This is a genomic window from Cloacibacterium sp. DMC96, from assembly GCF_056313765.1.
In genome coordinates, this window is sequence record NZ_JBQUZQ010000001.1 from 671,970 (window position 1) to 787,312 (window position 115,343).

Consider the following 115,343-nt stretch of genomic DNA (forward strand, 5'->3'; position numbering starts at 1 on the left):
TCAAAAGCAGCATCTTCTATGAAATTTTGATCTGGATTCCATTGGAATTCATTAGGTTTTACCGTTTTTTTTCTGGTCAAAATTACAATTTCATGACCTTTTTCTTTTAGTTTTCGAACTAAGTATTTCCCGATTAAACCAGTGGCTCCTGTGATTAATATTTTCATAAAATTTAGATTTGAGACATTAGATTTGAGGTTTGAGAAATGTGTATTTTGTATTTATGTCTTTCATCAACCATCAACCTTTTCCTATAACATAATTACGCCTTCAATTTTGGCAACTTCCTGATAAAGTCTGATCACATGTTCCGAATCCAGTACGAAACATTGTATCGTAATGCTGATGTATTTTCCGTTAGTGCTTTCTCTGGTAGAAAAAGTATTTTTGGTGCCGTCAAAAACCTTATAAATTTCGGTAAGTTTTTCTTGATTGTTGACAATGATGAATTTATAAAGATAATCTTCAGGGAAATTGTGATTTTTCTCTAAATTTATTTTTAAAGAAGCATAAAATTCTGCTTGTTCATCAAATGGTTCGTTTCCTGTTACTTCTATCATTGTTTTAAAGTGTTGTTTTCCAGCCAATTCAGTTTAAAATAAGTTTTAATCGTTTTGGCTTTCAGTTCTAAAAATTTTTCTTGGTTTTCTAATAGTTTGTTTTCTCTGCTGTTAATTAAGAAAAGTGAACTTTCACCATTAGAAAATTTTATTTCTTCGGCTTTTAAAAGCCTTTTATAATTCTCAATGAGCGATTCATTATTTTGAGTTAAGGATAAGAAATTGCCCATTTCTGCATTATAAGTCTGTATTTTGGTCTTTAATTCTTGATTTTTAAATTTTATAATCTCATTATTCTGGAGAATTTTCAGCTTAATATTTTGATAATCAGCACGAGCTTCTCTCATGAATATGGGTAATTCCAATTTTATACCATATTGATAATTATTGTCAAAAAGTGGCAGAATGTCCTGATTTTTAAACTCTTTATTGTACAAATTGTAGTTGAAATTGATTTTAGGAAGAAAATTTTGCCATTTTAGTTTCCTTTCCAATTCCAAAGATTTTGATTTTTCAAAATAATAATTCAGCGCATATTGTGCATCAATATTTTGTAAAAGTTTTTCGGTGATGATAAAATAATCTTGGGTAAACTGTGTGTTCAGTTGTTCACTTGGTTTGGTAAATAACGGAAGATTGTAATTTTCACCGTTTTCTTTCCAAAGAAATTGTGAAAGTTCTATGGTAGAAATATTAAACTTGTTCTGAGATTCTATGGTTTTGGCTTCGAAACTTTGCAGTTGCGCGTAAGCTTCTACAGTATCTATGGCTGGTCTTTCTCCCAACTTAAATGATTTTTTGACCAATTGATATCTTTTTTTGTTGAGGTCAAGGACTTTTTTGTTCAATTCTAAAATTTCGTAATTTTTTACCCATTCCCAAAAACTAAAATTAGCTTCCAAAAGGATTTCATTTTTGAGCATTTCTTGCTCGTAAAAAGTCATTTTGCTGAAATTTTTCGATTGCTGAATGGCAGTTCTTCGTTTATTGTAAACCAAATCTCTTGCAAGCGGAATGCTTATTCCTACATGATTTAGAACGCCTTTTGTTTCTTCATTGTTCAGTTTATTTCCCGTCAAATCATTGGTTCCAATGTTGAAATCTATTCCGTACCAAGTTGGGAGATTCAGTTCTATGTTTTTTTGATTGTAATAAAGCGTGTTGTCTATTTTTTTCTCGCCAATTTTTGCAGAAATATTTGGGTCAAGTAAAGCTTTGGCTTTCAAAATATTATTTTGAGCAATATTTTTTTCCCAATCAGAAATTTTAATAATTGGATGGTTTTTTTGAACCCAAGAAATATAATTTTCATAGCTCAAAGCAATAGAATCTTGAGCGAAAAAATGATAAGACGTGAAAAGAAAAATAAGCAATAAAATTTTATTTTTTCTCATTCTTTTGGGTGTTTACTTGATAATAATCTGGTGGAAAACCATTGATATTTCTCCATATTTCGAACCAAATCGGCACATCATTCAGAATGGCAATTCCACTCGCTCCTGTTCCAATTTTCATGTTGGGTGGCCATCTTTTTTGAGTTTTATCTTCGGCTACAATCGCTTTAAACAAACCGTTTTCACTGATGGAATTTTCTATGGCAATGATTTTTCCAGAAAAAGTTCCGTAGCTAGAATTAGGCCAACCTGAGAAAACAATCGCAGGAAATCCGTCGAAAGTGAGCATCACTTTTTGATTTTCTTTAATCAGCGGTAAGTCTACAGGTTTTACATAAATTTCTGCGATGTAATCTATCTTTTTCGGAACAATAATTCCGATGGTTTCTGCGTCTTTTACAATTTCGCCAATTCCAGCTTTCGTGAGTTGTGTAATTTGTCCGTCTTGTGTTGCCAAAATGTAATACAAACCTTTTCTCACTTTATAGGTTGCCACTTGATTTTCTAATTTTGCAATGTCACCAGAGCTTCCTGCAACTTGTCCCATACTTTGGAAACGATCGCCTTCAGTTTTACTTAATTTTTCTGTATATTCTTGAATAACAGTGTTTTGTTCTATATTTTGAGCGGCAATTTCTTGTTGAGTTTGCGCCAATTTATTCTCCGCAGAAGTTTTCTTGGCTAGAGCATTTTGATAACTTACATTTCGTTGTTGCAATTGAGTAAGAGAAACCAAACCTTCTTCATACATTTTATTTTGACGATTAAGTTGGTCTTGAGCAATTTTTAATTCATTGTTTACGGCGGTAAGTTCGGCTTGTTCTGCTTTTAATTTATTTTGTAACTGGGCAATTTTAATTTTAATTTGATTCAGTTTTAAATCTTTAGCGGTAGAAATGGCTGCAATTTGGTTTTCTGTGGTAGAAATTTTGGCATTATAGTACTCTCTCACTCCTTTTTTGGCTTGAACTTGTTCCTGAGTTCTTTCTACCAAAAGTGGGTCTAGATAATCGTCTTTAATTTCAGAAATTTGAAGAATAGTATCGCCTTTTTTGACTACATCTCCGTTTTTCACATACCATTTGATGATTCTTCCAGGAATAGGAGAGTTCAGTTTTTGAGGTCTTTGTTCCTGAAATAAAGTATTAACATTTCCTTGAGTTTTAATATTCTGAGTCCAAGGTAAAAACATAATGAAAACAAATGCTAAAAATGTAAATAAAAACCATTTGGCAACATTTGATTTCTTATTGATATGATAAATATTTTCGAGTGATTTTAGTTGCATCGTTTTATTTTTTAGTTTCTAATTGACCATTAATCATGTGAAAATGTTGATGAGCTTTTTGGATAAAGTCATCATCTTGAGTAACCACAATAATGGTTTTTTCCTTGGCTAATTCTTGTAAAAATACCATCATTTTTTCTTTGATTTCTTTAGAAAGTCCATCATAAGGATCTTCTAAAATGATGATTTTATTGTCTGTAGCAAGAGCTCTTAGAAGAAGAATTATTTTCTTATTGCTGTAAGAAAGTTGTGAATTTCCATCTTGAATTTTGGTCAAAAATCCGATGGTAAATTTAGTCCCGAAATCATCAATTCCTATTTTTTGAGCAATATGATTGATTTTTTCTACGGTTATTTTTTCATTCCCCAGTTGAATATTTTCCAAAACTGTTCCTTTGAAAACATCTATATCATCTGTGTGAATACTGATTCCTCTTCTGATTTGATCTTGAGTTAAATTTTTAGAAGAAACATCATTGTATAAAATGTGACCAGAAGTAGGTGCGTAAATCCCAGACATCAGATTGATAAGCAATGATTTACCTGAAGAAAGTTCTCCCGAAATCACATTGATGCTACTTGGTTGAACTTTGAAATTTAAATTTTTCAGAATGTCTTCATCTCCAAATCCAAAAGAAACGTTTTTAAATTCAATAGATTGAATATCATCTTTGATATGGATAATATCGCTTGTTTCATTTTCTTGTGGTAAATCGGTAACCTTCGAAAGTTTGGTGAGTGCAGTAATCACATCATAATAACTTTCTAAGCTTTTAATGAGTTTTTCCACGGCGGTTAAAATGGTAAGAACTACAATTTCTGCAGCGATAAACGCGCCAATATTTAGCTTTTGATTGACCAATAGATAGGTTCCGATTACTAACATAACCAATGTAATCAAAACTTTGAAGAAAATAATAGTTTTATATTGGAATAATAGAACTTTGAAATGATGCGTTCTGTAACTTAGATAATCCAGAAGTCTGTCATCCGTTTCTCTAAGGTGAAGGTTGGTATGTTTATTAGCTTTGAAAGATTTCACCGAACTGGCAATATCTTCTAACCAAGATGCGACAAAATATTTCTTATCACTTTCGATTAAACTTGTTTCTATCCCCTTTTCAGAAGTATAATTAAAAATCAAAACTACTCCTACCAATACAATTCCGCCAAAAGCTAAAAACCATGGATGATAAAAAGAGAGTAGAATGATCCCAAATAAAATATGAATAATAGCAGTCGGAATTTCGAGGAGAATTTTAGAAATCCCTTTTTGTAGATTTTGGGTGTCAAAAAAACGATTGATAAGTTCTGGTAAGTAATATTGATTGGTCTTTTCGAGTTTTATTTTAGGTAAAGTTTCCGAAAAAGAGATGGCATATTCTACGAATATTTTTTGTTGAATTTTTTCGATGATTTCCATTACTTTGACCCTGAAAAATCCTACTAACCACGTTCCAAGAACTACAAATGCAATGAGAATATAAATAGAAGTAACCATAGTTGCACCCATCGCAAAACTGATGATGGCTTGTATTCCCAGTGGTAAACTCAACTGAACGAGACCACTTAATATGGCATAAAAGTAAATATTGAGAACATCTTTTCTTTCTTTAGTAATATACTTCAGAAGCCTTTTTCCTTGCTCTTTTGCCGTCATTGTGTTTTAAATTTTGTCAAAAGTAATGCACAAAAAAATCAATTGCAATAGCTCGCAATTGATTTTACATATCATGATATTGAAAACCTCTATTTCAAAATATTCATAGGATTTTCTGGATTGGTTTTTTCGTAATTTTCTACAATGTTGAACAGTCCATTCACCATTTGTTCTGCAGCTAGATTGCTCAGACTTAAACTTGCAGAAGAACTAGAATTTTGATTTCCTAATAAACCGCCAAGCAAATTATTTCCTTGTAAAGCGAGATTTACACTTCTTACAATTCCGTATTCATTGAGTTTCGCATCTACTTTTGGCGCAATCGCAGCCATGAGTTGTGCACTGGTTTTTTGTTTAAGATAAGCTGTAGCAGCACCACTTCCACCTTGTGCAATTTGTTGAGCTTCTGCCGAAGTCATATCATTAATCGCATTGATTAAAATAGGTTCTGCAATCGGAGCAACAAATGCTGCAGCATCTGCAATGTAGCCTTTTTCCTTCTGAACCAAATTGCTTAATCCTAATTTTTCTAGAGTAGAATTAATGTCTTTTAGCTGTTGCGGAAGTGCAGCATTAATCAATTCATTGCCCAAGAAACTATTTTTATCTTTAAAAATTCCTAAACCTTTAGAAACACCACCAATTAAAATCTTTTTAAGAACCGAAAGTCCTACTGTAGTGGCAATCGTCATACAAGATTGCGTGGTAGTGGCAATAATTCCCACCGAACCTAATGCTAATCCTGCTGCTAAAATATATTTTTTCATAATAATCTTTTTAAGAGAAGTTTTCAAATATCAAGCCAAAGTTACAATTTTTTTGGGCGTGTATTTTTTCCTTTGCTTTTTCCATTCAAAAAAAATACCGCGCTTTTCGCTACAATTCCTCGTGAAAACTAACGCTCGCTTCGCTCGCGCCATTTTCACTGCGGGATTTCCGCTGCAATCGCTCACGCAAAACAGTTCCGAAATCTTGATTTTGAGCTCCGAGTTTCAACATCTAACATCTAACATCTAACATCTAACTTCTAGCTTCTCAATATTTCAAAATTTTCTCTACAGCTTCTGCCAATTCTTCATTGGGCATAAATTGGTCTTCGAGCTTTTTATTGAACGGAATTGGCGTATCCATAGAAGCTACACGTAAAATAGGAGCGTCTAAATCCTCAAAACAATGTTCAGAAATCAACGCAGAAAGTTCCGCTCCGAAACCACAAGTTAAAGTATCTTCATGCAAAATAATCACTTTATTGCATTTTTTCACCGATTCGTAAATGGTTTCAGTATCGAGTGGAATAAGTGTTCTTAAATCCACAATTTCTAATGAAATTTCAGGATTTTTCTCTGCAAATTCTAGGGCAATGTGAACTCCTAAACCGTAAGTAATAATCGTGAGTTCATCGCCTTCTTTTACTTTTCTGGCTTTCCCGAATGGAGTAGTGTAGAATCCTTCTGGAACGTTTCCTTTCAGACTTCTGTATAATTTTTTATGTTCGAAAAATAAAACTGGATTTGGGTCTTCAAAACTTTGAATCAATAAACCTTTTGCGTCATCCGGAAACGCAGGATATGCGATTTTCAATCCTGGAGTTTTGGTAAACCAAGCCTCATTACTTTGAGAGTGAAAAGGTCCCGCTCCAGTTCCCGCTCCAGTTGGCATTCTTACCACGACATCAGCATTTTGGTTCCATCTGTAATGGGTTTTTGCCAAATTATTGATGATTTGATTGAAGCCTTCCGTTACAAAATCTGCAAATTGCATTTCTACCATAGATTTGTAGCCATTAATGCTGAGTCCTAAACCAGAACCTACAATCGCAGCTTCACACAATGGTGTATTTCTCACTCTTTTTTTGCCAAATTTTTCAACAAAACCTTCTGTAATTTTAAAAGCGCCACCGTATTCTGCAATGTCTTGTCCCATTAAAACCAAATTCGGATGGTTTTTCATGGAAATTTCTATGGCTTCAGAAATCGCATCGATGAATCTTATTTCTCTGTTTTGTAATTTTTGTGGTAAGATTTCGTGATTATCAAAAGGTGCGTAAACATCTTCTAATTCTGTTTTTTTATTCGGAATGATTTCTGGTTCTGCGATGGTTTGGTCAAGTGCTTCGTCAACTTGTTTTTTATAGGATTCTTTTATTTCTTCAATCAAATTTTGAGTTAAAATTCCTTCAGAAAGTAAGAATTGTTCATAGTTAGTAATTGGATCTTGTTTTGTCCATTCTTCAATCATTCCTTCTGGATAATAGGCCGTTCCAGAAGCTTCTTCGTGACCGCGAAGTCTGAAAGTGTTGCATTCTACTAAAACAGGTCTAGGATTTTTTCTGATGCTTTCTGCTAAATTTTTGAAAGTCTGATAAACTTCCAGAATGTTATTTCCATTGATGGAATGTGCTTCTATTCCGTAGCCAATTCCCTTATCTGCGAATGATTTGCATCTAAACTGTTCACGAGATGGAGTAGAAAGTCCCCACTGATTATTTTCAACGACGATGATGACTGGCAAATTCCAAACGGCAGCGGTATTTACGGCTTCGTGGAAATCTCCTTCAGAAGCGCCACCATCACCAGTATAAACCAGTGTGCATTTTTCTTCCTGATTTAATAAATGAGAAAGTGCAATTCCGTCTGCAACTCCCATTTGTGAACCCAAATGAGAAATCATTCCCACAATTTTGAATTCCTGAGTCCCGAAATGAAAACTTCTGTCTCTTCCTTTGGTGAAACCATTCATTTTTCCTTGAAACTGAGAAAAAAGTCTATCTAATGGAATTTCCCTTGAAGTAAAAACGCCTAAGTTTCTGTGCATGGTTAAGATGTATTCTTCCTTGTTCATCGCAAGAGCAGAACCTACAGAAGTGGCTTCTTGTCCCCAACTAGAAAACCATTTAGAGATTTTACCTTGGCGTAAAGCAATGAGCATTTTTTCTTCTATAGTTCTGGGTAAAACCATTGCTTTATAGAGTTGTAAAAGGGTTTCTTTATTGAAATTTTCAGTATTGAAATTCATAGAATATGTTTGTCTCAAAAATAATCAAATGTGGTGATTGCTACAATTTATAAATTGCCAAATTTTCAATAAAGTCTAGATAAATTATCTATATATATGATTAAAATAATATAAGGATACTATTATTGTTAACAATATTGTTCTTCTAAAAGAAATTGTGATTATAACTAAATTATCTAGGTTAAAATAAATGAATTATATTTACAGCTTAATTTAAACTAATACATGAAAAAGACGTATTTATTCGTTGGTTTCATCTCTTCTTTTTTAGGCTATTCACAAACAGCAATTGGAGGTTTAAACTCTAGTGGCATGTCGTCTGAAAATTTAATTTATTCAGTTGGAGAGATTTATGTAGTACCAACAAACCAAGATGAGACTAATTCTGGATTACTGGGAATTTTCTACCAGAATTTTAAAACTTTAGGAATTAATGAAATTATTGTAGAAAATGTAAGTATTTACCCAAACCCTACTACAGATTTTATTAATTTTAAAGTGAATTCAAAAATTAAACTATCAGAAGTAGAGATTTTTGACTTAAGCGGGAAGATTATTTTTACTCAGAGAGTAAATAACGAAACAATTGATTTGCAAAAATTAAGTAAGGGAACTTATTTTTTAAGATTTAAAAATTCAACAATTAAACCAATAAAAATTATTAAAAACTAATTTATGAAAAAACTCTATTTTTTATTCACCCTATTTTTATCTTTATTTTCTCTTGCACAGGTACCACAAGGCTTTTCTTATCAAGCTATAGCTTTCAATTCAGCAGGGCAGCCAGTAGTTAATGGTAATATTTCTGTGAGAATAAGTATTATAGATAATACTGCCACTGGTGCTGTTTTATATACAGAAACACATAATAAAACTACTAATTCTAAAGGCTTAGTAAATCTTAATATAGGACAAGGTGTTCCTAGCTCTGGTAGCTTCTCTGGAATTAACTGGGCTTTGAATCCAAAATTTATTAAGGTAGAAATTGATCCAACTGGTGGTAGTAACTATATAAGTGTAGGTGTAAACCAATTAATGAGTGTACCATATGCGAATGTTTCTAAAACTGTTGTAACAGATCCGGGGCAAGGTATAACTTTAGTTTCTCCAAGTGGAACAAAGTATAATTTAACAGTAGATGATTTAGGTGCTTTGAGCCTGCCTACATCTTCAGTTATATCCAATTATCCAATACAGTTTTTCATGTATGGTAATTATAATGGATGGAACATTACAAACTCTCAATTAGTGACAAATGTTAGTAGTACATTTAAATATGCTTATAAATATTTTAATTCTAATGATGTAATAAAAGTTGCTTCAAATAATATTGATGGAGGTAAAATTTATGGAGTAGATGATAATAATAGTTTGATTGAAAATGGAGTTTCTTATAATTTTTTTAGTTCGGGGTTTTATTTTGTTAAGTTTGAAAAAGCTAATAATTTATTTAAAATTAATCCCGTTTCAATTACACCTAAATTGTCAGATGGAACATATCCTAGCGCAAAATTATCACCTAAAAGTTATGATCCTTTGACAAATAAATTTACATATGAACTCGTTTATGTTACTAGTAGCAGTCAATTTAGTTCTTTTAGATTTTCATTTTTAAATGATACATCAACTAATGAGCTTTACTTTGGAGATAATTTTGGTGATGGTAGTATAGATAAAGATGGAACTAAAATTACCTTGCCTAACTTATCTTCAACAGCAAAAAATTACCGAATAGAGTTTACATTAAATTTTAATGGATCTGGAAGTTATACCATAACACAATTTTAAATAATACGGAAGAATATTTTTATTCTATTTTTTTATTTTTTATTTTTTTGCAACCATAATTAGTTGGAAGCAATAATCCGAAATTGACAACATTTAATGAAAGGTTTATAATTTTGAAGTGGCAATATGATGTTGAAGAATGGTAAAGTAGGAAAATATCTCAATAAAGAAAGTTATTCCAATATAAAAGCATCAGAATTTAAATTGATTTAACTAACAAAAACGCTCTCAAAATTTTGAGAGCGTTCTTAATATTTATAAGTCTGAATTTTAAGCTTCAGTGTTTGCTTCTTCAGCAACTACATCAGAAACAACTTCGAATTCATATTCGAATTCTACATTTCTGTGAGGTCTTACTTTAGCAGAGAATTTACCTGTTCTCTTGATAGTATTTCCAGGGATTTTGATGTATTTTTTGTCTACTTCTACACCAGCTTTCGCTAATTCTTCAGCTAAAGTAGCATTGTTAATAGAACCAAAAATCTTATCACCTGTACCTACTTTTGCAGCGATAGAAACAGTTGTAGCTTTTAATTTTTCGATGATTGCAGTTGCAGCAGCGATTAATTTAGCTTCTTCTTCTTTTCTAGCTTCTAAAGTAGCTTCTAGAGCAGCTTTATTTTTAGGAGTTGCAAGAAGTGCATAACCTTTAGGAATTAAGAAGTTTCTTGCATAACCTGGTTTTACATTTACTGTATCAAACTCAAGTCCTAAGTTTTCTACGTCTTTTTTTAGGATAATTTCCATTGTTGTTGTCCTTTTTTGTTTTAAAAAGTTAGGTTTAGTAAACTAAAACCAACAATTTATTTTTTGTTAATAATTATTTTAATAAGTCTGCTACGTAAGGCATTAAAGCTAAGTGTCTAGCTCTTTTGATCGCTGCAGAAACTTTTCTTTGATATTTAAGAGAAGTACCTGTATATCTTCTTGGTAAAATTTTACCTTGTTCGTTTACGAACTGTAATAAGAAGTCAGCATCTTTATAGTCTACGTATTTAATACCGAATTTTTTGAATCTACAGTATTTTTTATCAGATTTAGTATTGATATCAAGTGGAGTAAGGAATTTTACTTCTGATTCACCTCCAGCTGATGCTTGTTTTGCCATTTCGTCGATTGCCATTTTTGTAAATTTTTTAAGGGTTAAAAATTAAGCTTTAGCAGTTTTTACTTTAGCTCTTCTTTTCACTGCGTATTCTACGCCATGCTTATCAAGCTTAGTAGTTAAGTAACGGATTACTCTCTCGTCACGTTTGAAAGCAGTTTCTAAACCTGCAACTACAGTACCTTCACCTTTGAATTCAATCAAAGTGTAGAATCCATTCTTTTTTAATTGAATAGGATAAGCTAATTTTTTAAGACCCCAATTTTCTTTAGCAACGATTTCGCAGTTGTGCTCTTTTAAGAAGTCTTCGAATTTTTTAACTGCTTCCTCCACCTGAGCGTCAGATAGAACGGGAGTTAAAATGAAAACAGTTTCGTAATTGTTCATAATGTTAAAAATATTTGTTAATTATTTCGAGGTGCAAAAGTATTGAAACTTTTTGAAATACACAATAATGATGTGATAATTTGTTGATTTAATGATGTGTTGAGCCAGAATTTAGATTTATTTCGCTAAATTTTCTATTCCATCTTTGTCTAAACGGAAAACCGTCCATTCATCCATTGGTTTTGCGCCGAGAGATTTATAAAATTCTATAGAAGGGGTATTCCAATCGAGTACGCTCCATTCTAATCTGCCACAGTTTCTTTCTTTGGCAATTCTTGCAAGTTCTACTAAAAGTGCTTTTCCGTAACCTTTTCCACGAGTTTCTGGTTCTACAAAAAGGTCTTCTAAATAAATGCCAGGTTTGCCAACAAACGTAGAAAAGTTATGAAAATACAGTGCAAAACCAACAGGTTTTTCGTCTTCTTCTGCGATGAGCACTTCTGCAAATTTTTTCTCAAAAATATTGTTGCGAAGTTCTTCTACTGAAGTGATGACATCGTTTTCTAGTTTTTCGTAAACGGCTAATTTGTAGATTAAGTCAAAGATGGTTTGTGTGTCTTCTGGTGTTGCTTTACGGATTTGGAAGTTATTCATATTCGTTTTTATTTAGATTTCTTACATTATTATTTTCAATAAAATTTTGAATTTGCTGTTTTGGATTTTCACTAGAGAGAATTTTTCTAAAAGTACCATTATTCTCTTCTATTAAAGTATTTAAGATTCGGTCGTTAATCCTTTTGACTAAAAAAAGATTGAAAAACTCAGTTAATAATGCTGTGATAGTTGCAATGAATCCTTTTCTAGACCACCATCCTAATAGAATAGTATTAAAGAAATTTTTCCATCTAATTTTTTTATTGCATTTTTCACAGATGATTAAATGTTGTAAAATGTCATCACAAAAAATCACTGCTGAGATTGCAGAATGAAACTCGTATGCTTTTAAGTCCGAATTGGTTTTACAAATACTACATTTACTATTTTTAATATTGCTGAAAATAGAATCTTTTTCTAATTGATTTAAAGGATTGTTTTCTAATTGAATCCATTCTATGAAACTTGTGTCTAAATTTCTTAATCTCACCTCTTCTATTAGAACTGGAATTGCTTCTTTGGTTAATCCTTTTGGATTTTGAGCTAATTTTAAAATTTTATTATCATCAAAATTTTTATAGGATGCTCTTATTTCTTCTTTTGTTAACAAGGTTTATTATTTTTTTTCAAAAATAGCAATTTTTTGACGAAAATGTAACTAGCCCCGATTGAACGGTATGTTTGAGCTCTTTTTAAATTTTTTTGCTGGGGATTTTGTTGGTAAAAATTTTAAAAAAGCGAGTAGTGAAAGCGGGAATGGCTACAAAAAAACCTCCGAAAAATTTCGAAGGCTACTTTTTGCTTTTATCTTTTTACTTGGCTCTTAAATTTCTGTATTCATATCCCAGTTTTGCAGGTAATCATGAACATGTTTTAGGAACATTCCGCCAAGAGAACCGTCTACAACTCTGTGGTCATAAGAATGACTCATGAACATCATTTGACGAATACCAATCATATCTCCATCTTTGGTTTCAATAACTGCAGGCTTTTTCACAATCGCACCAATTGCCAAAATCGCAACTTGCGGTTGAGGAATAATAGGCGTTCCCATTAAATTTCCGAAAGTTCCTACGTTTGAAATGGTGTAAGTAGCACCTTGAGTATCTTCTGGACGAAGTTTTTTGTTTCTCGCTCTGTAAGCCAAATCATTAATTGCTTTTGCTAATCCAGAAAGTGATAATTGGTCAGCGTTTTTAATTACAGGAACGATAAGGTTTCCGTCTGGTAAAGCAGTTGCCATACCAATGTTGATATTTTTCTTTTTGATGATTTTGTCGCCATCTACAGAAACATTAATCATTGGGAAATCCTGAATAGCTTTTACCACAGCTTTCACAAAAATAGGCATGAAAGTTAATTTTTCACCTTCACGTTTTTCAAAAATATCTTTGTGTTTAGCTCTCCATTTTACCACATTGGTTACGTCTGATTCTATGAAAGAAGTAACGTGTGGCGAAGTTCTCTTAGAATTAACCATAGCATCTGCAATGATTTTTCTAACTCTATCCATTGGAATGATTTCGTCACCTTCTGCAACTTGAACTGGCGCAGATTGTGGAGCCGCAACAACTGGAGCCGCAACTGGAGTAGAAGTGCCTCTGTTTTTTACAAAAGCCAAAATATCTTCTTTGGTAATTCTGCCTTCTAAACCAGAACCTTTAATGGTTTTAAGTTCTGCTTCAGAGATGTTTTCTTCTTGAGCAATAGATTTTACGAGTGGAGAAAGATATACATCTCCAGAAAATTCTTGAGGAGTAGAAGTGGTAGCTAAAGGTTTTTCTAATTCTTTTACTACTTCTGCGGCAGGAACTTCAGTTTTAGGCTCTTCTGCTTTCGGAGTTTCTGCAACTGGTGCAGCTTCTCCTTCTCCTGTTGTACCATTAAGCGGAGTCGAAATGTCTAAAATAGCGATTGCTTCACCAATTTTAGCAACTTCGTCTTTATGTTTTAAAATTTTTACAATTTTCCCAGAAACTGGTGTAGGAACATCAGAGTCTACTTTGTCGGTAGCAATTTCTACCACAGAATCATCTTCATTTACGGTGTCGCCTTCTTTATATAACCAACTGATAATAGTAGCTTCCATCACGCCTTCTCCCATGCTTGGAAGGATTAATTTGTATTCTGCCATTTTACTTTTTGAATTTTCACAAAGATAAAAATTTTTTGGAATTACGAATTAATAAAAATTAGATACTTTTTTTATGAATTTTCTAATGGAAAAATTTGAGGATTCTGAGAAACTTTCAAAAATTTATTTCTGAGGTGTTTTTAAAAATCAATACTTTTGTTTTAGAAATTACAGTCAGTTATGAATTTATACATAGTAGCATTATTTAGATTTAAAGAGAATCATCTTTTTGATGCGATAGAACTATTGAAAAAGTTGGTAATAGAAACCAGAAAAGAAGAAGGTTGCTTGCAATATGATTTAATAGAAGACCGAGAAAATAAAGGCACTTTTTTCTTAATTGAACTTTGGGAAACCGAAGAATATCATCATTTACATGCAGGAACGGAGCATCTTTTTACTTTTAGACAAAACGCAGCTCCGCTGATGGAATCTCAAACGGAGGTTTACAGAGGAGCGAAGATTTTTTAAAAAGAAAAAGCGAAACTTAAAAAAGTTCCGCTTCGAAAACATCTTGAAAATGTTTCTTTATTTTTTCTTTTACTTCTTCCACTTCTGCCGGTGTAAATTCTCTTTCTAGTTCTCGTTTTAGGGAAGTAACTGCTTTGTCCTTGATTCCGCAAGGAATAATGTATTCGAAATAGCGTAAGTCTGTATTGACATTGATGGCAAAACCGTGCATAGTCACCCATTTTGAAGTTTTAACACCCAATGCACAAATTTTTCTAGCATAAGGTTTTCCTACATCTAACCAGACTCCAGTTTCGCCCACACTTCTTTCGCCTTTTAAGCCGTATTCTGCAATGGTTCTGATGATTACTTCTTCCAGATTTCTCATATATAAATGAATATCTGATTTGAAGTTGTCTAAATCTAAAATCGGATAGCCTACAAGTTGACCAAAACCATGATAAGTAATGTCTCCACCGCGATTGGTTTTTACGAAAGTGGCGTCTATTTCTTTCAGTTTACTCTCATTAGCAAGCATATTGTGCTCGTCTCCAGATTTTCCTAAAGTGTAAACATGTGGGTGTTCTACAAACAGTAAATAATTAGGAGTAGTTTCAGGTTCTTGGTCTTCGTTTTCTCTATTTTTGATTTTAATGGCAATGATTTCATCCATTAAAGATTGTTGATATTCAAAAGCCTCAAGATAATTTTTAAGACCTAGTTCTTCGAATTTTATTTTTTTGTTTTGTGAAGCGTTCATTTCTAATTTTTGGTTCACAAAAATAAGTTTTTTTTAATAATTATGCTTCGAATAAATTTTTAAAAAATTTGATATGATTTTTAGCATTTTGAAAAAAGAGAAGGCTTTATTCACTAAATTTGAAAAAATTAAAATAAATAAAATATTATATCTATGAAAAGAATTATTTTAACACTAGCTTTCGGTGCATTAGTAGCGGTTTCTTGTTCTAAGAAAGAAGAGCCAGTAAAAGAAACCAATGTAATGTTGCCAGAACCTACAGAACAAACTGCTGCTACAGCTGCTGCAACTCCTGAAGAAGAAGGTAAAGCATTAATCGCAGGTTCAGATTGTCTTACTTGTCACAAAGAAGATGCTAAATTAGTAGGTCCTTCTTATCAAGAAGTAGCGGCAAAATATACTGAAGCAGACATTGATATGTTAGCAGATAAAATCATCAACGGTGGTAGTGGAGTTTGGGGAGAAATTCCTATGGCTGCTCACGCTGGAATGGATAAAGAAAATGCAAAAAAAATGGTGAAATATATTCTCACCCTAAAAAAATAAACAATTGTACCAATTGTGATTTTAACAGAAGGCAGCCTTTTTGGGTTGCTTTTTTCTTGACCAATCTAATTTTTAAGAAATTTAAAAATTCGTAAAAAAATCCTTATTTTTGCAATTCCAAAAAATTGAAAAACAATGTCTTTATCAGAACAGGAAATCATCAGAAGAGAGAAATTACAGAAACTGACCGAAATGGGAATAAACGCATTCCCAGCAGATGAATATAAAATTACAGATACTACCAAGTCTATCAAGAACGATTTTACTGAAGGAAAATCAGTGAAAATCGCAGGTAGATTAATGTCTAGAAGAATTCAAGGGAAAGCTTCTTTCGCAGAATTACAGGATTCTGAAGGTAGAATTCAGGTGTATTTTAATCGTGATGAAATCTGTACTGGCGAAGATAAAACGCTTTATAACGAAGTCTATAAACATCTTTTAGATATTGGTGATATCATCGGTGTAGAAGGAGAGTTGTTCAAAACGCAAGTAGGAGAAATGACGGTAATGGTGAAAAACTTCACCTTATTAACCAAAGCACTTCGTCCGCTTCCTCAACCTAGAACTGATGAAAATGGAGTAACTCATGATGCTTTTAATGACCCAGAACTTAGATACAGACAGCGTTATGTAGATTTGACGGTGAATCCTCACGTAAAAGAAATTTTCGTAAAGAGAACAAAATTGTTCAATGCGATGCGTGAGTTTTTCAATAACGCAGGTTATTTCGAGGTAGAAACGCCTATTTTACAGGCAATTCCTGGTGGAGCTGCTGCAAGACCTTTCATTACGCATCATAATGCGCTAGATATTCCATTGTACATGAGAATTGCAAATGAATTATATTTGAAAAGATTAATCGTAGGTGGTTTTGATGGGGTTTATGAATTTTCTAAAAATTTCCGTAACGAAGGAATGGACAGGACCCACAATCCAGAGTTTACCGCGATGGAAATTTATGTGGCGTACAAAGATTACAACTGGATGATGGATTTCACTGAGAAATTATTAGAATTCTGTGCGGTTTCTGTTAACGGAACTCCAGAATCTCAGTTTGGAGAACATACCATCAACTGGAAAGCTCCATATCCAAGAGTTTCGATGACAGAAGCGATTCAGAAATTCACAGGTTTTGATATTACAGGAAAATCTGAAGATGAATTGCGTGATTTTGCAAAATCTATCGGGATTGAAGTAGATGAAACGATGGGTAAAGGAAAATTAATTGATGAAATTTTCGGCGAAAAATGCGAAGGAAACTTCATTCAGCCGACTTTCATTACCGATTATCCAATCGAAATGTCGCCTTTAACTAAAAAACACAGAAGCAAAGAAGGTCTTACCGAACGTTTTGAATTAATGGTTTGTGGTAAAGAAATTGCCAATGCTTATTCAGAGTTGAATGATCCAATTGATCAAAGAGAACGTTTCGAGTCTCAAATGGCGCTTTCTGAGCGTGGTGATGACGAGGCAATGTTCATAGACCAAGATTTCTTAAGAGCGTTAGAATATGGAATGCCACCAACTTCAGGTTTGGGAATTGGTATGGATAGATTAATTATGTTCTTGACCAATAATGCATCTATTCAAGAAGTATTGTTCTTCCCTCAAATGAGACCAGAAAAAGCGGTTCCAAAAGTAGAATTGAATGAAGATGATAAAATTATCATTGAGATTTTAGAAAAAAATGGAGGTGAAATGAGTTTAGCTGAGGTAAAAACGCAATCTCAATTTTCAGGAAAAAAATGGGACAAAACCTCTAAAAACCTTACCAAACTAAACGTGGTGAAGGTAGAGAAAACAGATGATGATTTGTTAATGAAATTAGTGTAAAACTATATAAATAGAATCAATAAAAGCGGACTGATGTCCGCTTTTTTATTTGGAAGAAATTGAATGAGTTTTGCAAAGAAATTTTGTGTTATTGTTGATAACTTTTTATGATTTTTAAAGCCGTTTTTTCTTTCATATCTCACTAATTTTTACGATATTTGTAAGTCTTTGCGAAATGAAGATTTTAGCCGCGAGATTTTAGATTTCAGAACTTTTGAAATCTATTTTTAATCTCAAATCTAAGCTTCAAATCCCAAAATTAAAATTTTATTATGAGTCAAAAACAATATACAGCAGACAGTATTCAGGCATTAGAAGGAATAGAACACGTACGTCTTAGACCTTCTATGTACATTGGTGATGTAGGTGTTAGAGGTTTGCATCACTTGGTTTATGAGGTAGTTGATAACTCTATTGACGAAGCTTTGGCAGGTCATTGTGATACCATTGCAGTAACCATTCACGAAGGAGACGGAATTTCTGTAAAAGATAATGGTAGAGGTATTCCTGTAGACTTTCACCAAAAAGAACAAAAATCTGCGCTAGAAGTAGTAATGACCAAAATTGGTGCAGGTGGTAAGTTTGATAAAGATTCTTACAAAGTTTCTGGTGGTCTTCACGGAGTTGGGGTTTCTTGTGTGAACGCACTTTCTACTTCGTTAATCGCTACTGTTTCTAGAAACGGAAAATTATACCAACAAAAATATTCTCAAGGAAAAGCATTAGCAGATGTACAAGAAATAGGAACTTCTACTTCTACAGGAACCGAAGTTTTCTTTCAACCAGATGGAAGCATTTTCCAAGAATTGGTATACAATTATGATACTTTAGCTGCTAGATTAAGAGAATTGGCTTTCCTAAATAAAGGAATTACCATTACTTTAACAGACGAAAGAAGAAAAAACGAAGATGGAAGTTTCCCAACTGAAACGTTCCATTCAGAAGGTGGTCTTAAAGAATTTGTTGCCTACATTGATGGAAACCGTGAATCAATCATGGAACACGTAATCTTCATGGAAGGTGAGCGTGATGATATTCCGGTAGAAGTAGCCATGCGTTACAATACTTCATTCAACGAGAATTTACACTCTTATGTAAATAATATCAATACGCACGAAGGTGGAACGCATTTAGCAGGTTTCAGAAGAGCTTTAACGAGAACTCTAAAGAAATATGCTGATGAACTAGGTCTTCCTGCAAAAGAAAAAGTAGAAATTACGGGTGATGACTTTAGAGAAGGTCTTACAGCGATTATTTCTGTAAAAGTGATGGAGCCTCAGTTCGAAGGGCAAACCAAAACCAAATTAGGAAACTCAGAAGTTTCTGGTGCAGTAGATAAAATTGTAGGCGAAATGCTTACTAATTTCTTAGAAGAAAACCCTAATGAAGCGAAGCAAATCGTACAAAAAGTAGTATTAGCTGCAAAAGCAAGACAAGCTGCGAAAAAAGCTCGTGAAATGGTTCAGAGAAAATCTCCAATGGGAGGTTCTGGTTTACCAGGGAAATTATCTGACTGTTCTTCTAAAGATCCAGAAATTTCAGAAATCTTCTTAGTAGAGGGAGATTCTGCAGGTGGAACCGCTAAACAAGGTAGAGATAGACATTTCCAAGCGATTCTTCCATTGAGAGGTAAAATCTTGAACGTAGAAAAATCTATGCTTCACAAAGTTTATGATAATGACGAAATCAAGAATATTTATACTGCTCTTGGTGTTTCTGTAGGAACTGAAGAAGATTCTAAAGCTTTGAACTTGGCAAAACTAAGATATCACAAAATCGTAATCATGACCGATGCTGATATTGATGGTTCTCACATTTCTACGTTGATTCTTACGTTCTTCTTTAGATATATGAAAGAACTCATCGAACAAGGATACATTTACATTGCACAACCTCCTTTATATTTATTGAAAAAAGGAAACAAAAAAATGTATGCTTACAACGAGAAAGAAAGAGAAGCAAAAACATTAGAAATGGCTCCAGATGGAAAAGGAGTAGAAGTACAGCGTTATAAAGGTCTTGGGGAAATGAACCCAGAACAGTTATGGGAAACGACTTTAAATCCTGAAAACAGAATCTTAAAACAGGTAACCATAGAAAGCCTTGCAGAAGCAGATAACGTATTCTCTATGTTAATGGGCGACGAAGTGCCACCAAGAAGAGAATTCATCGAGAAAAATGCAATCTATGCAAATATTGACGCTTAAAATTCAATATTTTATCAATAATTTCAAAACCGTTCAATTTTTGGACGGTTTTTTGCTATATTTAAGTTCACAAATCTGAATTCCATGAAAACTATTTTTCTAGCTTTAGCTACTGCTTTCGTACTCTTTTCTTGTAGCCCAAAAACTACAGGAAATAAAGGAATAATTCCAGAAAATGCCAATGAATTAGCTTCTGAAAATTTACCTTTTGCAGTAGATTCTCTTCAATTGCAAGATTCTATTTCTGTTGCGAAAACTTTGAAATTACGAACTTCATCAACCATTTTGTTATTTCCTACGCTGCATAATAAAACTTTATTAGACAGTATTTATAGTCCATCAGGAATCAGATTAGAGACCTATTATAAAGAAAATATTCAGAAAGAATTGGTAAATCAAAAAGAAGCTTATTTTTCTCAAGGTCAAGAAGATGCTAAAGAATATACTCCAGATTTTGAACAAACTTGGGAAGAAAATTCTTACATGAAGGTTTTTTCTAATCAAAATGATATCCTTACCATTTCCTATGAAAATGATGGATATTCTGGTGGAGCACATGGTTATTACAATGTATTGTTCAAAAATTTTGATTTAAAAACCAATGCATTGATTCAACTTTCTGATGTTTTCATGGACATCAATAAAGTAGATTGGAATAAAATTTTAATGAAAAATTTTAAAAATCCAGACCAAAAAGAAATGCTTTTAGTCGATAAAATTCCCGTAAATAACAATTTCTATTTTGATTCCCAAAATATCACTTTTGTGTACAATCAATACGAAATTACAGCTTATGCAGCAGGAGTAGTAGAAATTTCTATCCCTTTTTCTGAGTTGAAAGCTTATTTAAAACCAGAATTTATTTCGAGGAATAACATTAAATAATTCCGTACTTTTGCACCCATGCAAAACGTAGCATTTATCATCAATCCTTTTTCTGCAAAGAAAAATTATCAGCCTTTTCTTAATTCTTTACAATCAAAGGTTGAAAATCCGTTGTATTTAATTTCTAAATCCATTCAAGATACTGAAAATTTCATCAAAGAAAATTTTGAAAAAGTAGACATTTTCGTTGCTATTGGTGGTGACGGAACCATTTCTACAGTGGCGAAAAATTTAATTCACACGGATAAAATTCTCGGGATTTTCCCAGCAGGAAGTGGTAACGGTTTTTCGAATGAAACCAAGTTTTCTAAAAATTTAGACGAACTTTTAGCGAAAATCCAAAAGAAAAATTTTAAAGAAATTGATACGTTTACGGTAAACGAAAGATTTTCGATTAATGTAGCTGGAGTAGGATTTGACGGCGCTGTAATCGAAGCTTTTGAGAAGACTTCTAGAGGTTTTAAAAATTATATCAAAACTTCTATTCAGACTTTTTTTAAATACCAACCGATTACCATCAAATTCGAAGAAAAATTTAAAAAATTTGACGGAAAATACTTGATGCTCAATGTTGCAAACACCCGTCAATTCGGGAATAATGCTTACATTGCTCCTCATGCAAGTAAAAGTGATGGCTTGTTAGAAATTGCTTTGGTAAAGAAGTTTCCTTTCACTCATTCTGGCGTTTTTGCGTACAGAATGTTTACAAAAAAATTGGTTCCCAATCAGTACATTCATTATTTGTCAGTTCCAGAAATTGAGTTTTCTGTAGATTCTGATTTGTGGCATTTAGACGGTGAATTTAACCAAATTTCATCTCCAGTTAAAGTAAAAGTGCTCCCAAAAAGTTTAAGAATTTTAGTCTAAATTATCTAAAGCTTCTTTGTACACTTTTAGTACTTTTTCTCTGGCTTTTTTATGCTCTACAATAGGTTTTGGATAGTTTTTCGTTCCAAATTCAGGAATCCATTTTTTAATATATTTAAAATCTGGATCGAATTTTTTCTGCTGTTCATCAGGATTGAAAATTCTAAAATATGGAGCAGCATCACAACCAGAACTTGCACACCATTGCCAGTTTCCATTATTCGCACTTAAATCGTAATCCATTAATTTTTCCGCAAAATAAGCTTCGCCAATTCGCCAGTCGATAAGCAAATGTTTGATGAGGAAACTCGCCGTAATCATTCTGACTCTATTGTGCATAAAACCTGTAGCGTTCAGTTCACGCATTCCCGCATCTACAATAAGAAATCCCGTTGTTCCGGCTTTCCATTTTTCTAGAAATTCAGGATTATTTTCCCAAGGAATCGCATCATATTTTGACTTGAAAGAATGATTGACCACTTTCGGAAAATGATACAAAATCTGCATAAAAAATTCTCTCCAAATCAATTCTTTCAAGAAGGTAAGATTATTTTCTTTGGCAATTTTGGCTAATTTTCTCACGCTAATGGTTCCAAATCTCAGATGAACGCCTAATTGTGTAGTTCCTTTTACCGCAGGGAAATTTCGGGTTTCTTCATAGGTTTTGATGATGTGAAGGTCTGCTTCTGGAACTTCAAATGTTAAATCTGTTTTTTGAAAACCAATATCTTCAATTTTGAACTCCTCAAAAGGAACATCTAATAAATTGTCTAGTTTTTTTTCTGATGGAAATCCTTGTAAATCAACTTTTTGAAATTCATTGAGCCAAAGTTTTGAATATGGTGTATAAACTGTGTAAGGTTTTTTGTCGGCTTTTACAATTTCGTTTTTGTGAAAAATAACTTGGTCTTTAAACTGATGAAAAGCTATATCTTTTGAAGCCAAAAAATCGGCAATTTCTTGGTCTCTTTTTATTGCGTAAGGTTCATAATCTTCATTGCTGTAAACGGCTTCTATTTCATAGTTTTCAGTGAGTTTTTTATAAATTTCAAGAGGTTTTCCTTTGAAGATTTTGATGCCTTTATTCTTTGATTTTAAAAAAGAATTCAGGGTATGTAAAGCTTGTACAATGAAATCAACTCTCTTGTCCGACTTATTTTCTAATAAATCTAAAATATCTTCGTCAAAAATAAAAATAGGTAGCACCTTTTTACCAGATTCTAATGCTTGATATAATCCGTGATTGTCTTTTAAACGAAGGTCTCTTCTGAACCAAAAAATAGAAATTTTATCCATGCTTATTCTATCAAATGAAGGAGTTCTTTAATTTCAGAATTTTTGTATTCTGTGTACAAAGTGTAATGAAAATCGTTTACTTTTTTAAGTAATTCCAGCAATTTTGTTTTTTCATCACTTTTAAGGTTAGCCGAAAGAATTTTAGAAGTGGTATTGACTTTATCTACCGATTGATGGAAGGCTTCTTCTCCTTTTTTGGTCAAAGTCAATCTTTTGGCACGTTTGTCATTTTCATCCACCATTTCTTGAATCAAACCATCATCTAAAAGTCTTTTGATGATTTGAATTCCTGTTTGTTTTTCGTGACCGTTTCTTTCGATGAGTTGCATTTTGGTCAAAGAAGGCTCATCTTTGAGTCTGTACAAATATGTGAATTCTTCATTGGCTAAAGTCGGAAAATCGCTTAAACCTTTGCGAATCATTTGTTTAGAAAATCTGCCCAAAAGCAAAACCTGTTTGCAAATTTCATTTTCGGTGAAACTTACTTCGTGGTTTTCGTTTTTAAAAAGTTTGGTCGGACTTTCTGTTGTATATTTTTTTTCGTTGAGCCAAATTCTGAAATCTTCTATCGTAGCATGATTTTTAAACGATTTAGAATGTTCGTATTCCTGAACTTCTAAAAGGAGATTAATTAAAAAACTGGTTTCCATATTGCTTATAATTTAATAGTACTCATTCCTCCGTCAATGCCAAAAATCTGTCCGGTAATCCAAGAAGAAGAATCAGAAAGTAAAAATACAACCATTTTTGCAATTTCTTCAGGATTTCCTATTTTCTGTAGCGGATGTCTTTTTGCAGCGGCTTCTCTTTTTTCTGGTGATGCCAATAAAGCAGTGGCTAAATTGGTGTCTGAAAGTGACGGTGCAATAGCGTTAAATCTTATTTTTTGAAGCGAAAATTCTGCCGCTAAACTTTTTACCAAACCTTCTACAGCGCTTTTACTTGCGGCGATAGAAGAATGAAAAGGCATCCCTAATTTTGCTGCAACGGTGCTGAATAAAACCACACTTGCACTGTCAGATTTTTTAAGATTTGGCAATAATTTCTGAATGATTTTAATAGCTCCCAAAACGTTAATTTCAAAGTCTTTTTTGAAATCTTCATCAGATAATCTGCCGAAAGGTTTCAGATTAATGCTTCCTGGTGCATAAACCAATCCGTCAATTTTTTCAGGAAAAGAAACATCATCTAAACTGTCTATTAGGATGTCTTTTTGATAAAAATGAAGTTTTACATTATTCAATTCTGGAGTTTCTGTTCTAGAAATTCCGATGATTTGCGCTTCGTTTTGTAATTGTTTTGCTGTGGCTAAACCTATTCCGCTTCCACAACCGATAATGACTATATTTTTCATATTATTTTAACTTTTTGTTTATTTTTCTCACAGATTTCACAAATTTTAAATCTAAAATCTTACATCTAAAATCTCATTTATCTTTTTGATATTTTATTTAAACTAATGGTTTTCTGTCTGGTACATTTAAATCTTTCAATTTCTGGATTTCTCTTTTTGAGATGTTTTTGACTAATGCCAGAATTCACTCTTTTTCTCCAAAGATTGAAAGAACTTCTTTTTAGTTCAGTTCTCATTATAGCGATGGTTTCAGCTTCAGAAATTCCAAACTGAAAAGTAATGGCTTCAAACGGTGTTCTGTCTTCCCATGCCATTTCTATAATTCTGTCTATTTGTTCTACACTAAAATTTTTTTTCATCATTGGTCTAATTTTTCTAAAAAGTTTTGAGCTCTCACGAGATGTAATTCTTTTTGTTGCTCCGTCATTTTATTCCAAGTAATAAGCATCATGCTCAATCTTGGGTTTTTTCTGAAAAATTCCTTATTTTTAGCAATGAAATTCCAAAAAAGAGCATCCCAAATTTCTCCCCAATTTTCAGTGGAATAATCACTCATTTTTTTGAGATAGTTGCTTCCGCTGATATACGGTTTTGTGCTCATCAAACCGCCATCTGCAAACAAACTCATGCCATAAACATTAGGAACCATCACCCAATCATACGCATCGATGAACATTTCCATAAACCATTGATAGACGTCATTTGGATGAAATTCACACAAATTCATAAAATTGGCGAGAACCATCAATCGTTCAATGTGATGAGCGTAACCCGTTTTCAATATTTTTTTTATGGTTTTATCAATCGGAGCAATTCCTGTAGTTCCATCATAAAAAGATTTTGGAATTTTTCGTTGATGCTTCCAAAAATTTCGGGTTCTTTCGAAACTACCTTTGTAAAAATAAATTCCTCGAATAAATTCTCGCCAACCTAAAATCTGACGAATAAATCCTTCTAATGAATTGAGTGGAATTTCATTTTTTTGAGCAAATTCTATGGATTTTTCGATGATGTAATTTGGAGTTAAAAAGCCAATGTTCATCAATGGAGACAACACACTGTGATGCAAAAAATGCTCATGTTCTACAATGCTGTCTTCATAAATTCCAAATTCCAAAAATCTGTTTTCTAAGAAATTTTCAAGCCAAATTTCCGCTTCTGAATAGGTAGTTGGATAGATTTGATAATCTGTTAATTCCCCGTAATGATTTCCGAAATTTTCAGAAACGTATTTTTTGGCTTCTTTGAAAAAACGATTATTCTGAGGAAATGAAAAAGAAGGTGATTTTTTATTTTTAGGATATTTTTTTCTGTTTTCGGTATCGAAAGTCCATTTTCCGCCTATTGGTTTTCCGCTTTCTAAAAGGATATTTCTAGAAATGCGCTGTTGCTTGTAAAAATCAGTTTGATGATAATGCTTTTTGCCTTCAAAATAAACCTTTAAATCTTCTTTTGAATTGATAAAACTTGGGTTTTCAATAATCTCAACTTCTAGTTTTGTCTTTAAAATTCTCTTTTCCAACCAATCGTCACAAACATCTATGATTTTGATTTTTTCAAAACCTTCTTGTTCTAAAAATTGTATTAAATTTCGAATATCTGAAAGCTCCGAAATGCTTTCTATATACTGAACTTTGAATCCTTTTTCGAGTAGAAAGTTTTCATAGAAGTTCATAGTAGCTCTATGAAAAGCCAGTTTCTGTTGGTGAAATGTATACTGTTTGAAAAACAAAAATTCTTCCACTAAAAAGACAGGAATTTCCTTTTCAAGAAATGAAATCTCTTGAAACAACTGATGCGGAAATATCAATTGTGCCGTTTTTAGTGGTTTTTCAGCCATAAATTTCTAAATTTTTTATTGCTATCATATTGTTCAGCTTGTTTTTCTGTGTTGAAACTTCTGTCTCGTGTATCATTTCCTATTCCAGCCAAATACAACCAGTTTCCGTAATTGCTGTGAACATCATAATCGATGAGCATTTCTTCGAAATAGGCTGCACCAATTCGCCAATCTAGTTTTAGATTTTTACAGAAATAAGAAGCTACATTTTGTCTTCCTCGATTGCTCATGAAACCCGTTTTTTGGAGTTCAATCATGTTGGCATTCACAAATTCTGAGTGCGTTTTTCCAGAAACCCACTGTTCTAATTTTTTAGGATTATTCTGAAATTCTACATTTTTATGGGATTGAAGTCCGTTTTTGTAAAAAATTTCATTGCGGTGTTGCAAAGCAATAAATTTGAAATAATCTCGCCACAGCAATTCGAAAATCAACCAATACGTAGATTCATTGGCTCCGAATTTTTGTTCAAATTTTTTCACTTCATCATAAATGGAAACCGCTGAAATACTTCCATTAGCCAACCACGACGAAAATTTGGAACTGTAATCACTTCCTACCAATCCATTTCTGGTATTTTTATAATCTTTAAGCAATTGAGTTTCCTCAAAATAATAATGCAGTCTTTCCCAAGCTGCGTTTTCACCGCCAGAAAAAGGAAATGCTGAATGAGGATGCGTTTTAAAATTTTCAAAACCTAATTTTTCTAAATCAATTTTGTCTGATGGAATTTCTAGCTCGAAATAAACTTTTCTTTTTTTTGTTTTTAAAGGTTTTCTTACGATGAAATTCTTTTCAACCTTGTTTCTGAAAGTGGTAAAAAGTGCAGGGATTTTTTCTAATTTTCCGAAAACAAATTCAGGTTCTAGCAAGAATTGAGAATAATATTTTTCAAATTTCACATGAGGTAAGACAGAAGAAACGCTCTTTTCTACATCTATTTCTTCTTGAGTAAATTCTTCTTCACAAAAGATTTTTTGAATAGAGTAGTGTTCATTGATTTTTTCAAAAATATCCTTTGTTTTTCCAAATTTTGTTAGAAAAGGAATATTGAGTTCAGCAAGATTTTGTTTTAAATCTTGAACACTTTCTAACAAAAATTTTGCACGAAATTTTCCGATTTTTCTGAAACCAAACTGCTTTTTTTGATAAAAATCTTCATCGAAAATATACAATGCTATAAAAGGCAAATCTTCTTGAGCTGCCTTAAATAGTGATATTTGGTCTTTGGTTCTTAAATCATTTTTGAACCAAACGATGTTGATTTTTTGTTTTTCCTGCATTTTTCGCTACAATATTTCACTTCTTCCCAGTCTTTTTTCCATTTTTTGCGCCAGTTAAAAGGGAAACCGCAAACTTCACAGATTTTTGAGGGCAAATTTTTAGGCATTTTCTACCATGAATTTTTGATAATGGTTAATTTCTATTCCTTCAGCTCTTAAATCGTGCATCATATTATATAAACCAAAAAACGTTCGGTTCAGATAAATAAAATGTCTAGAACCACGATTGGTATTCATGTTTTTTAAATCGCTGAGTTTAGCATAACGCTGACCTAAATCTGCAATTTCTTGGAAGAAATTTTCATCAGAAAAGTCAAAAAAATCTTGATTAAATGGTCTGGTAAATAATTCTAACATTTCATGGAAAAGCTTGCTAAAAAAAACTTTTTCTTCTGATGAATCTTCGGGTTTTAGAATTTCTAATTCATACAATTTTTGTTCAAAAAATGCAGGATTCATTAGATTTTCCAGTTTAGCCAATTCAAAGTAAGGCTCATAAAAATCACTCGGAATTTCCTTCACGCAACCAAAATCTATCACCATTAATTCGCCTTTTTCCGAAATCAAAAAATTTCCAGGATGTGGATCTGCGTGAACTTGCTTCAAAACGTGCATTTGATACATGTAAAAATCCCAAAGTGTTTGTCCGATTTTATTCAGCATTTTCTGTGGATGCTTGGTTTTAATAAATTCAGAGAAATGTTTTCCGTGCAACCAGTCCATCGTGATGATTTTTTCGCATGAGAATTCTGGATAATATTTTGGGAATTTTATATTTTCTAAATGAGCACATTGTTGCGCAATTTGCTCACTTCGTGAGAGTTCTAAATCATAATTGGTTTCTTCATACAATTTATCTTCTACTTCTTTAAAGTACGATTCAGAACCTTCTTTTCTGATGTTGAACATCTTCATCGCAATAGGTTTTACCAATTTCAAATCGCTGGAAATGCTTTCTTGAACTCCAGGATATTGAATTTTTACGGCCAATTCTTGACCTTTTTTTTTGGCTTTATGAACCTGACCAATACTCGCTGCATTGACTGATTCTGGCGAAAATTCATCAAAAATATCTTCAGGATTTTTACCAAAATATTTTCTAAAAGTCTTTTTAACCAAAGCTCCAGAAAGTGGCGGAACCGAAAACTGCGAAAGCGAAAATTTTTCTACATAAGCTTGCGGCATTATATTTTTTTCCATACTCAGCATTTGTGCTACTTTCAGCGCAGAACCTTTCAATTCCTTTAAACTGTCATAGATGTCTGCTGCATTGTCTTCGTTTAGAATTTTTTTGGCTTCTTCTTCGTCTTTGGTGATTTTGTTGCCGTAATATTTAATGTAATTTACGCCAACTTTTGCACCGGCTTTCAGTAAATTGCTGGCGCGTTCTATTTTTCCCGTGGGAATTTTATTGAGGGTTTTCATTTTTTACGATTTTTGAAATTTTTCTTTCCACAAGAATTTTCCTAAATCAATGATTTTTTTCAAAGGTTCATTGTTTAAGAATTCAAAACCTGTGTCAATGGTTTTTTCGATGAATAAATCTGTTTTTTCAAAACTTGGAGATTCGTCTTTTTGCCAAAATTCAATGATAGAGAGAAAATGTAACCAAAGCGCTTCTTCTCTAGATTTTTCATTGAAATTTTTAATAGAATCTTTAGCTTTTTCTAAAATTTCTAAGTCATTAAAGTCTAATGTTTTAATAAATTTTTGATGTTCAGATTTTAGTTCTTGGAGTTTTTGTAATGTAGAAAGATTCTTTTTCCCTAAAATCATAAGAACTAAAGACCTATTCATGGTAAGGTTTTCAAAAAAGATGAAATAAAGATTCAGTAATCTTTCTTTAGCACTCATGTCTTCATAACCTTCGATTTCTAGAGAAAGTTCTAAAGATTTTTGAAAAAAATGCTTTAAAATTTCTTTCTCCAGATGTTCGAAGCTTGAAAAGAATTGATAAAATTCTTTTTCATCAAAGTGATTTTCTTTTGCAAAAACGAAGATATTTTTAGGTCTTTCTCCGTGAGTAAGTAAATAATTTCCGTAATCGGATAAAACTTTTTCTGAATTGATGGTTTTATTTTTCATATTTCAATTTTTTTAAATCGGTTTGTATTCCTTTAATAATGAGTTTTTTTGAGTTAATTTCTATTAATTGATACATTCAATAGAATTTATTGATGACAAAAATAGTAAAATATTTTACTACTTAACAAAATAAAGTATAAATTTGTACAATAATTATGATTTAAAAAATAGATAATATGATCAAGATACAAGCAGAATCAAAATTGCCTACAGATTTTGGAAAGTTCAAAATTGTAGCGTTTTCAGAATCACAAGAAGATTGGATGCCACACATTGCATTAATTTCTGAAAACACAGATTTTAACGGAGTGGTAAACGTAAGAATTCATTCAGAATGTATTACGGGAGAGATTTTTCATTCTCAAAAATGCGAGTGTGGTCAACAATTAGATGCATCTATGAAATATATTGATGAAAATGGAGGAATTATTTTATATCTTCGTCAGGAAGGTAGAAATATTGGGATTATCAATAAAATAAAGGCTTATCAGTTGCAAGAATTAGGTCTTGATACAGTAGAAGCTAATCTTCAGTTGGGTTTACCAGCAGATGATAGAGATTTTAATGTAGCCATAGAAATTCTAAATATTTTAGGCGTTAAAAAAATCAATCTTTTAACGAATAATCCCGAAAAATTAAGTTTTGTGGAAAACAGTAATATTCAATTGGTGAAGAGAATTCCACTGAATATTAAGGCTAATCATATCAATAAATCATATTTAGAAACCAAAAAAAGTTATTTTGGACATCAATTAGAAGAAGCATTATCATCAATATAAAAAATTAAATACCCTTGAAAACAACAGTAATTATTGGTTCCGGATTTTCTTCGCTAGCTTCTGCTTGTTATATGGCAAAAGCGGGTTACAAAGTGACGGTTTTAGAAAAAAATGAACAATTAGGAGGAAGAGCTTCCATGATGGAAATTGATGGCTATAAGTTTGATATGGGGCCAAGTTGGTATTGGATGCCAGATATTTTCGAGAGATTTTTTGCAGATTTTGGCAAAAAAGTTTCAGATTATTATGAGCTAGAAAAACTTTCGCCAGCTTATAGAGTGGTTTTTGGTGAAAATGAATACATCGACATCGAAGATACTCCAGAAAAAATCATTGAAACTTTCGAAAGAATAGAACCAGGCAGCGGAAAACATTTGAAAAAATTCATGGATGAAGCACAAGAAAACTACCGAATTGCGATGCAGGATTTGGTGTATAATCCAGGTTTATCATTGCTAGAATTGGTTTCTGTAGAAAGTGCTAAAAGACTAAATTTATTTGTAAAAAATATTTCTGAGCAAGTAAGAAAGGAAATCAAAAATCCTAAATTGAGAAGTATTTTAGAATTTCCAGTGTTATTTTTAGGTGCAAAACCGAATAAAACTCCAGCTTTCTACAACTTTATGAATCATGCAGATTTCGGGTTGGGAACTTGGTATCCGAAAGGTGGTTTCAATGCGGTTGCACTTGGAATGGTGAAATTAGCCAAAGAATTAGGCGTAGAATTTCATGTGAATGAAGAAGTTATTGGAATAGATTATGAAAATAATCAAGCCAAAAAAATCAGAACTCAAAATGGAGTTTATGAAGCTGATGTTTTCATTTCTGGAGCAGATTATGCACACACCGAAAAACTCTTGAACGGAAACCGAAATTACAGTGAAGAATATTGGCAAAAGAAAACTTTTGCGCCGAGTTCTTTCTTATATTATGTAGCTTTTAACAGAAAAGTTAACCATCTTTTGCATCATAATTTGTTCTTTGATACAGATTTTGAAGCGCATGCAAAAGAAATTTATGATACCAAAGAATTACCAAAACAACCTTTGTTTTATGCTAATTTTTCAAGTAAAACAGATGATTCCCTTTGTGAAGAAGGTAAGGAAGTTGGATTTTTCCTTATTCCAGTTGCGGTAGATTTAGAAGACAACGAAGAAATTCACGAAAAATATTTCCAGTTGATTCTCGATAGAATTAAAAAATGCACAGGAGAAGATTTAAGTGATGCCATAGTTTTCAAAAAATCATTCGGTGTAAAAGATTTCAAAGAGCGTTATCATTCTTGTAGAGGAAACGCTTATGGTTTGGCAAATACTTTATTGCAAACCTCGGTTTTAAGACCAACGATTAAGAATAAAAAATTGAAAAATTTCTTTTATACAGGGCAATTAACTGTTCCAGGACCTGGAGTTCCACCTGCATTGATTTCAGGAAAAGTAGTGACAGATTATATTCTAAAGAACAATTAATCTGTTGAAAATTTGTTAGACTCAATTTTAAACCACACAAAACACAAGAAAAATGAATAATTTTCAAATTTTTAATCACATTTCTGGATTAACCTCGAAAATGGTTACCGAAAAATACAGCACTTCGTTTTCTAGAGCTTCTACTTTGTTTAAGCCAGAAATTCGTCAGCATATTTATAATATTTATGGTTTCGTACGTTTTGCAGATGAAATTGTAGATACTTTTCATGATTATGACAAAGCAAAATTGCTAGATGAATTCGAGAAAAACTACAGAGATGCACTAGAAAATGGTATTTCACTAAATCCTATTCTTCATTCTTTTTGTACTACACAGAGAGAAAAAAATATTCCTCAGCATTTGGTAGATGCTTTTTTGCACTCTATGAGAATGGATTTGGGAGATATCAAGGATTTGAATGACGAAAAATACAATGAATACATCTACGGAAGCGCAGAAGTAGTAGGTTTAATGTGTTTGAAAGTCTTTGTAGATGGGAATGAAAAAGAATATCAAAAACTGAAACCTTATGCACAAAGTTTAGGAGCTGCGTTCCAAAAAATAAACTTCTTAAGAGATATTTCTGCAGATTATACAGATTTAGGAAGAACCTATTTCCCGAATGTGAATTTCAGAAATTTTTCTCAACAAGATAAATTAGAAATCGAAAAAGACATTGCTAAAGATTTTGAACATTCTTTAATTGGTATTAAAATGTTGCCGATGTCTTCTAGATTAGCGGTTTTTATGGCTTATAAATATTACACGAATTTATTCAAGAAAATTAAAAAATGTAAGCCAGAAATATTGATGCACAAAAGAATCAGTGTTTCTAATGCGAGAAAAGTTTATCTTTTCGGAGAGATGATTTTGTTTAAAAATCTTAACTTCGTAAGATAAATTTAAAATCTATGAAAAAGTTAGTTCTTGTATTTTTATTGTTTTGCAGTTTCATCAATGCACAAAGTTTAGTAGAGTTAAGAGGTTACCTTCAAAAAGGAGAAAACTCAGAAGAAGTAAGTAAAACCCTTATTTCAAAATCTAAAAATGCTTATGATACAACTAAAAAGCCTATTTATATGGCATTTTATGCGGTAGGTAATTTTTTTATGGCAAAACACGCATCTAATCCTTTGAATAAATATTCTTATTTCAATAAAGGGAAAAAGTTGCTTGAAGATGCAATTAAAAAAGAACCCAACAATATAGAAATCAGATTAATGAGATTGATTTCTCAAGAAAAAACACCAAGTTTTTTGGGTTACAATAAAAATATAGAATCAGACCGAAACTTCATTATTAAAAACTATAAAAATTCAGACGATGAAAATCTAGTGAAATTCATCAAAAACTATTTAAAAATTTAAAATTATAAAATGGAAGCATTGCAATATTTTTTCATCACGTTAGGCGTTTTCGTTACCATGGAAGGTGTCACTTGGCTCACGCACAAGTATATTATGCACGGTTTAGGCTGGTACTTTCACGAAGATCATCACCAACCAGGTTACCCTCACGTTTTTGAAAAAAATGATTTCTTTTTTGTGATTTTTGCAATTCCCAGTATTCTGTTATTCTATTTCGGAACGGTAAATGGAATCAACTATCTTTTTTTCATTGGACTAGGAATTTTACTGTACGGAATGGCGTATTTTTTAGTGCATGATGTTCTCATTCACAGACGTTTTAAATGGTTTGATAAAACCAATAACTGGTATTTACGCGGATTGAGAAAAGCGCACAAAATGCACCATAAACATCTTGGAAAAGAAGAAGGAGAGTGTTTCGGAATGCTTATCGTGCCTTTGAAATATTTCAGAGAAGCCATGAATTCAAAAGTGGCATAGTCAATAATTTAAAATCAAAGTTTTGCAACAATATTATTACATAGCTCTAGATATCTTGAGTTTCAGCATTCCTTTTATTTTCAGTTTTGAGAAAAAATGGATGAATTTTATCCGTTTTTGGAAGCCTTATTTTTTGGCAATCATTACAGTAGGGATTTTCTTCATTTTATGGGATATTTATTTTGCTTACCAAAATGTTTGGGGTTTTAATGACGAATATTTAATGGGAATCAGATGGTTTAAATTGCCATTAGAAGAATGGTTATTTTTCTTGCTTATTCCATATTCCAGCAATTTTATTCACTATTCTTTAGAATATTTCTTCCCGAAATTGCAGTTGACCAAAAAATGGGCACAATGGATTTCTGTCCTTCTATTAATCGTAAGTGCAAGTGTTTTTGCCACGAATTTAGATAGAATTTACACTGCAGCAAGTTTTGGTTTGTTTGCATTATTGATGATTTTTCAAATTTTTTATCAATGGGAATATGTGCGAAAGTTTTACATCAGTTTTGTGCTGATTTACGTGCCGTTTTTCTTTGTTAATTCCGCTTTGACGGGAAGTTATTCGGGAAATCCAGTGGTTTTTTATGACAATAATGAAAACCTCGGAATCAGACTTGGAACCATGCCTTTAGAAGATAGTTTTTACTGTTTTTCGATGCTTTATGGAAGTGTCTTGTTATTCGAATATTTTAGAAGAAAATGGAACTATTCTTTATCAATGTCTATAAAATCTTAATTTAAAATAAAATTCAAAGATGAAAATCAATATAAAAAAGCAGTCAGGAATTTATACCTTAACTTCGGAACAGATTCTTCCTATTTCTCTAGAAAAAGCTTGGGAATTTTTCACCCATCCTAATAATTTAGACAGAATTACGCCGAAAGAAATGCAATTCGAAATCACCAATAATCCGCCAGATAAAACGTATCTTGGTCAAATTATTACCTATAAAATAGGAATTTTACCAATGGTGAAGAGCAACTGGATTACAGAAATTACGCATTTTGAAGACGGAAAGTTTTTCGTAGATGAACAGCGTTTTGGACCTTATGCAATGTGGCATCACGAACACCATTTTGAAGCTACAGAAGATGGAAAAGTGAATATGACGGATATTGTCAATTTCAAATTACCAATGGGAATATTAGGTGATGTATTGGCAGGTTTTTATGTGAAAAATAAAGTGAAATTTATTTTTGAAAGTCGTTACGAAATTTTAGAAAAAATCTTTAAATCATGAAAATTTTTCTTACAGGAGCCACAGGTTATATCGGGAAAAGACTTCTCATTCAGTTGTTAGAAGAAGGACATCATGTGGTGTGTTCTGTAAGAGACCGAAAAAGATTAAGTCTTAAACTCTATCAAAATCATCTTGAGAAAATTCAAATCATAGAAAATGATTTTCTAGATGAGAATTCTTTACAAAATATTCCTCACGATATAGATTTTGCTTATTATCTGGTGCATTCTATGTCATCTAACGATGGAGATTTTTTAGAAAAAGAGAGAATTTCTGCCGAAAATTTCAAAAAAGCATTAGAAAAAACTGCAGTGAAGCAAGTCGTTTTTTTGACGGGCATTATCAATGAAGAAAAACTTTCTAAACATCTTCAATCCAGAAAAAATGTAGAGCAAGCATTGAAAAGCCAAAAATATGCTTTAACCTGTCTCAGAGCTGGAATAATAGTAGGTTCAGGAAGTGCTTCTTTTGAAATTATCAGAGATTTGGTAGAAAAATTGCCAATTATGGTTGCTCCAAAATGGTTGAAAACCAAATGTCAACCTATCGCGATTCGTAATGTAATTCAGTTTTTAACCAAAGTTATCGGTGTAGAAAAAACCTATAATCAAAACTACGATATTGCGAGTGATGATGTACTTACTTATAAAGAAATGCTCCTTCAATATGCAGAAGTGAGAGGTTTGAAACGTTGGATTTTCACTGTTCCTGTAATGACGCCGAAATTGTCTTCGTATTGGTTGTATTTCATCACTTCTACTACGTATTCTTTAGCGGTGAATTTGGTTGACAGTATGAAAATAGATGTAATCGCAAGACAAAATTCTTTGGCTTCGGACTTAGGAATTCATTTGTTCTCTTACAAAGAAGCAATTAACATGGCTTTTGACAAAATCAAGCAAAATGATGTGTTGAGCAGTTGGTATGATTCTTTTACCAATCAGTTTCACAAGCGAAATGTTTGGCAGTATTTAGAAGTTCCAGAGAAAGGTTGTTTTACCGATTTTAGAAAGATGAAAGTAGATGATGAAGAATTGGCGATGGAAAGGGTTTTCAGTATTGGTGGGAAAACAGGCTGGTATTATGCCAATTTTCTATGGAAAATAAGAGGTTTTTTAGATAAATTAATGGGTGGAGTAGGATTGAGAAGAGGAAGAAGAAACCAAAACGAATTAGAAGCTGGAGATTCTCTAGATTTTTGGCGCGTTTTATATGCCGATAAAGAAGAAAAACGCCTTTTACTCTTCGCCGAAATGAAAGTTCCTGGCGAAGCTTGGTTAGAATTTTATATTAAAAATGGAGAGTTGTACCAAGAAGCAACCTTTCGTCCTTTAGGTTTATCGGGAAGATTGTATTGGTATTCAGTTTTGCCATTTCACGGTTTAATTTTCAATGGAATGTTGAGGAAATTGGCGGGAAAATAATTATTCCACCGCTACAGAATCATCACCACGATTGTCTGCAACTGCGGTTGCGTTACCATTTTCGTCGATTACAATCATTTCAACTCTACCAATTCCGCTGCGTTTTTCGAATTTGTAATTTTTTTGTTCTAAAATTTTCAAAGTGTTTTCTGGAAAATTTTTCTCTACAAAAACCATTTCTGGCAACCATTGTTGATGAAATTTTGAAGAATTCACCGCTGAACTTGGTGTCATTTTGAAATCAATTACATTCACGATGCTTTGATATACAGAAGTAGGAATCGTAGTTCCACCAGGAGTTCCCACCACAATGTAAGGTTTTCCGTTTTTCAAAACGATGGTTGGTGTCATTGATGAAAGCATTCTTTTATTGGGTTCAATTTTATTGGCTTCACCACCTACTGCTCCAAACATATTCGGAACGCCTGGTTTTACAGAAAAATCATCCATTTCATTATTCAAGAAATAACCGCCACCTTTTACTACAACTTTGCTTCCGTATAAACCGTTTAAAGTAGTCGTAACAGCAACTGCATTTCCAAATTTATCAATAATAGAAATATGCGTAGTTTCTGTAGACTCTTGAGGTTGGGCAATAATTTTCCCAACTTCTGCACTTGGAGTAGCTTTTTCAAAACTGAAATTTTTCCAACGATTTTTTAAATATTCTTCAGAAATAAGCATTTCGGTTTTGTCTTCTATAAAATCTGGGTCTCCCATAAATTCTGCACGGTCTGCAAAAGCTCTGCGTTCTGCTTCTACCATAACTTGAACTGCTTCTGGAGAGTTTTGTGGATATTTTTCTAAATTTTCAAAACTGCTCATTTTAAGCATTTGAGCCAAAAGAATTCCACCACTCGAAGGAAGAGGCATCGAAACAATTTCGTGATTTTTATAATCGAATTGTAATGCTTTTCTTTTTTTGGTTTTATAATTTTTCAGGTCTTCAAGGGTAATAATTCCGTTTCCTCGCTTCATTTCGTCAACTAAAAGTTGAGCGTTTTTACCTTCATAGAAAGCTTTTTGACCTTGTTTTTGAATTAATTTTAAAGTTTTAGCCAATTCTTTTTGAACTAAAATATCTCCTTTCTTCCAAGGAATTTCTTTGGTAAAAGCTGTTGGATGTGAATTGTGTTTTAGAAAATCTTCTCGGGTGTCATTAAGTAAATTCGCTTCTCTTTCTGTAAGGGCAAACCCTTTTTGTGCTAAATCTATTGCTGGTTGAATTAAAACTGACATTGGCAATTTCCCGAATTTTTGATGCGTGTAAAACATTCCAGAAACCGAACCAGGAACACCGACTGCCAATCTTCCGTTTTGTGATAAATCAGTATTGGCTTTTCCTTTTTCATCGAGATACATATCTCTGGAAGCGTTTTTAGGAGCAGTTTCTCTATAATCCAATGAGATTTTTTCGCCATCTTTAGTGTAACCTACTAAAAATCCACCACCTCCAATATTTCCAGCTTGTGGATAAACAACTGCCAAAGCAAATTGCGTAGCAATCGCAGCATCAAAAGCATTTCCGCCCTTTTTTAGAATTTGAGCACCTGCTTCACTTGCGAGAGGATGCGCAGAAACGACCAAACCTTTTTCTTTTGCCTTGACTTCTTTTACAATATTAATATTGGTAAATTGAGCAGAAACTGTTTGCGTTAAAAAGAGGAGAAGGAAAAGTAGATTTTTCATTATATAAATTTTAGTTCCGATTTATATTCTTCTATATCTTCTCTGATTAAATAACTTTCTAATTCTTTTTTTGAATTAAAACCATTTAATTTTTCTCTATATCTGTGAGCTATTTCAGAATTTTCTATTTCTAATTTTCTGTTTTTACTTAATTCTAAAAATTCAATTTCTTGGTCAATTCCTAAAAATCTTCTATTAATTAAATTTGCTGCAATTCCAGTTGTAGAACTTCCTGTAAAAGGATCTAAAATCCAAGCTTTTGGTTTTGTAGATGCAAGTATTATTCTTGTGAGAACAGATAATGGTTTTTGTGTTGGATGTTTTCCACAAGATTTTTCCCAACGAGCAATTGCGGGAAGTTTCCATACATCTTTCATTTGTTTTCCATCATTTAAACTTTTCATTAATTCATAGTTGTAATAATGAGGAACTTTTTCTTCTTTTCTAGCCCAAATAATAAGTTCTGAGGAATGAGTAAAATATCTGCAAGAGAAATTTGGAGGTGGGTTGTTTTTCTCCCAAGTAATTACATTTAGAATTTTAAAGTTTAATTCTTGTAGAATTTGTCCAATTGAAAATATATTGTGATAAGTTCCGCTTATCCAAATTGTACCATTGTCTTTTAATTTCTCTCTTACTAATTTTAACCAGTTTCTATTAAAATCATTTATAAAGTCAAAGCCTTCTGATTTGTCCCATTTTCCTTTATTTACAGAAACAATTTCTCCACTTTGTATTGATAAGCCGTTATTAGAAAGAAAATAAGGAGGATCTGCAAAAACCATATCAAACTTATGGTCAAATTCAGACAAAAATTTCATAGTATCTCCGTGTAGAAGATAAAAATCTTTGTCGTCTGATTTGAAATAAGGTTTAATCATAGTTACAAATTTATAATATGGGTGTAAAGCATATTTCTGCCTTGTCCTGACCAATATGTAACATCTTGTTCAATAAATAACCATCTTAAAGTTTTAAGTACTAACTCGTATGTTTCTCCTAAAATTGGTAAATTATTACAAAAAGCAAAAGCTGTATGATAAGGTTCACAATTATAAATTGACTGTATAGCTTGTAATAGTAAATTCCATTCAACGTGAGTTAAATTTTGCTTTTTAATCGTCAAATCTTGAGTTATAAAATCATGTCTAGGTGATTTGTCATTACCATTATTAAATGTAATATGGTTTTCTTCAATAAATATAACGAAATCACACCCTTTGTTTAATCTTCCTGGTCTTTCAAGATATATTCTATTTCCATTTGCTAAAGTTTCAACAAAATATCTGTATTTAGAGTTAGGATTTTCTGTTATCCATTGATTAAGAATGTGGGTTCTCAAAACTACTCGGTTATTAATGTTATCAACATAAATATTTAAGGGAATAGAATTATCTGGTCTAATTGTCATTGGTTAAAATTCTAATATTTCTTCTTCTTGAATTTTTTTAATAAAATCTTCAAGTGTTATCAAGTTGTATAAACTAGGAATAATATTATACGCTTCCTCTAATTTATTTTTGGCAGAAAACCAACCTTGTCCATCAGTTATCCAAACAAATTCATAGTTTGGATATTGATTGATTTTCGGTGCAACATCAGAATATGCTCTTGCTGTTTCATTCAGTTTTGAACCACCACCATTATAATAATTGGTTTCAATCAGATAGGTTTTCTTTTTGGTTTTAATGACAAAATCAAAACGTTTTACATCTGCACCTAAACTAATGATTTCTGGAAAAATAGTATTGTTTACTTCCTTTTTGTAGAAAACTCCTGCTTTGTTAAAAATTAGAGATACAGCCTTTGACATATTATCGCCACCTCTATTTTTTCTTGCATTTGTATCTAATCCAACTTCAATTCCGAAAACATAATCAACAAGATTTGATATATCTTTATTTTTGAAAACTTCTGCTAGTCCTGTTTCTTCAATAAATTCTAAAACAAGTTCAGGAGTTTCAAAATATGTATCAAGCAATATAATTTCTCCTTTATTATTGAATGTTTTTGCTCTTTTGTTTTTACGGATTGCAATCAAAATGTCTAAAACTTCAAAAACTTTAGGGTTTTCTTCATACAATTCATATACAGCTTTATTCAAATCTTCTTTTCCAATCAAGTAATTTAATTGGTTCAATTTTATAGCAATTTTATTGACATTACTTTTTATTTTTTTAAAATCAGTAAAATAATCTAAAGTTGCATTTGTTTCCGAAAGTTGAGATAAGAAGATTTTAAATTGCTCCGACATATTCTATGTTTGTTCTATTTGTGATTAATAATTCAGTTAATTTCCCTCTTTTTTCAGGATTTGCATTAATACTTCTTTTTGCTTCAATTCGTTGAATATTAAAATCAGAATACAAATCATCAAAGAAATTGTCATTAATATCTTTTCCTTTTAAATCAGAATTACTTAAAATCCAATAATGATTTAAAGAATCTAATTTCTTACAGAAATCTCTTAATCTAATTTGTTCATCATCATTAAAATCATCTTTTGAATATGAATTAAAACTTGAAGTTTTGCTTAAAGGTTTGTAAGGAGGATCAAAATAAAATAGAGCAGGTCTTTCAGCAAAATCTAAAGTCTGTTGATAATCTCCAGTTAAAATTTCCACTTTTTTTAATGATTCACTTACTGCCAAAATATTTTCAGCATCACAAATTGTGGGTTTTTTATAGCTTCCAATGGGAACATTAAAAAAATTATTTTTGTTAACTCTATACAAACCATTAAAACAAGTTCTATTTAAAAAAATAAAAAATGCTGCTTGTTCTGTATTAGAAAATTTTCTGCTATTAAAATTTTCTCTTTTTTCTAGATAGTATTCTTTTTTTATTTCAGAATTATCTTCTAAAGAATGATATTCATTTTGAAATTGATTTAAAATTGAAATTAATTCAAAAGGAGAATGAGAAATTACTTTATAGGTGTTTGTTAAATCTGCATTTATGTCATTAATTATAGCTTTTTCAATTTTTGGAAAATTATTTAGCATCCAAAATAAAACCGCACCACTTCCAACGAAAGGTTCAATATAATTAAACTTATATTTTGTAAACTCTTTTGGTAATACTTTTTTTATGTCATTAATCAATTGAGTTTTTCCTCCTGCCCATTTTAAAAAAGGTTTTGCTTCTTTCATTTTCATAAAATTCTAAATCAAGCAAATTTAATTTTTTATTTTTTCAAAACCTAAATTTTGGCGAAAAGTTTCTACCAATTCCCGAATTGCGCCCCAACTTGAGTGGAGCTCTTTTTTATTTTTTGAGTAAGGATTTTGCGTTGAAAAAATAAAAAAAGCGGGAACGGAAGGCGGGAATTTGGCGCCATAAAAAATAATAACAACCGATTAGACGAAGTCAAATTTAGCACCCAAAATATTTTAGGCATAATATTTTTAATAACCCTTTAATTTTTCTAAATTTGTGAAAATCCTAAAATTTAAAAATGGAAACCGATACGCACACGGAAAAAATTCTTATTACTGGTGCTTTAGGACAAATAGGCACCGAACTGACCAATAGATTAGTGGAAATTCATGGCGCAGAAAATGTGATTGCTTCTGGACTTGATAGATGGGACAAAAAGCTTACTTCTGCGGGATTTTATGAGAGAATGGACGTTTCTAACACGCAATTGGTAAGACAAGTTTGTAAAGATTACGAAATTACTACTGTTTATCATTTGGCTTCTTTATTGTCTGGAACTTCAGAAAGACAGCCACAATTCGCTTGGAAACTGAATGTAGAGCCGCTACTGAATTTATTAGATATGGCAAAAGAAGGTTTGATTAAAAAAGTGTTTTGGCCAAGTTCTATTGCGGTTTTTGGGAAAGGAATTCCTAAGGAAAATGTGGGGCAAGATGTAGTTCTAAATCCTACAACGGTCTACGGAATCTCTAAAATGGCAGGAGAAAAATGGTGCGAATATTACCATGAAAAATACGGAGTAGATATTAGAAGTATCAGATATCCGGGTTTAATTTCTTGGAAAACTCCAGCAGGTGGTGGAACTACGGATTATGCAGTAGAAATCTTCTACGAAGCAATTGAAGAAGGAAAATACAAATCTTTCATCTCTGAAAATACAGCAATGCCAATGTTGTACATGGATGATGCAATAAATGCAACGCTAAAACTCATGGAAGCGCCATCAGAAAATCTTACGGTAAGAAGTTCGTATAATTTGGGCGGAATGAGTTTTACACCAAAAGAATTGGCAGCAGAAATTAAAAAAGAAATTCCAGAATTTGAAATTTCTTATGAGCCAGATTTCAGACAAGCCATTGCGGATTCTTGGCCAGCTTCTATAGATGATTCTGTGGCGAAAAAAGATTGGGGTTTAACCTATGATTTTGGCATTACAGAAATGACCAAGGATATGATTAAAAACCTGAAAGTGAAATTGGGAAAATAGTCAAGTGATAGGATTTTAGAATGCTAGAGTTGTAGAGAACTTAAATTCTTCACCACAAAATAATTTTAAACTTTGTCTGCGGATTGTAGACAAAGTTTTTTATTTTTACGTTATGGTTTTACTTACTTTTAACATCATCGCTCCCGAAATTCCAGTTTCTTATCAAAAAATAGTTGCTGAAGAGGAACTATTAAAGATTACAACAGATGGAACAAAGAAAATTCTGGAAATTCTAGAAAAATATCAAGTTCACACTACTTTTTTTGTAGAAATTTCTCTGGTGGAAAAGTTACCCGAACTTTTAAAAACCATTACTAAAAAAGGTCATGAATTGGGCTTGCTCAATAAATATTCTTATCAAAAAGAAATAGAAACGGCTAAAGATTTCTTAGAAGAACTGACCGGAAAAACCATCAGAGGAATGAGACAGTTTCCCGAAAAAAGGCTAAGTTCTGAAAAACTGAAAGCCATGCAATTTATTTATCGTTCACCGCTAGATTTTTCTAATATTTTCTTTTTCAAAAATGCTTTAGAAAGAAAAATTGCATACGAAGAACATGAAATTATGGTGATTCCAGAAAGTGTTTCCCCGTATTCTAGACTTCCGTATAATGATTTTACGTTTCAGATGATTCCCATGAAATTTTATCAAAATATGGTGACTGAAACGTTGCAAAAAGAAGAATATGTGATGATTTATCTTAATTCTTGGCAGTTTGTAGAACTCAATGATAAAAAGTTTGGATTGTCTTTTTACAGAAAATACAATCTTGGCGTACAAATGGAAGAAAAACTTGATCGTTTTCTAAAATTTGTAGAAGAAAATGATTTGGCTATTACCAGAATGAAGGATTTCTTTTTCTAAAATTCGATTGAAAAAATAAAACGCAAAGATTTATACTCTTTTTATACTGAATAAGTAAGCAAATAAATCATTCGCTTTAGCGAATTGAATAAGCGAGAGCTTTATGCGAATTTATTCGCTTCTTTGCTTTCTTAAAAAAAACAATGGATAGATAAATCTTTGCGTTTCAAAATAAATTATACCAATTCTATAACGGTAATTTCTGGGTTGATGCCCACTCTTCCAGGATAGGCAATAACGCCGAAACCTCTGTTTACATAGAGATATTTTCCTTCTGATTCATATAAATCAGCCCATTTTTTGTATTTGAATTTTACTGGTGACCATTTGATGTTTTTCAAATCTAAACCAAATTGCATTCCGTGAGTATGACCAGAAAGGGTTAGGTGAACATTGGTTTTATGTTTTTTTACCACTTCGTCAAAGTGAGTTGGGTCATGGCTCATCAAAACTTTAATCGCATCTTCAGGAACGCCCTTCAAAGCTTTGTCTAAATCACCATATTGTGGAAAAGGTTTGATTCCCCAATTTTCTACTCCCAAAAGATAAATTTTCTCTCCATTTTTTTCTAAAGCAATATTTTCATTGCGCAGCATTTTAAAACCAGCTTCGGCTTGATAGTTTTTCAAAGTTGGGATGTTTTGCGCCTTTTCTTCTCGAGAATTCCAAGCGCCATAATCGCCATAATCATGATTTCCTAAGATAGAAAATTTGCCGTCTTTGGCTTTAATGCTTTTAAAAAGTGGAATAAATGGTTTGAATTCATCTGCATAATTATTCACCATATCACCGGTGAATAAAACCACATCTGCATCTTGTTCATTAATCAGGTCAATCGCTTTTTGTAATTTTTGAGGATTGAAAAAACTTCCACTGTGAACATCCGAGATTTGAACAATTTTATAACCTTTAAAATTTTCAGGGAGGTTTTTAAATCTCAATTTTACTTTTCTTACCGTGTGTCTGTATTTTCCGAAAATTATGCCATCTATTGCCAATGCTGAGAAAATTCCAGCAGCAGCAAGAGCAGTATTAGAAATAAATTTTCTGCGTTCTGGGAAATAGTTTTCATTAGCGGTGAAATATTTAAAACCAAATTCTACAAATCTGGTAAAATCTCCAATCAATAAAAATATTACAGACAATAATTTCGGGAAAACGAAAATCATGACCGCAGAAACCATTAATTGAATTTGTTGATGGTCTCTGGAAGCTCTATTAAATGTTAAAATCCAAAATAAGATGATTCCATAAGCCAAAAGCGTAAAAACCCAATATCCAATTCTAATGTAATTATTGGTGGTGATATTTCTAATCGCTTGATAGACATATATTTCGATGATGAAAAATACAGCGAGTAATATTATAAAATTTGTTTTCATAAATAATTTTTCATAAAAAAACTCCGACAAGTTAAGTAGTCGAAGTTTTGTATATTTTGTTTCAAAATTCTGATTAAGGCATCTTGTAAACAATACAGTTGATGTTCATTCCGGCACCTACAGAACCCATTACTACGTAACCACCTTTTTTGAAAGAATGACCTTTCATTTCTCCTTTTGCAATTAAATCAAACATAGTAGGAATAGTCGCTACTGAAGAATTTCCTAAATATTGAATGGTCATAGGTGACACATTTTCGTCATATTCTGATTTTCCGTATAATTTATACAATCTAGAAACCATAGCGTGATCCATTTTTGCATTGGCTTGGTGCATTAAGATTTTATCAATGTCTTCTATGCCAATTTCTGCGCTATCCATTGTTTCTTTTACCGCAGCAGGAACATTTTTAAGGGCATATTCGTAAATTTTACGACCATGCATTCTGATATACATTTTTTCTTGGTCTGCTTCTGGATTAAGCGAATGAGAATTTTCTAAATACAAAAGTTCTTCTGCATTATCACAAACGGTATTGGTAGCAATAATTCCCACGTTTTCTTGTTCAGATTTTTGTAAAACTACGGCTCCAGCTCCATCTGCAAAAATCATTTTATTTCTGTCAAATGGGTCAGTTACACGACTTAATGTTTCACCACCAATTACCAAAACAGTTTTTGCTTTTCCTAGTTTAATTAAATCATCTGCTAAAATCATAGCTTCTACCCAACCTGGACAACCGAAAATCATATCATAAGTGATGCATTTTCTGTTCTTAATGCCCAATTTGTGTTTTACTCTTGCCGCCATATTCGGCATGAAATTCGCCATTCCGTTAGCTGAAACTTCTCCAAAATTACTCGCGAAAATGATATAATCGAGGTCTTCTTTTTCTATTTTAGCGTCATAAATGGCTTCTTTAGCAGCTTGTACACCAAGGTCAGAATTAAATTGGTCATTTCTCAGATATCTTCTTTCCTCAATTTCTGTGATGTCTACAAATTTTTTAATAATTTCTTCATTGGGTTTATCAATAAAATCTCCTGCGTCTGTATAAAACTTAGAGTTGATAAAATGAGAGCCATCAATTACTCTTTCTGGAATGCAACTACCTGAACCTACAATTACTGAACTTGGCATAATTTCTATATACATTTATAATTAAGGAGCAAATTTATAAATTAAATCATAACAAACGCATAGAAAATAATTATTAACTTTGCAATTCTCAATATTTTTTTAAATATGAAAAAAAATGCTCCTCTTATTGGGCTTATTGTCTCGGCAAGTGTAATGCTAATTGCCTTCGGAATTTATTATTTATTTTTAGCAAAGAAAAATGAATATTTAGTAGATAATCCTACTACTAAAACCTTTTATTTTAAGATTAATAACGGCGAAGAAAAAATCATTACTTCTGGTCAGTTTGTAAAAGTAGACCTTAACAGAGGGAAACAAAACAGCATTAAGGTTTTCGATAATAAAAAGAAGCTTCTTTTTGATTCTGCTTTTAATGTTTCACAATACAGAGGTTTATTGAATATTGCCGGAGAAGAATATTTTGTACACCGTCAGTTTTATGGCTATATTCCGAATAAAGATTCCCTATTGATGGCGAGTACTTTTGAAATGGACGGCGTAAAACTTCCTGGACATGTTACAAAGCATAAAAAATTATATATAGAAGACTTTTATTATAATGTAGACGAAGATTATGATAAAGTCATTAAAAATATTGATAAAGTAGAATCTAGAACTAAGATTTATAGAAAAGAAGATTTTAAACTTTTCTACAAAGAGAATTATCAATAAAACACCCAGAAAAAATTTAGCTAAAAATATTACTCAATACTTATTACATAAATACATGCAAGTAAAACCATACAATACCGATCAAAGTAAAAAAACTGAAGTAGAAGATATGTTTGATAACATCGCTCCAAAATATGATTTATTAAATCATGTTTTATCGATGAAAATAGATGTACTTTGGAGAAATACTTTAGTAAAATGGATGAATAAAGATGCGCCAAAACTCGTTTTAGACGTAGCAACAGGAACAGGTGATCTTGCCATTGCGGTACAAAAAGGAACTGGAGCAGAAGTAGTAGGTTTAGACCTTTCTCAACAAATGCTAAATGTAGGAATTGATAAAATTAAGAAGATTAATCTAGACCAAAAAATATCAATGCTAAAAGGAGATGCAGAAAATCTTCCTTTTGAGGATAATAAATTCGATGCAGTTTCCGTTGCATTTGGAGTAAGAAATTTTGAAAATTTAGAAAAAGGTTTAGCCGAGCTAAGAAGAGTAGTAAAAGAAAATTCAAGTGTTTACATTTTAGAATTTTCAAAAGTAGAAGGGTTTTTAGCGCCATTTTATATGTTTTATTTCAAAAATATTTTACCGCAAATCGGTAAGTTAGTTTCTAAAGATAATAGAGCATATACGTATTTGCCAGATTCTGTAAATGCTTTTCCTTTTGGTGAAAAAATGAAACAAATTTTACTAGACACGGGATACAGCAAAGTAGAATATAAAAAACTAAGTTTAGGGATAGCTACCATTTATAAAGCGACCAAATAATCACCCATGAAAAAAACGTTAATCAAAACATTCTCGCTCCTTTTTTTAGGAATGTTTTTGTTTACTCAAGCTCAATTTAGAAACCGAGATAGACAAGATAGAAGACAAGAGCAAGATTCTTATCAATACAGTTATGGTTTTTATTTAAATCTTAACCAATTTGATTATAAACTCGTTCTAGACCCAAAATATGGAATGGAAGACAAAGTAAATCTTGTCCAAACCAAACCCACTTACAGTTTTGGAGCTGGTTTGATTGGGAGAATGAGATTGAATGACAACTTTGATTTAAGAATAGAGCCAGGTTTACAATTTGTAGAAAGAGAACTTACTTTTAATACACAATCAAACGACCAATACGCTGCAGATGCTAGTAATCCTTTTACACCAAAAACGCTTACTGAGGCAGATATGGTAAGAAGAGTGAAATCTACGTATGTAGACATCCCGATTATGCTAGAAATTCACGCAGACAGATGGTATAATTCTAGACCTTATGCAGCAGCTGGACTTAATTATATGTTGAACTTACAGTCTAATTCTAGTGCTACAGATGACAATCAACAAGGGGTTTTCAGAAGTACAACCCATAATTTTGCATGGAGCGCAGAAGCAGGAATCCAGTTTTATTTCTCAAGATTTAAGTTAACTCCAGCTTTTAGAGGAACCTTTGCCTTTAATAACGAAATTGTAGCAGATAACGCTGGAACGCCACCTTATTGGACGGCAGCAATCTCTACGATGCAAACCAGAGCTTTCATGTTTGTATTGAAATTTGAATAAGAAAAATTTTTCTAAATATTTGATTTAAAGAAGATTCTAAGGAGTCTTCTTTTTTTATTTAAAGTTTTGCTTTAAATTATTATTAAATTTCTGTTTAACTGATTATTTTTTTTATATTTTTGCATAAGTTAGAACTAACACCTGAAATGCTTAAAGAATTAGAGAATAATTTTTCTTTACTTGAAAAAAAGATTTTTGAGATGAATAAAAGTTATCAAAATCTTTTAGAAAAGCATGCTATTCTCTCAGAAGACTTTGAGAATCTGAAAGTTAAATATGAAGAAGAGCATAAGAGAAATCAGGAGTTAACAGAAGAGCAAAAAAAAATAAAATTAATCTCAGCAATATCTGGCAATCCAGACCACAATCGATTGATGAAAAATCATATCAATAGATTGGTCAAAGAAATAGATGCTTGTATTGCACAACTTCAAAATAGTGGCTTGTAATGGAAGTAAGAAGAATTACCATAAACATTGCCGGAAGAAATTATCCTCTTAATGTTCCTGCTGCCGAAGAAGAAACACTTCGTAGAGTAGGGAAACAGATAGAAGGAATGATTAGAGAATTTGAAGCTAATTTTGATGTTAAGGATAAACAAGATGCACTCGCAATGTGCGCACTAAAATTAGGAGCTAACGCAGAAGTTCATCAACTTAACTCAGAAAAAATTATAAAAAATGCTAATGATAGATTAATGCAAATTAATCAGCAATTAGACGAATTAGAAAAGTAAAAACTTTTCTATAAAAACTTGCCTACAATAGTTCTAACACATTACAGGTAAACTCAACGCTAAACAATTACCGAACGAATGTCTTTGCAATGGCGTGCTGCTTTACGCAGATTACAGAGCATAGAAAACAGTTCAAATCGTGTTGATTAGGAGTTTACTCTATATCACTGAACTGTTGTAGGTTTTTTTATTTTTGAAAATTAAGTAATTGACAATTAAAACTCAACATATATGACACTAACCGCTATTATTATCGGTGCTGTTTGCTTGATTTTAGGATTAGTTGTAGGAACATTGTTCGCAAAAAGTTCACTCAACTCTAAAGCTAAATTCATAGTAAAAGACGCTAAAAAAAGCGCCGAAAACATTATAGAAAACGCGAATGTAAAGGCTGAAGCTATTAAAAAAGAAAAAGAAGCTCAAGCAAAAGTAAAATTCTTAGAACTCAAATCTCAGCATGACGAAAACATTAACAGTCGTGAGAAAAAAATGCAAGAAGCTGAGAAAAGAATTAGAGACAAAGAACAAAAACTAAATGACGAACTTTCTAAAACAGGAAAACTAGAAAAAGATTTAGAAAGACAAAAAGCAGAGTACGATAAAAAACACGAAATCGTACAGAAAAAACAACAAGAATTAGACGTTGCGATTGCTCAAAAAGTAGAAATGTTAGAAAAAATTTCTAACTATTCGGCAGAAGAAGCAAAAGCAGAACTCGTAGAGTCTATGAAAGCCGAAGCGAAAACCAAAGCTCAGGCTCACGTTCAATCTATCATGGAAGAAGCGCAATTAAACGCTAAAAATGAGGCAAGAAAAATTGTGATTCAAACCATTCAGAGAATTGGTACAGAACAAGCAGTAGAAAATTCAGTGTCTGTATTTAATATAGAATCTGATGAGGTGAAAGGTAGAATCATCGGTAGAGAAGGTAGAAACATCAGAGCGTTAGAAGCTGCAACAGGTGTAGAAATCATTGTAGATGATACTCCAGAAGCTATTTTGCTTTCTTGTTTTGATCCAGTAAGAAGAGAAGTGGCTAGATTATCACTTCACAGATTGGTAACAGACGGTAGAATTCACCCAGCGAGAATAGAAGAAGTAGTAGAAAAAACGCGTAAACAAATAGAAGAAGAAATCATAGAAGTGGGGAAAAGAACCATCATTGATTTAGGAATTCACGGTTTACATCCAGAATTGGTTAAAATCGTAGGTAGAATGAAATTCCGTTCTTCTTATGGTCAAAACTTACTACAGCACTCTAGAGAAGTGGCAAATATCGCTGCAACTATGGCTGCTGAATTAGGCTTAAATGTAAAATTAGCAAAAAGAGCTGGTTTGTTACACGATATTGGTAAAGTTCCAGAGCAAGAATCAGAACTTCCTCACGCACTTTTAGGAATGCAATGGGCAGAGAAATTTGGAGAAAATCCAGAAGTAGTAAATGCGATTGGAGCGCACCATGACGAGGTAGAAATGACTTCTTTATTATCACCAATAATTCAAGTAGCGGATGCAATTTCTGGAGCAAGACCAGGAGCTAGAAGACAAGTTTTAGAATCTTATATTCAAAGATTAAAAGACTTAGAAGCTGCTGCATTAAGCTTTGATGGAGTTTCTAGTGCATTTGCGATTCAAGCAGGTAGAGAATTGAGAGTGATGGTAGAGTCTGCAAAAGTAACAGACGAAGTGGCTCATCAACTTTCTTATGATATTTCTGAAAAAATTCAGAATGAGTTAACTTACCCTGGTCAAGTAAAAGTGACGGTAATTAGAGAAACTAGAGCCGTAAATATCGCAAGATAATTACTCTTCAAAACAATAAATTAAAACTCCTTTCAAATTTTTGAAAGGATTTTTTTTTATGAGTAATTATTAAGATTTATAAAATTATTTTGTTGAAAATCAGTTTTTTAATTCTTTTTCTAAAAATTTTGTAACAAGTATAATGTTTTTATCACTAATTATTTAGTTATAAAAAATACCAAATACTTATGAAAAAATTATTAATGCCTATTATATTTTTATCTACGAATATAATTTGGGCGCAAAAATCCGAAAATGATTCTATTACTTCAAAAAATATTCAGGCGGTAAATATTATTAAAAAAGCTATCAGCAAGAAAAGTGATAGAACTGTTTTTGATGTTGCCAATTCTCCAATAGCTAAAGGAAGCACTGCGTATAATGTTCTTTTAGAAACACCTATGGTAAGCAGTAGTTCAGACGAAAGTAGTCTGAAAATTTTAGGGAAAAGTAATGCCGTAATCTATATCAACGGGCGAAAATCAACCATGAATATTGAAGCTGTAATAGAAATGCTAAAGGGAATGCCAGCAGAAAATATTTCTAAAATCGAAGTAATTACTGTTCCGGGAAGTGAATTTAATGTAGAAGGAAATGATGGAGTAATTAATATCATTTTGAAGAAAAAGCCAGATGATGGAACTTCTGGGAGTGTGAAATTTACAGATACGCAAGGTTTTTTTAATTCTCCTTCACTAGCAGCAAATGTAAGGTACAGAAGTGATAAATTTTATATGGATACCAATTTATATTCATCTTATAGGGGTAGAGCTCAGTTTTACAATCTTGAAAATGGTTCCAGCGGAACCAATAAAACATCTTCCGAAGGTTATGTAAATACCCTTAGAAATGCTTTAGGTGGTTATCTGAATATGGAATATGAGATTAATGATAAGAATACGCTTTCTTTCGGTTATAATACAATGAACATGAAAGGTGAGGCAAAGTCTAATCTTTTTAACACTAGAATTTTCGGAAATTCTACCTCATATTTTAACACGCTGAATAACTCTGAAGATTCTTCCAGAAATCATTCTTTAAATCTCAATTATCTATGGCTTACAGATGATAAAGGTTCTTCTATGAATATCAATTCTGCTTTTCTATACTATAAAAGAAATGAAGACAAAAATTATAGTTCTTACTTATCTAATAATTCAAGAGAAAATATTGAAAAAGAAGCAGCCGACCATCAAAATATTCCTCAGAAAATTTACAACTATGCCACTCAAGTAGATTTTGTTAAGAAAATATCAGATAAACAAAGTTTTTCTACTGGGCTTAACTATAATTTTACTCAAACAGATAACAATACACTTTTTACAAACATTTATCCAGTTCAAGAACTAGATGAAAGACAAACCAATCATTTTCAGTATAATGAAAATATTTTAGGAATGTATATTACTTATGAGAATCAATTTTCGGAAAAAATAAGTGGAAAACTAGGCGTTCGTTTTGAAGGAACTTATGCAGATGGTAAGGTTTTAAATAAAACAGGTTATGATTTTACCAGAAATAATAATAATTTCTTGCCTTATCTCAATTTAAATTATAATATTAATAAAGACCATAACTTAACTTATGCATTTTCGAGTAGAATAGGAAGGCCTACTTTTTGGGAGCTTAACCCTGCGACTATTTATCTTACTTCTTATAATTATGTGCAGAATAATCCTTTTGCTAAAGCTTTTACCTCATATATTCAAGAGTTGAATTATATGTATAAGAATTCCTATTTTATAGTGCTTTCACATAATTATATTCAAGATGCTTCTACACAAGTTCCGCTTCAAAAAATTGTAACAATTAATGATGGAAATAATACTTCAGAAGTTACTAAAATAGGATATATAAGAACTAATTATGGCTTTCAGCAAAGTGTAAATGTTTCTTTAGGTCTTCGAAAAGCTTTTTACAAGGGAATTTGGAATGTAAATTATTCTACTAACTTTGGATATAATGTTTTTAGAGGAAGTATTAGCCAAGACCCAGTGAGTAAAGAAATTTATCCAACGTATGTAGTAGATAGAAATGGGGTATCGTTTTCCGTTCAGATAAATAACACGATTAGGCTTTCTAGTAAAAAAGATTGGTATCTTACCGCCAATTATTTCTATCAAGCACCGCAGAACATAGAAGTAGGAATTATGGATACGCTAACAAGTTTAGATTTAGGTATTAAAAAAACAACTCCAAAATGGACTTTTTCTTTACAAGTAGATGATGTTTTTGATACGTTTAGGCTTAGTTTCAAAGAAACTCAAAAAAATGGTTATTATAACAATGTAAACAATAATATTTTTAAAAGACAAGTCACATTGGGAATTACTTATAATTTTGGAAACAGTAAACTCAAAACCATGAAAGAGGTAGAAAGTGCAAACACTTCTATCAAAACCAGAACTTAATAAAAAATCCACACTAAATTGTGTGGATTTTTTTATTGATTATATTCTAAAAACTTATAAGAACGGTTTCATTTCGTCTTCGATTTGTTTCCTCAGATCCATCAATTTGATGGCGTATTGTTCCATTTGTTTTTCCTGTTCAGTTTCGGGGATGAATTTGGGAACTTCTATGGTGTTTCCTTCGTCATCTACTGCCACAAAAACAATGATGCAGTGCGTTTTTTTCTCAAATTCTTTGCGTTTTATATTTCTAGAAAATACATTGATGGCAATGTGCATACTGCTTTTGCCGGTGTAAATTACTTCGGCTTCTACTTTTACAATGTGACCAATTTTTATAGGCGAAAAGAACCTGATCCCACCTACATAAACCGTGACACAATAGCTAGAACTCCAAGAACTTGCGCATGCATAACCAGCTTGGTCTATCCATTTCATTACGCTTCCACCATGTACATTTCCGCCATAATTTACATCTCCTGGCTCAGAAATAAACTGAAAAATAGTCTTGTTGCTCATTTGCTCTAAAATTTGAATAAAGATATTCAATAATTTTTGAAATATAGAGATTAATCTTATTTTTGAAAGATGAAAAAAGTATATTTTTTAAAGACTTGCAGTACTTGCAAAAGAATCATGTCTGAATTTGACTTAACTGATTTTGAACAAAGAGAAATCAAATCAAAAGCTGTTTCTGAGGAAGAATTGCAAAAAATGTATGACTTGTCCAATTCTTATGAAGCGCTTTTCAGCAAAAAATCTACTCAAATCAAGGAACGAAATATAGACGTGAAATCTTTACAAGAAGAGGATTTTAAAAAATTGATTTTAGAGGATTATCGTTTTCTAAAACGCCCCGTTTTTATCATCAATCAAGAGATTTTTATAGGAAGTGACAAGAAAAATATTGAACTTTTAAGAGAAAAATTAAAATAAAAAAGCAGTTCGGTGAGAACTGCTTTTTGAGTATGTTATAGAAACTTCCTTATACAAATGGTAATTTTACCACTTTAGCAGGAATATTTTTATTTCTGATTTGAATAAAGATTTCAGAATCTAATTTGAAGTAGGGTTTAGCTACATAAGCAAGACCAATTCCCACTTTTTTCAAAGGACTCATGGTTCCAGAAGTTACTTTTCCGATTTCATTTCCTTCTGCATCTACCACCAAGTAATCATGTCTAGGAATGGCTTTTTCTTGCATTTCAAAACCTACTAATTTTCTAGAAATGCCTTCTTCTTTTTGTTTTAAAAGAAATTCTTTATCTACAAATTCTTTGTCGAATTTAGTAATCCACCCTAATCCAGCTTCTAATGGAGAAGTGGTATCATCAATATCATTTCCGTATAAACAGAAACCTTTCTCTAGTCTCAAAGTATCTCTAGAAGCCAAACCACAAGGAATAAGTCCGAATTCTTCCCCTGCTTCTGTCAATTCATCCCAAAGTTTTTCTGCATTTTCGTTTCCAAAATAAATTTCAAAACCGCCACTTCCTGTATAACCGGTATTAGAAATAATTACGTTTTCTACGCCAGCAACAGTTCCCACCGTAAAATGGTAATAAGGAATTTCAGAAAGATTGGTATCGGTAAGTTTTTGAAGGGTTTCTACAGCTTTTGGACCTTGAATCGCGATAAGAGAAGTTTCATCTGAAATATTGCTTAATTGAGCCCCGAATTTTTCATTATAATGAGAAAAATGATTCCAATCTTTTTCGATGTTAGAAGCGTTAACCACTACAAAATACTTTTCGTCATTCATTTTATAAACGATTAAATCGTCTACTATTCCGCCTTTTCCATTCGGTAGACAAGAATATTGTGCTTGTCCGTTAGTCAGTTTTTCTACATTGTTAGAAGTGATAAATTGGAGTAAGTTTTTAGCTTCTGGACCTTCTACATAAAACTGTCCCATGTGTGAAACATCAAAAATTCCTACTTTTTCGCGTACAGCAAAATGCTCTTCTGTAACGCCAGAATATTGTACAGGCATTTCGAAACCTGCAAAAGGAACCATTTTAGCTCCTAAAGAAACGTGCTTATTATACAGCGCTGTTTTTTTATCCATTTTTTATTTTTTTAACTTGATAAAAGATATTTTTTAATTTTTAACCTTTGCCTTTACCTCTACCTCTACCTTTACCTCTACCTCTACCTTTACCTTTACCTTAAAGATGATGTTTGTATTCTTCTAAAATGATTTTAAACCATTCAGTAAAAAGTTCAGGGTTTTGTTTCATTTCTTGGTCTAAATTTTCCATAGAAATGTATCTTACTTCGGCTACTTCTTCTAAATTGAGTTGAAAATCTCCCTCGTAATTTCCTACGAAAACATGGTCTAATTCGTGCTCCCAAAGATTTCCACCTACATCTGCTTTATAAATAAAATAGAATTTTTCTGAAATTTCTGTATCTATTCCTAATTCTTCTTTTAATCTTCTTTTGGCTGCTTCTTCATAGGTTTCATTCGCTCTAGGATGGGAGCAACAAGCATTGGTCCATTGATTGGGAGAATGGTATTTTTCGGCGGCTCTTTTCTGGAGTAGCATTTCGCCTTTTGAATTAAATAAAAATACAGAAAACGCTCTATGCAACAAACCATTGATGTGTGCTTGTTGTTTTTCCATCAAGCCCAGAACTTCATCATTTTCGGTAACTAAAACTACTTTTTCTTCCATAATTGTTCGACTTTTCAAATTTAATGATAATCTACGAGATAAAGAATTGATTTTAGAAATTTGAATTTTTTATACTTTACATAGCTTTTTTGTGCGTAAAATTTTTAAAAAACCTTTATTAATTAGGGATTTAATATCTATAATTTTCTCTAACTTTGCAACTTGAAAATCAGATATTGGAGCATAATATACAAATGCTGCTGCTGAAATTCTTGTTAAAGACAAAATTTTTGAGCAACAAGAATTTATAGATTCTAAAATTTTAATGATTAATCTAAAAAAATATAAATGAAGGTATTAGCAAATGATGGATTGACACTATCAGGAATCAATGCTTTAGAAGAAAAAGGTTTCACGGTAATTACAGAAAAAGTTCCTCAAGAAGAACTTGTTTCTTACATCAATGCAGAAAAAATCAGAACACTTTTGGTAAGAAGTGCAACTAAGGTGACTAAGGAAATCATAGACAACTGCCCATCTCTACAAATCATAGGAAGAGGTGGAGTAGGAATGGATAACATAGAAGTAGCATACGCTAGAGAAAAAGGACTTCATGTAATCAATACACCAGCTGCTTCATCTGAAAGCGTGGCAGAATTGGTTTTTGCACATTTATTTACAGGATGCAGATTTTTACAAGATTCTAATAGAAAAATGCCAGTTTCAGGACAAACTGAATTTGCGAAACTTAAAAAATCTTACGAAAAAGGCTTAGAATTAAGAGAGAAAACCATTGGTATTGTTGGCTTGGGTAGAATTGGTCAAGAAGTCGCAAGAATAGCACTAGGATTAGGAATGAAAGTTGTTGCTTCTGATCTAATGATAGATAAAACGAGTATTAGATTAGATTTCCAAAACAATCAATATATCGATATAGAAATTGTAACCGAACCTTTCGATGAAGTGATAAAAAAAGCGGACTTTATTACGCTTCACGTTCCTGCTCAAAAATCTGCGATTATCGGCAAAGAAGAAATCGCTAAAATGAAAGATGGAGTAGCGTTAATCAATTGTGCAAGAGGTGGAGTAATAGATGAAGAAGCCTTAATAGAAGCATTAGACGCGGGTAAAGTTTCTTTTGCGGGATTAGATGTTTTCGTGAATGAACCTACACCATCAGAAAAAATTCTTACCCATCCTAAAATTTCATTAACACCTCATACTGGAGCGTCTACTTTAGAAGCGCAAGACAGAATTGGTGAAGAATTGGCGATGCAGGTTGCAAGTATTTTAAAAATTTCATAATAAAAAACTCCGAAAATTTTCGGAGTTTCTTTTTGTATTATTTTTATGATTTGTTTTTTAATAAATCTCTTATTTCTGCTAAAAGTTCTTCTTGTGTTGGTCCTGCAGGTGCAGCTGGAGCAGGTTCTTCTTTCTTTTTCATTCCATTAATCCCTTTTATCAATAAAAAGATGACAAAAGAAATAATCAAGAAACTGAGTACAGCAGCAAGGAAATTACCATATAAAATTCCACCATCAGTTTTTAATTCTTGGATTTTTTCTAAGTTTGCAGCCTTTAGAGCTGGTGTTAGTAAAGCAGGAGTGATGACATCATCTACCAATGAACTAACAATTTTTCCGAAAGCAGCACCTATGATTACTCCTACTGCTAAATCCATTGCATTTCCTTTAGCAATAAATTCTTTAAATTCTTTTATTAATCCCATAGTTTTATAATTTATATTTTAACAAATGTAAAAATTTAATCTAAATATTCTTTGAAATTTGTTAAAAATTTTAGCTAAAAACAGTCTCTATATTGATTATTTTTTGTTGTAAATTTGTAAAACACAATCCCTGTTATGAAAATTTTTTCAGCTGCTCAAATTAAAAATGGAGATTTATTTACCATCAAAAATGAACCCATTGCTTCTGTTCATTTAATGGAAAAAGCAGCGATGGCTTGTACAGATTTTATTCACCATAAGTATCTTAAAACGCAAAATATTCTTATTTTTTGTGGCAACGGAAATAATGGAGGAGATGGTTTAGCATCAGCCAGATTGCTTTATGAAAAAGGTTTTGATGTAGATGTATTCATTGATAAAAGTAAGAAAGATTTTTCAAAAGATGCGGAAATCAATTACCATAGATTAAAAGAGTTTTTAGGAATCAGAATTCTAGATTTTACCGATTTTAAGGAAAATTTCATTAATGAAGATTCCATTATTATTGATGCTTTGTTCGGTACAGGATTGAACAGAAAAATCGAAGGTGAAATAGCCAAAATCATTCTACAACTCAACCAAATTCATGCTCATAAAATAGCGATTGATATTCCTTCAGGAGTTTTTGCAGATGGAAATATTCCCGAAAATGCAGTCGTTTTCAAAGCAGATGAAACTTTGTCTTTACAGTTTTGCAAACAATCATTTTTGCATCCAGAAATCAGCGAATATTGTGGTAAAATTCACATTTTAGAAATCGGAATCAATAAAAAATATATAAAAAATACTGAAACGCCTCATTATATTATAGACGAAGAAGTCATTAGAAAAATTTATAAAAAAAGAAAAGATATTTCTCACAAAGGAAATTATGGCAAAACATGCATTATAGCAGGGAGTTTTGGGAAAATTGGAGCTGCGGTTTTGGCCACGAAATCAGCTTTGTTTTCCGGGAGCGGTTTAACTTATATTTTGGCGCCAAAATGCGGTTATGAAATTCTGCAAACCACTTGTCCCGAAGCCATGTATTTATACGGTGGAGAAGACTTTATTAAAAATTTTTTGGTAGAGAATGATTTCACGTATGGAATAGGTCCAGGATTGGGAACAGATTACGAAACTGAGGAAAAATTAATGCATTTTCTCAAAAATTATAATGAGCCATTGGTTTTAGATGCAGATGCGTTAAATTTGATTTCCAAAAATTCAGAAAATTTAAATTTAATTCCAAAAAAATCAATTATTACGCCTCATCCTAAAGAGTTTTCTAGACTTTTTGGAGAATCCAAAGATTCTTTTGAGCGATTAGTATTAGCCAAATCAAAGGCAAAAGAATTGAAAATTTATATTGTGCTCAAAGGTCATCATACCCAAATCATCACTCCTGAAGGAAACGTATTTTATAACATTACAGGAAATTCTGGCTTGGCAAAAGGCGGAAGTGGAGATGTTTTGTTGGGGATTATCACCTCGTTTTTAGCACAAGGTTATTCGCCTGAAAATGCAGCGATTTTTGGAGTTTGGCTTCATGGGAAAGCTGCGGATTTCACCGCCGAAAAACATTCCAAAGAAGCAATGCTCGCTTCAGATGTCATTCAGCATATTGGCGAAGTTTTTAAATATTTACAAAAATAAAGGGAAACTATTTACTGTTTCCCTTTTTTATGATGTTAGAATTTGTCTTCGTATTTGAAATTTTTAGAATAAAGCATTACCGCTAATCCTATAATGACCAATGGAATTGATAAAACCTGACCTGTATTGAGAATTCCAAGGGTGATTTTTTCTTCTCCTTGAGGTTCTTTTAAGAATTCTACTAAAAATCTGATGGTCCAAAGTACAGCAAAGAAAAACCCGAAAAGCCAACCTTGACTGTATTTTTTCTTCGTGTAAAGATAAATTCCCCACATTACAAAAAATAATGCTAAATAAGAAAATGCCTCAAACAATTGAGTAGGATAACGTGGAACAATTTCTCCGTATTCCATACTTTGTTGAGGAAATAATACCGCAAATGGTGAATCTGGTGCTGGTTTTCCTACGATTTCTGAGTTGAAAAAATTTCCCATTCTGATGAAAAAACCAGCTAAAGCCACAGTAATGGCCAATCTATCTAATAACCAAAGTGGATTTTTCTTCAAAACTTTTATCGCAATAATAATGGTAGAAATAACCAAAACAATCGCCGCACCGTGACTTGCAAGTCCTGAAAATCCTGTGAATTTAAATTCTGGAACCGTCTGAATAGGCAAGAAAACACTCCAGAAATCTTGTTTAAATAATTCGGGTTGATAAAAAATTACATGACCTAATCTCGCGCCGAGAATCGTTCCGATTAAAGTCCAAGTGAAAATGGTGTCTAAACTTTTTTCGCTTTCGTGGTCTATTTTAAACATTTTTACAAATAAATAGTAGCCAATTCCGAAGGCCAAAACAAACATTAAACTGTAATAATGTAAGGTGAAAGTCCCGATTTCTATTCCTTTAGAAGGATCCCAAGTGAAATATAATAGCGTAGCTAAATTCATATATTTTTATTGATTTGTTAGTATTTTTTTAATGTTGATGCTCTTTTTTGGGCGGAACAGGATCGTAACCGCTTCCTCCCCAAGGATGACAGCTAGAAATTCTCTTTGCACTGAGATAAATTCCTTTAAAAAGTCCGTGAACTTTTAATGCTTCCACCGTATAATGCGAACATGTTGGCTCATATCTGCAGTTTTTTCCCAACCATGGAGAAATTCCGTATTGATATATTTTGATCAATACAATGAGCGGAAATATGAGAATTTTATTCAGCATGAGGTATAAAATACAAATGTAAGTTTTTTTTAAGTTTTTCTGAAACTTGATTTTTAAATTATTAATTTCAATATAGAAGATTAGCAATGAATTTTGTAAAAATTTGTCTTATTCATTTTTAAAATGATAAAAAAATGCCTTAATATTTTTTATTTACAGTTTTTATCATGACATTTGTTTATAAAATAATAAGATTATGAAGAGAGCGTATATCAAAGGGACGGGTTCTTATACTCCGCCAAAAGTGATAAAAAATGATTTTTTTGAAGCAGTAGGTTCTAATGATGAATGGATTTTTAAAAATTTAGGAATTAAAGAACGCAGGATTGTAGAAGGTGAAGTAACCAGTGATTTGGCTTCTAAAGCGGCTTTAATTGCACTAGAAGATGCTGGAATTACAGCTGAAGAGGTAAACCTCATTATCGTAGCTACTTCTACACCAGACAGACAAGCGCCTTCTACGGCTTGTTTCGTACAAGAAAAAATAAATGCACCTCATGCTGTCGCTTTTGATATTTCGGCAGTTTGTTCGGGCGGAATTTATGGTTTAGCCATTGGTAGCCAATTTATACAAACCGGAATGTATAAAAATGTTTTGGTGATAGGAGCTGATGTTTTTTCGAGCATTACAGATTGGTCACGTAAAGATTCTGTATTTTTTGGAGATGGAGCAGGAGCGGTATTGTTATCGGCAACTACTGAAGACAAAGGGTTTATAGATTTTAAACTTCATGCAGATGGTACAGGAAAATATCATTTTAATATTCCAGCTGGTGGTTGTGAAATTCCGGCAAGTGAAGAAACCATCAAACAAGGGCTTCACTATTTCCAGATGAATGGAAAAGAAGTTTTTAATACAGCGACTAAAGTATTGCCAGAAGTAATTCACGAAGTTTTAGCAGATAATAACTTAACGGCAAATGATATTGACTGGGTGATTCCTCATCAGCCAAGCGTTAGAATTTTACAAAAAGTAGCAGAAGAAGTAAATATTCCGTTTGAAAAAGTAATGACCAATATGGATAAATACGCCAATACTTCTGGGGGAACCATCCCAATAGTTTTAGACGAAACCTATAAAAGTGGAAAAATAAAAGAAGGGAATACCTTACTTTTTGCAGCCGTAGGTTCTGGTTGGACTTGGGGAGCAGCCTTATATAAAGTCTAGAATTTCAGAAGTGTATTAAAAATTTTATCAATTATTTCTAACCCCCTATTTTATTATGTTTACTAATCAAACCTTTTTAATTACAGGAATCGCAGACGAAAATTCACTCGCTATGTACGTTGCCAAAAAAATCATCAAAAATAACGGAAACGTAGTGTGTACAGGTCTTGGCGTAACTCCATTTCATAAAAATCTTTCAGAAAAAGCAGAAAGTTTTCTTAATAAATCTTACAATGATTTTGAAAATGCTTGTAAAAAATTATTAGGAGAAAATGTGCTAACTTTTCCATTAGATATTACCTTGCCAGAAAGTTTAGAGGCTCTCACAGATTTTCTAAATGAAAAGAATGTTAAGCTTAATGGTTTTCTTCATGCAATTGCTATGGACAAAACCATTCGTCAGAAATCTGTAAAACCCATGCTGGAAGTTACAGCAGATGAATTTAATGATACCATGACGGTGTCTGCATTTTCTTTAATAAGCCTTTCTCACGCATTATTGAAAAGTAAAGTTTTACAAAACGGAGCATCTATAGTTACTTTAAGTTACATTGCAGCAGAGAAGGTTTCATTCTTTCCTTATATCAATATGAGTATTGCAAAAGCAGCATTAGAAAGGTTGACGATTGAAATGGCTTATGAATTAGGAAGAGATTTCGGCATTAGAGCAAATTGTGTTCGTTTTTCACCATATATGGGAAGTAAAGCAGGAAATGCTACGCTAAAAATTGAAGATGTAGAAAGAGCCAATAGAATCAGCCCTTTAGGAAATGCAAATCCCGAAGATTTAGCTCATGAAGTAGTGCATTTATTCAGAAAAGACATTAGAATTACAGGCGAAATTCGTCATGTAGATGGTGGTTTTCACATTATGGGTTAAAATTTTTAGAAGCACACGTTTTCTATATTTTTTCACTTGTCTTCGTGCTGCAGCCACTCGCTTTTTTTCCAAAGCTTATGCCAACAAAAAAAAGAGCTCAAACAATGGCAGCATCACGGCTATTTTTCACCATTTTTCTTCTTTTCACTTTCTTAAAAAGAATAGGTTTCAAATTTTAGAAATAGTAAAAAGAATAAATTCGCGAATTTTAAAAATATCAATAGGAACGGGCTTTAGCCCGTTTCTTTTTTTAGAAAATTCCATTTGGCTTTAGCCAAAATTTAAAGATTTTATACTTTAACGGAATTTAAAATCAAATTCAAATAGAAAATCTTAAAAATTTTCTCAAATTTGTATCTCAAACCCAAAAAAATTGAACCCAAATATTCCTTTAGCCGAAAAACTCAGACCTAAAACACTCGACGAAGTTTTAGGGCAAGAACATCTTACTGGAGACAACGGAACCATCCGTAAAATGCTAGAAAATGACACACTCAATTCTCTCATTTTATGGGGACCTCCCGGAACAGGAAAGACTACTTTGGCAGAAATTATATCTTCTACTTCTGGAAGGAAATTTTTCAAACTTTCGGCGGTTTCTTCTGGAGTAAAAGAAGTGAGAGAAGTGATAGAAGATGCTAAAAAACAGAATCTTTTCACAGGAAAATCACCGATTTTGTTCATAGACGAGATTCACCGTTTTAATAAATCTCAACAAGATTCATTGCTTCATGCGGTAGAAAAAGGTTGGATAGTCTTAATTGGAGCCACTACAGAAAATCCGAGTTTCGAAGTGGTTTCGGCGTTGCTTTCTCGTTCACAAGTGTATGTCTTGAAGTCTCTCAGTTTTGAAAAATTAGAAGAACTCGCAGAAATAGCCCTTTCCAGATACAATGAAGAAGAACAAACGCATTTTACACTCAAAGAAAAAGAAGCGCTGATTCAATATTCTGGTGGCGATGCTCGAAAACTCATTAATTCTATAGAATTGGTTCTCAATCAATTCAAAAATGTAAAAGAAAAAGAAATCACTAACGAAGATGTGCTTTCGGTTTTGCAAGAAACGATGGCGCTTTATGATAAAAATGGGGAACAACACTATGATATTATTTCGGCGTTTATCAAATCCATGCGCGGTTCTGACCCAAATGGAGCGGTATATTGGCTTGCCAGAATGATTACGGGTGGTGAAGATGTAAAATTTATAGCACGCAGAATGCTCATTTTAGCAGCAGAAGATATTGGTTTGGCGAATCCAAATGCTTTGACGGTTGCCAATAATTGCTTTCAAGCGGTAAATGTCATTGGAAATCCTGAATCTAGAATTATTTTGAGCGAAACAGCGGTTTATTTGGCTTGTTCACCGAAATCCAACTCTACTTATAAAGCGATTGATGCAGCACTTGCTGTAGTAAAACAAACCGGGAATTTGCCAGTTCCGTTGCATCTTAGAAATGCACCTACAAAGTTGATGAAAGACTTAGATTATGGCAAAGAATATCAATATGCCCATTCTTACGAAGGAAATTTTGTAAACCAAGAATTCTTGCCCGATGAAATTTCTGGAACCCAATTCTATGTTCCTGGCGAAAATGCCACGGAAAGAAAAATTCGCGAAGAATTGCATAAAAAATGGAAGGGAAAATATTCTTAGGAAGCTAGATGATAGAGATTAGATTTTTATGAAGCGTTCTGTAGGAACGCTATGTGTGTAAATAAAATATTTCCAAATAAAATAAGTTCCATAGGAACGAAAGGTTTGTAAAATAATGAGCTCGTAGAAATACGTTCCGTAGGAACGCTATATTATTTTTTCAAAGAATACATTAAATTAGTAATTCGCAAAAAAACGCCATCAAAACCTTTTCCTGTTTGAGGGTTGTTTCTCGTAATCACATTGTATTTCCCGTTATAATAATATTGAAATCGATATTTTATACCATCATCAACTGCATTTTCTTTATATCTTTCTAAATTTTCAAAGTTTAACTCTTTAAGTTCTTTGATGAATTTTTCATATTTTTCTTTACTGATATGAACCTTTCAAGTTTTTACCTTTTTAAATTCTTTTTCTAGATAATAAACTGAATTAACATCATTTTTGTTTTCAATCACAAGAATATCAGAACTTCCAGACATTTCAACTTCCGAGATTAGTCTGAAAATTTCTGTATTTTCTATTTGAATTATTTCTTCTAATGATTGATTTAAGTTAAAAATTTCATTATTTTTACTGATGCAATTTGTTGAATTACAAGAATAGAATGTGAAAAAGGTGATGAAGAAAAGAATTATTTTTTTCATTATATATTAATATTTCTTATTTCCTAATTGTATCAATCTAATTTTTCTGTACTTAAAAATCTTCGATTTTTCTCTTTCTGCATAACCTTTTGGTGGAAAATCTTTTGGAACAGATTTATTTTCAGAAAAAACACCGGTTGCTTCTACAATTAAAGGCAAACTTGTACCATCCCAAAAATCTTCAGCATTTTGTATTAAATTTTTGTCATTAACTAAATAAAATTTTTCTGTAGATTTTTTATCGTTAAAATTGCTCCATTGTGCACAAGGACAAGCAATTGCATTATAAATGAATTTTACGGTTTCTTCTTTTTTTGAAAATTTTAAACTGTCTTTTTCGCCAAAATAATTTTTGTATTCATCTTCAATGTCAATAGAAGAAATATGTTTCGGTAATTGATTGGGTTCAAAAAGATAAGTGCTGCTAATTTCTGAAATTGTATCTCTCAAAATAGTAAAATTTCCTTTTTTTGAATGAAAAACTATCACCTTTTGATTATTTACATTCACTATCTTTATTTTATTATTTTCTAGAAAAGTACGAGCTTCAAAGTCATAATAATTTACATCATCTGTACCAATGTAGAAATTTTCTTCTCCATATTCTTTTTTTTCTCTTTCTATTTCTTCTGGAGTACAAGAAATGAAAACTGCACATTTTTCTTTAATAAAAATAGTGTCGTTTTTTATTTTTTCTAATGTTCTTTTTTCAACTTTAGATTTTATTTTTTCTTCTTTTTTAAAAGAAAAGACACTTAAAAAAATGAGCAGATAGAGTAAAATATTTTTCATGGATTAATAGCTTTCCTCAAAGTTACAAAAATCACAAAGAGTTATATTTAAAATTCCTTAAATTTGTCATTCTTTAAAAAATGAGAATTGTAATTGCCATATTTTTATTTTTGGTAATGTCAGTGCGTTCTGTGCTGCCATTATTAGATTATGCAGTGAATTATGATTACATTTCTACTCAGCTCTGCGAAAACCAATCTGAACCTGATTTGCGATGCAACGGAAAATGCTACTTGAAACACGAAATGGCAAAATCTTCTGAAAATCAATCGACTAAAATTCAGAAAGTGGGATTTTTACAATTATTTCTTCCTACGGAAAGTTTAGCGGTAGAAGAACAAGATCATCAAGATTTTTCAAAAACGAAAATTTTTATCCATCACTTTAATTTTACTTTTCAAGATTTTTACCCTGAGTTTTTTCATCCACCTTTAGTTTGAAATTAATTTTCGTACTTTTATTCAATTAATTTTAACTTAAAAAAATCAAAAAATGAAATATACATTAACCATTGCTTTTGTAGCAATTTCTATATTATCTTCTTGTCAACAAACACCAGAAACCAAAAAAGTTCATGACCATAAAAAAACGACCCAAAAACTAGACGTAAAAGTGGTGAACGAAGAAGACCCAATTTGCGGAATGAAAACAGCACAGTTTTTAAAAGATACTGCTGTTTATAAAGGAAAAACCTATGGTTTCTGCAATAAACTTTGCAAAGAAGAATTCAAAAAAAATCCAAAAAAATACGCGAAATAATTTCTGAACATGACGAAACCTAAAAAAGCGTCTGGTTTTGGAATGAATAAAATGCTGGTATACCAAATGATAGCTTTAGTGGCTATTGTTCTGGCATTTATCGTAGGAAATTACTTTTTCAAGAAAAGTCTTCATACGGTAATGAAGGCGCCAAATTTTGAATTAATCGACCAAAATAATCGTAGAATTTCAAATACAGATATGCTGGGAAAAGTCTATGTAGTAGAGTTTTTCTACGCGAGATGTCCTACGATTTGTCCGATTATGAATAACAATCTGAAATTCGTAGATCAGGCGATTAAGAGCAAAGATTTTGGGATTATTTCCATTTCTATAGATCCAGAAAATGACACGCCAGAATTTTTAAAAGCACATGCCAAAAAACTAGGCGTTACCAATCACAATTGGCATTTTTTGACAGGAAATAGAGATTACATCGGTGATTTAGCCAATGAATTTGATATTTATGTAGGCGATAAAGATGACCAATCAGAAAGTCTTAATCACAGCGGAATGCTGGCTTTGGTAGACAAAGAAGGCAATGTGAGATGCAGATTTGGAAAAGATGGCATGCCGATTCTTTATTATTCTGGATTGAATTATGATGATCAAGAAGGAAAAAATGCGAGTTTAAAAGGCAAATTCCAGCCAGACAGAAAATTATTGATAGAAGATATTCAGAAACTTCTAGAAGAATAAAAAAACGGTGAGAAATTTTCTCACCGTTTCCATTTGTTATTTAATCTCTATGGTTTTCACTTCTTTTTTAGCGTTTTCTCTTTTCGGAACCGCCAATTTCAGAATGCCGTTGTCATATTTTGCTTCGATGTGTTCTACATCTACAATATCAGAAGGCATGGTAAATGAACGGGTGAATGATTGATAATTAAATTCTCTTCTGGTGTAGTTTTTCTTCTCATCTCTTTCTTCGTTTTCGGTTTGAGATTCCGAAGAAATGGTAAGAATGTTTCGATCGATGTTAATTTTAAAATCTTCTTTTTTCAATCCTGGAACCGCCATTTCAATTTCGTAATTGGTTTCGGTTTCTTTCACGTTTACAGAAGGCATGGTAAATCCCATTTCTGTAAGGTTTTTTTCATTCCAGTTAAATAAATCTTTGGTAAAAAAATCATCAAAGAAACTATTTAACCCTGTCATTGGATTTCTTTTCATTAAAGTTGACATTTTTTTAAGTTTTAAGGTTAAACTTCCGTGATGAAACAGCAATAAAAAATCGCTGAATTTTCAAAACAAAATTACAGCGATTAAAAGATTTTAGAAAGTGTTTTTAGATAAATTTAGATTGAAAATTTCTATAATTTATAAATTTAATATACTAAAAATCAATAGTTTAACTTTCTAGTAGGTATTCGTTATAGTGACCTAAAAATTTCACTTCTGTACCTAGAGATTTCAGTTCTTCTAAGGCGTTATTAGACAAGACAGGATGCCATTCATTCGCCACATTAATGAAAAAAAAGTAATTTCCTAATCCAGTTTTCAGGGTTCGGCTTTCAATTTTGGTTAAATTCATTTTTCGCCATGCAAAAACAGAGAGAACTTGATGCAAACCTCCTGCATGATCTTCTGGCAAAGTAATGATGAGAGAGGTTTTTTCGGTAGTTTTATTATGGGGAAGGTTCAGTCTTTCTCCCTTTTTTGAAATCACAATAAACTTAGTGTGATTTTGTTCAATGTCTTGAATATTCTGGTGAATGATTTTCAGTCCGTATAATTTTGCGGCATAAGAATTGGCAATCGCAGCATATTTTTTTTCAGGATTTTCGGCCACTCTTTTTGCAGCAGCAGCAGTAGAACCGAATTCTTGCTTAATCACATCTTTATATTCTTTGTCCAAAAAATGATAACATTGCGCCAAAGCTTGAGGATGAGAATAAATTTTCTCAATTTCGGTATTATTTGGGTGAATCATCAGTTGATGAGAAATGGGCATCACTACTTCTGTTTCCACAAAAATTCCGTCAAAATCATAAAGATAATCCAGCGTCATAGAAACCGTTCCTTCGATAGAATTTTCGAGGGGAACAACGGCTTTTTCTACCAAATCATCTTGAACTGCCTTGAAACAATCTAAAATATTAGACTGTGGCAAGAGTTCTTCATTGGGGAAAATTTGTGAAGTTGCAAGCTGTGTAAAACTAGCTTGTGGTCCGAGGAAAGCGATTTTCATAGAACAAATGTAAAAATTTTGAACGGAAAATAAAAACCTCCCAAAAATGAGAGGTTTTCGTGTGACCAAAAATTAACAATAATCATTAGTTGATCCTTCCATCTTTTATTTCGTCTACAATTTCTGGATTGAGTAGGGTAGAAATATCTCCAAAGTTGCTGAAATCTCCTTCGGCAATTTTTCTTAAAATTCTACGCATAATTTTTCCAGAACGTGTTTTTGGCAAGCCAGAAACAAACTGTATTTTATCTAATTTAGCGATTGGACCGATGGTGTCAGAAATCAGCATGTTGATTTCTTTTCTCAAGTGGTCTTTGTCTCTGCTTTCACCAGTTTCTTTTAGAATGACAAATCCGTACAATGCATTTCCTTTAATATCATGAGGGAAACCTACAATTGCAGATTCTGCAACAGCTGGGTGTAAGTTGATGCTGTCTTCAATAGGTGCAGTTCCTAAATTATGACCAGAAACGATAATCACATCATCTACACGACCTGTAATTCTGTAATAGCCTGTTTCGTCTCTTAAAGCACCGTCTCCTGTGAAATATTTCCCAGGGAAAGCAGTGAAATAGGTTTCTTTGTATCTTTGATGGTCGCCCCAAATTGTTCTGGCAATTCCCGGCCATGGAAAACGGATACATAAGTTTCCATCTACTTGATTTCCTGTAATTTCATTTCGTTTTTCATCCATCAGAACCGGTTGAATTCCCGGAAGTGGAAGCGTAGCGTAAGTTGGCTTAGTTGGCGTAACAAAAGGAAGTGGAGAAATCATAATTCCGCCTGTTTCTGTTTGCCACCAAGTATCTACAATTGGGCATTTTTTCTTGCCAACATGGTCATTATACCAGTGCCAAGCTTCGTCATTAATAGGCTCACCAACTGAACCAATAACTCTAAGACTTGATAAATCATGCTTTTCAACCCAAGAAGAAGATTCTTTAGCTAAAGAACGAATCGCAGTAGGAGCGGTATAGAATTGCGTTACTTTGTGTTTTTCAATCACAGCCCAGAAACGGTCTGGCTCTGGATAAGTAGGAACGCCTTCAAAAATAACGGTAGTTGCTCCGTTAGTAAGAGGTCCATAAAGAATGTAAGAATGACCTGTAATCCAACCAATATCTGCAGTACACCAGTAAATATCATTTTCTTTATAATTGAAAACATTTTTAAAGGTATAACCGGTGTAAACCATGTAACCAGCAGTGGTGTGCAACATTCCCTTTGGTTTTCCTGTAGAACCAGAAGTGTAAAGAATGAATAAAGGATCTTCTGCATCCATAATTTTGGTAACGAAATCAGCAGAAGCTTTTGGATAGTAATCATCTAACCAAACATCTCTTCCTTCTTTCATTTTTACTTCGGTGTTTGTTCTTTTTACTACCAAAACTTTTTCTACTGAAGGTGTTTTTTCTACGGCTTCATCGATGATTCCTTTTAAGTCAATGGCTTTATTTCCTCTGTAACTTCCGTCTGAAGTGATAATCATTTTTGCTTCGCAGTCATTCACTCTAGAAGTTACCGCAGAAGCAGAAAATCCAGCGAAAATAACAGAATGTACTGCACCCATTTTAGCACAAGCCAACATGGTAACCGCCAATTCTGGAATCATCGGCAAATAAATACAAACTCTGTCTCCTTTTTTTACGCCCAATTCTGTAAGAACATTCGCCATTTTGCAAACTCTCTCGTGAAGTTCACGATAAGAAATGTATTGCGCTTCTTCATTTGGATCATTAGGTTCCCAGATAATCGCGGTTTTATCACCTCTTTCTGCCAAATGTCGGTCTAAACAGTTTTTGGTAATATTGAGTTTTGCACCTTTAAACCATTCGATTTTGGCTTCTTCCATGTCAAATTTTACCACTTTGTTCCAGCGCTGATACCAAACAAAATTTTCATCTGCAATTTTGTCCCAGAATTTTTTAGGATTCTTGATTGATTTTTTGTATTGCTTGAAATAATCAGGCAAATCGTGAATTACATAATTTTTCATATCAAATTTTAATTTTTTTATATTCCTTGTGTAAGGAAAGTATCTTTATTTTCTATATTCTTCGAATTTTTCTTGAAGTTCACTAATAATTGCTTCATCATCTATGGTAGAAGGAATTTGGAACTCTTTTCCGTCTAACATAGTTCTGATAAGTTTTCTCAAAATTTTTCCACTTCGGGTTTTGGGTAAACGTTTTACCACAACAATGTTTCTTAATGCGGCAACTGCTCCAATTTTTTCTCTAACCAATGCTACGACTTCTTTTTCAACTTCGGTTTCAGAAATTTGAGTTCCAGATTTTAAAACCACCAACCCGAAAGGAATTTGACCTTTTAAATCGTCTTCTATTCCTACTACACAGCATTCTGCAACATCTTTGTGTCCAGAAACGGCTTCTTCCATTTCTGCGGTAGAAAGTCGGTGTCCTGCCACATTAATGATATCATCTACTCTTCCAGTAATAAAAATATATCCATCTTCATCTCTGATGGCGCCATCTCCAGAAAAATAATATCCCGGGAATTTTGCCAAATAACCGTAATGGAATCTTTCGTAATCTCCCCAAATTCCCATTAAAGCTCCTGGAGGAAGCGGTAGTTTTATCACCAAATAACCTTCATGGTGTGCTTCTAGTTCATAACCTTCTTCGTCAAAGATTTTAATGTCATAACCTGGTATTGGTTTTCCAGCGGAAGCACGTTTTACGCCATCATCTTCTACACCACGCATCAGTGATAACATAGGCCAACCAGATTCTGTTTGCCACCAATGGTCAATAGGAGTAATGCCTACTTTTTCTTCGTACCAGTCTAATGTGGCTACATCGCATCTTTCACCCGCTAAAAATTGGGTTCTGAAATGGGATAAATCGTATTTTTTGATGAATTCACCATCTGGATCTTCTTTTTTAATCGCTCTAATAGCAGTAGGAGCGGTAAACATCACAGAAACTTTGTGCTCAGAAAGAATTCTCCAAGTAGTTCCTGCATCTGGCGTCATAATCGGTTTTCCTTCGAAGATAATAGAGGTGTTTCTATTAATGAGCGGTCCGTAAATAATGTAACTGTGACCAACTACCCAACCAATATCTGAAGCAGCCCAGAAAACTTCTCCGGGTTTTGCGCCATAAATTTTTTCAATGGAAAATTTAAGTGCGGTAGCATAACCACCTGTATCACGAACTACACCTTTCGGTTTTCCTGTAGTTCCTGAGGTATAAAGAATATAAAGTGGGTGCGTAGATTTTACGGGGACACAATCTGCAGGTTCTGATTTTTCTAACAATTCTTGAAAATTGGTCAGTTGAGGTTCGTTTTCCCAATCTACTTTATTTCCCCAAAGTTGACGGTCAAAAACCACAATATGTTCAGGTTTATGAGAAGCCATTTCATAAGCTTCTTTCACGAAAGGCAAATAAGGAATTCTCTTTTTTACTTCTACACCAGCACTTGCCGTAATAATTGCTTTTGGATTACAATCTTCTATTCTAATTGCCAATTCATGAGGCGCAAAACCTCCAAAAACCACAGAATGAGTGATTCCTAATCTGGCACAAGCGAGCATAGCATAGGCAGCTTGAGGAATCATAGGCATGTAAATAATGGCATTGTCACCTTTTTTTAACCCTAACGATTGCAAACCTCCTGCGAATTTTGAAACATTTTCTTTTAACTCATTAAAAGTAATTTTCTGTTTCGTATCCGTAACGGGTGAGTCGTAAATGTAGGCAACTTGGTCACCATAACCATCTTCTATGTGCTTGTCTATGGCGAGATAACATGCGTTCAACTCTCCATCTGCAAACCACACAGGATAGTTGTTTTCTCCTTGAGAAAGAATCGTTTGAGGTTTTTTAAACCAATGAATTTGGTCGGCTTGTTCTGCCCAAAATTGTTCCTTGTTTTCAATACTGTTCAAGAACATTTCATGCGCTTTCATAATTTTAGATTTTTTTGGATTTGGATTTCAGATTTTACGCTGAAACAATTAATATTTTGTAGATTTTTTTTAATTTTTTAGGTTAATAATTCTTCTACCTGCTGAACCAGTTTCTTGATAGAGTAAGGCTTGGTAACATAAGCATCAGCTCCTAGACTCAATCCTTTTTCGATGTCTGCAGGATTGGTTTTTGCAGATAAGAAAATGACTTTACATTGATTAAGTTTTTCTTGTTTTTTTATTTCTTGCAACGTGGTGTAACCATCTACATTGGGCATCATGATATCGAGTAAAATAATATCTGGCGTTTCCTCCTTCAATAATTCTAAAACTTCCGAGCCATCTCTTGCGATGAAGACTTCATAACCTGCTTTTCGGAAGGTGTATTCTAAGGTCATGATGATTTTGTGTTCGTCGTCTGCTATAAGTATCTTTTTCATTTTTATTTTAGATTTCAGATGTTAGACATCAGATTTTAGATTTTTAAATTTATTTTAAAACTGTAAATCATTTTTTGAATTTCATTTAATTCTGATAATAAAATGTTTACTTTTTCTTCTTTTATTAATTCTAGTTCTTTAATTAAAATAAGTTGTGTTTGGAGTTCAAAAGAAGAACCATTTGCGATTCCTAAAAAATGATTGAACTCGGTATTGCTATTTCTACCAGCGCCTTCTGCAATATTCGAATGAATGGAAATAGCAGCTCTTTTTATTTGAGAAATAAATCCAAATTTTTCTTCATGGGGTATCTCTGTACATGCTAAATATATTTTTTTTGCGATTGAATTGATTTTTGCCAAAAAATTAATTTTTCAAATTGATGCATGGTTATTTTATGTTTTTATAATTGGTATTTTTATATCTAGTATCTCAAATTTCATGTCTCAAATCTCAAGATAATGTTAAAAACTACTCCAATTTCTTTATTTTCTGCGGAGATTTCGCCTCTGTGCGCTTCTATAATTTTTTTGCAAATGGCTAATCCTAATCCTGTTCCTATAGGTTTTCTAATGTTTTGATTTTTGGATTGATAAAATTTATCGAAAATCAGTTCTATATCTTCTTCAGGGATTTTTTTACCCGTGTTGAAAATACTGATGTTCAGTTGATTATCTTTTTCTATAAATTTAGTTTGAATCATGCCACTTTCATCCGTGAATTTGTAAGCATTTCCTAAAATATTCTGAAAAACTTGAATCATTCTGGCTTCATCATATTCGTATTCTTTTTGGTTTAATAAATCAATTTCAGAGTGGTGAATATTTTTCTGTTGAATCAAATGCTGAATAGGTTTCAATGCTTTGTGATAAGTCTCTACAATATTATTTTTCTGAATATTGAGTTGAATAATCCCTGTTTCCAGTTTGTCTAAATACAGAATATCATTGATGATTTCGTTCAATCGGTCAGACTCGGAAATGATGTTTCCTAAAAATTCTTTTTTAATATCTGTAGGAATTTCGTCATCATCTAACAGAATTTCACTGGCAGCTCTAATCGCGGTAATTGGCGTTCTGAGTTCGTGGGCTACAGAATCTAGAAAATCATCTTTTTGTTTGTCTTTTTCAATCAAATTGGTATTGGCAATTTGTAAATCTTCAGAAAGTTTTCTCAGTTGCTTAGACTGTTCGGTAAGTTTTCTATTGAGGGTGATATTTTCTTTAGATTCTTCTAAAATATTGAGCACTTCTGGCAAAGAAATTTTATCTTCTTTGGTTACACCTTCCACTAAAATTTTTGCAGAAGCAGTACCAATTCTTCCCGCCAAAAGGTTTTCTGAAAATTTAATCAAACGCGAGTCAGCAGTATCTGTTTCATCTGTAATATTATATTTTGTGTTAAAGATTTTCAGCGCTTGTTTGGTCTTTTTTTCACCTAAAAATCTTACCAGAATTTTTTCAATATCAGAAATATTTGCTTTTCCTTTCCAGATGTATGCGCCTTCGTGATTTTGAATATATTGGTCTATGTCAATGTAAATTTCTGCAAAATTTCGCTCTCTGTAATTGCCTTTTACACTTACTGAAATCACTGCAAAAAGGGAAGAATTGACTAAAATGCTCCAGAAAAAAACTTGAGCAAGGGTAGACAGATAAGGAATTCTAAAAAAATCAAGTATTCTATAATTATCCAATGAAAATTCTGGGTTAATAGTCTGGATATATTGTGGAATAATTAAGTTCACATAACAAATAATAACTCCCGCGATAATTCCTGTTACAGCACCATAATAACTGCCTCTTCTCCAAAAGATAGCTCCAAAAAATGAAGGTGCTAATTGAGCAATGAGTACAAATGAAACCAAACCTACAGAGAATAAACTGGATTTGATGATGAGGTATTTGTAGAATAAAAACGCAGAAATAATCAACATGAAAATGCTTACTTTTCTAATGCTCACAATATTCTTCGTATTGAAATTTTCTGGATTTTTCTTGAAAGTGTCTATCCAACCGTAAGGAATAATGACATTGTTCGAAAGCATGACAGAAAGCGTAATACTCGAAATAATAATCATAGAAACACTGGCACTCAATCCACCTAAGAATACCATTACAGAAACCAATATATTCCCAAATTTTTGAGGAATTAGAATGGGGAAAAGCTCTGGATTTACATTTTGACCTTCAAAGAGAATTCTTCCGCCCCATGCAATTGGGAATACAAAAAAATTAAAAATCAAAAGGTAAAGTGGAAATAACCAGATGGCTGTTTTCAAGTGTTTTTCTTTTCTGTTTTCTACAATTGTGGTGTGGAATTGTCTTGGCAATAAGAAAATGGCAGACATAGAAAGGAGAGATGTAATCGCAAAATTAATGCTTCCTTCTAATCCATTAAAAGTATTTTTAGCGGCGAAATCTTCAAATTTTTGAGCTTGTTCATAGATGTCTTCAAAACCATTGAAAACTCCATAGGTTACAAATAAACCGAGGACTACAAAGAATATCAATTTTAAGAAACTTTCTACAGCTACTGCAGAAATAATTCCCAATCTTTTTTCTGAAGCATCTACATACCTCGTTCCGTAATAAGATGAAAAAATAGCAATAAGAATCACCACATAAGTCGCAGTATCGGTAAAAACATTGTCTGAGTTTTCAGAAAGGGTAATCTGATGAAAGGTGTCTGAAATCGCTTTAATTTGGATTCCGATATATGGAATAATCGCGAGAATACAAACGATGGAAATCAGTGCGCCAAAAGACCTGCTGTTTCCGTATCTCAAAGAAATAAAATCGGCAATTGAACTGATTTTATTGACTCTAGAAATTCTAATAATTTTATTATTGATGACAATCCAAGCGGGAATAATAATGATAGGACCGATGTAAATCGCCAAATATTCTAAACCTTGATTAGCGGCAACGCCGATGCTTCCGTAATACGTCCAAGCGGTGCAATATACCGCTAATGAAAGGGAATAAATGTAAGGATTATTCGCCCAAAAATTACTCTTCTTCTTCTCTGCCCAGTAAGCAATGAAGAACAAAAGTGCTAAATAAAGCATGATGATGGCAAATAACTGTAAATTATTCATCAAATTTTTTAAATATTACAAAAGAAATAGTACTTGAAGCTAGCCAAATTCCGAAAATGTAGATGTAAATAAAAGGAAGCCCAAAATAGGCTTTTACCTGATTAAACAAAAGCAAAATAGGTGCATTGAACAATACAAAAAGCACCATACTTAGAATCACCAATTTTTGCTCGTGTCTTTTTTTCATTTTCAGAAGGGTTATCTAAAAATCAGATGGAGATTTCAGTTTTCCAAATTTTGGAAAAGCTGAAATCTCTTATTTCTGATACCAAAAATTATTTTTTATCGGCAGAATATTCGCCTTTCAGAGAATACCATCCGAAAGTTGCTAATCCACCTACCACAATAGGCATTAAAATAAAAACGATGATGCTCCCGAAAACCAAGTCTTCTTGTTTACCCGAAGTTATTTTTGGAATTCCTAGAACAGTCAATCCAAGGTAAGCTACCACTGCTGCTAGAGCTAGCCAAACGATACCTAATATTTTTTTTATTGCGTCCATTTTTTTGTTTTTTAAAGTTAATAAATTTTATTTAGATAATTTGAAAATGTGATAATGAGATGATTTTAAATAGAAATTAGATTTTGAAATTGATTAACAAATGATCACATCCACAAATGATCACATTTTTAATCCTCTACATTTCTATCTTTTCCGTCTAAGTAAATTACCCCGATGATTAAACTCACTGCCGCTACGATAATTGGATACCATAAACCTTGTAAGTAATATTCTGGATTTCCAGCGTCTTTAGCCGAGGTTACCAAATAAGTAGCCACTGCAGGCAATAAACCTCCGAAGATACCATTACCAATATGATAAGGAAGTGACATAGAAGTATATCTAATTCTGATTGGGAACATTTCTACTAAGAAAGCAGCAATAGGTCCATAAACCATCGTTACGAAAACAACTTGTAAGAAAACCCAGAAAGCAAGTGTCCATTTGGTAGTGCTGTCTATTGTTTTCGTGATTTTAGTTTCTACTTTATCTTTTCCTTTTTCGTCTAGTAAAACTTTTCCGTTTTCTAGATGTTTAGTCACCACTTCTTTTATATTGCTTCCATCTGTATAGAATTTTTGAGTAGTGTAAACAGAGTCTACTTTAGTTCCTTCTAGAACTTTGGCAGTTGCTTCAGAAGTGAATTTGTCTTTTAATTCTTGTTTTTGAGAGAAATCACCCAGTTTAAACATTTGGTTATAAATTGGTCTGTACGCGAAAATTGCCAGTAAAAGACCAAGCATCATAATAGGTTTTCTTCCTACTTTATCAGATAACCAACCGAATAATACGAATAATGGAGTTCCGATAAATAATGCGGCTGCCATTAATGAGTCTACTTGTGCAGATTCTATATTCATTACTTTTTGCATGAAAGACATTGCGTAGAACTGACCAGTGTACCAAACTACACCTTGTCCCATTACAGCACCGAATAATGCTAATAAAACATATTTGAAGTTGTATTTATTCCCGAAAGATTCTTTTAATGGATTGGTAGAAGTTTTTCCTTCTTTTTTAGCTTTTGCAAAAAGTGGAGATTCTTTCATGTTTTTTCTAATGATATAAGAAACGCCCACCATTAAAATAGAAATCCAGAAAGGAACTCTCCATCCCCAATTGTCAAATTCTTCTGCAGTTAATGAACTTTTAGTCACCAAAATCACGATAAGTGAAATGAATAAACCAGAAGTGGCAGTGGTCTGAATCCAAGAAGTCCAGTAACCACGTCTGTTGTGTTCTGCGTATTCTGCTACATAAGTTGCTGCACCTCCGTATTCACCACCAAGTGCTAAACCTTGTAATAAACGAAGAATTAATACTAAAACAGGTGCCATAAAACCGATGGTTTCGTAACTTGGAATACACCCGATTAAGAAAGTAGAGAATCCCATGATTAATAAAGTAACCAAGAAAGTGTACTTTCTACCAATAATATCTCCTAATCTTCCGAAAAATAAAGCTCCGAAAGGTCTTACTACGAATCCAGCTGCAAAAGTGGCTAGAGTAGATAAAAATGCTGCAGTAGGATTATCTGCTGGGAAGAATTTAGTAGATAAAACTACCGCTAAACTCCCGAAAATATAGAAATCATACCATTCGATAAGCGTTCCTAGAGAAGATGCCATGATAATACTCCAAAGAGTTGAAGATTTTTTACGTTCATCTACGTAAGCATCATGCTCTGCTTGTGTGTTAAATTGATGACTCATGTGTTTATTTTTTTAGTTTTGTTAATAATGTATTGAATGAAGTTTTTAGAAAGAATAAGAAGCACTTACCAGTGCGCGGAAATTTCCTACATTGGTTTCATTGTTTCCAGAAGTAGCATCAGTTTTTAAATCGCCCCAAGTTGCGGCTGTGTATTCTAATTCTGGCGAAATTTTAAATTTATTTTGCTTGAAATCTACTCTAGCAGAAGCTCTCCAAACATTATCTACCACTCTGGTTCCAGAAACACCTCTTACATAAAGTGATTTGTAATTAGCATCTTCTAAGCCACTGTTTTTCGTGTATCCAAAGAAAACGCCAGGAGCAACATTAGGTTTATTACTCGCAATGTCTACCCAAAAAGCTGAGGTTTTAGTAGGTTTGTAAGAATCTATTCCGTTAGTTTCAGCATAAGAAGCATAACCTCCAAGCATCACTAAATGATGCAAATTTCCACCAGAAATTCCATAGAATTTTGCAACTACATTTTCATTAGAATATTTAAAATATCCCATGAGCATGGTAGAATTGAGTTTTTCATCAGAAGCCAATCCACCACTAGTAATCACAGGTTTTAAAGATTGATATTCTGCACCTACACCTGCAATCACATTTTTGGTTTTGTATTGCAACTGTGCATGTAAAGTAGGAGTGGTAGAATTAAAACTAGGAGAATTATTTGCGTTTCCAGAAACTACAGGAGCTTGAAACTCTCTGTCTTTGTAAGCGACTAAATCTAAAGAAAGATTTGAGGTTAAACTTTGTCTGAATCGAATTTGACCAACCCAGCCAAAAGGATTAAACATAATTCCCGTGCTGAAATTGGCAACTCCCGGGAAAACTTCAGGAACAAAAGAAGGATACCAAGTCTGTCCTAAAGTAAGGGAAGATTTTTCCCAAGCCAACTGTGCATAAGCATGTCTTAATCTGAAAAGTCCGATGCTTTCTTGAGTGTTTCCAAAGAAGTCGCCTTCTAATTTTCCACTCGCTTTTGCGCCCCAAACATTGGGACCTTTAAAATTTACACCCAATCGAGAAACTACTGATAAAAAATTACTGGCACCAGTAGCATTAATATCATCACCATTTGCATCTAATTTTTTGTCTAAAGGATAAAGGTTGAGATGGTATTCTCTCACCTGTGCAGACTGTCTCGAATCGAAAATATAATCTGCTCTTGCAAAACCATAGAGACTTACGTCCCATTCTTTTGGTTTCTCTTGAGAGAATAATACATTGCTAAATAATAAACTAGCAATACCAGCGAAGATTAATTGAGTTTTCTTCATAATATTAAACAGTTTTTTGTGATTTTAACATCGCTAAACTGATAATAAAAAAAACTCTGTAAAAATTTTGTATATATTTTTGTAAATAAGTATAGTTACTTTTTAAAACGTTCCCATTTTATCATCATAAACTTATCTCCGAATTCAGTAATGATGAGTCCAGAACCTTTAAGATTTTCTTCATTTCTGATGTATTCTGCCAGTTCTATTTGTTTGAAAACCTTATAAGTAGCATGGAAATCCGAATGTGGTGGTTTTTTAATGTTGTATTCCTTAATCCAAGAACTGATAGTGACATGCGAAATGCCCAGAATACGCTCTATTTCTCGTAAACTGAGGCCTTCTAAATAGAGTTGTAAAGCTTTCGTTACATAGTAATCATCTATCTTTTTGCCAATTTTATTTACCGTGAAATAGTATTTGCAGTCTCTACAAAAATAGCGCTGTTTTCCTTTAACAATGCCACTTTTAACGATTTCGGAGTTTTCGCATTTCGGGCAACAATTTATTTTCATATATACGTTTTTAGCAAAGATATACTTATTTTGCAATAATAATGTTAAATAAAATTAATTTTTTCTAAAAATTTTGAAGGCAAAAAGTTAATATGTATATTTGCAACCAATGAAAACGATAAATTTTTTATTGAACATAAATATCGGACTTCAATCCGACGGACAAAATATTTTTATTTATTGAAAACGAAGCTGTTGGGGCTTCGTTTTTTTTGCTTAAAAACCATTAAATCATGATTAAATTATCCAGATTGTCACTTGAGAGCGTTGAAAAATTATTAAATCAAGCGCTAGAATTCGCAAACGGCAAAACAGTAAAGGCCAAATCAGACATTTTTGTAGCGAATCTTTTCTTTGAAGACAGCACCAGAACTAAAATAAGTTTTGAGGTGGCTGAGAAAAAATTAGGATTGCACGTAGTGCATTTTGATGAGTCTAAAAGTTCAATCAATAAAGGCGAAAGTCTTTTAGATACCATTAAAACGCTGGAATCAATTGGGATAAACCTTTCCGTAATCAGGCATCAAAAAACCAGATTTTATGATGAATTGAAAGGTGTGAAAATGGGAGTGGTAAATGCTGGAGACGGAATTGGGCATCACCCAAGTCAAGCGTTACTAGATTTAATAACCATCAAACAAGAATTTGGTGATTTTAAAGATTTGAAAGTGGGGATCGTAGGAGATATCAAACACAGTAGAGTAGCCAATTCTGATGCAGATACACTGAGAAGATTAGGAGCGAAAGTATATTTCTCTGGACCAAGAGAATGGTTTGACGAAGGAAGTATAATGAATGGAACCTACAGAGATTTAGATGCAATGATTACCGATGTAGATGTGCTCATTTTATTAAGAATTCAGCACGAAAGACATGATGAAAAAATGAAATTGACGCCTCAAGATTATCTCAGAAAATATGGTCTTACCAAAGAGCGTGAGCAAAAAATGAAACCAAATGCCATCATCATGCATCCCGCACCAATCAACAGAGGGGTAGAAATAGACAATGATTTGGTAGAATGTGAACGTTCTAGAATCTTTAAACAAATGCAAAATGGAGTATTTGCAAGAATGGCCATCTTGAAAAAAGTGTTAGAAGAGAGAGGTTTTGAATTTGAATAAATTAATACAGATAAAAGTGAAAAGTCAGAGTAATACTGCTCTGAAAATCTATTAAAAAGGAATGAAAAAGAAATTAATTTTAGAATCAGGTGAAGTTTTTCACGGACAAGGTTTTGGTGCAAATACCGATACTGAAGGAGAAGTGGTGTTCAATACCGGGATGACTGGTTATCAAGAACTCATTTCAGACCCTTCTTATTGCGGTCAGATTGTAACAATGACTTATCCACTTATTGGTAATTACGGAATTAATAGAGATGATTTCGAAAGTATTGAGCCAGCAATCAAAGGCTTAATCGTGAGGGAATTGTGTGATTTTCCTTCTAATTTCAGAAGTCAATTGTCTTTAGATGAATTTTTTGCAAAAAAGAAGCTATCAGGAATTTCAGGGATTGATACCAGAAAACTGACTAGAATTATCAGAAATCACGGGGTTTTAAAAGGAAAAATTGTAGATGAAAATGCAGATGAAACAGCAGTAATTGCTGAACTGAAATCTAAAAATTTCCCAACCAATCAAGTAGAGCAAGTTTCTACCAAAACGCCTTATGCAAGTCCAGGAAGAGGTTTCAAAGTGGTTTTAGTAGATTTTGGTTCTAAATTAGGCATCATCAGAGAACTTTCTCAGAGAGATTGTGATATTATTGTGGTGTCTCAAGATACGACAGCAGATGAGATTCTGTTAATGAATCCAGATGGAGTAATGCTTTCTAATGGTCCTGGTGATCCACAAGATGTAAAAGGTGCTTCTGAATTAATCAATGGTTTACTGGGGAAAGTTCCAATCTTCGGAATTTGTTTAGGTCACCAGTTAATTGGTTTGGCATGTGGAGCAAAAACCTATAAATTAAAATTTGGTCACAGAGGTGGAAATCATCCAGTTTTAGATTTAAAAACAGGAAAAGTAGCGATTACTTCTCAGAATCACGGTTATGCAATAGACGAAGAATCTCTAGAAAACACCGATTTAGAAGTAACACACATCGCTCTGAATGATAAAACAAACGAAGGAGTTCGTCATAAGAAATATCCATGTTTTTCAGTACAATATCACCCAGAAGCAAGTCCTGGTCCAGAAGATGCCAATTATCTTTTTGACGAATTTGTAGAAATGATGGAAGAGTTTAAAAAGTAGGAGAGTTGGAGAATTTGAGAATGGGAGAGTTTTAAAAATTTTTAAACACAAAGTTTATCATTGACTTCGTTTAATCTTCGATTTCCATAGAAATCTAAATAATGAGTTTAAAAATAATGGAATTCAAATTATCTTACGAACAAAAACTTAAAAAGAAGAAATAAAAATACAAATAAAATCTGATGTCTTAAATCTGACATCTGAAATCTAATAAAGAATGAAAAGAACAGATATTAAAACCATTTTAGTAATAGGAAGCGGCCCAATTATCATCGGGCAAGCTGCAGAATTTGACTATGCAGGAACTCAGGCTTGCCTTGCATTAAAAGAAGAAGGGTACAGAGTAATCCTCATCAATTCTAATCCTGCAACCATCATGACCGATGTAGAAATTGCAGACAAAGTATATATAGAACCTATTTCTCTTTCATTTGTAAGTCATATCATCAGAAAAGAACGTCCAGATGCGCTTTTGCCAACTTTGGGTGGACAAACTGGATTGAACATGGCAGTAGAATTACAAAATTCTGGAATTTTAGAAGAATGTGGAGTAGAAGTTCTAGGAACCAAGCTTTCTGCCATCAATAGAGCAGAAGACAGAGATTTGTTCCGTGAATTAATGAGAGAATTAAACGAGCCCGTTCCAGATTCTGATATTGTAAATACAGTAGAAGGTGCGTTAGCTTTTGCAGAAAAAATTGGTTATCCAGTAATTGTTCGTCCTGCTTTTACCATGGGTGGAACAGGTGGTGGAATTGCTCATGATGAATACCAACTGACAGAAATTGCAGAACTTGGACTTAAATATTCTCCGGTTACTCAATGTTTAATTGAAAAATCAATTGCAGGGTACAAAGAAATAGAATACGAAGTAATGCGCGACAAAAACGATAATGCTATCGTGGTTTGTAACATGGAAAACATAGATCCAGTAGGTGTTCACACTGGAGATTCTATCGTAGTAGCGCCTTCGCAAACGCTTTCTGACAGAGAATATCAAATGCTCAGAAATGCTTCACTCAAAATTATTAGAGCACTCGGAATAGAAGGAGGTTGTAACGTACAGTTGGCTTTAGACCCTCATTCTTTCAACTATTATATCATCGAAGTAAATCCTAGAGTTTCTAGAAGCTCGGCTTTAGCAAGTAAAGCAACGGGTTATCCTATTGCTAAATTAGCCGCTAAAATTGCAGTAGGACTTACTTTAGACGAAATGCTTAATCCAGTTACAGGAAAAACATACGCATGTTTCGAGCCTGCTCTAGATTATGTAGTGACAAAAATTCCTAGATTCCCTTTTGATAAATTTGAAACTGCAGACAGAAGACTTTCTACCCAGATGAAAGCAACAGGTGAAGTGATGGCGATTGGTAGAAGTTTTGAGGAATCATTAATGAAAGCCATTCGTTCTTTAGAAACAGGAATTCAGCATTTAGGATTAAAAACCAAGCAATCACTTGCCTTAACGGATGAAGATATCGAACGCAGAATTAGAGTGTGTGATGACGAAAGATTATTCATCATAGGCGAAGCTTTAAGAAGAGGTTATGATTGGGAAACCATCGTAGAATGGAGTAAAATAGATAAGTTCTTCGTTTGGAAATTCAAAAAACTGATTGATTTTGAAAAGACCATCGCGGAGAATAAATTCAACAAAGAAATATTACTGGAAGCGAAAAGATTAGGCTTCTCAGATATTAATATCGCACACCTTTGGGAAACAGATTATAAAGAAATCTTCAAGTTCAGAAAAGAAAACGGAGTAATGCCAGTTTACAAAATGGTAGATACTTGCGCTGCAGAATTTGAATCTGAAACCCCTTATTTCTACGGAACTTACGAAGAAGAAAACGAGAGCATCCCTTCTGATAAAGAAAAAATCATCGTTTTAGGTTCTGGTCCTATCAGAATTGGTCAAGGTGTAGAATTTGATTACGCTACCGTTCACTCCGTTTGGGCAATTAAGCAAATGGGGTACGAAGCGATTATCATCAATAATAACCCAGAAACAGTTTCTACAGATTTCTCGATTTCAGATAAACTATATTTCGAGCCTTTAACAGAGGAAGATGTAATGAACATCATAGAACTCGAAAAGCCAAAAGGAGTGATTGTACAGTTTGGTGGACAAACCGCGATTAACCTTGCAGATAAATTAGCAGCTCATGGAGTAGAAATTCTGGGTACTTCTCTAGAAGATTTAGACAGAGCCGAAAACAGAGATAAATTCGAACATGCACTGCAGGAATTAGGCATTCCACAACCTCTTGGTAAAACGTGTTTCTCTAAAGAAGAAGCAATTAAAATTGCCAATGAAATTGGATTCCCAGTATTGGTGAGACCAAGTTACGTTCTGGGAGGAAGAGCGATGGAAATCGTATACAACGATGCTGAACTAGACCATTACATGGAACATGCGGTAGATGCAAGTCCAGAACACCCTGTTTTAGTAGACCGTTACCTTACCGGAAAAGAAGTAGAAGTAGACGCGATTTGCGATGGCGAAACCACCGTCATTCCAGGAATTATGGAACATATCGAAAGAGCGGGAGTTCACTCAGGAGATTCTATTGCAGTATATCCTCCACAAACGCTTACTCCAGACCAAATTGCTACGCTGGAAGATTACACCAAGCGTTTAGCAAAAGGGTTGAAAGTAGTAGGTTTAATGAATATTCAGTATGTAATTTCTGATGGAAATGTATATGTGATTGAGGTAAATCCTCGTTCATCGAGAACCGTTCCTTTTTTGTCAAAAATTACAGAAGTTCCAATGGCGAATTTAGCGACCAAAGCAATTCTCGGAGCAAATCTGAAAGATTTAGGTTACCAAGATGGATTGGTTCCAAATAAAGAAGGAATTTTTGTAAAAGTACCAGTCTTCTCGTTTAGTAAATTAACAAGGGTAGATGTAACTTTAGGTCCAGAAATGAAATCTACTGGAGAAGTAATGGGCAAAGATTCTACGCTAGAAAAAGCCTTGTACAAAGGTTTAATCGGTGCAGGTAGAAAAGTGCCTTTACACGGTTCTATCTTATTCACCATAGATGATGTGAACAAGCCAGAAGCAGCAAGATTAGCAAAAAGATTCTACGATATAGGTTTCAAAATTTGGGCAACCAGAGGAACTTCTAGATATTTTAACGAACTCAATATCCCAACCAAAATTGGGTATAAAATAGAAGAAGAAACAGAGAACTTAATCAGTTTAATCCAGAAAGGAAAAGTACAATATGTAGTGAATACCACTACAAAAGGAAAACAGTCGATGAATGACGGGTTCTTAATCCGTAGAACTTCGGTAGAAAATGGCGTTCCTTGTCTTACCAGTATGGATACTGTAGAAGCAATGCTCAAAGTAATCGAAAGTATGACTTTCAAAATGGAAAAAATGTAAAAATTTTCTCTAGAAATACCAATCCTTCAAGGTTTTTAAAACTTTGGAGGATTTTTTTTGTCTTGAAGGATTTTTTTTATCTTTATCAAAAATTAAAAATAAAAATATGAAAAAACTGATATTTTCTTTAGCATTGGCAGTAAGTGTACACGCTTTTGCTCAACAATATAACATTCCAGCAGTTAGTCCAAGACAAACTGTAGAACAACAATTTTCGGTGACCAAAATCTCTATAGAATATGGTAGACCTGCGGTAAAAGGAAGAAAAATCTTCGGAGAATTGGTTCCTTTCGGTCAAGTATGGAGAGCTGGAGCCAATGAAGCCACCAAAATTACTTTTGGTCAAGAAGTGCTTTTTGGCGGACAAAAAGTGAAAAAAGGAACTTACGCTTTGTATGTAGTTCCTCAAGAAAAAGAATGGAAAATCATTTTAAACAGAGGGGTTAACAATTGGGGAGCTTATACCTATGATGCAAAAGAAGATGTAGCAACCACTACCGTTCCTGTGAAAATGATGAACGAAAAAATGGAACGTTTTACCATTAATTTCGAAGATATTACAGACGAAAAACTGAATTTGGTTTTCGAGTGGGACAAAACCAGAGCAGATGTTCCGGTAGAAATTCTAAATGTAGAAGAAACGCTACAGATTATTGATAATTTAAAGGCGATTAAAAAAATAGAAAGTGATATCAAAAAGAAAAACGAACCGAAAAAGTAATTTTTGGGCGCGTCCTTTTTTTGCCAACGCTAAAAACGCTTTTAGAAATTTTTCTAAAAGCGTTTTTTCATCCGCCGAAAAAAGGTCGGTCTTCGTGTAGTCGCTTTTTTAATTTTTTACTAAAAAATTAAAAAGAGCTCCAACAATACACTTCGCCCTCGCGCAAAAAAAAAGAAGAAATTTTAAATAATTGTCACTCTGAGCGGTAGTCGAAGAGTCCCATCCAACATCTCACATCTAAAATCTTACATCTAAAATCTAAAATCAAAAATACTTGTTCATTTTTCGGTTGTATCATCAATTCCTAAAAATCTACATTTGCATTACATATATTGACTTTATGAACTTACCTAACGATATCATGTATAAAGCTTCCTTCAATAAAGATGCAAGTTTTGAAGGCGTTTTTTGGATGGGCGTAAAAACTACGGGAATTTTCTGTAGACCAACTTGTACTGCCCGAAAACCAAAACCCGAAAATGTAGAATTTTTCAGCAATACGAAAGATGCCATTCTAAAAGGATATCGTCCATGTAAGGTTTGTAAACCATTAGAAAAACTCAATGGAACTCCAAAATATATTCAGGAAATCATCACGGAATTAGCAGAAAATCCTTCTTTGAAGTTCAAAGATTACGACTTGGTAAAACGCGGAATAGAACCTGCAACCATGAGACGTTGGTTTCTGAAAAATCACGGAATCACGTTTCAGGCATATCAAAGAATGTTCAGAATTAATTCTGCATTTAAGAAAATTCAACAAGGCGAAACCGTAACGGAAACCGCTCTAGAAAGTGGCTACGAAAGTTTAAGCGGTTTTACCGAAAGTTTTAAAAATGTTTTCGGAGTGTCTCCTAAAAATTCTAAAAATCAGAAAATAATTGAATTAAAACGCATCGAAACTCCACTCGGAACCATGTATGCCGCTGCAACGGATGAGGGAATTTGTATGCTAGAATTTACAGACAGAAAAATGCTGGAAACCGAACTCAAACAACTTTCAAAATCCTTAAATGCCAATATTATTCAAGGAGAGAATCCTCATTTTAAAATCTTAGAAGTACAACTTACCGAATATTTTGAAGGAAAAAGAAAAGAATTTTCCGTTCCGCTTCATTTTGTGGGTTCAGATTTTCAGAAATCAGTTTGGGAAGTGTTGATGAAAATTCCCTATGGAGAAAAATGGAGTTATGCCCAACAATCTGAAATTTTGGGAGATGTAAAAAAAGTGAGAGCAGTAGCAAATGCCAACGGAATGAATAAAATATCCATCTTGGTTCCTTGTCATAGAGTGATTGGCAGCGATGGAAATCTTACGGGTTATGGCGGTGGAATTTGGCGAAAACAAAAACTACTAGAATTAGAAGGCGCTATTTTATTCTAATTATTTATATTTTTTAATTAAAACTTCGGTTTTAAATAGATAATATCAATTCTTTTGATTTCTGTAACACTTGTTACAAAGCGGTTTTTCAGAAAAATTCAATTTTGCAATGAATAAAGATTATCAGAGTCTTTTTTAACCCAATAAATTGAAAATTTCCATGAAAAGCATTTGCCCTAGTACCTTTCAAACGATGATAAACGAAACCATTCAGTTGGTAGACGTTAGAGAACGCTATGAATTTGAATTGTATAAAATGGGCCTTCCAATCGTAGAAAATCTTCCCTTCAGCGAGATAGAAGAATTATTAACACATTTTGATGCAGATAAAAAAATCGTTTTGATTTGTAATAACAGTGTGAGAAGTAAAAGTGTTGCCAAATATTTGGAAGACAGAGACTTTAATCAGATTTACTATTTAGAAGGTGGTTTGGTAAAATGGCAACAAAATGATTTACCTCTTCTTGGAAATCCACCAGAAATAATTTCCCATTCCCTTTCTAAAACTGCTGAATGTGGCAGTTAATATATTGAAGATTACCCTTTTTTAAACGTCAGAATTTTTCTGGCGTTTTTTCTTTCTAACAAAAGAATTTTCTTAATGTAACATAAGTTACTGCACATGACTTTTATCACCTATATTTTTGCCGAAGAAATAGAGAACGTGTATCAAAATTCTCGATTTCAATAATTAAAATAAATTAAAAAAAGAAAAAATTAAATACAATGAGAAAATTTTTTACGGTAGTTTTTGTTTTTTCGCTCGTTCTGAAAGGTTACTCTCAAGATACCATCAGAATTTCTAGAGCAGAATTAGAACAAAGAATGGTAGACCAAAATCTTCAAGTGAAATTGGCTAATGACGAAGCCAAATTAGCACAAGCAGAATTATTGGGAACGAGAGCAATGTATTTACCAAACGTAAATGCTTCTTACACCTTTTCGAATACCAATAATCCTTTGTATGCTTTCGGTTCTAAATTGAATCAGGAGCGTATTACGCAAATGGATTTTGACCCAGCTAAATTAAATGCTCCAGACGCAATTTCTAATTTCGCTACTAAAATTGAGGTGCAACAACCCATCATCAACATGGATGCAGTGTATCTTAAAAAAGCAGGACAAGTAAAATCTGAGGTTTTAAAAATTAAAGCAGAAAGAACCAAAGAATACATTCAGTTTGAGTTCAAAAAAGCATACATGCAACTGCAATTAGCATACAGAATGCTCGAAACACTTGAAAATGCTAAAACCACAACGCTAGCCAATAAAAAAGTAATCGACAATTATTTCAAAAACGGAATGATTCAGAAAACGGAAGTTTTATACATAGATGTTCGTGTAAAAGAGATAGAAAATCAGATTGCTTATGCAAAATCTAACATAAAAAATGCTTCGGATTACCTTTATTTCTTATTAGACGAAGAGTCTTTCAATAAGGTTTTCAAGCCTACTGAAAAATTAGAATTTCAAAACCAGATTTTAGAAAATACAGCTACACTAAATGTAGAAAGAAAAGATTTACAGGCGTATCAAAAATCTCTGGAAGCGTACGATTATCTGATTAAATCAACCAAAGCCAAATTTTTACCAAGATTAAATGCTTTCGGAAGTTTTGAATTGTATGATAACAAATTCGCACAATTTGGTGCCAATGGTTATTTGGCAGGAGTTCAGTTGTCTTGGAATGTTTTTGATGGATTAAAAGCAAAATCTGAACAGGAAAAATACAAAGCAGAACTCACCAAAGCACAAACCGAAATCACTCAGTATAATAGACAAAGTCAGTTAGAACTCAATAAAGCAAATCGCCAAGTTCAAGATGCCGAAAATAAAGTAAATCTTACTAAACTAGCGCTGGAACAAAGCAAAGAAGCCTACAGAATTCGTAAAAACAGATACGACCAAGGTTTAGAGAAATCATCAGACTTATTAATGAGCGAAACCACGATGTCTCAAAAAGATTTGGAATATCAACAAGCTATTTTTGAATACAATGTCGCTTTAGAATACTATAAATTTTTAAAAAATTAAAATCTCTGTGAACGCTGTGTGTTCACTGCTTCTCTGTGTTTAAATTTAAATAAATCATTATGAAAAAATATATTTATTCAGCATTATTTTTAGGAAGCGTATTCCTTACAAGTTGTTCTTCAGACGAAAATAAATCTGCAGAATTGAATGACAAACCTATAGCAGTCACCGTAAATAAATCTTCAACCAATGCGGTAGGTTCTAATGCCACAGCAAGTGGAAAATTAGTAGCTAAAAATTCTGTAAATGTTTCTACCAGAATGATGGGGTACATTACTGCAATGCGCGCAGAAGTTGGGCAATACGTAAATGCAGGTCAACTTTTAGTAAGCATTAACAGTACAGATATTCAGGCAAAAGGCGGACAAGCTTCTGCTGGAATAGCGCAAGCGCAAGCCAATTACAATATCGCGAAAAAAGATTTTGAAAGATTTCAAAATTTATACAAAAATCAAAGTGCTTCTCAAAAAGAATTAGATGATATGAGAGCGCGCTACGAAATGGCTCAAGCTGGTTTACAAGCAGCGCAACAAATGAAAAACGAAGTAAATGCTCAGTACAGATATACCAATGTTACAGCACCTATTTCTGGTACAGTTACAGCGAAATATGCTAGTCAAGGGGATATGGCAAGTCCAGGAATGCCTTTGTTAACGATAGAATCTCCAGGAGCTTTGCAAGCGCAAGTTTTAGTTTCTGAACAGAATATTACCCTTTTAAAATCTGGAATGTCTGTAAAAGTAACGTTGAAATCTACCAATAAAGAAGTTTCGGGTACGGTTTCAGAAATCAGTAAATCTTCAACGAATACTGGTGGACAATACTTAGTGAAAATCAATGTTCCTGCTTCTAAAGATTTATTACCGGGGATGTTTGTGAATGTTCAGTTTCCTTTCAAAAATTCTGGAAATGTAAACCAAGATTTTCAGGATGGCGTAATGATTCCGAAATCTGCAATTGTAGAAAACGGACAGTTAACAGGAGTGTATACCGTGAGTTCACAAAATACCGCAGTTCTAAGATGGGTAAAAGTGGGTAAAACTTTCGGTGATCAAGTTGAAATTTTATCAGGTTTAAATTCAAATGACCAGTACATCATTTCAGCACAAGGAAAATTGTATAACGGTGCAAAAGTTACTTTAAAATAGATGTTAGAAATTAGATCTTAGACTTTAGATAGTTTAATCTAAAATGCGGTTTGCTACTCTAACATCTGAAATCTAACTTCTAACTTCTAACTTCTAAAATAAATATTATGGAAAAAGGATTTGCAGGACGCATCGCCGAGTTTTTTATCAATTCAAAATTAACAATTTTGTTGATGATTGCATTGATGATTATTGGGGTGTACAGTTCCACATTAATACCAAGAGAAGAAGAGCCACAGATTATCGTTCCGATGGCAGACGTAATGGTAGGTTATCCAGGTGCTTCGCCTAAAGAGGTAGAAAGCAGAGTGGTAAAACCATTAGAAAAAATCATCTCAAACATCAAAGGAGTAGAGCACGTTCATTCTATGGCAATGAACGGACAAGCCATGATTATCGTTCAGTTTTATGTAGGCGAAGATACAGAGCGTTCTTACGTGAAACTCTATGACGAACTCATGAAAAATAAAAATATTTTTCCGAAAGGCGTTTATGAACCGATGGTGAAAACCCGTTCTATTGACGATGTTCCTATGCTGGGTTTAACACTTTGGAGCGAAAAATACAACGATTACGAACTTCGTCAGATGACAGAAGAATTGTCTTCGGAAATCAAAAAAATTAAAGACGTTTCTTTAACCAAAGTGATTGGAGGGAGAAATCGCCAATTAAAAGTTGAGTTAGACAAAGATAAAATGGCTGAATTAAGCATTGACGCATTAAACGTGATGCAAATGATTCAAGCCAATAACGGAAGTTCACAATCAGGAAGTTTTGATGCTAATGATACTGAATATCTATTGACGACAGGACAGTTTTTAAGTTCTGCAGAAGATGTAGAAAATTTGGTAGTAGGAACTTCGCAAAACATGCCGGTTTACCTGAAACAAATTGCAAAAGTAGAAGATGGAGCGCAATCTCCAGCCAATTATGTAAGTTTTGGTTATGGAAATGCAGTAGAAAATGGTAAAAAATTCAAGTCAGAATATCCTGCGGTTACGCTTTCTGTTTCTAAAGTGAAAGGAGCAGATGCGATGAAAATTTCTGAACAGATTTTGGATAAAGTAGAAGATTTAAAGAAAACTTTAATTCCGAATGATGTTCATGTAGAAGTAACCAGAAACTACGGGGAAACAGCTTCTCATAAAGTTTCAGAATTATTGATGCACTTAGGTGTAGCGATTTTAGCGGTAACCGTTTTGGTAATGCTGGCAATGGGTTGGAGAGGTGGACTAGTCGTATTCTTCTCAGTTCCTTTAACCTTTGCACTAACACTTTTCAGCTACTATATGCTGGGTTATACCTTGAATAGAATTACACTTTTCGCTCTAGTTTTCGTAGTGGGAATTGTGGTTGACGACAGTATTATTATTGCTGAAAACATGCACCGACACTTCCACATGAAGAAATTGCCATTCAAACAAGCAGCGATTTATGCCATTAATGAAGTGGGAAATCCTACGATTTTGGCTACTTTCACCGTAATTGCCGCCATTTTACCAATGGCTTTCGTAAGCGGAATGATGGGACCTTATATGTCTCCAATGCCAATTGGTGCTTCTATTGCAATGATGCTTTCATTGTTTGTAGCGTTAACGGTTACGCCTTATTTAGGTTACCATTTATTGAAAGTAAAAGATGACGAAGAGCATAAGGAAGAACAGGGAATGGAAACCAGCAAAATCTATAGAATTTACAAAAAAATAGAGCAACCATTCTTAGACAGCGGCAAAAAACGTTGGACCATGATGGGAATTACCGTAGTATTACTATTGATTTCTATGTTGGCTTTCGCTACAAAATGGGTAGCAGTAAAAATGCTTCCTTTTGACAATAAAAATGAAATCCAAGTGGTAATTGATATGCCAGAAGGAACTACTTTGGAAAGAACGGCATCAGTTTCTCAAGAAATTGCACAGTACCTAAAAACCGTTCCAGAAGTGGTGAATTATCAATCGTACGTTGGATCTTCTGCACCGATTACTTTCAATGGTTTGGTTCGTCACTACGATATGCGTGGACAAAGCAATACCGCTGATATTCAGGTGAATTTATTACACAAAGAAGACAGAGATAATCAAAGTCACGATGTAGCGAAGAATATTCGTCCAGAAATTCAGAAAATTGCGAAAAAATACAGTGCTAATGTAAAAATTGTAGAAGTACCACCTGGTCCGCCAGTTTTGTCAACCATTGTTGCAGAAATTTATGGCCCAGATTACAATGAGCAAATTAAAGTAGCCAATCAGGTTCAAAATATTCTGAACAATACAGATGATGTGGTAGATGTAGATTGGATGGTAGAAGCGCCACAAACAGAGTTCAAATTGGTTGCTGATAAAGAAAAAGCAATGTTGAACGGTGTTGCACCAGCACAAATTGTAGGAAATCTTACGTATTTGATGGGTGAACATCCGATTGGAAATCTGTATGATGAGAAATCAAATGATGCAGTAGACATTGTCATGAAATTGAACGATGCGGATAAAACATCAATTACAGATATTACTGATGTAAAAATCAAAGGACAAATGGGGAATATGGTTCCTGTAAGTGATTTGGTGAAAGTACAACGTGAAGAATTACAGAAAACTATTTACAGAAAAGACCAAAAAAGGGTAGTCTATGTATTGGCAGATATGGCAGGAGGTTTAGAAAGTCCTGCGTATGCAATTCTAGGAATGGAAGAGAAATTGAAAAAAATACAACTTCCAAAAGGATATACGATTAATGAACTGTACATGAATCAACCAAGCAATGAAGACGATTACACGGTGAAATGGGACGGAGAATGGCAAATTACGTTAGAAGTATTCCGAGATTTAGGAGCAGCTTTTGCTGTGGTCATTATCATTATTTACATGCTGATTGTAGGTTGGTTCCAAAACTTTAAAACACCAATGGTCATGATGGTTGCGATTCCGCTTTCTCTGATTGGTATTGTTCTCGGACACTGGTTATTAGGAGCGTTCTTCACCGCAACTTCATTCATCGGGATGATTGCTTTGGCAGGAGTCATGGTAAGAAACTCAGTATTGCTCATTGACTTTATAGAAATTCGACTCAATGAAGGAATTCCGATGAAACAGGCGATTATAGAAGCAGGAGCAGTGAGAACTACACCAATTTTATTAACAACGGGTGCAGTAGTTATAGGAGCGGTAATTATCTTATTCGACCCTATTTTCCAAGGATTAGCCATTTCATTGGTTTTTGGAGCGATTGTTTCTACATTGTTGACGCTAATCGTAATTCCGTTGATTTATTACATGACCGAAAAGAAAAAATGGGAGAAAATACACGCAGATGAAAAAAGTGAATATGGCGAGATTTCTTCAGAGGATAACCTATAAAAACATTAATTCATTATGAAACTTTTAATGATCACAGCGATTAGAGAATTTGAGAAAAATGTAAAAGACATTCTCAATCATTCTGGAGTAAAATCTTTTTCATATCACTATGTAAAAGGTTACAAAAATGAAAGCGATGGCAGTTCAGAAAACTGGTTCGGAGCTTCACATACAGAGATAGATTCTGTACTATTTGCCGTTTTTATCGACGAGAATTTTACTGAAGAAGTGTATAGAAAAGTGGAGTTTTTCAATGGAAAACAAAAATCCCTTTCTAAAATCCATGTGGCTACAATGAATATAGAAAAATCAATATAACAATAAAAATATGAAGACAAGAGTAATCCACGGGTTCGCAGGAACCATGATATTAACAAGTTTGTTACTGGGAATTTTTGTACACCAAAATTGGTTTTGGTTAACAGGTTTCGTAGGTGCTAATTTGTTTCAAAACGCTTTTACCAACTGGTGTTTATTAAGTACCATTTTAGAAAAATTGGGCTTAAAAGACGAAAAAGACACTTGTTGTAACTAAAAAATTTTCAATTGTGTTTATAGGCTTCGTTTGTATTTTACAAATGGGGCCTTTTTTTTATTATGATTTATCGTTAGGAAGTAATTAATAAAATCTTTTCATCAAGGAAAAGAACAGAAGCTTTAAAAGAAATTTTTTATGCTGGCCTCGTTTTTTTATTACATTTGTTAAAATTAACATCATGGATTTCAGCATACAACCCATTTTAGAAAGTCACAAAGTAAGATTGGTTCCGCTTCAGGAATCAGATTTCGAAAGATTGTATCAAGTCGCTTCAGACCCTTTGGTTTGGGAACAACACCCGAATAAAAACCGTTTCCAAAAAGATATTTTTAGAAATTTTTTTGATGGAGCCATGATTTCCGAAGGCGCTTTTATCATCATCGATAAAGTAAGCAATGAAGTGGCTGGAAGCACCAGATTTTACAGTTATGACGAAGATGAAAACTCTATTTTCATAGGCTATACATTTTATGGTAGGAAATTTTGGGGCGGTCAGTTGAATCCTATTGTTAAAAAAATGATGTTAGACTATATTTTTCAGTACGTAGATTTGGTAAAGTTTCATGTAGGCGCAGAAAATTGGCGTTCCCGAAAAGCCATGGAAAAATTAGGAGCCGAATTCAAAGGAGAAGTTATGGTAGCGTATCACGGAGAACCTACCAAACAAAATGTAGAATATTGGATTAAAAAAGAAAACTGGAAATAATTACATGCAGCCTTTCAAAGCATTGGCTCCCCAAATAATAGCAATCAAAGAAAGCGTTCCTTTGACTGAGAAAAATAAAATCCCGAGCCAACCGTATTTTTTAAGAAGGGTTTTCCATTTTGGAGTCTTTTTTTCTTCCATAAATATATTTTTTAATACTTTAATGAATTGATAATAAAATTGTTTGAAAATAAATTAAAGTGTGCACCTTTTAGGGTTGGGGAAACAAATTTTAATTTATTTTCAAGAGTGATATGTTAAAAATCTTCGTTGATGTGTTTGTCTCTAAATCCTAAAAAGTATAAAACCCCGTCTAAACCTATTGATGAGATAGATTGTCTGGCATTTTCTTTAACCTTTGGTTTGGCATGAAAAGCAATTCCTAATCCTGCAATGTTCAGCATTGGCAAGTCGTTGGCGCCGTCTCCTACAGCAATTACTTGATCCAATTCTATATTTTCTACCTGAGCCAGAAATTTCAAAAGTTCTGCTTTTCTGTTTCCGTCTACAATATCTCCCAAATGTTTTCCAGTAAGCTTTCCATCTTTTATTTCGAGTTCGTTGGCATATAAATAATCTACCCCAAAACGTTTTTTTAGATATTTCCCGAAAAAGGTAAATCCACCAGAAAGAATAGCAATTTTATAACCGCATTTCTTTAAAATATGCATCAGTCGGTCTGCACCATCCATAATCGGAAGATTTTCTGCAATTTCTTGCAATACAGATTCGTCTAAACCTTCCAAAAGAGAAACACGTTTTTTAAAACTTTCGCTGAAATCTATTTCACCACGCATTGCTGCTTCGGTGATGGCTCTTACTTCTTCACCAGCTCCAGCTCTTTCTGCCAATTCATCAATAACTTCTGTTTTGATTAAAGTAGAATCCATGTCAAAACAGATTAATCGTCTGTTTCTGCGGTAAATATTATCTTTTTGAAATGAAATATCAATGTCTAATGCGCCACTTAAAGTCACAAATTTTTCGTGAATCAAATTCACATTTTGAGGAGTTCCACGCACCGAAAACTCTATACAAGACCTGTTTTGACTATCGTCTTCAGAATCCAGTGGAATTCTTCCTGTCAATCTTTTAATGGTATCGATGTTGAGACCTTGCTCTGCAATGACTTTCGTGACAAGAGCCAATTGATTAGCTTCTATTTTTTGACCAAGAACGGTAATTACGTAGCTTTCTTTGCCTTGTCTAGAAACCCATTGATCATAGTCTTCTCTTTCGATGGGCGTAAATTTGGCTTGTACACCAAGTTCGTATGATTTAAAAAGCAAGTCTTTCAAAATATTGCCTTGCATAACAGGGTCTAAACGAAACAAAATGCCTAAAGATAAAGATTGATGAATGTTTGCCTGACCAATATCGAGAATCGTTGCATTGTGTTTACTTAAAATTTCAGTGAGCGATGAGGTTACCCCGGGTTTATCTTCTCCAGTAATACTCATTAATACAATTTCATGTTTGGTCATAGCAATTCTTTGCCCAAAAATACACAATTTCTGCAAAATTCCCTTTCACTAACTTTCATTTTCTTTTCTGAAATTTTTAATATAATAGATATTTTATCTTTCAAATTCTTTTATTGTAAAAAATAAATTTATCTAACGTTTAATTTTGAAAAATATTTAACAAAATGCGATTTTTTTTATTGATTCTTTAAAATTTGATATATTTACCGAAATTCAAATTCAACATAATGTCAAAGAAAAATAAAGATTTCGGGATTGAAAAAGTTTTAAAAAATTTAGGAATTAAAGCAGAGAATAAAGGTACTTCTACCGGAGGAAAATGGTTTGCCACAGGAAAAGTAATCGAAAGTTACTCACCAGTAGATGGAAATTTAATTGCTAAAGTCACCGCTACTTCAAAAAAAGACTACGAAAAAGTAATCGCAGAAGCAGAAAAAGCATTCAAAGAATTCAGACTGATGCCAGCTCCAAAACGTGGAGAAATCGTAAGACAGTTTGGCGATAAACTCAGAAAATATAAAGAAGATTTAGGAAAACTCGTTTCTTATGAAATGGGGAAATCACTACAGGAAGGTTTGGGCGAAGTTCAGGAAATGATAGACATCTGCGATTTTGCAGTAGGTTTATCTCGTCAGTTACATGGTTTAACCATGCATTCAGAACGTCCAGGTCACAGAATGTACGAACAGTATCATCCACTAGGAATTGTAGGAATTATTTCTGCTTTTAATTTTCCAGTAGCAGTTTGGTCTTGGAACACTGCATTAGCTTGGATTTGTGGAGATGTTTGCGTTTGGAAACCTTCAGAAAAAACACCATTGTGCGGTATTGCTTGTCAAAACATCATCACAGAAGTGCTTCAAGAGAATAATCTTCCTTTAGGAATTTCAAATTTAGTCATTGGAGATGCTGAAATTGGAGATTTAATGGCAAAAGACACCAGAGTTCCTCTAGTTTCGGCAACGGGTTCTACCAGAATGGGAAAAATTGTAGCCCAAAATGTTGCAGCGAGATTAGGAAAATCTCTTCTGGAATTAGGAGGTAACAATGCGATTATCGTAACTCCAGATGCAGATATTAAAATGACGGTAATTGGTGCGGTTTTCGGAGCGGTAGGAACAGCAGGTCAGCGTTGTACTTCCACCAGAAGACTTATCATACACGAAAGCATTTATGATAAAGTAAAAGATGCGATTGTAGCAGCTTACGGACAATTAAAAATAGGAAATCCTCTTGATCAGAACAATCACGTAGGTCCACTGATCGATACAGATGCAGTGAAAATGTACGAAGAGGCATTGAAAAAAGTGAAAAAAGAAGGCGGTAAATTGATTGTAGAAGGAGGTGTTTTAAAAGGAAAAGGTTACGAAAGCGGTTGCTATGTAAAACCAGCTATTGCAGAAGCAGAAAACCAATTTGAAATTGTACAGCACGAAACTTTTGCACCGATTTTATACTTGTTAAAATATTCAGGAGACGTAGAAAATGCCATTGAAATTCAAAATGGAGTAGCACAAGGTTTATCTTCTGCGATTATGACCAATAATTTAAGAGAAGCCGAAAAATTCCTTTCTCACGCAGGTTCAGATTGTGGAATTGCCAATGTAAACATCGGAACTTCTGGTGCTGAAATTGGTGGAGCTTTCGGTGGAGAAAAAGAAACAGGAGGCGGTAGAGAATCAGGTTCAGACGCTTGGAAAGTCTATATGAGAAGACAAACCAACACCATCAATTACACCACAAACCTACCTTTAGCACAAGGAATTAAGTTTGATTTGTAGAATGCTAGATGCAGGATGCATGAAGTTTTATCATTTGTCATTCTGAATGAAACGAAGTGAAATGAAGAATCTATTTTTAATATTATCATTTTTTCTATTTTTTTCTTGTGAAAAGAAGAAAGAGGGTAAAGTCAATAATAACGATGTAATTAAAAAAGAAAATTCAGAAATTTTCTACCCAAAAGATTTGATTGAACTTGAACTTAAAGATTCTTTAAACTGGGCCGCTCAATTTAAAGAACTTCAGAAAGCTTTTTTAGAAAAAGATAAAACTCAAATTAAAACTTTTATTAAGAACCCAATAATTTCAGAATCCAATAGTATTTGGCATTTGTTAGAGATTGATGTTACGAAAAATGACAATACTGAAGTTCCATTTACTAATAAGGACTTCGAAAAGTATCATCATTTGATTTTTAGTCCAATTTTTTTGGAATTATTTCAAAAAATAGATTTCAATGAGTTTTACGTCAAAAGCAATTATGAAACAAAATTTATTCAAAAAGGAAAAGAAAGATATAAAATGATTTGTTCTAAAGTAGAAGATCTTTACATTTTGAATTTGTATTCAGAAGCTGAATACGAAGAAGGAATGGGAAATATGGAATTTTCAGTTATCTATGAATTTAAAATAATCAATGAAAAATTGAAATTGATTGATATTCAACTTGCAGGATAAAATCATCACATCATCACATCAACGAATTAACAAATTATCACATTAACATATGAACAAAACAATAGAATTAAGCCACGAAGTTGCAGGCAACAAAGTAAAAGCAACATTAGGAAAACATATTTTAGCAGATGGTTTTGATTTCGTAATGGATTACGAAAAATCTCACGGCTCTTGGATTCATGACCGTTTAACCGGAACAGAATTTCTAGATATGTTTTCTATGTTCGGTTCTGCTTCGGTAGGGTATAATCATCCCTATATTGTAGGAAAATCTCCTTGGTTAGGCAAAATGGCAGTGTACAAACCTACCATGTCTGATGTGTATTTGCAGGAATATGCAGATTTTGTAGAAACCTTCAGCAGAGTAGCGATTCCAGAAGAATTGCCGTATTGTTTCTTTGTAGAAGGAGGTGCTCTTGCAGTAGAAAATGCTTTGAAAACAGCTTTCGATTGGAAAACTAGAAAAAATTGGCTCAAAGGAAGTAAAACAGAAGGTTCTGTAGCGATTCACTTTAAACAGGCTTTCCATGGAAGAAGTGGGTATACACTAAGTTTAACCAACACCAATGATCCAAGAAAATATCAATATTTTCCATTGTTTGATTGGCCAAGAATTATCAATCCGAAATTGCATTTCCCAATCACCGAAGAAAATTTACAGGAAACCATCAAGAATGAACAATTAGCTTTGGTACAGATTGAAGAAGCGATTTTATCCAATCAAGATAAGGCAGCTTGTATCATCATCGAAACCATTCAGGCTGAAGGTGGAGACAACCATTTCCGTGATGAATTTTTAGTGGAATTAAGAAGAATCTGCGACGAAAACGAAATGCTGCTCATCTTTGATGAGGTACAAACAGGAATCGGAATTACAGGTAAAATGTGGGCGTTCCAAAATTACAGCGTAGTTCCAGACGTGATTTCTTTCGGGAAAAAAGCACAAGTTTGTGGTATTTTGGCAAGCAAAGCCAAGCTAGATGAAGTAGAACACCACGTTTTTGCTGAAAGTTCTAGAATCAACTCTACTTTCGGAGGAAATTTCATTGATATGCTAAGATTCCAATTGGTTTTAGAAATTATTGAAAAAGAAAATCTTTTAGAAAATGTTCAGAAACAAGGCGAATTTTTATTGGAAGGTTTACAAAAACTTCAAGCGAAGTTCCCACACCTAATTTCTAATGCAAGAGGAAGAGGATTAATGTGTGCTTTTGATTTACCAGACGGAAAAGCAAGAGCCGATTTCCAAGAAAGACTCTTCGAAGAAAACGTAATTGTACTCATCTGTGGCGAAAAATCGATTAGATTCCGTCCACACCTAAATGTAACTCAAGAAGACTTGCAATTTGCTTTGGATAAAATAGAGAAAATAGCTTCCAACTACTAAAACTTTTAACATTTACTATATTTCTCACAATCGTTCAATTTTTAAAAATTGGGCGATTTTTTTTGACCTCTTTTCATTTCAAAAAATATTCCTATTTTTAAAAAATCTAAAAATAGTTCATTATTATTGATATGAAGAAAGTATTGAGTCTCTTTTCTTGCATTCTTTTCAGTTGGATGCAAGCGCAATTAGGGTATTGGCAAAATGATACCACTACCAAAGATCAAAGCATTTATGCAATTAAAAACATTACCTTGTATCAGGATTACAAAACAGTGATTACAGATGCAGTTTTGGTCATTCAGAATGGGAAAGTGTTAGAATCGGGTAAAGTAGCAATCCCGAAAAATGCAGTGGTGATTGATGGGAAAGGAAAGTTTGTCTATCCTTCATTTATTGATTTGTATACCAATATTGGCGTAGAAAAAACTGAGGCAAAACAAGCAGATTCTAGAAGTATATATTTGCCTAATACCGCTTCTGCAGCGGCGTATAATGATGCTGTAAAAGCCTATTCTAGAGCAGTTGATCAACTCACCAATCAAGGAAAAGACTACGAAGAATACTTAAATCAAGGTTTCGGAACGGTGTTAAGTTTCAACCAAGATGGAATCGTGAGAGGTTCTGCGGTGCTCTACAATTTAGGAAACGGAAAACCTGCAGAAAAAATCATTAAAGAAGATGCTGCACTCATGCTTTCTTTTGACAAAGGCAGTTCTAGACAGTCTTATCCTACTTCTTTGGCAGGTTCTATTGCCTTGTTGAGACAGTTTTATTTAGATGCAGACTGGTATGAAAAAGGAGGAAGTGCAGTAGAGAAAAATCTAAATTTAGAAGCTTTTAATCAATATAAAAAATTACCAACCATCATAGAAACTTCTGAAAAATGGGATGTTTTAAGAGCGGATAAAATTGGGGACGAAGCCTTACAACAATTCGTTTTTATGGGTTCTGGAAATGAATACCAAAGAGCCAAAGAAATGAAATCTACAGGCGGTTTCTTCTTATTGCCATTAGAATATCCGAAACCGTATCAGATTAATGATGCTTTAGATGTAGAAAATGCCAATGTTGCTGAATTAAAGCATTGGGAATTAGCGCCTTATAATGCAATGTTTCTTCAAAAAGAAAATGTAGACTTTGCCTTCACGATGAACAAGTTGAAAGACAAATCTTCATTCTTAGGAAAAATAAGAGAACTCTATAAAAATGGTTTGTCTAAAGAAGCAATTCTGAAATCTTTGACCGAAAACCCTGCAAAAATTGTAAAATCTGAAGCAAATTTGGGGAATTTAAGAAAGGGAAGTTACGCCAATTTCTTACTATTTACAGAGGATTTGTTTAGCAAAGATGCCGTTTTACAGGAAAATTGGGTGGCAGGTAAAAATTTCGTGGTAAATAAATTGTTAGACCAAGACATTAGAGGGGTTTATCAACTCACCATCAATAATCAGAACTATGATTTAAAAATTGCAGGCTCTCTTCTGAAGCCTGAAGCTAAAGTAAGTCAGGAGAAAAAAGACGGAAAAGTAAAATTAAACGTGAGCGACTATAAAATGGCTCTGGAACTGGTTTTACCGAAAGATTCTGTACAGAATTACAGAATTCTTTATCCAGTAGCAGACTATAAAAATACCAATGGTTCTGCCCTGAACAAACAAGGAAACAAAGTGCCTTACAGCATTACTTTTGTAAAAAATAATGAAACCGAAACCAAAAAAGAAGAAGAAACACCAAAAGAAATCGGTAAAATTTGGTATCCTTTTGCAGCTTTTGGAAGCGAAAATGTGCCGACTCAAAAAGACTATATCATTAGAAATGCTACGGTTTGGACCAATACCTCAAAAGGAATTGTAAAAAATTATGATGTCAAAATTTCTAAAGGAAAAATCGTAGAAGTAGGCACTCAATTAAGCAAAGGAAACGCTGAAGAAATTGACGGAACCAACTTACACTTAACCAACGGAATTATAGATGAACACACGCATATCGGACTTTCCAGAGGCGTAAATGAAGCGGGAAGCAATTCTTCTGCAGAGGTGAGAATGAGCGATGTCATCAATCCTGATGATGTGAATTTCTACAGACAAATTGTAGGAGGTGTTACCACTGCACAACAATTACACGGTTCTGCGAATCCGATTGGCGGACAGTCTTCCATTGTGAAATTTGCTTGGGGAGAAAATGCCGAAAACATGAAGTTCCCGAATGCACCTCAGTTCATCAAATTTGCTTTGGGCGAAAACGTAAAACAATCGAATTGGGGCAATAACCCTAATCGTTTTCCTCAGTCGAGAGGTGGAGTAGAACAGGTATTTGATTTTTGGTTCACCAGAGCTTTAGAATACGAAAAAGAAAAGCAAACCAATAAAAATTACCGAAAAGATTTAAGACTGGAAACGCATTTAGAAATTTTAAAATCTAAACGCTACATCACGTGTCACTCTTATGTGCAAAGTGAAATCAACATGTTTATGAAAATTGCAGAGAAATTTAATTTCAAAGTAAACACGTTCACGCACATTTTAGAAGGCTACAAAGTGGCAGACAAGATGAAAATTCACGGAGCAAACGCTTCTACATTCTCAGATTGGTGGGGTTATAAAGAAGAAGTGAGAGAAGCCATTCCTTACAATGCTGCGATTTTATTAAAATCTGGAGTCAATACCGCCATCAATTCAGATGATGCAGAAATGGCAAGAAGACTCAATCAGGAAGCTGGTAAATTGGTAAAATACGGAAACATTTCTCAAGAAGAAGCTTGGAAAACTGTAACGCTGAACCCTGCCAAAATGCTGAAACTAGACCATAAATTAGGAATGATAGAAGTAGGTAAAGATGCTGATTTGGTATTGTGGACAGACAATCCATTGAGTATTTATGCCACAGTAAACAAAACTTTTGTAGACGGAAAACTCATTTTTGATGCTCAAAAACAAGCCGAAAAAGATGAAATGGTGAAGAACGAGAAAAACAGAATTATTCAAAAAATGCTCTTCTCTGATGATGCCAAAAAAGGAAATACCCAATCGGTAAAAACAGAGCAAAAGAAATTGTACCACTGTGATACGTTAGAAGAAGATTTTCATCAACACTAAAAATTAAATTTCATGAAAAAAATATTTTTCACTTTATATATTTTGGTTTCGGCTATGGTTTTGGCACAAAGACCGAATCCTGCACCTTCACAAAAAAAACCAATTGCGATTACCAATGCCACGATTCACACCGCTACAGGAACGGTTTTAAATAATGCTTCCCTAGTTTTTGAAAACGGAAAAATTACCCAGATTAATGGAAGCATTCCGAGTAATGCAGAAGTCATCAATGTCCAAAATAAACATGTTTATCCGGGTTTTATTTTGGTGAACAATACATTAGGATTGGTGGAAATTTCAGCAACCAATGCCACGGTAGATTACAGAGAAGCCAATGATATTTCGCCAGAAGTGCGTTCGCTCATCTCTTTCAATACAGACTCTCATGTCATTCCAGTGATTAGAAGTAATGGTGTTTTATTGACTCAGCCAGTTCTGAAACATGGGACATTGTCTTGCACCTCTTCCATCATGCAATTAGACGCTTGGAACTGGGAAGATGCAGTGGTAGCTACGGATAATGTTTTGCATCTTTCTTGGCCTGAAATTTTTAGAATAGACGACGAAAAAAGAAACAAAGAATTCCAGACCAGAAGAACCGAAAAAATTAAAGAACTCACTTCTCTGTTTCAGAGAGCACAGCAATATGACAATCAGCAAGTGAAAGATTATAAACTGAATGCTATAAAACCAGTATTTGAAAATAGAAAGCTGTTTGTAGAAGTAGCAGGAGCTAATGAAACGCTAGAAGTCATCGCTTGGGCGAATAAATTAAATCTTAAAAATGTAGTGCTCATCGGCGAAAGCAATTTGGTAGGAGTTTTAGATGATATTAAAAAGAGCAATTTTCCACTCATTATCAAGCGAGTTCACAGTTTGCCGGTAAACAGTTCAGATTCTCCTAGATTGCCTTACGAATTTGCTAAATTGGTTCAAGATAAAGGTATTCTCTACGGGTTAGATTACAGTGGAGATATGGAATATCAGAATTCTAGAAATCTTCCGTTTTTGGCTGGAACTACCGTTGCGTATGGGGTAGAAAAAGAAAAAGCCTTACAAAGCATTACCATTAACCTTGCCAAAATGCTGGGAATTGATAAAAACTACGGAACTTTAGAAGTAGGAAAAAGCGCTACACTCTTCATTTCTGAGGGCGATGCACTAGACCAATTGACCAATAATGTGACAGAAGCCTTCATAGAGGGCAGAAAAATTAATCTAGACAATCAGCAGAAAGAACTTTACAAAACATATCAAGAGAAGTATCGATTAAATCAGTAATTTTTATAAATTTGTGTTAAAATTAGAAATATGGGAGCAGAATTACCAAGAGTTTCGGTATTTGAAGCAGATGAAATGGTTCAAATACAAATCGTGAAAAAGAAATTAGAAGATGCAGGAATCGCTTGTTCAGTAAGCAATAAATACCTTAATAATTTGCTTTCTACACCTACCGCTACCGCTTTAAAACTAGAGGTGAACATCCATGACGAGCAAAAAGCTTTTGAAATAATAGACCATTATTTGGCAGAAAAAGAAAACTAAGTTTTCTTTTTTATGGGGAATTAGCTCATCTGGCTAGAGCGTTAGACTGGCAGTCTAAAGGTGGTGGGTTCGAGTCCCATATTCTCCACAATAGCTAAGGTTCTCATATTTTTGAGAATCTTTTTTATTGAAAATCATTTATCTTTTCAATAAAAAAATGCAATTTTGCAGCCCTTTTAGAATTCAATCATGAAACTTTGTATTGCAGAAAAACCAAGTGTAGCAAGAGATATCGCTAAAGTTTTGGGAGCTAACACTCCTAAAAGTGGCTATATGGAAGGCAATGGTTACTGCGTAACGTGGACTTTCGGACATCTTTGTACCTTGAAAGAACCTCACGATTACGCTCCCGAATACAAAGCGTGGAATCTCTTCTTACTACCCATAATTCCTAAAAATTTCGGAATTAAATTAATCAACAATACCGGAGTAGAAAGACAGTTCAAGGTTATAGAATCTTTGGTCAAAGAATGTGAGGAGGTCATCAATTGTGGGGATGCTGGTCAAGAAGGAGAACTCATTCAGCGATGGGTTTTACAAAAAGCCAAATGTGATAAACCTGTAAAAAGACTCTGGATTTCTTCTTTGACGGAAGATGCCATAAAAGAAGGTTTTGAAAAATTAAAATCTGCCGAAGATTACAAAAATCTCTACTTAGCAGGAAACGCCAGAGCAATAGGAGATTGGCTTCTAGGAATTAATGCTACTCGTTTATTCACCAAAAAATTTGGCGGAAACAAAGCCGTTTTATCCATTGGGAGAGTCCAAACACCTACTTTGGCAATGCTCGTGAAACGCCAAAAAGAAATAGACGCATTCGTGCAAAAAGACTATTGGGAACTCAAAACCAAATATAGAGAAGTAATTTTTACAGCGGCAATTGACCGTTTACAATCGGCAGAAAGAGCAGAAAAAGGCTTAGAATACCTGAAGCAAAATCTTTTTGAAATTATAGCTTTTGAAATTAAAGAAGGAAAAGAAAAAAATCCACGATTGTTTGACTTAACGGGACTTCAGGTAGAAGCCAATAAAAAATACGGATTTTCAGCAGAAAGCACACTGAATTATATCCAAAGCCTCTACGAAAAAAAACACACCACTTATCCTAGAGTAGATACCACCTACCTTTCGGAGAATTTGTATCCTAAAATTTCGGGAATTCTCAGAAGCATGAATTTTTATTCAGACTTAACGGCTCCTCTTTTAGAAGCGCCAATCCCAATGTCAAAAGCCGTTTTTGATGATGCCAAAGTCACAGACCATCATGCGATTATTCCAACGGAAATTCCGCCAACTTCCAATTTGACCAGAGAAGAAAAATTAGTCTATGATTTGGTAGCAAAGCGTTTTATAGCGATTTTTTATCCAGAATGTAAAATTTCCAATACTTTGGTAGAAGGTCAGGTAGGAACCATCAATTTCAAAGCATCGGGAAAACAAATTCTCGAGCCAGGTTGGCGTTTAGTCTATGCCAAAGACCAAAAAGAAACGGCTGAAAAAGAAGAAAAAAACGAAGAACAATTGATTCCCGAATTTACAGTGGGCGAAAAAGGAGAGCATGAACCTTTTGTGCATCAGGGAAGAACTTCTCCGCCAAAACCATACACAGAAGCTACATTGCTGAGAGCCATGGAAACCGCAGGAAGACAGGTGGAAGACGAAGAATTGCGTGAACTTTTGAAAAACAACGGCATCGGTAGACCTTCTACCAGAGCAAACATCATAGAAACACTTTTTAAAAGAAAATACATCGAAAAGAAAAGGAAAAATCTTTTCGCGACTCAAACGGGTATTGATTTAATTGATACCATAGAAGATGAATTGTTAAAAAGTGCCGAACTAACAGGAGAGTGGGAGCAAAAACTCAGGAAAATTGAAAAAGGCGAATACGAAGCACAAAAATTCAAAGAAGAACTCATAGAAATGGTAACCCAACTCACCAAAAAAGTCATCGACAGCAAAGGAAAAGTCATCTCTTTTCAAGAAGAAAAATCCACCAAAACCAAAACCAAAAAGAAAAAAGACACCAATTCCGGTGACTGAGAATAATAGTCGAAGCCCGGTATCTGAGCCTGTCGAAGCCTGGTATCTGAGCTTATCAAAGCCCGGTGGCTGAGCCTGTCGAAGCCACTTTGTCATTCCGTAGGAATCTCAAATTATAGAAGGTTTCCAGAATATCTCCGATGTTCCTCCGTGCGCTCAAAAACACAATTATTTCACCAATTCTCCGTGAACTTTGTGATAGAAATACTCGCACCTCGTAACTCGTATCTCGTATCTCATCCCACATCAATTTCCCCACCGCTACAATGGGAATGAATTTCGCCAACTTTGCTCCCTTAAAAACATAAATAAGATAAAAAAAATCTTTGCGTTTTAAAAAACTTTTCAAAATTCGTAGCTAACGCACGAACCCGATGTTTCAGATTTCTAATACGTGACTTAAAAACTCCTTCCTTCATTTCAAATTCTCCCATTTTACTTTTCTCGGTAATTTAGCCTACCGAAACCAATTTATAAGATTTACGGTTTTCCGTAATTTTTCTCCTAAGAACTTTTATAAATTTGTTTAGAAGCTCCCAAGCAGAAATGCATAATAATTTACAATCTAATTTTTGAAATAATAGAAAGAGAACAAGAAAAAAACAACTGATTGTTCTTTATAGATCTGGAGTTGTAAAATTTTAATATTTTTTTTCAAAGTCATGTTTTGACGCTTCTTCATTAGAAATTTGTATAACAAAAAACGGGTAAGCTGAAAACCGAATAGAGTAAGCAGAGTTAAAAAACTAAAATCAATATGGCTAATTTTTATTGCAAATGGTGTGGTCACAAATCATCAAGCGTGTCTAGTCTTACAGCAGGTTCTTGCTCAAAAAATCCTAATGGTAAAAAACACGAATTGTATGAAGGTACTGAAAAGTCACAATACACTTGTAAATGTTGTGGGCACAAGTCTTCCAGTATGTCAAGTTTAACTGCGGGATCTTGCTCAAAAAGTCCTACAAAAAAACACCAACCCGCACTTTAAATTTATTTAACAAAAAAGAACTTTTTTAAAGGATTAATCTAAATAAAATAATTAAATGGAAGCATCTACAACTATTAAACAAATGTTGGCAGGCAACAAAATTTTTGTACCAACTTATCAAAGAGCATATTCTTGGGATACAGAACTCGAAAAAACAAAATCTCCAAAACAGACCAATGTGTTTTTATCTGATTTGGAAGATTATAATAAAAGTTCTACAAAATCAAAATACTATTTTGGACATTTTCTATTTGAAGAAAAAGACGAGAAAAAGTTTGGAATAATTGACGGTCAACAGCGAATGACAACAACCGTCATTTTCCTTTCTGCATTGTTCAGTAGACTAAAACAAATCCGACCGTTAAACGAAACCGAACAAGAAACTTTTGAAGACATTATCAAAAGAAACTCAACTTATCGTTTTGAAACGGTTGATTATGACGACAGATTTTTCAAAGATTGCGTAATAGACCAAAATAAAAAAGACAGAAATGGAATAAAAACAGTTTCCGCAAAACGCATTGCAATTGCGTTTGACTTTTTTACTATGCAACTTGCCGACAAAGACGAAACGTATTTATTGAAAATGTTGGATACGGTTCAAAACGCATCTTGTACAACGCACCCAGTAAAAGACGCTTCTGAAGCAATTCAAATGTTTATTTTCCAAAACAACAGAGGTAAAAAGCCCTCTAATTTGGAAATTATAAAAGCTCAATTTATGTTCAATGTACATCTTTATGGTGGAGAAGAAAAAGAAAGCTTAATAAAAGAAATCAAAGACAGATTTGAAGAAATTTACAAATCAATTTCATCAATCGAATACAGAATTAACGAAGATGATGTTTTGGTTTACACGCTTCGTGTTCATTTCAATTCGCTATGGGAAACAAACGCAATCGACAGAATAAATAAGTTGTTATCGGAAACAAATCAAATTCCTTTTATCAAATCTTTTACACAATCACTTGCTATGAGTTTTGAGCATTTAACAACGTTTTTCAGTATAGATGAAAGAGAAAATTTAGAAATTCATTCGCTCGTAACACTTGGCGGAATTGGTATTGCAATGCCTTTTATTATCAAAGCATATAAATTTGGTTTACCTATTAATCAAATCAATTTGCTTTGTAGCAAGTTGGAAACGATGGTTTTAAGACACAGGCTAATCGGTACAAGAGCAGAAATTACATCACGATTAAATGACGTTTACCAAAAATTTACCTCTGAAAATCCTGACATCACACCAATAAATATTAGAATTGATTGGATGAAAACTACACAAGATTGGTGGTGGTCATATTGGGGAAACAAAGAATTTGAGCGTTCAATTCAAGGAGGAATAAATCATACAACTGCAAAATATTTACTTTGGAAATACGAAAATCATTTGGAAGGACAAGGTAAAAATGGTTATTCTCCAACTCGATTTGACAAAATTGAAAAACCAGAATTGGAACATATTGCACCGCAAACTGAAAATCCAGAAACAGGTTATGATAGTTATGACGATGAATTTGTAAATCAATACATCAATTGTTTAGGAAATTATTTGTTGCTATCTAAATCACATAATTGTTCAGTTGGCAACAAACCATTTGCTGACAAACGAAATAGTTACAACCATTTGCAACAACAACGAGAAATACAAAAAATGACGGCTGAAAGTGCTGCTTGGACCAAAGAATTAATACAGCAACGTAAGGATAAGATCATTAAATTTGTAATTGATAATTTTTAATCCTAACCCCGCTTTACGAAGTTTGCAACTTCGAAGCAGATAAATAAAAGAAAACGCTAACTATAAGAGGTTAGCGTTTTTTAAGTAGCAAAGGGTTTTACAAAAATCCTTCGTTTTTTAAAATTTCTGTAATACCCGATGGCGCGGATTTCTTATCCGTGACTACAAACCGAAACTCTGTCATTCTGAACCAAGCGCAGCTTAGTGAAGAATCTCTTTATAATAGAATAGGTTCTTTTCTACATACATAAACTGAAAAACCTGTGCACTTCCCAGAACATCTCCGATGTTCCTCAGTGCGCTCAAAAACACAATCATTTCACCCCATCTCCGTGAACTTTGTGATAGAAATACTCGCACCTCGTAACTGGCATCTCGTATCTCATCCCGATGGCGCGGATTTCTAATCCGTGACTACAAACCAGAACTCTGTCATTCTGAAGGAAGCGTAGCAAAGTGAAGAATCTCTTTATAATAGAATAGGTTCTTTTCTACATACATAAACTGAAAAACCTGTGCCCTTCCCAGAACATTTCCGATGTTCCTCAGTGCGCTCAAAAACACAATCATTTCACCCCATCTCCGTGAACTTTGTGATAGAAATACTCGCACCTCGTAACTAGCATCTCGTATCTCATCCCGATGGCGCGGATTTTTAATCCGTGACTACAAACCGAAACTCTGTCATTCTGAACGAAGCGTAGCAAAGTGAAGAATCTCTTCGGAAATGAAAATATTTCAACATCACGATTTCACATCTTCACATCTTCACATCTTTACGACTTCTCATTCTCGCAACCTTGTGACGCGATTTTCTAATCCGTGACTACAAACCGAAACTCTGTCATTCTGAACGAAGCGTAGCAAAGTGAAGAATCTCTTCATAAAGAATAATATTTCAACTTCACATCTTCACATCTTCACGACTTTACAATTTTACAATTTCTCCCGATGGCGTAGATTTCTAATCCGTGACTTTCCAATCATATCATTTATTTTAATTAAATTTGTTAGAAACTAAATAACCCAAGCACTTCTAAATGTGAAATCATATTTCAATTATTTTCTAATTCTAATACATCTTTCTTTAATCATTATTTCTTGTAATACAAGGGAGAAAAATTACATTACTTATTATAATAAAGTAAATGAGATTGATAGCATCTACAGAATTGCTCAAAGACCTAAATTAGCAATAAAAAAATTCAGAAAATTATTTACGGAGTTTCAACCTAAAAATCAAGAGAGAATAGAAGAATTTGAAAATTATATTTATTTGAGTGATAAGTATCAAGAAAATTTCGGGGGTAAAAAAAATCTGTACAAGTTTATTACTTTAATTGCACCTTATATGAACGCTTATCAAGAGCATTTACCCTTATTTAAAAAATATGGAATAGACAGTTTAGAAGCAGCCAATAAAACAGATTTATGGCTGAGGTCAAGAGAAAAAGTATTAATGGATTCTATTACAACTCTTTTTATACGTGATCAAGAAAGAAAACGTTTAGATGTAAATATAAGTGCTAGAAATGATTTTAAAAATGCGAACCTTATGAAGTGGATATTTGATAATTATGGATATCCTTCTTTACAAAAAGTGGGTGTTTTTGGGAATGATGATGTCTTTTTACCAATGAGTACCTTTTTTAGTCACATGTCGGCATCGCAAGATTATCCTTATTTTGAAAAAAAATTAAAGAGATATTTAGAAATGGGGGATTGTACTCCACGTGAATATTCAACGATGGTAGACCGTTATCATTTACAAGTTTTAAAAGACAAAATGCTCTATGGTTCTTATATTGGAGTTGATGGAATTTTTGATACTGTTCAAGTAAATAGAAACCGTAAGAGTATAGGTCTACCATCATTAAAGCACAACAATATAATTACAAAAGACTTTTTAAAAAAGTTAAATAAAAATTAACCACGATCGCGCGGATTTTTAATCCGTGACATCGGGGCAACTTAAATCGAGTTAAATATACCAGCAAAATGGCTAGAAAAATCAGAATAAATAAGCATCGATAGTATGGATTTTTAATCCGTGACCTTTCAAATATCTCTCCAAAGCCCAAAGTTTTGAAGGTTCTCTTTTCCAAATTTTTCACTTTCTTTAGGTTGGACTGGGGGACTTGTTAAATCCGATTCCTAAATTTATATATCTTGTATTTCCTAAAAAATAATTCTTTAGTGTTTCCAAAACTAAAGACTGATTCTTCTCATTTGTAAGGAATCTCTTCACGTCTTTTGATTAGTAATGAATTAGTTTTATTATATTTGTTTAAAGCTAATATTCTAATGAATCTGAAATTTTCCTCGTTAAATTATCCTATAGAGAATATATATAAATTTTATTTTTCTAATTTATCCCATAAGTAATTTTCAGAAATTTATATTTTTATTGAAATGAATCCTATTGCATTTATAGATATAGAAGTAGATCCCAAAAGTGGGAAAATTCTTGACTTTGGAGGAATCAAAAGTAATGATGCTCAGTTTCATAAGGCTTCTTACTATGAATTTACTGAATTTCTTCAAGATACTAAGTTTATATGTGGACATAACATTATCCGTCATGATGCAAAATTCATTTCTGAAATATTAAATAATGTAAAAATATCGAGTGATGGTATCATTGATACTTTGTTTTGGTCTCCATTGCTTTTTCCTAATAGACCTTATCATTCTTTGGTGAAAGATGATAAGTTGCAAACAGAAGAACTGAATAATCCTTTAAATGATTCAATAAAAGCTAGAGATTTGTTTTATGATGAGGTTTTGGCTTTTAATGGTTATGATGAAGATTTAAAGCAAATTTTTTATTTATTACTCAATAAATACAAAGAATTCTCTGCCTTTTTTAAATATATTAAATACTCAACACAAGAAGAGAATGTAGAAGATTTAATTCGTAAAAAATTTAACCAGGAGATTTGTGAAAATGCAAAATTAGGAACTATAATTACTGAACACCCAACTGAGTTGGCATATTGCTTATCATTAATTTATTCTACCGAACGTTATTCAATTACACCACCTTGGGTTCTAAAAAATTATCCTCATGTAGAAGTTGTAATGTTTCTATTGCGTGGAAAACCATGTGTCACAGGATGTAATTATTGTCATCAGGAATTGGATATTCACAAAGGTTTAAAAAAGTTTTTTGGATTTGATGCTTATAGAAATTATGGAGGAGAACCTTTACAGGAAAAAGCAGTAAAAGCAGCTATAGATAACAAGTCATTAATTGCAGTATTTCCAACTGGAGGAGGTAAATCGATTACCTTTCAAGTTCCAGCTTTGATGCAGGGAGAAAATTTGAAAGGGTTAACAGTGGTGATTTCTCCTCTACAGTCTTTAATGAAAGATCAGGTGGATAATTTAGAGAGAAATGGAATAACGACTGCTGTTACCATTAATGGATTGCTAGATCCTATTGAAAGGGCTAAATCATTTGAAAGAGTAGAAGATGGCTCAGCATCTATACTTTATATTTCCCCTGAATCCTTACGTTCAAAAACCATAGAAAAATTGCTTTTGGGCAGAAAGATAGTCCGTTTCGTAATTGATGAAGCTCATTGTTTTTCTTCTTGGGGACAGGATTTTCGGGTAGATTATCTCTATATAGGAGATTTTATTAGAAATTTACAAAAGAAAAAGAACTTAGAAGGTAACATTCCTATATCTTGTTTTACTGCAACAGCGAAACAAAAAGTGATAGAAGATATAAGAGACTACTTTAAGGAAAAATTATCGCTTGATTTAGAAGTTTATACTACAAAAGCATCTAGAACAAATCTTCATTATAAGGTCTTTTTGAAAAATGAAGAAGAAGAAAAATATCAAACTTTGCGTGATTTGATAGAAGAGAAGAATTGCCCTACAATTATTTATGTATCAAGAACGCATAGAGCAGATTTATTGGCACTAAGATTAGAGAATGATGGATTTAATGCCAAGTCTTATCATGGGAAAATGGATAAGCAGAGAAAATCCGAAAACCAAGATTCTTTTATTAGAGGGGAAGCGCAAATTATGGTTGCAACTTCTGCATTTGGAATGGGAGTGGATAAAAAAGATGTGGGTATGGTTATTCATTATGAAATTTCTGATTCCTTGGAAAATTATATTCAAGAGGCAGGAAGAGCAGGGAGAGATGAAAACATAAATGCAGATTGTTTTGTTTTGTTCAATGAGGAAGATTTAAGCAAACATTTTATTCTTTTGAATCAAACAAAGCTTTCTATTAAGGAAATACAGCAAGTTTGGAAAGCAATAAAAGAGATTACTAAATTTCGTTCAACTGTATCCAATTCCGCTCTTGAAATAGCAAGAAAAGCAGGTTGGGATGATAGTGTAGTAGATATAGAAACTAGAGTGACTACGGCTATTGCTTCTCTGGAAGAATCAGGCTACTTAAGAAGAGGACAAAATATGCCAAGAGTTTTTGCCAACAGTATTCTTTCTAAAAATGCTCAGGAAGCTATAGACAAAATTTATGCATCAGAAAAATTTAATGAAAAACAAAAAGAAAAGGCAATAAGAATTATCAAAAAATTGTTTTCTAGCAAAAGTAGAAAGTATGTTTCTGAAGAATCCGCTGAGTCTAGAGTAGATTATATTAGTGATCATCTAGGCATGGTAAAAGAAGAAGTAATGAAAGTGATTACTTTGCTCAAAGAAGAAAAAATATTAGCAGACACTAAAGATTTAACCGCTTTTATTAAAAAAGGAGAGCTCAATAATCGTTCATTCAATATTGTAGAAGAATATTGTAAAATAGAACGATTTGTATTTAATTTATTGGATGAACAAGAAAAAACATTTCATTTAAAAGAGTTGAATGAAGAAATTGAAAAAGAACTTGATGAAAATGTTAATACAGCCAAGATAAAGACCATTTTTAATTTTTGGAGCATTAAGAATTGGGTAAAATACAGTCCTTTGACTTACTCTAAAAATCACATATCTACAATATGCATTCAGCCTAAAGAAAAATTAAAAGAAAAATTAGAAAAAAGACATGAGCTGGCTAAGTTTATTATAAAATATCTGTATGGAAAAAGTAATGAAACCGTTTCTGATACTGAAAAAGGAAAAGAAGAGGTACTGGTAGAGTTTTCGGTTCATGATGTTAAAACGGCATATCAGGATTCTATGAGCTTATTTAAATTAGAAATAAGTATAGATGATATTGAAGATACACTGTTTTATTTATCCAGAATAGAGGCTATTAAAATAGAAGGAGGATTTTTGGTAAGTTATAATTTGTTGACCATTGAGAGAACAGAAACAGACAATAAAAAACGCTATACCAAAGAAGATTATCAAAAACTAAATCAGTTTTATGAAAATAAAGTTCAGCAGATTCATATTGTAGGAGAATATGCTAAAAAAATGATTCATGATTATCGGGATGCCCTTCAGTTTGTTGAAGATTATTTTCAACTGAATTACTCATCTTTTTTAAACAAGTATTTTAAAGGTTCCCGTCAGAACGAAATCAAAAGGAACATCACTCCAGAAAAATTTAGAC

Annotated in this window: 109 protein-coding genes and 1 tRNA gene (2 of these 110 cut by a window edge); 57 read left to right on the forward strand and 53 right to left on the reverse strand. The window is 33.1% G+C overall.

Features of this window, described 5'->3' with window-relative positions; genetic code table 11:
- The 7 genes from ACT53I_RS02930 to ACT53I_RS02960 form a co-directional block, all read right to left on the reverse strand.
- Positions 1–167, reverse strand: partial view of a TIGR01777 family oxidoreductase gene (locus ACT53I_RS02930; protein WP_476078356.1) — the start only. It extends 733 nt beyond the left edge of the window; only the first 167 of its 900 coding nucleotides appear in the window; its start codon is at positions 165–167; the stop codon falls past the left edge of the window.
- Between the two features lie 84 nt (positions 168–251).
- The gene (locus tag ACT53I_RS02935) at positions 252–560 is read right to left on the reverse strand and encodes a DUF493 family protein (RefSeq protein WP_476078357.1); all 309 of its coding nucleotides are present in this window, start codon (positions 558–560) and stop codon (positions 252–254) included.
- Entirely contained in the window at positions 557–1,954 is a 1,398-nt protein-coding gene (locus ACT53I_RS02940) for a TolC family protein (protein WP_476078358.1), read from the reverse strand. The genes ACT53I_RS02935 and ACT53I_RS02940 overlap by 4 nt, the downstream gene beginning before the upstream one ends.
- Complete coding sequence (locus ACT53I_RS02945; protein WP_476078359.1) at positions 1,941–3,242, reverse strand: HlyD family secretion protein; 1,302 nt, start codon at positions 3,240–3,242, stop codon at positions 1,941–1,943. Before ACT53I_RS02945 ends, ACT53I_RS02940 begins: the two co-directional genes overlap by 14 nt.
- Before the next feature lie 4 nt (positions 3,243–3,246).
- Entirely contained in the window at positions 3,247–4,902 is a 1,656-nt protein-coding gene (locus tag ACT53I_RS02950; protein WP_476078360.1) for a peptidase domain-containing ABC transporter, read from the reverse strand.
- A gap of 89 nt (positions 4,903–4,991) precedes the next feature.
- Complete coding sequence (locus tag ACT53I_RS02955; protein WP_476078361.1) at positions 4,992–5,669, reverse strand: DUF4197 family protein; 678 nt, start codon at positions 5,667–5,669, stop codon at positions 4,992–4,994.
- A gap of 268 nt (positions 5,670–5,937) precedes the next feature.
- The gene (locus tag ACT53I_RS02960) at positions 5,938–7,917 is read right to left on the reverse strand and encodes an alpha-ketoacid dehydrogenase subunit alpha/beta (RefSeq protein ID WP_476078362.1); all 1,980 of its coding nucleotides are present in this window, start codon (positions 7,915–7,917) and stop codon (positions 5,938–5,940) included.
- 225 nt (positions 7,918–8,142) lie between these two features.
- Between ACT53I_RS02960 and ACT53I_RS02965 the strand changes: the two genes are divergently transcribed.
- Together ACT53I_RS02965 and ACT53I_RS02970 are read left to right on the forward strand one after the other, a co-directional pair.
- The gene (locus tag ACT53I_RS02965; RefSeq protein WP_476078363.1) at positions 8,143–8,589 is read left to right on the forward strand and encodes a T9SS type A sorting domain-containing protein; all 447 of its coding nucleotides are present in this window, start codon (positions 8,143–8,145) and stop codon (positions 8,587–8,589) included.
- A gap of 3 nt (positions 8,590–8,592) precedes the next feature.
- A complete protein-coding gene (locus ACT53I_RS02970) occupies positions 8,593–9,705 on the forward strand; it encodes a cadherin repeat domain-containing protein (RefSeq protein ID WP_476078364.1) in 1,113 nt (370 codons plus the stop codon).
- Between the two features lie 270 nt (positions 9,706–9,975).
- Here ACT53I_RS02970 and rplI read toward each other — a convergent pair whose 3' ends face one another.
- From rplI to ACT53I_RS03000, 6 genes are all read right to left on the reverse strand, one after another.
- The gene (gene rplI / locus ACT53I_RS02975) at positions 9,976–10,452 is read right to left on the reverse strand and encodes a 50S ribosomal protein L9 (RefSeq protein ID WP_476078365.1); all 477 of its coding nucleotides are present in this window, start codon (positions 10,450–10,452) and stop codon (positions 9,976–9,978) included.
- Between the two features lie 73 nt (positions 10,453–10,525).
- Entirely contained in the window at positions 10,526–10,828 is a 303-nt protein-coding gene (rpsR, locus tag ACT53I_RS02980; RefSeq protein WP_476078366.1) for a 30S ribosomal protein S18, read from the reverse strand.
- A gap of 27 nt (positions 10,829–10,855) precedes the next feature.
- Positions 10,856–11,197: a 30S ribosomal protein S6 gene (rpsF, locus tag ACT53I_RS02985; RefSeq protein ID WP_069796667.1), complete on the reverse strand. Its 342-nt coding sequence runs from the start codon at positions 11,195–11,197 to the stop codon at positions 10,856–10,858.
- A 117-nt stretch (positions 11,198–11,314) separates the two neighbouring features.
- Positions 11,315–11,791 (reverse strand): N-acetyltransferase family protein, encoded by a 477-nt coding sequence (locus ACT53I_RS02990; RefSeq protein WP_476078367.1) that lies wholly within the window; start codon positions 11,789–11,791, stop codon positions 11,315–11,317.
- Positions 11,784–12,401, reverse strand: a complete 618-nt coding sequence (locus tag ACT53I_RS02995) for a hypothetical protein (RefSeq protein ID WP_476078368.1) — start codon at positions 12,399–12,401, stop codon at positions 11,784–11,786. The genes ACT53I_RS02990 and ACT53I_RS02995 overlap by 8 nt, the downstream gene beginning before the upstream one ends.
- Before the next feature lie 213 nt (positions 12,402–12,614).
- Entirely contained in the window at positions 12,615–13,925 is a 1,311-nt protein-coding gene (locus ACT53I_RS03000) for a dihydrolipoamide acetyltransferase family protein (protein WP_476078369.1), read from the reverse strand.
- 180 nt (positions 13,926–14,105) lie between these two features.
- Here ACT53I_RS03000 and ACT53I_RS03005 point away from each other — a divergent pair, with 180 nt between their 5' ends.
- Positions 14,106–14,396 (forward strand): putative quinol monooxygenase, encoded by a 291-nt coding sequence (locus ACT53I_RS03005; protein ID WP_476078370.1) that lies wholly within the window; start codon positions 14,106–14,108, stop codon positions 14,394–14,396.
- A 16-nt stretch (positions 14,397–14,412) separates the two neighbouring features.
- Here ACT53I_RS03005 and lipB read toward each other — a convergent pair whose 3' ends face one another.
- Entirely contained in the window at positions 14,413–15,135 is a 723-nt protein-coding gene (gene lipB, locus ACT53I_RS03010; RefSeq protein ID WP_476079372.1) for a lipoyl(octanoyl) transferase LipB, read from the reverse strand.
- 153 nt (positions 15,136–15,288) lie between these two features.
- Here lipB and ACT53I_RS03015 point away from each other — a divergent pair, with 153 nt between their 5' ends.
- The 5 genes from ACT53I_RS03015 (at position 15,289) to ACT53I_RS03035 (ending at position 21,473) form a co-directional block, all read left to right on the forward strand.
- Entirely contained in the window at positions 15,289–15,681 is a 393-nt protein-coding gene (locus tag ACT53I_RS03015; protein WP_476078371.1) for a c-type cytochrome, read from the forward strand.
- A gap of 135 nt (positions 15,682–15,816) precedes the next feature.
- Positions 15,817–17,514 (forward strand): lysine--tRNA ligase, encoded by a 1,698-nt coding sequence (lysS, locus tag ACT53I_RS03020; RefSeq protein ID WP_476078372.1) that lies wholly within the window; start codon positions 15,817–15,819, stop codon positions 17,512–17,514.
- A gap of 272 nt (positions 17,515–17,786) precedes the next feature.
- Positions 17,787–19,721 carry a DNA topoisomerase (ATP-hydrolyzing) subunit B gene (gene gyrB, locus ACT53I_RS03025; protein WP_069796649.1) on the forward strand — a complete coding sequence of 645 codons (1,935 nt, stop codon included), beginning with the start codon at positions 17,787–17,789 and terminating at the stop codon, positions 19,719–19,721.
- Between the two features lie 84 nt (positions 19,722–19,805).
- Positions 19,806–20,606 carry a DUF3298 and DUF4163 domain-containing protein gene (locus tag ACT53I_RS03030; RefSeq protein ID WP_476078373.1) on the forward strand — a complete coding sequence of 267 codons (801 nt, stop codon included), beginning with the start codon at positions 19,806–19,808 and terminating at the stop codon, positions 20,604–20,606.
- An 18-nt stretch (positions 20,607–20,624) separates the two neighbouring features.
- A complete protein-coding gene (locus ACT53I_RS03035) occupies positions 20,625–21,473 on the forward strand; it encodes a diacylglycerol/lipid kinase family protein (protein ID WP_476078374.1) in 849 nt (282 codons plus the stop codon).
- Here the strand turns inward: ACT53I_RS03035 and ACT53I_RS03040 are convergent.
- The 9 genes from ACT53I_RS03040 to ACT53I_RS03080 form a co-directional block, all read right to left on the reverse strand.
- Positions 21,465–22,769, reverse strand: a complete 1,305-nt coding sequence (locus ACT53I_RS03040) for a cryptochrome/photolyase family protein (RefSeq protein ID WP_476078375.1) — start codon at positions 22,767–22,769, stop codon at positions 21,465–21,467. The two genes, ACT53I_RS03035 and ACT53I_RS03040, sit on opposite strands and share 9 nt — an antisense overlap.
- A 2-nt stretch (positions 22,770–22,771) precedes the next feature.
- Positions 22,772–23,419, reverse strand: a complete 648-nt coding sequence (locus ACT53I_RS03045) for a MarR family winged helix-turn-helix transcriptional regulator (protein WP_476078376.1) — start codon at positions 23,417–23,419, stop codon at positions 22,772–22,774.
- Positions 23,420–23,424: 5 nt separating this feature from the next.
- On the reverse strand, positions 23,425–24,123 hold the full coding sequence (locus ACT53I_RS03050; RefSeq protein WP_476078377.1) for an SDR family NAD(P)-dependent oxidoreductase: 699 nt from the start codon (positions 24,121–24,123) through the stop codon (positions 23,425–23,427).
- 77 nt (positions 24,124–24,200) lie between these two features.
- On the reverse strand, positions 24,201–24,482 hold the full coding sequence (locus ACT53I_RS03055; protein WP_461378300.1) for a TIGR03643 family protein: 282 nt from the start codon (positions 24,480–24,482) through the stop codon (positions 24,201–24,203).
- Positions 24,482–25,963, reverse strand: a complete 1,482-nt coding sequence (locus ACT53I_RS03060) for a cryptochrome/photolyase family protein (protein ID WP_476078378.1) — start codon at positions 25,961–25,963, stop codon at positions 24,482–24,484. Before ACT53I_RS03060 ends, ACT53I_RS03055 begins: the two co-directional genes overlap by 1 nt.
- Complete coding sequence (locus ACT53I_RS03065) at positions 25,945–27,246, reverse strand: DASH family cryptochrome (RefSeq protein ID WP_476078379.1); 1,302 nt, start codon at positions 27,244–27,246, stop codon at positions 25,945–25,947. The genes ACT53I_RS03060 and ACT53I_RS03065 overlap by 19 nt, the downstream gene beginning before the upstream one ends.
- Complete coding sequence (locus ACT53I_RS03070) at positions 27,198–27,353, reverse strand: DUF2256 domain-containing protein (RefSeq protein ID WP_476078380.1); 156 nt, start codon at positions 27,351–27,353, stop codon at positions 27,198–27,200. The genes ACT53I_RS03065 and ACT53I_RS03070 overlap by 49 nt, the downstream gene beginning before the upstream one ends.
- The gene (locus ACT53I_RS03075) at positions 27,346–28,671 is read right to left on the reverse strand and encodes an ABC1 kinase family protein (protein ID WP_476078381.1); all 1,326 of its coding nucleotides are present in this window, start codon (positions 28,669–28,671) and stop codon (positions 27,346–27,348) included. Before ACT53I_RS03075 ends, ACT53I_RS03070 begins: the two co-directional genes overlap by 8 nt.
- A gap of 3 nt (positions 28,672–28,674) precedes the next feature.
- A complete protein-coding gene (locus tag ACT53I_RS03080; RefSeq protein ID WP_476078382.1) occupies positions 28,675–29,331 on the reverse strand; it encodes a TetR family transcriptional regulator C-terminal domain-containing protein in 657 nt (218 codons plus the stop codon).
- A gap of 176 nt (positions 29,332–29,507) precedes the next feature.
- On the opposite strand from ACT53I_RS03080, the gene ribA reads away from it, so the two are divergent.
- The 8 genes from ribA to ACT53I_RS03120 are packed head-to-tail and all read left to right on the forward strand — an operon-like array spanning position 29,508 to position 36,098.
- Positions 29,508–30,110: a GTP cyclohydrolase II gene (gene ribA / locus ACT53I_RS03085; protein WP_476078383.1), complete on the forward strand. Its 603-nt coding sequence runs from the start codon at positions 29,508–29,510 to the stop codon at positions 30,108–30,110.
- A 14-nt stretch (positions 30,111–30,124) separates the two neighbouring features.
- A complete protein-coding gene (locus ACT53I_RS03090) occupies positions 30,125–31,579 on the forward strand; it encodes a phytoene desaturase family protein (RefSeq protein ID WP_476078384.1) in 1,455 nt (484 codons plus the stop codon).
- Between the two features lie 52 nt (positions 31,580–31,631).
- On the forward strand, positions 31,632–32,480 hold the full coding sequence (locus ACT53I_RS03095; RefSeq protein ID WP_476078385.1) for a phytoene/squalene synthase family protein: 849 nt from the start codon (positions 31,632–31,634) through the stop codon (positions 32,478–32,480).
- A gap of 11 nt (positions 32,481–32,491) precedes the next feature.
- Positions 32,492–32,947, forward strand: a complete 456-nt coding sequence (locus tag ACT53I_RS03100; protein WP_213195737.1) for a hypothetical protein — start codon at positions 32,492–32,494, stop codon at positions 32,945–32,947.
- 9 nt (positions 32,948–32,956) lie between these two features.
- Entirely contained in the window at positions 32,957–33,427 is a 471-nt protein-coding gene (locus ACT53I_RS03105; protein ID WP_476078386.1) for a sterol desaturase family protein, read from the forward strand.
- Positions 33,428–33,449: 22 nt separating this feature from the next.
- Positions 33,450–34,169 carry a lycopene cyclase domain-containing protein gene (locus ACT53I_RS03110; RefSeq protein WP_476078387.1) on the forward strand — a complete coding sequence of 240 codons (720 nt, stop codon included), beginning with the start codon at positions 33,450–33,452 and terminating at the stop codon, positions 34,167–34,169.
- A gap of 19 nt (positions 34,170–34,188) precedes the next feature.
- Positions 34,189–34,674, forward strand: coding sequence for an SRPBCC family protein (locus ACT53I_RS03115; protein WP_476078388.1), 486 nt, complete (start codon positions 34,189–34,191; stop codon positions 34,672–34,674).
- Positions 34,671–36,098, forward strand: coding sequence for an SDR family oxidoreductase (locus ACT53I_RS03120; protein WP_476078389.1), 1,428 nt, complete (start codon positions 34,671–34,673; stop codon positions 36,096–36,098). Before ACT53I_RS03115 ends, ACT53I_RS03120 begins: the two co-directional genes overlap by 4 nt.
- Here ACT53I_RS03120 and ggt read toward each other — a convergent pair whose 3' ends face one another.
- The 5 genes from ggt to ACT53I_RS03145 are packed head-to-tail and all read right to left on the reverse strand — an operon-like array spanning position 36,099 to position 40,945.
- Complete coding sequence (gene ggt, locus ACT53I_RS03125; RefSeq protein ID WP_476078390.1) at positions 36,099–37,787, reverse strand: gamma-glutamyltransferase; 1,689 nt, start codon at positions 37,785–37,787, stop codon at positions 36,099–36,101.
- The gene (locus ACT53I_RS03130) at positions 37,787–38,668 is read right to left on the reverse strand and encodes a DNA-methyltransferase (protein ID WP_476078391.1); all 882 of its coding nucleotides are present in this window, start codon (positions 38,666–38,668) and stop codon (positions 37,787–37,789) included. Before ACT53I_RS03130 ends, ggt begins: the two co-directional genes overlap by 1 nt.
- Positions 38,669–38,670: 2 nt before the next feature.
- The gene (locus tag ACT53I_RS03135; protein ID WP_476078392.1) at positions 38,671–39,198 is read right to left on the reverse strand and encodes a hypothetical protein; all 528 of its coding nucleotides are present in this window, start codon (positions 39,196–39,198) and stop codon (positions 38,671–38,673) included.
- A 3-nt stretch (positions 39,199–39,201) separates the two neighbouring features.
- On the reverse strand, positions 39,202–40,041 hold the full coding sequence (locus ACT53I_RS03140) for a type II restriction endonuclease (RefSeq protein ID WP_476078394.1): 840 nt from the start codon (positions 40,039–40,041) through the stop codon (positions 39,202–39,204).
- Complete coding sequence (locus tag ACT53I_RS03145; RefSeq protein ID WP_476078395.1) at positions 40,025–40,945, reverse strand: DNA adenine methylase; 921 nt, start codon at positions 40,943–40,945, stop codon at positions 40,025–40,027. Before ACT53I_RS03145 ends, ACT53I_RS03140 begins: the two co-directional genes overlap by 17 nt.
- Before the next feature lie 299 nt (positions 40,946–41,244).
- Between ACT53I_RS03145 and ACT53I_RS03150 the strand changes: the two genes are divergently transcribed.
- Together ACT53I_RS03150 and ACT53I_RS03155 are read left to right on the forward strand one after the other, a co-directional pair.
- Positions 41,245–42,213 carry an NAD-dependent epimerase/dehydratase family protein gene (locus ACT53I_RS03150; RefSeq protein ID WP_476078396.1) on the forward strand — a complete coding sequence of 323 codons (969 nt, stop codon included), beginning with the start codon at positions 41,245–41,247 and terminating at the stop codon, positions 42,211–42,213.
- A gap of 112 nt (positions 42,214–42,325) precedes the next feature.
- Positions 42,326–43,078: a polysaccharide deacetylase family protein gene (locus ACT53I_RS03155; protein ID WP_476078397.1), complete on the forward strand. Its 753-nt coding sequence runs from the start codon at positions 42,326–42,328 to the stop codon at positions 43,076–43,078.
- A gap of 176 nt (positions 43,079–43,254) precedes the next feature.
- On the opposite strand, the gene ACT53I_RS03160 is transcribed toward ACT53I_RS03155, so the two are convergent.
- Together ACT53I_RS03160 and ACT53I_RS03165 are read right to left on the reverse strand one after the other, a co-directional pair.
- Positions 43,255–44,460: a metallophosphoesterase gene (locus tag ACT53I_RS03160; RefSeq protein ID WP_476078398.1), complete on the reverse strand. Its 1,206-nt coding sequence runs from the start codon at positions 44,458–44,460 to the stop codon at positions 43,255–43,257.
- A 73-nt stretch (positions 44,461–44,533) separates the two neighbouring features.
- Complete coding sequence (locus tag ACT53I_RS03165; RefSeq protein ID WP_476078399.1) at positions 44,534–45,601, reverse strand: 3-oxoacyl-ACP synthase III family protein; 1,068 nt, start codon at positions 45,599–45,601, stop codon at positions 44,534–44,536.
- Positions 45,602–45,706: 105 nt separating this feature from the next.
- Here ACT53I_RS03165 and ACT53I_RS03170 point away from each other — a divergent pair, with 105 nt between their 5' ends.
- The 7 genes from ACT53I_RS03170 to ACT53I_RS03200 all read left to right on the forward strand — a co-directional run bounded on the left by ACT53I_RS03170 (position 45,707) and on the right by ACT53I_RS03200 (position 52,778).
- The gene (locus ACT53I_RS03170; protein ID WP_476078400.1) at positions 45,707–46,273 is read left to right on the forward strand and encodes a hypothetical protein; all 567 of its coding nucleotides are present in this window, start codon (positions 45,707–45,709) and stop codon (positions 46,271–46,273) included.
- 55 nt (positions 46,274–46,328) lie between these two features.
- Entirely contained in the window at positions 46,329–47,045 is a 717-nt protein-coding gene (gene ubiE, locus ACT53I_RS03175) for a bifunctional demethylmenaquinone methyltransferase/2-methoxy-6-polyprenyl-1,4-benzoquinol methylase UbiE (RefSeq protein ID WP_476078401.1), read from the forward strand.
- A 6-nt stretch (positions 47,046–47,051) separates the two neighbouring features.
- Entirely contained in the window at positions 47,052–47,828 is a 777-nt protein-coding gene (gene porT, locus ACT53I_RS03180) for a type IX secretion/gliding motility protein PorT/SprT (protein WP_476078402.1), read from the forward strand.
- A 146-nt stretch (positions 47,829–47,974) separates the two neighbouring features.
- Positions 47,975–48,277, forward strand: a complete 303-nt coding sequence (locus ACT53I_RS03185; protein ID WP_069796602.1) for a hypothetical protein — start codon at positions 47,975–47,977, stop codon at positions 48,275–48,277.
- Positions 48,277–48,564: a cell division protein ZapA gene (locus ACT53I_RS03190; RefSeq protein ID WP_104792506.1), complete on the forward strand. Its 288-nt coding sequence runs from the start codon at positions 48,277–48,279 to the stop codon at positions 48,562–48,564. Before ACT53I_RS03185 ends, ACT53I_RS03190 begins: the two co-directional genes overlap by 1 nt.
- Before the next feature lie 231 nt (positions 48,565–48,795).
- On the forward strand, positions 48,796–50,367 hold the full coding sequence (gene rny / locus ACT53I_RS03195; RefSeq protein WP_371486366.1) for a ribonuclease Y: 1,572 nt from the start codon (positions 48,796–48,798) through the stop codon (positions 50,365–50,367).
- Positions 50,368–50,555: 188 nt separating this feature from the next.
- Positions 50,556–52,778, forward strand: coding sequence for a TonB-dependent receptor domain-containing protein (locus tag ACT53I_RS03200; protein ID WP_476078403.1), 2,223 nt, complete (start codon positions 50,556–50,558; stop codon positions 52,776–52,778).
- A 54-nt stretch (positions 52,779–52,832) separates the two neighbouring features.
- On the opposite strand, the gene ACT53I_RS03205 is transcribed toward ACT53I_RS03200, so the two are convergent.
- Positions 52,833–53,297 carry an acyl-CoA thioesterase gene (locus tag ACT53I_RS03205; RefSeq protein ID WP_104792787.1) on the reverse strand — a complete coding sequence of 155 codons (465 nt, stop codon included), beginning with the start codon at positions 53,295–53,297 and terminating at the stop codon, positions 52,833–52,835.
- A 69-nt stretch (positions 53,298–53,366) separates the two neighbouring features.
- Here ACT53I_RS03205 and ACT53I_RS03210 point away from each other — a divergent pair, with 69 nt between their 5' ends.
- Positions 53,367–53,714 carry an arsenate reductase family protein gene (locus ACT53I_RS03210; protein ID WP_476078404.1) on the forward strand — a complete coding sequence of 116 codons (348 nt, stop codon included), beginning with the start codon at positions 53,367–53,369 and terminating at the stop codon, positions 53,712–53,714.
- A 49-nt stretch (positions 53,715–53,763) separates the two neighbouring features.
- On the opposite strand, the gene gcvT is transcribed toward ACT53I_RS03210, so the two are convergent.
- Both gcvT and idi read right to left on the reverse strand, forming a co-directional pair.
- Entirely contained in the window at positions 53,764–54,846 is a 1,083-nt protein-coding gene (gene gcvT / locus ACT53I_RS03215; protein WP_476078405.1) for a glycine cleavage system aminomethyltransferase GcvT, read from the reverse strand.
- 100 nt (positions 54,847–54,946) lie between these two features.
- Positions 54,947–55,456 carry an isopentenyl-diphosphate Delta-isomerase gene (gene idi, locus ACT53I_RS03220; RefSeq protein ID WP_476078406.1) on the reverse strand — a complete coding sequence of 170 codons (510 nt, stop codon included), beginning with the start codon at positions 55,454–55,456 and terminating at the stop codon, positions 54,947–54,949.
- Positions 55,457–55,744: 288 nt separating this feature from the next.
- On the opposite strand from idi, the gene ACT53I_RS03225 reads away from it, so the two are divergent.
- Positions 55,745–56,701, forward strand: coding sequence for a D-2-hydroxyacid dehydrogenase (locus tag ACT53I_RS03225; protein ID WP_476078407.1), 957 nt, complete (start codon positions 55,745–55,747; stop codon positions 56,699–56,701).
- Between the two features lie 43 nt (positions 56,702–56,744).
- Here ACT53I_RS03225 and mscL read toward each other — a convergent pair whose 3' ends face one another.
- Positions 56,745–57,128 carry a large conductance mechanosensitive channel protein MscL gene (mscL, locus tag ACT53I_RS03230; protein WP_476078408.1) on the reverse strand — a complete coding sequence of 128 codons (384 nt, stop codon included), beginning with the start codon at positions 57,126–57,128 and terminating at the stop codon, positions 56,745–56,747.
- A 135-nt stretch (positions 57,129–57,263) separates the two neighbouring features.
- Here mscL and ACT53I_RS03235 point away from each other — a divergent pair, with 135 nt between their 5' ends.
- Positions 57,264–58,763 (forward strand): NAD(P)H-hydrate dehydratase, encoded by a 1,500-nt coding sequence (locus ACT53I_RS03235; RefSeq protein ID WP_476078409.1) that lies wholly within the window; start codon positions 57,264–57,266, stop codon positions 58,761–58,763.
- Between the two features lie 35 nt (positions 58,764–58,798).
- On the opposite strand, the gene lgt is transcribed toward ACT53I_RS03235, so the two are convergent.
- Positions 58,799–59,656 carry a prolipoprotein diacylglyceryl transferase gene (lgt, locus tag ACT53I_RS03240; protein ID WP_069796581.1) on the reverse strand — a complete coding sequence of 286 codons (858 nt, stop codon included), beginning with the start codon at positions 59,654–59,656 and terminating at the stop codon, positions 58,799–58,801.
- A gap of 28 nt (positions 59,657–59,684) precedes the next feature.
- On the reverse strand, positions 59,685–59,930 hold the full coding sequence (gene yidD / locus ACT53I_RS03245; protein WP_069796578.1) for a membrane protein insertion efficiency factor YidD: 246 nt from the start codon (positions 59,928–59,930) through the stop codon (positions 59,685–59,687).
- Positions 59,931–60,126: 196 nt separating this feature from the next.
- On the opposite strand from yidD, the gene ACT53I_RS03250 reads away from it, so the two are divergent.
- The 3 genes from ACT53I_RS03250 to ACT53I_RS03260 all read left to right on the forward strand — a co-directional run bounded on the left by ACT53I_RS03250 (position 60,127) and on the right by ACT53I_RS03260 (position 63,632).
- Positions 60,127–61,098 (forward strand): beta-ketoacyl-ACP synthase III, encoded by a 972-nt coding sequence (locus tag ACT53I_RS03250; protein WP_213195756.1) that lies wholly within the window; start codon positions 60,127–60,129, stop codon positions 61,096–61,098.
- Positions 61,099–61,153: 55 nt separating this feature from the next.
- On the forward strand, positions 61,154–61,978 hold the full coding sequence (locus tag ACT53I_RS03255; protein WP_213195757.1) for an enoyl-ACP reductase FabI: 825 nt from the start codon (positions 61,154–61,156) through the stop codon (positions 61,976–61,978).
- Positions 61,979–62,351: 373 nt separating this feature from the next.
- Entirely contained in the window at positions 62,352–63,632 is a 1,281-nt protein-coding gene (locus ACT53I_RS03260; protein ID WP_476078410.1) for a replication-associated recombination protein A, read from the forward strand.
- A gap of 389 nt (positions 63,633–64,021) precedes the next feature.
- Here ACT53I_RS03260 and ACT53I_RS03265 read toward each other — a convergent pair whose 3' ends face one another.
- A complete protein-coding gene (locus ACT53I_RS03265) occupies positions 64,022–64,282 on the reverse strand; it encodes a hypothetical protein (RefSeq protein ID WP_476078411.1) in 261 nt (86 codons plus the stop codon).
- 6 nt (positions 64,283–64,288) lie between these two features.
- Positions 64,289–65,074, reverse strand: coding sequence for a hypothetical protein (locus tag ACT53I_RS03270; RefSeq protein WP_476078412.1), 786 nt, complete (start codon positions 65,072–65,074; stop codon positions 64,289–64,291).
- Positions 65,075–65,154: 80 nt separating this feature from the next.
- On the opposite strand from ACT53I_RS03270, the gene ACT53I_RS03275 reads away from it, so the two are divergent.
- From ACT53I_RS03275 to ACT53I_RS03285, 3 genes are read left to right on the forward strand one after another with little or no spacing between them, the layout of a single operon-like run.
- On the forward strand, positions 65,155–65,514 hold the full coding sequence (locus ACT53I_RS03275) for a hypothetical protein (protein WP_476078413.1): 360 nt from the start codon (positions 65,155–65,157) through the stop codon (positions 65,512–65,514).
- 52 nt (positions 65,515–65,566) lie between these two features.
- Positions 65,567–65,833 carry a YHS domain-containing protein gene (locus tag ACT53I_RS03280; RefSeq protein WP_374364367.1) on the forward strand — a complete coding sequence of 89 codons (267 nt, stop codon included), beginning with the start codon at positions 65,567–65,569 and terminating at the stop codon, positions 65,831–65,833.
- 9 nt (positions 65,834–65,842) lie between these two features.
- On the forward strand, positions 65,843–66,532 hold the full coding sequence (locus ACT53I_RS03285) for an SCO family protein (RefSeq protein WP_476078414.1): 690 nt from the start codon (positions 65,843–65,845) through the stop codon (positions 66,530–66,532).
- Positions 66,533–66,568: 36 nt separating this feature from the next.
- Here ACT53I_RS03285 and ACT53I_RS03290 read toward each other — a convergent pair whose 3' ends face one another.
- From ACT53I_RS03290 to ACT53I_RS03345, 12 genes are all read right to left on the reverse strand, one after another.
- Positions 66,569–66,991: an Hsp20/alpha crystallin family protein gene (locus ACT53I_RS03290; RefSeq protein ID WP_409619845.1), complete on the reverse strand. Its 423-nt coding sequence runs from the start codon at positions 66,989–66,991 to the stop codon at positions 66,569–66,571.
- Positions 66,992–67,184: 193 nt separating this feature from the next.
- Positions 67,185–68,024 (reverse strand): prephenate dehydratase, encoded by an 840-nt coding sequence (pheA, locus tag ACT53I_RS03295; RefSeq protein WP_476078415.1) that lies wholly within the window; start codon positions 68,022–68,024, stop codon positions 67,185–67,187.
- 85 nt (positions 68,025–68,109) lie between these two features.
- Positions 68,110–70,020, reverse strand: a complete 1,911-nt coding sequence (gene acs / locus ACT53I_RS03300; protein ID WP_104792522.1) for an acetate--CoA ligase — start codon at positions 70,018–70,020, stop codon at positions 68,110–68,112.
- A gap of 45 nt (positions 70,021–70,065) precedes the next feature.
- A complete protein-coding gene (locus ACT53I_RS03305) occupies positions 70,066–71,958 on the reverse strand; it encodes an acetate--CoA ligase (RefSeq protein ID WP_476078416.1) in 1,893 nt (630 codons plus the stop codon).
- 77 nt (positions 71,959–72,035) lie between these two features.
- Entirely contained in the window at positions 72,036–72,398 is a 363-nt protein-coding gene (locus ACT53I_RS03310) for a response regulator transcription factor (protein WP_213188855.1), read from the reverse strand.
- A gap of 35 nt (positions 72,399–72,433) precedes the next feature.
- Positions 72,434–72,760, reverse strand: a complete 327-nt coding sequence (locus tag ACT53I_RS03315) for a four helix bundle protein (RefSeq protein ID WP_476078417.1) — start codon at positions 72,758–72,760, stop codon at positions 72,434–72,436.
- A gap of 77 nt (positions 72,761–72,837) precedes the next feature.
- Positions 72,838–75,498, reverse strand: coding sequence for an ATP-binding protein (locus tag ACT53I_RS03320; protein ID WP_476078418.1), 2,661 nt, complete (start codon positions 75,496–75,498; stop codon positions 72,838–72,840).
- Complete coding sequence (locus ACT53I_RS03325; protein ID WP_476078419.1) at positions 75,491–75,685, reverse strand: hypothetical protein; 195 nt, start codon at positions 75,683–75,685, stop codon at positions 75,491–75,493. The genes ACT53I_RS03320 and ACT53I_RS03325 overlap by 8 nt, the downstream gene beginning before the upstream one ends.
- A gap of 88 nt (positions 75,686–75,773) precedes the next feature.
- Complete coding sequence (locus ACT53I_RS03330; RefSeq protein WP_069796554.1) at positions 75,774–76,001, reverse strand: DUF6814 family protein; 228 nt, start codon at positions 75,999–76,001, stop codon at positions 75,774–75,776.
- A 128-nt stretch (positions 76,002–76,129) separates the two neighbouring features.
- A complete protein-coding gene (locus tag ACT53I_RS03335; RefSeq protein WP_476078420.1) occupies positions 76,130–77,713 on the reverse strand; it encodes an MFS transporter in 1,584 nt (527 codons plus the stop codon).
- A 45-nt stretch (positions 77,714–77,758) separates the two neighbouring features.
- On the reverse strand, positions 77,759–79,000 hold the full coding sequence (locus ACT53I_RS03340) for a hypothetical protein (protein WP_476078421.1): 1,242 nt from the start codon (positions 78,998–79,000) through the stop codon (positions 77,759–77,761).
- Positions 79,001–79,095: 95 nt separating this feature from the next.
- Positions 79,096–79,515: an IS1/IS1595 family N-terminal zinc-binding domain-containing protein gene (locus tag ACT53I_RS03345; RefSeq protein WP_213188862.1), complete on the reverse strand. Its 420-nt coding sequence runs from the start codon at positions 79,513–79,515 to the stop codon at positions 79,096–79,098.
- A gap of 233 nt (positions 79,516–79,748) precedes the next feature.
- On the opposite strand from ACT53I_RS03345, the gene ACT53I_RS03350 reads away from it, so the two are divergent.
- From ACT53I_RS03350 to ACT53I_RS03405, 12 genes are all read left to right on the forward strand, one after another.
- Positions 79,749–80,639, forward strand: coding sequence for an aspartate carbamoyltransferase catalytic subunit (locus ACT53I_RS03350; protein WP_476078422.1), 891 nt, complete (start codon positions 79,749–79,751; stop codon positions 80,637–80,639).
- A gap of 61 nt (positions 80,640–80,700) precedes the next feature.
- Positions 80,701–81,774 carry a carbamoyl phosphate synthase small subunit gene (locus ACT53I_RS03355; RefSeq protein WP_476078423.1) on the forward strand — a complete coding sequence of 358 codons (1,074 nt, stop codon included), beginning with the start codon at positions 80,701–80,703 and terminating at the stop codon, positions 81,772–81,774.
- A 217-nt stretch (positions 81,775–81,991) separates the two neighbouring features.
- Positions 81,992–85,171, forward strand: a complete 3,180-nt coding sequence (carB, locus tag ACT53I_RS03360) for a carbamoyl-phosphate synthase large subunit (protein ID WP_476078424.1) — start codon at positions 81,992–81,994, stop codon at positions 85,169–85,171.
- Positions 85,172–85,277: 106 nt separating this feature from the next.
- Positions 85,278–85,892, forward strand: a complete 615-nt coding sequence (locus tag ACT53I_RS03365; protein WP_461377739.1) for a DUF2911 domain-containing protein — start codon at positions 85,278–85,280, stop codon at positions 85,890–85,892.
- A 340-nt stretch (positions 85,893–86,232) separates the two neighbouring features.
- A complete protein-coding gene (locus ACT53I_RS03370; RefSeq protein WP_476078425.1) occupies positions 86,233–87,276 on the forward strand; it encodes a bifunctional transcriptional activator/DNA repair enzyme AdaA in 1,044 nt (347 codons plus the stop codon).
- Positions 87,277–87,436: 160 nt separating this feature from the next.
- A complete protein-coding gene (locus tag ACT53I_RS03375; protein ID WP_476078426.1) occupies positions 87,437–87,802 on the forward strand; it encodes a rhodanese-like domain-containing protein in 366 nt (121 codons plus the stop codon).
- Between the two features lie 200 nt (positions 87,803–88,002).
- Positions 88,003–89,310 (forward strand): TolC family protein, encoded by a 1,308-nt coding sequence (locus ACT53I_RS03380; RefSeq protein ID WP_476078427.1) that lies wholly within the window; start codon positions 88,003–88,005, stop codon positions 89,308–89,310.
- A gap of 59 nt (positions 89,311–89,369) precedes the next feature.
- A complete protein-coding gene (locus tag ACT53I_RS03385; protein WP_476078428.1) occupies positions 89,370–90,458 on the forward strand; it encodes an efflux RND transporter periplasmic adaptor subunit in 1,089 nt (362 codons plus the stop codon).
- A 107-nt stretch (positions 90,459–90,565) separates the two neighbouring features.
- A complete protein-coding gene (locus ACT53I_RS03390) occupies positions 90,566–93,811 on the forward strand; it encodes an efflux RND transporter permease subunit (protein ID WP_476078429.1) in 3,246 nt (1,081 codons plus the stop codon).
- 15 nt (positions 93,812–93,826) lie between these two features.
- Positions 93,827–94,129 carry a hypothetical protein gene (locus ACT53I_RS03395; protein ID WP_104792538.1) on the forward strand — a complete coding sequence of 101 codons (303 nt, stop codon included), beginning with the start codon at positions 93,827–93,829 and terminating at the stop codon, positions 94,127–94,129.
- A 10-nt stretch (positions 94,130–94,139) separates the two neighbouring features.
- On the forward strand, positions 94,140–94,346 hold the full coding sequence (locus ACT53I_RS03400; protein ID WP_069796528.1) for a YgaP family membrane protein: 207 nt from the start codon (positions 94,140–94,142) through the stop codon (positions 94,344–94,346).
- Between the two features lie 181 nt (positions 94,347–94,527).
- Positions 94,528–95,055, forward strand: coding sequence for a GNAT family N-acetyltransferase (locus ACT53I_RS03405; protein WP_409619879.1), 528 nt, complete (start codon positions 94,528–94,530; stop codon positions 95,053–95,055).
- Here the strand turns inward: ACT53I_RS03405 and ACT53I_RS03410 are convergent, their stop codons facing one another.
- Together ACT53I_RS03410 and serB are read right to left on the reverse strand one after the other, a co-directional pair.
- On the reverse strand, positions 95,056–95,196 hold the full coding sequence (locus ACT53I_RS03410) for a hypothetical protein (protein WP_164467601.1): 141 nt from the start codon (positions 95,194–95,196) through the stop codon (positions 95,056–95,058). It lies immediately after the preceding gene.
- 116 nt (positions 95,197–95,312) lie between these two features.
- Positions 95,313–96,539 carry a phosphoserine phosphatase SerB gene (gene serB, locus ACT53I_RS03415; RefSeq protein WP_476078430.1) on the reverse strand — a complete coding sequence of 409 codons (1,227 nt, stop codon included), beginning with the start codon at positions 96,537–96,539 and terminating at the stop codon, positions 95,313–95,315.
- A 227-nt stretch (positions 96,540–96,766) separates the two neighbouring features.
- On the opposite strand from serB, the gene amaB reads away from it, so the two are divergent.
- From amaB to ACT53I_RS03460, 9 genes are all read left to right on the forward strand, one after another.
- A complete protein-coding gene (gene amaB / locus ACT53I_RS03420; protein WP_476078431.1) occupies positions 96,767–98,320 on the forward strand; it encodes an L-piperidine-6-carboxylate dehydrogenase in 1,554 nt (517 codons plus the stop codon).
- A gap of 61 nt (positions 98,321–98,381) precedes the next feature.
- Positions 98,382–98,999 carry a hypothetical protein gene (locus tag ACT53I_RS03425; protein WP_476078432.1) on the forward strand — a complete coding sequence of 206 codons (618 nt, stop codon included), beginning with the start codon at positions 98,382–98,384 and terminating at the stop codon, positions 98,997–98,999.
- A 49-nt stretch (positions 99,000–99,048) separates the two neighbouring features.
- Entirely contained in the window at positions 99,049–100,386 is a 1,338-nt protein-coding gene (gene lat, locus ACT53I_RS03430) for an L-lysine 6-transaminase (protein ID WP_476078433.1), read from the forward strand.
- Between the two features lie 131 nt (positions 100,387–100,517).
- The gene (locus ACT53I_RS03435) at positions 100,518–103,484 is read left to right on the forward strand and encodes an amidohydrolase family protein (RefSeq protein ID WP_476078434.1); all 2,967 of its coding nucleotides are present in this window, start codon (positions 100,518–100,520) and stop codon (positions 103,482–103,484) included.
- Between the two features lie 12 nt (positions 103,485–103,496).
- Positions 103,497–104,765: an amidohydrolase family protein gene (locus ACT53I_RS03440; RefSeq protein WP_476078435.1), complete on the forward strand. Its 1,269-nt coding sequence runs from the start codon at positions 103,497–103,499 to the stop codon at positions 104,763–104,765.
- Positions 104,766–104,795: 30 nt separating this feature from the next.
- Positions 104,796–105,029 carry a putative signal transducing protein gene (locus ACT53I_RS03445; RefSeq protein WP_104792545.1) on the forward strand — a complete coding sequence of 78 codons (234 nt, stop codon included), beginning with the start codon at positions 104,796–104,798 and terminating at the stop codon, positions 105,027–105,029.
- Positions 105,030–105,043: 14 nt separating this feature from the next.
- Positions 105,044–105,117 (forward strand) — tRNA-Ala (locus ACT53I_RS03450).
- Positions 105,118–105,218: 101 nt separating this feature from the next.
- Positions 105,219–107,072, forward strand: a complete 1,854-nt coding sequence (locus ACT53I_RS03455; protein WP_476078436.1) for a DNA topoisomerase 3 — start codon at positions 105,219–105,221, stop codon at positions 107,070–107,072.
- Positions 107,073–108,115: 1,043 nt separating this feature from the next.
- Positions 108,116–109,801 (forward strand): DUF262 domain-containing protein, encoded by a 1,686-nt coding sequence (locus ACT53I_RS03460; RefSeq protein ID WP_476078437.1) that lies wholly within the window; start codon positions 108,116–108,118, stop codon positions 109,799–109,801.
- A gap of 314 nt (positions 109,802–110,115) precedes the next feature.
- On the opposite strand, the gene ACT53I_RS03465 is transcribed toward ACT53I_RS03460, so the two are convergent.
- Complete coding sequence (locus ACT53I_RS03465; RefSeq protein WP_476078438.1) at positions 110,116–110,256, reverse strand: hypothetical protein; 141 nt, start codon at positions 110,254–110,256, stop codon at positions 110,116–110,118.
- 587 nt (positions 110,257–110,843) lie between these two features.
- On the opposite strand from ACT53I_RS03465, the gene ACT53I_RS03470 reads away from it, so the two are divergent.
- Positions 110,844–111,731: a hypothetical protein gene (locus tag ACT53I_RS03470; protein WP_476078439.1), complete on the forward strand. Its 888-nt coding sequence runs from the start codon at positions 110,844–110,846 to the stop codon at positions 111,729–111,731.
- Positions 111,732–112,213: 482 nt separating this feature from the next.
- Positions 112,214–115,343, forward strand: the 5' portion of a protein-coding gene (locus tag ACT53I_RS03475; protein ID WP_476078440.1) for a RecQ family ATP-dependent DNA helicase. Its footprint extends 1,676 nt past the window's final position; only the first 3,130 of its 4,806 coding nucleotides appear in the window; its start codon is at positions 112,214–112,216; its stop codon lies off the right edge, out of view.

Bases quoted from the DNA above. Each gene is read 5' to 3' on its own strand.
- ACT53I_RS03455 (WP_476078436.1), top strand. From the start codon at position 105,219: ATGAAACTTTGTATTGCAGAAAAACCAAGTGTAGCAAGAGATATCGCT.
- ubiE (WP_476078401.1), top strand. From the start codon at position 46,329: ATGCAAGTAAAACCATACAATACCGATCAAAGTAAAAAAACTGAAGTA.
- ACT53I_RS03400 (WP_069796528.1), top strand. From the start codon at position 94,140: ATGAAGACAAGAGTAATCCACGGGTTCGCAGGAACCATGATATTAACA.
- ACT53I_RS03310 (WP_213188855.1), bottom strand. From the start codon at position 72,398: ATGAAAAAGATACTTATAGCAGACGACGAACACAAAATCATCATGACC.
- mscL (WP_476078408.1), bottom strand. From the start codon at position 57,128: ATGGGATTAATAAAAGAATTTAAAGAATTTATTGCTAAAGGAAATGCA.
- lysS (WP_476078372.1), top strand. From the start codon at position 15,817: ATGTCTTTATCAGAACAGGAAATCATCAGAAGAGAGAAATTACAGAAA.
- ACT53I_RS03170 (WP_476078400.1), top strand. From the start codon at position 45,707: ATGAAAAAAAATGCTCCTCTTATTGGGCTTATTGTCTCGGCAAGTGTA.
- ACT53I_RS03350 (WP_476078422.1), top strand. From the start codon at position 79,749: ATGATTAAATTATCCAGATTGTCACTTGAGAGCGTTGAAAAATTATTA.
- rpsR (WP_476078366.1), bottom strand. From the start codon at position 10,828: ATGGCAATCGACGAAATGGCAAAACAAGCATCAGCTGGAGGTGAATCA.
- ACT53I_RS03210 (WP_476078404.1), top strand. From the start codon at position 53,367: ATGAAAAAAGTATATTTTTTAAAGACTTGCAGTACTTGCAAAAGAATC.
- ribA (WP_476078383.1), top strand. From the start codon at position 29,508: ATGATCAAGATACAAGCAGAATCAAAATTGCCTACAGATTTTGGAAAG.
- ACT53I_RS03275 (WP_476078413.1), top strand. From the start codon at position 65,155: ATGAGAATTGTAATTGCCATATTTTTATTTTTGGTAATGTCAGTGCGT.
- ACT53I_RS03105 (WP_476078386.1), top strand. From the start codon at position 32,957: ATGGAAGCATTGCAATATTTTTTCATCACGTTAGGCGTTTTCGTTACC.
- ACT53I_RS03080 (WP_476078382.1), bottom strand. From the start codon at position 29,331: ATGAAAAATAAAACCATCAATTCAGAAAAAGTTTTATCCGATTACGGA.
- ACT53I_RS03355 (WP_476078423.1), top strand. From the start codon at position 80,701: ATGAAAAAGAAATTAATTTTAGAATCAGGTGAAGTTTTTCACGGACAA.
- ACT53I_RS03445 (WP_104792545.1), top strand. From the start codon at position 104,796: ATGGGAGCAGAATTACCAAGAGTTTCGGTATTTGAAGCAGATGAAATG.
- ACT53I_RS02970 (WP_476078364.1), top strand. From the start codon at position 8,593: ATGAAAAAACTCTATTTTTTATTCACCCTATTTTTATCTTTATTTTCT.
- ACT53I_RS03135 (WP_476078392.1), bottom strand. From the start codon at position 39,198: ATGACAATTAGACCAGATAATTCTATTCCCTTAAATATTTATGTTGAT.
- ACT53I_RS03290 (WP_409619845.1), bottom strand. From the start codon at position 66,991: ATGACAGGGTTAAATAGTTTCTTTGATGATTTTTTTACCAAAGATTTA.
- ACT53I_RS03065 (WP_476078379.1), bottom strand. From the start codon at position 27,246: ATGCAGGAAAAACAAAAAATCAACATCGTTTGGTTCAAAAATGATTTA.
- ACT53I_RS03050 (WP_476078377.1), bottom strand. From the start codon at position 24,123: ATGAAAAATATAGTCATTATCGGTTGTGGAAGCGGAATAGGTTTAGCC.
- idi (WP_476078406.1), bottom strand. From the start codon at position 55,456: ATGGAAGAAAAAGTAGTTTTAGTTACCGAAAATGATGAAGTTCTGGGC.
- ACT53I_RS03405 (WP_409619879.1), top strand. From the start codon at position 94,528: ATGGATTTCAGCATACAACCCATTTTAGAAAGTCACAAAGTAAGATTG.
- ACT53I_RS03335 (WP_476078420.1), bottom strand. From the start codon at position 77,713: ATGAGTCATCAATTTAACACACAAGCAGAGCATGATGCTTACGTAGAT.
- ACT53I_RS03200 (WP_476078403.1), top strand. From the start codon at position 50,556: ATGAAAAAATTATTAATGCCTATTATATTTTTATCTACGAATATAATT.
- yidD (WP_069796578.1), bottom strand. From the start codon at position 59,930: ATGCTGAATAAAATTCTCATATTTCCGCTCATTGTATTGATCAAAATA.
- ACT53I_RS03045 (WP_476078376.1), bottom strand. From the start codon at position 23,419: ATGGAAACCAGTTTTTTAATTAATCTCCTTTTAGAAGTTCAGGAATAC.
- ACT53I_RS02955 (WP_476078361.1), bottom strand. From the start codon at position 5,669: ATGAAAAAATATATTTTAGCAGCAGGATTAGCATTAGGTTCGGTGGGA.
- rpsF (WP_069796667.1), bottom strand. From the start codon at position 11,197: ATGAACAATTACGAAACTGTTTTCATTTTAACTCCCGTTCTATCTGAC.
- ACT53I_RS02990 (WP_476078367.1), bottom strand. From the start codon at position 11,791: ATGAATAACTTCCAAATCCGTAAAGCAACACCAGAAGACACACAAACC.
- ACT53I_RS02960 (WP_476078362.1), bottom strand. From the start codon at position 7,917: ATGAATTTCAATACTGAAAATTTCAATAAAGAAACCCTTTTACAACTC.
- lat (WP_476078433.1), top strand. From the start codon at position 99,049: ATGAACAAAACAATAGAATTAAGCCACGAAGTTGCAGGCAACAAAGTA.
- ACT53I_RS02965 (WP_476078363.1), top strand. From the start codon at position 8,143: ATGAAAAAGACGTATTTATTCGTTGGTTTCATCTCTTCTTTTTTAGGC.
- ACT53I_RS03340 (WP_476078421.1), bottom strand. From the start codon at position 79,000: ATGAAGAAAACTCAATTAATCTTCGCTGGTATTGCTAGTTTATTATTT.
- ACT53I_RS03190 (WP_104792506.1), top strand. From the start codon at position 48,277: ATGGAAGTAAGAAGAATTACCATAAACATTGCCGGAAGAAATTATCCT.
- ACT53I_RS03345 (WP_213188862.1), bottom strand. From the start codon at position 79,515: ATGAAAATAAATTGTTGCCCGAAATGCGAAAACTCCGAAATCGTTAAA.
- carB (WP_476078424.1), top strand. From the start codon at position 81,992: ATGAAAAGAACAGATATTAAAACCATTTTAGTAATAGGAAGCGGCCCA.
- ACT53I_RS03165 (WP_476078399.1), bottom strand. From the start codon at position 45,601: ATGCCAAGTTCAGTAATTGTAGGTTCAGGTAGTTGCATTCCAGAAAGA.
- ACT53I_RS03070 (WP_476078380.1), bottom strand. From the start codon at position 27,353: ATGCCTAAAAATTTGCCCTCAAAAATCTGTGAAGTTTGCGGTTTCCCT.
- gyrB (WP_069796649.1), top strand. From the start codon at position 17,787: ATGAGTCAAAAACAATATACAGCAGACAGTATTCAGGCATTAGAAGGA.
- lgt (WP_069796581.1), bottom strand. From the start codon at position 59,656: ATGAATTTAGCTACGCTATTATATTTCACTTGGGATCCTTCTAAAGGA.
- ACT53I_RS03150 (WP_476078396.1), top strand. From the start codon at position 41,245: ATGGAAACCGATACGCACACGGAAAAAATTCTTATTACTGGTGCTTTA.
- ACT53I_RS03330 (WP_069796554.1), bottom strand. From the start codon at position 76,001: ATGGACGCAATAAAAAAAATATTAGGTATCGTTTGGCTAGCTCTAGCA.
- ACT53I_RS03270 (WP_476078412.1), bottom strand. From the start codon at position 65,074: ATGAAAAATATTTTACTCTATCTGCTCATTTTTTTAAGTGTCTTTTCT.
- ACT53I_RS03250 (WP_213195756.1), top strand. From the start codon at position 60,127: ATGAAGAGAGCGTATATCAAAGGGACGGGTTCTTATACTCCGCCAAAA.
- ACT53I_RS03055 (WP_461378300.1), bottom strand. From the start codon at position 24,482: ATGAAAAAAAATTTTAGTGTAGAACAAATAGACAGAATTATAGAAATG.
- ACT53I_RS03155 (WP_476078397.1), top strand. From the start codon at position 42,326: ATGGTTTTACTTACTTTTAACATCATCGCTCCCGAAATTCCAGTTTCT.
- ACT53I_RS03005 (WP_476078370.1), top strand. From the start codon at position 14,106: ATGAATTTATACATAGTAGCATTATTTAGATTTAAAGAGAATCATCTT.
- ACT53I_RS03140 (WP_476078394.1), bottom strand. From the start codon at position 40,041: ATGTCGGAGCAATTTAAAATCTTCTTATCTCAACTTTCGGAAACAAAT.
- ACT53I_RS03145 (WP_476078395.1), bottom strand. From the start codon at position 40,945: ATGAAAATGAAAGAAGCAAAACCTTTTTTAAAATGGGCAGGAGGAAAA.
- ACT53I_RS03120 (WP_476078389.1), top strand. From the start codon at position 34,671: ATGAAAATTTTTCTTACAGGAGCCACAGGTTATATCGGGAAAAGACTT.
- ACT53I_RS03035 (WP_476078374.1), top strand. From the start codon at position 20,625: ATGCAAAACGTAGCATTTATCATCAATCCTTTTTCTGCAAAGAAAAAT.
- lipB (WP_476079372.1), bottom strand. From the start codon at position 15,135: ATGAACGCTTCACAAAACAAAAAAATAAAATTCGAAGAACTAGGTCTT.
- ACT53I_RS03115 (WP_476078388.1), top strand. From the start codon at position 34,189: ATGAAAATCAATATAAAAAAGCAGTCAGGAATTTATACCTTAACTTCG.
- ACT53I_RS03285 (WP_476078414.1), top strand. From the start codon at position 65,843: ATGACGAAACCTAAAAAAGCGTCTGGTTTTGGAATGAATAAAATGCTG.
- ACT53I_RS03365 (WP_461377739.1), top strand. From the start codon at position 85,278: ATGAAAAAACTGATATTTTCTTTAGCATTGGCAGTAAGTGTACACGCT.
- ACT53I_RS03030 (WP_476078373.1), top strand. From the start codon at position 19,806: ATGAAAACTATTTTTCTAGCTTTAGCTACTGCTTTCGTACTCTTTTCT.
- porT (WP_476078402.1), top strand. From the start codon at position 47,052: ATGAAAAAAACGTTAATCAAAACATTCTCGCTCCTTTTTTTAGGAATG.
- ACT53I_RS03280 (WP_374364367.1), top strand. From the start codon at position 65,567: ATGAAATATACATTAACCATTGCTTTTGTAGCAATTTCTATATTATCT.
- rplI (WP_476078365.1), bottom strand. From the start codon at position 10,452: ATGGAAATTATCCTAAAAAAAGACGTAGAAAACTTAGGACTTGAGTTT.
- ACT53I_RS03130 (WP_476078391.1), bottom strand. From the start codon at position 38,668: ATGATTAAACCTTATTTCAAATCAGACGACAAAGATTTTTATCTTCTA.
- serB (WP_476078430.1), bottom strand. From the start codon at position 96,539: ATGACCAAACATGAAATTGTATTAATGAGTATTACTGGAGAAGATAAA.
- acs (WP_104792522.1), bottom strand. From the start codon at position 70,020: ATGAAAAATTATGTAATTCACGATTTGCCTGATTATTTCAAGCAATAC.
- ACT53I_RS03255 (WP_213195757.1), top strand. From the start codon at position 61,154: ATGTTTACTAATCAAACCTTTTTAATTACAGGAATCGCAGACGAAAAT.
- ACT53I_RS03440 (WP_476078435.1), top strand. From the start codon at position 103,497: ATGAAAAAAATATTTTTCACTTTATATATTTTGGTTTCGGCTATGGTT.
- ACT53I_RS03185 (WP_069796602.1), top strand. From the start codon at position 47,975: ATGCTTAAAGAATTAGAGAATAATTTTTCTTTACTTGAAAAAAAGATT.
- ACT53I_RS03320 (WP_476078418.1), bottom strand. From the start codon at position 75,498: ATGAATAATTTACAGTTATTTGCCATCATCATGCTTTATTTAGCACTT.
- ACT53I_RS02945 (WP_476078359.1), bottom strand. From the start codon at position 3,242: ATGCAACTAAAATCACTCGAAAATATTTATCATATCAATAAGAAATCA.
- gcvT (WP_476078405.1), bottom strand. From the start codon at position 54,846: ATGGATAAAAAAACAGCGCTGTATAATAAGCACGTTTCTTTAGGAGCT.
- ACT53I_RS03395 (WP_104792538.1), top strand. From the start codon at position 93,827: ATGAAACTTTTAATGATCACAGCGATTAGAGAATTTGAGAAAAATGTA.
- ACT53I_RS02950 (WP_476078360.1), bottom strand. From the start codon at position 4,902: ATGACGGCAAAAGAGCAAGGAAAAAGGCTTCTGAAGTATATTACTAAA.
- ACT53I_RS03265 (WP_476078411.1), bottom strand. From the start codon at position 64,282: ATGAAAAAAATAATTCTTTTCTTCATCACCTTTTTCACATTCTATTCT.
- ACT53I_RS03390 (WP_476078429.1), top strand. From the start codon at position 90,566: ATGGAAAAAGGATTTGCAGGACGCATCGCCGAGTTTTTTATCAATTCA.
- ACT53I_RS02935 (WP_476078357.1), bottom strand. From the start codon at position 560: ATGATAGAAGTAACAGGAAACGAACCATTTGATGAACAAGCAGAATTT.
- ACT53I_RS03060 (WP_476078378.1), bottom strand. From the start codon at position 25,963: ATGGCTGAAAAACCACTAAAAACGGCACAATTGATATTTCCGCATCAG.
- ACT53I_RS02940 (WP_476078358.1), bottom strand. From the start codon at position 1,954: ATGAGAAAAAATAAAATTTTATTGCTTATTTTTCTTTTCACGTCTTAT.
- ACT53I_RS03385 (WP_476078428.1), top strand. From the start codon at position 89,370: ATGAAAAAATATATTTATTCAGCATTATTTTTAGGAAGCGTATTCCTT.
- amaB (WP_476078431.1), top strand. From the start codon at position 96,767: ATGTCAAAGAAAAATAAAGATTTCGGGATTGAAAAAGTTTTAAAAAAT.
- ggt (WP_476078390.1), bottom strand. From the start codon at position 37,787: ATGAAAAATCTACTTTTCCTTCTCCTCTTTTTAACGCAAACAGTTTCT.
- ACT53I_RS03160 (WP_476078398.1), bottom strand. From the start codon at position 44,460: ATGAAAACAAATTTTATAATATTACTCGCTGTATTTTTCATCATCGAA.
- ACT53I_RS03370 (WP_476078425.1), top strand. From the start codon at position 86,233: ATGAACTTACCTAACGATATCATGTATAAAGCTTCCTTCAATAAAGAT.
- ACT53I_RS03235 (WP_476078409.1), top strand. From the start codon at position 57,264: ATGAAAATTTTTTCAGCTGCTCAAATTAAAAATGGAGATTTATTTACC.
- ACT53I_RS03325 (WP_476078419.1), bottom strand. From the start codon at position 75,685: ATGAAAAAAAGACACGAGCAAAAATTGGTGATTCTAAGTATGGTGCTT.
- ACT53I_RS03000 (WP_476078369.1), bottom strand. From the start codon at position 13,925: ATGGCAGAATACAAATTAATCCTTCCAAGCATGGGAGAAGGCGTGATG.
- ACT53I_RS03100 (WP_213195737.1), top strand. From the start codon at position 32,492: ATGAAAAAGTTAGTTCTTGTATTTTTATTGTTTTGCAGTTTCATCAAT.
- ACT53I_RS03425 (WP_476078432.1), top strand. From the start codon at position 98,382: ATGAAGAATCTATTTTTAATATTATCATTTTTTCTATTTTTTTCTTGT.
- ACT53I_RS03435 (WP_476078434.1), top strand. From the start codon at position 100,518: ATGAAGAAAGTATTGAGTCTCTTTTCTTGCATTCTTTTCAGTTGGATG.
- ACT53I_RS03305 (WP_476078416.1), bottom strand. From the start codon at position 71,958: ATGAAAGCGCATGAAATGTTCTTGAACAGTATTGAAAACAAGGAACAA.
- ACT53I_RS03375 (WP_476078426.1), top strand. From the start codon at position 87,437: ATGAAAAGCATTTGCCCTAGTACCTTTCAAACGATGATAAACGAAACC.
- ACT53I_RS03410 (WP_164467601.1), bottom strand. From the start codon at position 95,196: ATGGAAGAAAAAAAGACTCCAAAATGGAAAACCCTTCTTAAAAAATAC.
- ACT53I_RS03075 (WP_476078381.1), bottom strand. From the start codon at position 28,671: ATGAAAACCCTCAATAAAATTCCCACGGGAAAAATAGAACGCGCCAGC.
- pheA (WP_476078415.1), bottom strand. From the start codon at position 68,024: ATGAAAATCGCTTTCCTCGGACCACAAGCTAGTTTTACACAGCTTGCA.
- ACT53I_RS03095 (WP_476078385.1), top strand. From the start codon at position 31,632: ATGAATAATTTTCAAATTTTTAATCACATTTCTGGATTAACCTCGAAA.
- ACT53I_RS03380 (WP_476078427.1), top strand. From the start codon at position 88,003: ATGAGAAAATTTTTTACGGTAGTTTTTGTTTTTTCGCTCGTTCTGAAA.
- ACT53I_RS03225 (WP_476078407.1), top strand. From the start codon at position 55,745: ATGAAGGTATTAGCAAATGATGGATTGACACTATCAGGAATCAATGCT.
- ACT53I_RS03040 (WP_476078375.1), bottom strand. From the start codon at position 22,769: ATGGATAAAATTTCTATTTTTTGGTTCAGAAGAGACCTTCGTTTAAAA.
- rny (WP_371486366.1), top strand. From the start codon at position 48,796: ATGACACTAACCGCTATTATTATCGGTGCTGTTTGCTTGATTTTAGGA.
- ACT53I_RS03205 (WP_104792787.1), bottom strand. From the start codon at position 53,297: ATGAGCAACAAGACTATTTTTCAGTTTATTTCTGAGCCAGGAGATGTA.
- ACT53I_RS03460 (WP_476078437.1), top strand. From the start codon at position 108,116: ATGGAAGCATCTACAACTATTAAACAAATGTTGGCAGGCAACAAAATT.
- ACT53I_RS03015 (WP_476078371.1), top strand. From the start codon at position 15,289: ATGAAAAGAATTATTTTAACACTAGCTTTCGGTGCATTAGTAGCGGTT.